Origin of the sequence: Bacteroides sp. 3_1_23 (assembly GCF_000162555.1) — a bacterium.
Classification (GTDB): Bacteria; Bacteroidota; Bacteroidia; order Bacteroidales; family Bacteroidaceae; genus Bacteroides; species Bacteroides ovatus.
Window position 1 is genome coordinate 461575 of the sequence record NZ_GG774955.1, and the last position, 94958, is coordinate 556532.

The 94958-nt window shown below is 40.6% G+C and carries 44 protein-coding genes and 3 pseudogenes; 34 read left to right on the top strand and 13 right to left on the bottom strand.

Annotated elements, in window-relative coordinates; genetic code table 11:
* Positions 1-624 precede the first annotated feature (624 nt).
* The 8 genes from HMPREF9010_RS04975 to HMPREF9010_RS04940 all read left to right on the top strand — a co-directional run bounded on the left by HMPREF9010_RS04975 (position 625) and on the right by HMPREF9010_RS04940 (position 19167).
* Positions 625-1638, top strand: a complete 1014-nt coding sequence (locus HMPREF9010_RS04975; protein ID WP_157452186.1) for a fimbrillin family protein — start codon at positions 625-627, stop codon at positions 1636-1638.
* Between the two features lie 45 nt (positions 1639-1683).
* The gene (locus HMPREF9010_RS04970) at positions 1684-3309 is read left to right on the top strand and encodes a fimbrillin family protein (RefSeq protein WP_004301565.1); all 1626 of its coding nucleotides are present in this window, start codon (positions 1684-1686) and stop codon (positions 3307-3309) included.
* Between the two features lie 59 nt (positions 3310-3368).
* On the top strand, positions 3369-6548 hold the full coding sequence (locus tag HMPREF9010_RS04965; RefSeq protein WP_004301566.1) for a SusC/RagA family TonB-linked outer membrane protein: 3180 nt from the start codon (positions 3369-3371) through the stop codon (positions 6546-6548).
* 21 nt (positions 6549-6569) lie between these two features.
* Positions 6570-8582 (top strand): RagB/SusD family nutrient uptake outer membrane protein, encoded by a 2013-nt coding sequence (locus HMPREF9010_RS04960; RefSeq protein ID WP_008650756.1) that lies wholly within the window; start codon positions 6570-6572, stop codon positions 8580-8582.
* A 46-nt stretch (positions 8583-8628) separates the two neighbouring features.
* On the top strand, positions 8629-11679 hold the full coding sequence (locus HMPREF9010_RS04955) for a SusC/RagA family TonB-linked outer membrane protein (RefSeq protein WP_008650758.1): 3051 nt from the start codon (positions 8629-8631) through the stop codon (positions 11677-11679).
* Between the two features lie 21 nt (positions 11680-11700).
* On the top strand, positions 11701-13422 hold the full coding sequence (locus tag HMPREF9010_RS04950; RefSeq protein ID WP_004301569.1) for a RagB/SusD family nutrient uptake outer membrane protein: 1722 nt from the start codon (positions 11701-11703) through the stop codon (positions 13420-13422).
* 80 nt (positions 13423-13502) lie between these two features.
* Complete coding sequence (locus HMPREF9010_RS04945) at positions 13503-15587, top strand: hypothetical protein (protein ID WP_008650760.1); 2085 nt, start codon at positions 13503-13505, stop codon at positions 15585-15587.
* Positions 15588-15768: 181 nt separating this feature from the next.
* The gene (locus HMPREF9010_RS04940; protein ID WP_004308493.1) at positions 15769-19167 is read left to right on the top strand and encodes a DUF6250 domain-containing protein; all 3399 of its coding nucleotides are present in this window, start codon (positions 15769-15771) and stop codon (positions 19165-19167) included.
* Here the strand turns inward: HMPREF9010_RS04940 and HMPREF9010_RS04935 are convergent.
* The 3 genes from HMPREF9010_RS04935 to HMPREF9010_RS04925 form a co-directional block, all read right to left on the bottom strand.
* A complete protein-coding gene (locus HMPREF9010_RS04935) occupies positions 19148-20908 on the bottom strand; it encodes an ATP-binding protein (RefSeq protein ID WP_004301572.1) in 1761 nt (586 codons plus the stop codon). The genes HMPREF9010_RS04940 and HMPREF9010_RS04935 overlap by 20 nt on opposite strands.
* A gap of 712 nt (positions 20909-21620) precedes the next feature.
* The gene (locus HMPREF9010_RS04930) at positions 21621-23255 is read right to left on the bottom strand and encodes a rhamnogalacturonan acetylesterase (RefSeq protein WP_008650768.1); all 1635 of its coding nucleotides are present in this window, start codon (positions 23253-23255) and stop codon (positions 21621-21623) included.
* A 129-nt stretch (positions 23256-23384) separates the two neighbouring features.
* Positions 23385-24524 carry a glycoside hydrolase family 88 protein gene (locus HMPREF9010_RS04925; RefSeq protein ID WP_004312573.1) on the bottom strand — a complete coding sequence of 380 codons (1140 nt, stop codon included), beginning with the start codon at positions 24522-24524 and terminating at the stop codon, positions 23385-23387.
* Positions 24525-24768: 244 nt separating this feature from the next.
* Between HMPREF9010_RS04925 and HMPREF9010_RS04920 the strand changes: the two genes are divergently transcribed.
* The 4 genes from HMPREF9010_RS04920 (at position 24769) to HMPREF9010_RS04905 (ending at position 32875) form a co-directional block, all read left to right on the top strand.
* Entirely contained in the window at positions 24769-26610 is a 1842-nt protein-coding gene (locus HMPREF9010_RS04920; RefSeq protein WP_008650772.1) for a rhamnogalacturonan lyase, read from the top strand.
* A 3-nt stretch (positions 26611-26613) separates the two neighbouring features.
* The gene (locus HMPREF9010_RS04915; RefSeq protein WP_008650774.1) at positions 26614-28023 is read left to right on the top strand and encodes a glycoside hydrolase family 105 protein; all 1410 of its coding nucleotides are present in this window, start codon (positions 26614-26616) and stop codon (positions 28021-28023) included.
* A gap of 19 nt (positions 28024-28042) precedes the next feature.
* Positions 28043-28357, top strand: coding sequence for an L-rhamnose mutarotase (rhaM, locus tag HMPREF9010_RS04910; protein ID WP_004308498.1), 315 nt, complete (start codon positions 28043-28045; stop codon positions 28355-28357).
* 225 nt (positions 28358-28582) lie between these two features.
* Positions 28583-32875 carry a two-component regulator propeller domain-containing protein gene (locus HMPREF9010_RS04905; protein ID WP_008650775.1) on the top strand — a complete coding sequence of 1431 codons (4293 nt, stop codon included), beginning with the start codon at positions 28583-28585 and terminating at the stop codon, positions 32873-32875.
* Between the two features lie 70 nt (positions 32876-32945).
* On the opposite strand, the gene HMPREF9010_RS0124705 is transcribed toward HMPREF9010_RS04905, so the two are convergent.
* The 5 genes and pseudogenes from HMPREF9010_RS0124705 to HMPREF9010_RS04890 form a co-directional block, all read right to left on the bottom strand.
* Entirely contained in the window at positions 32946-33152 is a 207-nt protein-coding gene (locus tag HMPREF9010_RS0124705; RefSeq protein WP_004308500.1) for a DUF3791 domain-containing protein, read from the bottom strand.
* Positions 33149-33672 (bottom strand): annotated as a pseudogene (locus tag HMPREF9010_RS0124710) (DUF3990 domain-containing protein). The gene HMPREF9010_RS0124705 and the pseudogene HMPREF9010_RS0124710 overlap by 4 nt, the downstream one beginning before the upstream one ends.
* Positions 33669-33917, bottom strand: coding sequence for a DUF3791 domain-containing protein (locus HMPREF9010_RS04900; RefSeq protein ID WP_004308502.1), 249 nt, complete (start codon positions 33915-33917; stop codon positions 33669-33671). The pseudogene HMPREF9010_RS0124710 and the gene HMPREF9010_RS04900 overlap by 4 nt, the downstream one beginning before the upstream one ends.
* A 71-nt stretch (positions 33918-33988) precedes the next feature.
* Positions 33989-36953: pseudogene (locus tag HMPREF9010_RS04895) on the bottom strand (glycoside hydrolase family 2 protein).
* A gap of 14 nt (positions 36954-36967) precedes the next feature.
* Positions 36968-38869 carry a rhamnogalacturonan lyase gene (locus HMPREF9010_RS04890; RefSeq protein ID WP_032852884.1) on the bottom strand — a complete coding sequence of 634 codons (1902 nt, stop codon included), beginning with the start codon at positions 38867-38869 and terminating at the stop codon, positions 36968-36970.
* 220 nt (positions 38870-39089) lie between these two features.
* On the opposite strand from HMPREF9010_RS04890, the gene HMPREF9010_RS04885 reads away from it, so the two are divergent.
* A complete protein-coding gene (locus HMPREF9010_RS04885) occupies positions 39090-40553 on the top strand; it encodes a glycoside hydrolase family 28 protein (protein WP_004308505.1) in 1464 nt (487 codons plus the stop codon).
* A gap of 68 nt (positions 40554-40621) precedes the next feature.
* Here the strand turns inward: HMPREF9010_RS04885 and HMPREF9010_RS04880 are convergent, their stop codons facing one another.
* From HMPREF9010_RS04880 to HMPREF9010_RS04865, 4 genes are all read right to left on the bottom strand, one after another.
* Positions 40622-44266, bottom strand: a complete 3645-nt coding sequence (locus tag HMPREF9010_RS04880; RefSeq protein ID WP_008650781.1) for a DUF4450 domain-containing protein — start codon at positions 44264-44266, stop codon at positions 40622-40624.
* Positions 44267-44305: 39 nt separating this feature from the next.
* Positions 44306-45382 carry a glycoside hydrolase family protein gene (locus tag HMPREF9010_RS04875; RefSeq protein WP_004312563.1) on the bottom strand — a complete coding sequence of 359 codons (1077 nt, stop codon included), beginning with the start codon at positions 45380-45382 and terminating at the stop codon, positions 44306-44308.
* 663 nt (positions 45383-46045) lie between these two features.
* Entirely contained in the window at positions 46046-46825 is a 780-nt protein-coding gene (locus HMPREF9010_RS04870; RefSeq protein WP_008642253.1) for a hypothetical protein, read from the bottom strand.
* A 124-nt stretch (positions 46826-46949) separates the two neighbouring features.
* Positions 46950-51308 (bottom strand): hybrid sensor histidine kinase/response regulator transcription factor, encoded by a 4359-nt coding sequence (locus HMPREF9010_RS04865; RefSeq protein ID WP_004308509.1) that lies wholly within the window; start codon positions 51306-51308, stop codon positions 46950-46952.
* A 302-nt stretch (positions 51309-51610) separates the two neighbouring features.
* Between HMPREF9010_RS04865 and HMPREF9010_RS04860 the strand changes: the two genes are divergently transcribed.
* The 5 genes from HMPREF9010_RS04860 to HMPREF9010_RS04840 are packed head-to-tail and all read left to right on the top strand — an operon-like array spanning position 51611 to position 62300.
* Positions 51611-54751 (top strand): SusC/RagA family TonB-linked outer membrane protein, encoded by a 3141-nt coding sequence (locus tag HMPREF9010_RS04860; protein ID WP_008650784.1) that lies wholly within the window; start codon positions 51611-51613, stop codon positions 54749-54751.
* A gap of 11 nt (positions 54752-54762) precedes the next feature.
* On the top strand, positions 54763-56382 hold the full coding sequence (locus HMPREF9010_RS04855) for a RagB/SusD family nutrient uptake outer membrane protein (RefSeq protein WP_004308511.1): 1620 nt from the start codon (positions 54763-54765) through the stop codon (positions 56380-56382).
* Positions 56383-56420: 38 nt separating this feature from the next.
* Positions 56421-59663 carry a DUF4450 domain-containing protein gene (locus HMPREF9010_RS04850; RefSeq protein WP_008018608.1) on the top strand — a complete coding sequence of 1081 codons (3243 nt, stop codon included), beginning with the start codon at positions 56421-56423 and terminating at the stop codon, positions 59661-59663.
* Positions 59664-59705: 42 nt separating this feature from the next.
* Entirely contained in the window at positions 59706-60698 is a 993-nt protein-coding gene (locus tag HMPREF9010_RS04845) for a fimbrillin family protein (protein ID WP_008650787.1), read from the top strand.
* A 21-nt stretch (positions 60699-60719) separates the two neighbouring features.
* Positions 60720-62300: a fimbrillin family protein gene (locus HMPREF9010_RS04840; protein WP_008650788.1), complete on the top strand. Its 1581-nt coding sequence runs from the start codon at positions 60720-60722 to the stop codon at positions 62298-62300.
* Between the two features lie 96 nt (positions 62301-62396).
* Here HMPREF9010_RS04840 and HMPREF9010_RS04835 read toward each other — a convergent pair whose 3' ends face one another.
* The gene (locus HMPREF9010_RS04835) at positions 62397-64367 is read right to left on the bottom strand and encodes a rhamnogalacturonan lyase (protein ID WP_008645566.1); all 1971 of its coding nucleotides are present in this window, start codon (positions 64365-64367) and stop codon (positions 62397-62399) included.
* Between the two features lie 260 nt (positions 64368-64627).
* Between HMPREF9010_RS04835 and HMPREF9010_RS04830 the strand changes: the two are divergent.
* The 16 genes and pseudogenes from HMPREF9010_RS04830 to HMPREF9010_RS04755 all read left to right on the top strand — a co-directional run.
* Positions 64628-64921, top strand: a pseudogene (locus tag HMPREF9010_RS04830) (right-handed parallel beta-helix repeat-containing protein); the annotation flags it as partial.
* 437 nt (positions 64922-65358) lie between these two features.
* The gene (locus tag HMPREF9010_RS04825; protein ID WP_004324943.1) at positions 65359-66669 is read left to right on the top strand and encodes a glycoside hydrolase family 28 protein; all 1311 of its coding nucleotides are present in this window, start codon (positions 65359-65361) and stop codon (positions 66667-66669) included.
* Positions 66670-66869: 200 nt separating this feature from the next.
* Positions 66870-69401 carry a glycoside hydrolase family 88 protein gene (locus HMPREF9010_RS04820; protein WP_004320940.1) on the top strand — a complete coding sequence of 844 codons (2532 nt, stop codon included), beginning with the start codon at positions 66870-66872 and terminating at the stop codon, positions 69399-69401.
* A gap of 153 nt (positions 69402-69554) precedes the next feature.
* Entirely contained in the window at positions 69555-70592 is a 1038-nt protein-coding gene (locus HMPREF9010_RS04815) for a hypothetical protein (protein ID WP_232284371.1), read from the top strand.
* A 176-nt stretch (positions 70593-70768) separates the two neighbouring features.
* A complete protein-coding gene (locus HMPREF9010_RS04810) occupies positions 70769-72334 on the top strand; it encodes a polysaccharide lyase family 1 protein (RefSeq protein ID WP_004320938.1) in 1566 nt (521 codons plus the stop codon).
* A gap of 14 nt (positions 72335-72348) precedes the next feature.
* Entirely contained in the window at positions 72349-74571 is a 2223-nt protein-coding gene (locus HMPREF9010_RS04805) for a fasciclin domain-containing protein (protein ID WP_004320937.1), read from the top strand.
* 16 nt (positions 74572-74587) lie between these two features.
* Positions 74588-77857 (top strand): SusC/RagA family TonB-linked outer membrane protein, encoded by a 3270-nt coding sequence (locus HMPREF9010_RS04800; protein WP_004320936.1) that lies wholly within the window; start codon positions 74588-74590, stop codon positions 77855-77857.
* Positions 77858-77870: 13 nt separating this feature from the next.
* A complete protein-coding gene (locus tag HMPREF9010_RS04795) occupies positions 77871-79418 on the top strand; it encodes a RagB/SusD family nutrient uptake outer membrane protein (RefSeq protein ID WP_004320935.1) in 1548 nt (515 codons plus the stop codon).
* 13 nt (positions 79419-79431) lie between these two features.
* Entirely contained in the window at positions 79432-81171 is a 1740-nt protein-coding gene (locus HMPREF9010_RS04790; protein WP_008650800.1) for a DUF5108 domain-containing protein, read from the top strand.
* Positions 81164-82822: a hypothetical protein gene (locus tag HMPREF9010_RS04785; protein ID WP_008650802.1), complete on the top strand. Its 1659-nt coding sequence runs from the start codon at positions 81164-81166 to the stop codon at positions 82820-82822. The genes HMPREF9010_RS04790 and HMPREF9010_RS04785 overlap by 8 nt, the downstream gene beginning before the upstream one ends.
* A gap of 18 nt (positions 82823-82840) precedes the next feature.
* A complete protein-coding gene (locus HMPREF9010_RS04780) occupies positions 82841-85975 on the top strand; it encodes a SusC/RagA family TonB-linked outer membrane protein (RefSeq protein WP_008650803.1) in 3135 nt (1044 codons plus the stop codon).
* Positions 85976-85977: 2 nt separating this feature from the next.
* A complete protein-coding gene (locus tag HMPREF9010_RS04775; RefSeq protein ID WP_004320931.1) occupies positions 85978-87609 on the top strand; it encodes a RagB/SusD family nutrient uptake outer membrane protein in 1632 nt (543 codons plus the stop codon).
* Positions 87610-87730: 121 nt separating this feature from the next.
* Positions 87731-89842: a hypothetical protein gene (locus HMPREF9010_RS04770; RefSeq protein ID WP_004320930.1), complete on the top strand. Its 2112-nt coding sequence runs from the start codon at positions 87731-87733 to the stop codon at positions 89840-89842.
* Positions 89843-89858: 16 nt separating this feature from the next.
* Positions 89859-93122 carry a DUF4450 domain-containing protein gene (locus HMPREF9010_RS04765; RefSeq protein WP_008650809.1) on the top strand — a complete coding sequence of 1088 codons (3264 nt, stop codon included), beginning with the start codon at positions 89859-89861 and terminating at the stop codon, positions 93120-93122.
* A 35-nt stretch (positions 93123-93157) separates the two neighbouring features.
* Positions 93158-94567, top strand: a complete 1410-nt coding sequence (locus tag HMPREF9010_RS04760; protein ID WP_004320928.1) for a glycoside hydrolase family 28 protein — start codon at positions 93158-93160, stop codon at positions 94565-94567.
* A gap of 27 nt (positions 94568-94594) precedes the next feature.
* Positions 94595-94930 carry a hypothetical protein gene (locus HMPREF9010_RS04755; protein WP_008650812.1) on the top strand — a complete coding sequence of 112 codons (336 nt, stop codon included), beginning with the start codon at positions 94595-94597 and terminating at the stop codon, positions 94928-94930.
* Positions 94931-94958: the final 28 nt, after the last annotated feature.

Below are 94958 nucleotides of genomic sequence, written 5' to 3' on the forward strand. Positions count from 1 at the left end.
GCACAACACGGATATGATTTAGGCATTCAAATTGAAAAAATAGAATACTGTATCGGACACAGTATGAAAAATAACCGTCCTATCTTTAATTATATTAAGATTATGCAAGAACATGCCGATAAGGTGTTCCGTGCCGTACTTGACCAATTGCTATAGTATAGATAGTTTTTCACTGCTATTTTTAGTTCCTTCTTTTGCTAATCGATTTCATTCCGATCGCTATCCTTTTTTCGTTCCACTATAGTTATCCGCAAAGTACACTATAGTTACCCTTGCGGATAACTATAGTCAAACGCAAAGATAACTATAGTGGAACGAAGAAAGATTCGCATACCGGATAACTCATAATAGGTAAAAAAGATATTAATGGTACTAATTGTTCAAATCTTATCCTCAATTGATTGCTAGCTGTATGTAGTCGTTTGATGCGCAGGTAGTTATGTTTAAAAAGAGAATCTAACTTTTGTTTAACTTAACAGATATAACTAATGAATATGGAAAACAACAAAAAAAAGGCTTCATTTATTTCAATTGCTGGTTGGAAAAGAATGCAGCCATTGTCTTTTTTACTTTACGACGATTTTACTAATCAACAAAAATATGTTTAACTTTAAAAAACATGGTATGAAAAAAAACTATGTCACAACTGCTGTTGCCTTACTACTTTTAGCAGGATGTAGCAACGATATTAAAGAAACTGATATTCAGTTTACCGGTGATACGGGAGCGAAAGTTTCTTTTAGTGCAGTAATAAACAATCATGAGGCTAGCAATCTTGTTACAAGAGCTACGGAAACAAACTGGGAGGCAGAAGACTCGGTAGGAATCACTTGTGGTACGGAACAAGTGAATATTCATTACAAATACAAGGGCAATGGTCTTTTTGCAGCAAAAGGAGGAAATGCAGAAGAAATTTGGGTATTAGGTTCCGGAGAGTATGATGTAGTGGCATACGCTCCATTTTCTGGTACATCAGGTGAAGAACAACCTGCATTAGAAGTGACTACAGCTAGTGAAAATCAAGCTACAGCAGAAGAACGTGCGAAGATAGATTTTCTTTTTGCCAAAGGGAAGGCTACATCACAAACCCCGAACGTGACATTAGCATTCAATCATGTGATGAGTCGTATTAGATTGGAGTTTCAAGCTGGCGAAGGTGTGGACTTGGCAGATATAACTTGTTATCTTATTGGGCTTAAGAATAATGGTACATTTAATCCTAAAACAGGGGAGACAACAGTCAGTGAAGACCCTGTTACGGATAAAGATGATATTTATTGGGATAAAATAGGAGAGCAGGATAATTATACAGTACAAGCTATTTTACTGCCACAGAAGGTGCAAGGCAAAGTAACTATCCAAGCTAGAATGAACGGTTATCTTTATGAAGCCGAGTTTGCTAACTTGACAGAATTGAAATCAGGATTTTCTTATAATTACATCATCAAGACAAATAAATACGAGGACAATAATTATGTGTTGACAATTACAGAACAAACGCAAATAATAGGATGGGAGGATGAAAACCACGATCCTATAACATCCGACCCGAGTATAGCTGAAACTGGAACAGAGATAACTAATCCTAGTTGGAATATTACAGAAGAAACCGTAACTCCACAGCCTGTTGTGAAGTGATCTGTTTACCAATCTAATATAGATAAAAATGCTAAAAATATAAACATGAGATTTATGAAAATATATAATTATATATCAATGCTTTTTCTGGCTGGCGCAGCCATAGTTGCGTCTTGCTCGCAAAATGAAGAACTCACCGGAGAAACACCGGATTCTTTGCAGGGATTTCAGATTAGTGTGTCTGATGAAGGATTTATGGACGAAAGTGGTAAGACACGTGCTACAGAGAATGGATATACTACCCGATTTTCTAACGGAGATGCTATCGGTATATTTGCGGTAAGAGGAGAAACGGTGGTAGAGGATATCAAGAATCGGAAATTCACACTGACAGATGGCTATTGGGAATTGACTGATGGAGGGGATCCTATTGAATACAAAGGTTCACAATTTCAGCGGATGACTTTTTATGCATACTATCCGTATAATGCGAATGTGACTTTTGATCCGACGAAGGTGGATCCTTTTGAAACATACGTCAACAATTGGAAAATAGGCAGTGAACAAAATGAAGGAAATTATACACAATATGATTTGATGACGAGTACGGGTAGTGTTCAGGGGGATCGTTTGAAAGGACAGATCGCTTTTACTATGCAACATCGGATGGCTCTTGCGGTAGTGAAGATGCCTAATTTGACCTATAGCTTTACAAATGGCGGTATAGATGATTATTTGTTACCATTAACAGCCGGTTCGTTTACAGTGAACAATACTCAAGCAACTCCTTATTATCAGGAAAGTACGGATACATACCGTTTCTTGGTTAATCCGAAGAAGGAATTCTCAATTAAGGGTACTTATTCTGGAGTAAGTGAGATGGAATATGAAGCTAAAGGTACGCTGGAAGGAGGAACGGCGAAAATGTATACCATCGAAGATAAAAGTAAAATCAACCATACTTTGCAGGTAGGAGACTATTTTTGTGCAGATGGAAAAATAGTTTCAGTAGATGCGGAAACGGTGCCGGAGAATGTGATTGGTATTGTATGTTATGTAGGAAATTCACAACCCAGTGTAACACATACTGAACTCTATTCAGCAGAAGTTGATGCTTTGCGTCGCGATTTCCCTGCATGTACGCACGGTATAGTGCTATCTATTAAGAATTCTGTGGTAAAAGATAGTGAACAAAATGATGTTGCTTTGAAAATGTTCCATTCAAGTAAGTCCGGTTATTATTCAGACTGGTTTACTTCAGATGAGAATTGGGCAAACAAGTTTGTAGGTTGTAACACAGAGAAGGATGTTAACAAGAATGATGCTTCATTGGTTTTCCCAGCACTAATGGGATACAATAATACACAGTTACTTACTATGTGTTACGAAGGTATGGGTAGTCCTTCTACTTGCGACCATGCTTATGCGTATATCAAGGCTTATCGTGAAGCGGAAGCTATTCCGGCAAATGTGACTCCTTGGTATTTGCCCTCTATAATGTGTTGGGATACAGTCGCTAAGAATTTGAGTGTTATTAACCGTTGTCTCAAGAATGTAAATGGTGATGAGATGACCTCTGTCGAGTCAGGAACTAACAGTGGACACTATTGGAGTAGCACACAGCGTTCTCCAGCCAACCAATGGACACACGGTATGGCTGGTGGAAGATATCACATAATTTGTGAACGTGATTCGCGTGCCGGTTATTTCCGTATGATGCTTGCATTCTAAAATAATGACGGTATATAAAGTCCGTTAAAATTATACTTATATCATGAACATATACATATATGAATAAGAAAAACTTTATAAAGGGGACAACCTTACCTGTCGCTCTGTTTTTCACTATAGCAACTTTTGCACCTGCATGGGGATTGCAAACAGCCTCGGCAGCCATCGAAGTTGTACAGCAGCAAAGTACTATAAAAGGAACAGTAGTAGATAGCCAAGGCGAACCGATAATTGGAGCAAGTGTACTTGCGGAAGGAACATCTAATGGTACAATTACCGATATTGACGGTGTATTTAGAATAAATGTACGTCCCGGTGCGAAATTGAAAGTATCTTTTATAGGTTATACCGATAAAAAAGTAGTAGCGAAAAATGACATGAAAGTCATTCTGGTAGAGGATGTGACAGCACTTGAAGAGGTGGAAATCGTAGCTTATGGTACGCAGAAGAAAGTGACCATGACAGGAGCTATCGCTAGTGTGAAGGGAGAAGAATTGACCCGTGTATCTGTAGGTTCGGTTTCCAATGTATTAGGAGGGCAGATGACAGGTTTGACTACCGTACAATATTCCGGTGAGCCGGGAGCGGATGCCGCTGAAATTTTTATTCGTGGTAAAGCTACTTGGGAAAATTCTTCACCGTTAATTCAGGTAGACGGTGTGGATCGTGAAAGTATGAGTGATATCGACCCGAATGAAATTGAATCCATTTCTATCTTGAAAGATGCTTCGGCAACAGCCGTATTTGGTATTCGTGGAGCAAATGGGGTCATTTTGATTACAACTAAACGAGGAAAGGAAGGAAAGGCGAAAATTTCGTTTACTACTTCTGCTTCTGTATTGATGCCTACAAAAATGGTAGAACAGGCAAGTTCCTATGACTATGCCCGTTTTCATAATCAAATGATGTCCGGTGATGGCAAATCTGCCTTATTTAGTGATGGCGTGATTCAAAAATTTGCAGATGGTTCCGATCCTATTCGTTTCCCAAATATACAATGGGCTGACTATATTATGAAAAGCTCTACGCTTCAGAGCCAGCATAATCTGAACATCTCGGGAGGAACAGATAAAGTACGTTATTTCATCTCTGCAGGTGCTTATACGCAAGGAGGACTTTTTAGTGAGTTTGATCTTCCTTATAATTTAAGCTATCAGTACCGTCGGTTTAACTATCGTACAAACTTGGATATGGATGTCACTAAAACGACTACTTTGTCATTCAATATTAGTGGTAATGTGAATAATTCAGATCAACCGCGTACGAGTCAGGGATCTTCCGGATTGATTAAAAATATGTATTATGCTACTCCTTTCTCCAGTCCGGGAATCATAGATGGAAAATTGGTAAATTCGAGCGATGAGACTTATTCAGACGGACTGAAATTACCATTTACAGGAGGTACAGGTATGGGATATTATGGAAATGGGTTCAGCCAGACCAGCAACAATTCGCTGAATGTGGATGTGATTCTGGATCAAAAAATGGACTTCTTGACTAAAGGACTTTCTTTTAAAGTGAAGGGATCTTATAACAGCTCGTTTACAGTTAATAAAGTCGGTTCTGGTGGGTCTATTGCTACATACACTCCTGTATTGATGGATGACGGTAGTATTGCTTATCGTAAGTTTGGAGAGAATACAGATGTGAAGTATTCGTATACTACAGGCAAAGCACGTAATTGGTATATGGAAGCCAGCTTTAATTATAATCGTACTTTTGGTGATCATACGGTGACAGCCTTAGTTTTGTATAATCAACAGAAAGAGTATTATCCGAAATTATATTCGGACATTCCTCATGGATATGTCGGATTAGTCGGACGTGTCACTTATGATTGGAAGAGCCGCTATATGGCAGAGTTTAATGTGGGTTATAACGGTTCGGAAAACTTTGCGTCCGATTTGCGCTTTTCTTATTTCCCGGCTGGTTCTATAGGTTGGGTGATGAGTGAAGAGAAGTTTTTCCGTCCTTTGAAGTCGGTGGTTAGCTTCTTGAAATTACGTGCCAGTGTCGGTTTGGTAGGTAACGATAATATTGGAGGATCGCGGTTTATGTATATGGCTGATCCATATAATGTCGGTTTAGGTGACTTGGCAAATCGTGTAACGGCAAGTGGAGGAGCAACTAACGCCTGGGGATATGGATTCGGAACAGATAATGGTACTGTTAGTCTGGGTGCGCGTGAGGTAGCTAAGAATAACCCTGCTGTGACATGGGAAAAAGCTCTGAAACGGAACTATGGTGTTGATATTAACTTCCTTGATGACCGTCTGAAAACAACCTTTGAATATTATAAAGAACGTCGTAATGACATCCTTTTGCGTGACGGTACAGCTCCGGGAATGTTAGGGTTCATTACTCCCTATTCAAATTTAGGAAGTGTAGACAGTTGGGGCTGGGAACTTTCTTTAAAATGGAACGATAAGATTGGCGATAATTTCCGTTATTGGGCGGGTATTAACCTTTCTTATAATCAGAATGAGATTCTTGAAAAGAAGGAAGCACCGCAGAATAATTTATATCAATATCAGAAGGGACACCGTATCGGTTCGCGTAGTCAATATGTTTTCTGGCGCTTCTATGATGAGGATACACCTGCGCTATATGAGCAGACATTTAATCGTCCGTTCCCCACTCACGAGAGTATTCTTCAAAATGGAGATGCAGTATATGTTGACTTGAATGGTGACCGTAAGATTGATGCAAATGATGCAAGTTATGACTATGGCTTTACAGACGATCCTGAATATATGCTAGGTATTAATTTAGGATTCAGTTGGAAGAATCTGGAAATAAGTACTCAATGGACAGGGGCCTGGAATGTAAGTCGTATGATTTCGGATGTATTTCGTCAACCGTTTTATTCATCTTCCAATAGCGAGCAGGGAGGATTGTTGGCATACCATCTGGATCATACATGGACACCGGAAAATCCGTCACAATCTTCGGAGTATCCGAGAGCTACCATTGATAATGCAAAGAATAATTATGCTACTTCCACTTTATATGAGAAAGATGCCAAATACTTGCGTTTGAAAACTCTTCAGGTGGCATACAATTTTCACTTCCCATTAATGAAGAAACTTGGACTGAATACATGTCAGTTGGCTTTTGCAGGATATAATTTGTGGACGATTACACCTTATTTGTGGGGTGATCCGGAGGCAAGAGCTACTAATGCACCTTCTTATCCATTGTCCAAGACTTATACGTTGAGCTTGAAATTAGGATTCTAAAATAGATAAAGGAAAGATACAATGAAATTACAAAATAAATGGTTCATCGGTGCGATGTTGGGAGCGGCGGTTTGTTTGGTTTCCACTTCATGTGTGGACGAAATTAAATTCGGAAACTCTTTTTTGGATAAGGCACCGGGCGGAAATGCTACTATTGACACAGTGTTCAATAGTGCGGAATATACGCGCCAATTTTTGAATACCTGTTACAGTAGACAGTATTACGGATTACCTTATAATACGGACAGTAACGGTAATATTCCTGATTCTTCCAGTCCTTATTTAGGAAAGAAGGATGCGCTAACAGACTGCTGGTCACTTTATTTTAGTGACGCAACTGTATATCAGCAGTATTATTTGGGTTCTCTCAATGCCAACTATGGCACGCGTGGTAATATTTTCCCATATACACGGGAAATGGTATGGGAAGTAGTGCGCTGGTGCTGGTTGTTAATGGAAAATATAGATAGAGTGCCGGGCATGGATAGCACTGAAAAAACTCAGTTGGTGGCAGAAGCTAAATGCCTGATTGCGGCACGCTATTTTGATATGTTCCGTCATTATGGAGGTCTTCCATTGTTATATGCTTCATTCACCGGTACGGAGTCAGGTTATGAAATCCCCCGTGCTACGGTAGAGGAGACTGTTAACTACATGATAAAGATGTTGGATGATGCTATCAATTCCGGTGGATTGGTGTGGGCTTATGCTGATGCCGATCTTGCCAGCAAGGCCGGACACTGGACAAAGGCCGGTGCGATGGCATTGAAATGCAAAATCTGGCAATTTGCCGCTTCTCCGTTGTTTAACGATGTCAACGGATATGCAGGAGGAAACTCAGAGGCTGAACAGCAGCATCTGGTATGGTACGGCGGCTACCATGCGGAACTTTGGGATAACTGTTTGAAGGCTTGTGAAGCATTCTTTAAAGAGCTGGAGAGTCAAGGCGGATATAGCCTGAATAAGGCTTCGGAAGAAACACCGGAACAGTATCGGCAGGCATATCGTATGGGATATATTCGTCAGAACAGCAAGGAGGTCTTGCATTCTGTCCGCACGAATATGTCGGACGCTTTCAACTCAAGTTCTTATATGTGGCATTCCTGGGCTGTTCCGTCACTTTGTCGTACCGAATATCCGCCTACACAGGAATATGTGGAGATGTTCCCATGGGCCGACGGTACTTCGTTTGACTGGAAAAAGACGGAAACAGAAGGTAAGTTGGATGCAATGTTCCTGACCGGAACATTCAAAAATGGAGAACAACTATTGTCGGAAATCGTATTAACCCGTGATCCTCGTCTGTATGAGCATTGCATGGTAAACGGATTGCCGAAGATGTTAGACTGGAGTGCAGGAACAATGTCCGGTTTACCTTATGAATTGTGGGTCGGAGGATACGATGAAGGACAAAATGCTGCACTTGAATCAGGTAACTATGCGACTGGTTATAAAAATATGAAATATTATTTGGGAACAGAGTACCAACGTCAGTATACGCATTGGGTATATCTTCGTTTATCTGACATTTATTTAACTTATGCAGAGGCCTTGCTTCAAGCCAAGAATGATCACCGGGGTGCTATTGACCAAATGAATATAGTACGTGCCCGCGTAGGATTGAAGAAAGATTTGGCGGAGTGTGTTACAGATAAGAATTTACTTTCTGACAAAGCAGCCTTATTGGAAGAATTGCTGTGCGAGCGTGTTCGGGAATTGGGGCTTGAAGATAGCCGTTACTTTGATCTTGTCCGTTACAAGCGTGCCGATCGTTTCGAGAAGCGCCTGCACGGGTTGCTCGCCTATCGTTTGGATGATACCGGTAATCGTATAACGGGAAATGCTAAATGGAATGAAGGAGATAAGAACAAGGGGGCATTGCAGCCTACTCGTTTTGAATATGAAAGGTTTGAGTTATCCAAGCCGGTCCGTCGGTGGTGGACATACGGATTTGATCCCAAATGGTATCTTTCTCCATTCCCGCAAACGGAAATTAACAAAGGATATGGATTGATTCAGAATCCGGGTTGGTAATGTGAGACAGCGAAATAGATTAAAACAATATTGAATATTGATTTATATGAGAAAAAATAAGATTCTGATACTGGCTTTACTGGTTTGTTTGAGCATTCCGGTCAGAGCACAGAATACAGACAACAACATTATAGGTATTGTTGTTGATAAATCGGGAAACCCAGTCTATGGAGCGTCCGTTAATGTGGAAGGTGGCGCAGTGGAGACCCGGGTTGAAACTGATAAAGATGGTAAATTCGAGATTGCGGTCGAGAAAGGACAACGTTTGAGTGTCGTTTCTGTCGACAAAGGCTCTACCACAGTTGTGGCAAAGACTGATGGTCCGATGACTATTGTGATGGGATATGCAGCTCAGACTATTGATGTGGGAGCTAACCGGACATTCAGTCGTCATGAATCAACAGCAGCTGTTTCTACCACCTATAACGAAGAGTTTAATAAGCGGTCTTCCCGGAATATATCCAATTCTTTATATGGATATGGATTGGGCCTTACTACTTTGCAGAATGCGGCCAGTACCGGGTTAATGGCAGATCCTACCTTTTATGTACGTGGTTTGCAGAGCTTGTCAAGTAGTACACCGCTTGTGCTGGTTGACGGTTTGGAACGAGACATGAGCTTGGTGAGCCCAGAAGAAGTAGAATCCGTTTCCATCCTGAAAGATGCCGCGGCTGTGGCATTGTACGGATACAAAGGGGTGAACGGTGCGATCTTGATTACTACAAAGCGTGGTAAGTACAAAACAAAAGAGATAACTTTTACGTATGATCATATCATTAACACTCAGTCTCGACGTCCGGAATTTGTAGATGCAGCTACGTATGCTTCTGCAGTGAATGAAGCGCGTGGATATGAAGGTTTGGGAGCTCGGTATACTCCGGAAGAAGTCAATGCTTTCCGTAATGGAGTAGGTAGTGGAGGGGCTTCCCGTATGTACCCTTATCTCTATCCTAATGTGAACTGGATTGATGAAACCTTTAAAGACAGAGGAGTTTCTAATAAATATACGATCGAATTCCGTGGGGGAGGAGCAAAGTTCCGCTACTATACTATGGCGAATTTATTAACAGACAAAGGGTTTATCAAAACCCCGAATGCAAATGACGGATATTCTACACAGAATATGTATTCACGTGCTAATTTGCGTACAAATCTGGATATTGATTTAACCGCCACTACCAAATTGAAGTTGAATCTTCTCGGTACCTTGTCCGAATCTCGGATTCCGGGGGCTTCGGTTAACCTATGGGATATGATTTATTCGATTCCTTCTGCAGCTTTTCCGGTTCGTACGGAAGATGACAGTTGGGGAGGAAGTACTACTTGGGCGGGAACATCGAATCCTGTCGCACAATCGCAGGGAGCTGCTTATTCTAAAGGACACTCTCGCAGTTTGTTTGCCGACCTTACCTTGTCACAAGATTTATCTGGTTTGCTGAAAGGATTGGGAGCAAACTTTCGTTTAGCTTATGACAACTATTCCAATATTCTGGAAGACCATAGCAAGACTTATACGTATGCCGGTTATGCAACAAGCTGGACAACTAACGGTCCGTTTTATACTGCCATTTCAGGTGGCGAATCCAGTGAAATGGGTTCGGGTGCAGGTATTGACAACTGGGCGCGCCAATTTAACTTTGCAGGTAGTGTCGATTACAATCGCTCGTTTCGGAAGTGGGATGTGTATTCTCAATTCAAATGGGATTATGAGTATCGTGATTCATACGGATTGAACACTACTATTTATCGGCAAAATGTATCCTGGTATAATCATGTAGGTTTCTCTAATCGCTATTATTTGGATCTGGCATTGGTTGGCTCGGCCTCCAGTTTATTGGCACCGGGGCATAAATGGGCTTTCTCGCCTACCATTTCTGCTGCTTGGGTGCTTTCGGAAGAAAAATGGTTGAAAGATGTGTCTTGGGTGAACTTCCTGAAATTGCGCGCTTCGTTTGGAGTGATCAATGTTGATTATCTGCCTAAAGACGGAAGTACTACCGTATATGACTATTGGGATCAGATTTATACGACTACCGGTACGCAATATAAGTTTAACAGTAGTTACGACTCTGAATTCGGAAGTACTATTATCGGGCGCCTGGCAACTGCTAATTCGACACATGAGAAAGCGTATAAATACAATGTTGGTGTTGATGCCGTGTTGTTCAATGGACTGGACGTGACGGCAGAAGGCTATTACCAACGGAGAAAAGATATTTGGGTCTCTTCCGAAGGAAAATATACCGATGTGTTGGGCGTAGATGCTCCGTTCGAGAATGCCGGAATCGTTGATAGCTATGGCGTGGAACTAGGACTTAACTATACGAAACGGTTAGGAGATGTAGTGTTCAACCTTGGCGGTAATTTTGCTTGGAATAAGAATGAAATTAAGGAACAACTGGAAGAACCGCGTTTGTATAAGAATCTTGTGCAAACAGGAAATCGGTTGGGACAAGTATATGGAATGGTAGCTGAAGGTTTCTTCAAAGATAAAGAAGATATAGCAAACAGCCTTCCGCAAAACTTTAGTACGGTAGTGCCGGGAGACATAAAATATAAAGATGTGAATGGAGACGGAATCATTGATGCCAATGATAAAACAGCTATCGGTTATAGTACGACGGCTCCGGAAATTTATTATTCTTTCCATTTGGGAGCCGAATGGAAAGGGATTGGAGTAGATGTAATGTTTCAGGGAACAGGTAACTATTCTGCTGTCTTGAATACGAAGAGTATGTTTTGGCCGTTGATAAATAATACGACACTTTCTACTCATTATTATGAGAATCGTTGGACACCGGAAAATCAAAATGCCAAATATCCTCGTTTGAGTTCACAGAGTAATGCCAATAACTATCAGGCTAATACAGTTTGGTTGGCGGACCGGTCATTCTTGAAGTTACGTAACGCGGAGGTGTATTACAGATTTCCGGAAGAATGGATGAAGAAGACTAAGATATTGGGGAGTGCCAAGTTATATGTCAGAGGAACAGACTTGTTCTGTTCAGATCATATTGATGTGACAGATCCGGAATGTTATGGTGTAGCGACTCCGCTGAATAAGAGTGTAGTAGTCGGTGTTACGATTGGTTTTTAATCATAAAAACAAAGCGAAAGAATGAAACTGAAAAACATTATCTACGGAATGATGTGTGTAGCCGCACTCGGTTCCTGCTCAGATAAGATGGAATATCATGAGTACAATAATTATGATGAGGATTTTGTGAAGCTCAACTTCGGTAATGTAGGAGGGCTGATAACAAATATCTATTTGTCCATGGATGTGGACTTTGGAAACTATAGCGGGGCAATTCTTGGTTCTGCTACCGATGAGTCCGAATATGCTTATTCGGGAAATCAGATTGAAGACTTTTACAATGGTTCTTGGAGTCCGTCGAATGCTAAAAGTAGCATGTGGACGTCCTGTTATGAAGGGATAGCCAATTGTAATTTATATCTGGAGAAGTTTACCGGACTGACATTTCCCGAGTTGGCTTTGAACAGTGATTATGCACAACAGATGTTCCGCTATACCAATTACCAGTATGAGGTACGTTTCCTTCGTGCATATTTCTACTTTAACTTGGTACGGCAATATGGAGATGTGCCGTTTAGCGACCATATATTAACAGCCGAAGAATCGAATACGTTATCGCGCAGACCGGCACAGGAGATTTTTGATTATATCATAGCCGAATGTGATGATATTAAAGATAAGATTATCGTCGATTACAGTAAACTGGGAGATATGGCATTGCCTAGTAGTCCGGCGGAAACAGGACGTGCCAACCGTAAAACGGTATTGGCCTTGAAAGCTCGTGCAGCATTGTATGCGGCAAGTCCTTTATTTAATCCGACTGATAATAGAGAACTGTGGTATCGTGCAGCTAAAGCCAATAAGGAAATTTTAGATGACAGTAATGGGTTTGCTGAAAAGGCAAAACTCTTAGTGGAGGATTATTCATCACTTTGGAGCAAGGACAATTACAATGACGCTACTAATGAATTGATTTTTCTCCGTCGTGCCACTACTACCACTAATTCTTTTGAGGGATATAACTTCCCGGTAGGGTTGGAAAATTGTAAAGGTGGAAACTGTCCCACACAGACACTGGTGGATGCGTATGAGATGAAGGATACAGGGTTGCGTCCGGACGAGTTGGATAACTATGATCCTGCTAATCCTTATTATACCAACCGCGACCCTCGTTTCTATCTGACTATTGCCAAGAATGGGGACGAAAAGTGGCCTAACTGGAATACTGTTCCTCTGCAAACCTATCAGGGCGGACTAAATGCGGAGCCTTTGAGTGGCGGAACTCCGACTGGCTATTATCTGAAGAAGTATTGTCAGACGGCAGTAGACTTACGTGCCGGTACAGCTTCAAAGACCTATCATTCATGGATTACATTCCGTTTTGGAGAGTTCTATTTGAATTATGCGGAAGCTGTATATAAGTATCTGGGTAGTCCGTATGCAACGGATAATGAATTTACAACTTCGGCTGTGGATGCTATCAAAGTAGTTCGTACGCGTGCCGAGATGCCCGGATTCCCTCAAGGGATGACCAATGATGCTTTCTGGAAGAAATATCAGAATGAACGTATGGTAGAATTGGCCTTTGAAGGACATCGTTTTTGGGATGTACGTCGTTGGAAGGAGGGTGACAAACATTTCAAGAACATTGTTGAAATGAAGATTACGAAGAATGGGGATGATACTTATACGTATGAACGTAAGGTAAAAGAAAGAAGTTGGGATGATAAGATGTATTTCTTCCCGATTCCGCAGAGTGAAAAATCTAAGAATCCTAATTTGGAGCAGAATCCGGGGTGGTAACCCACAACCGGAATGCTGATGAATAGTGATAGGATATTCTTGCATAGAACGGATGTTTATAGAATAAAAAAACGAAAGAAATGAAGAAACATTATATAATACTGGGGCTGTTTTGTCTGCTGGCCATAGTTGCCTGCTCGGATAATGACCCCGTCGTTGAAGTGAGCAATGGCAATCAGACGGAAGAGGAGTTGCCGCCTCTGCCTACTGAAGTTATAACGGGTAGCCGTGCAATGTGGGTTAGTTACGACCCGGCACCAAATGTTGACGCCAATAACTCTTCCGGCATATCATCCGCATTGATTAGCTGGAGATTACTGAAGACCGATCCGTCTAATGTTGCTTTTGATATTTATAAGTCGGTAGACGGCGAGACGGAAGTGAAATTGAATGAGAAACCTATTTCGAATACTACTTCTTGGGTGGATGCGGATATTGATGTATCAAAAACGAATGTATACCGGGTCACTCTTGCCAATCAGGCTGAAACGCTTTGCGATTATACCTTTACCTCTGAAATGGCAGAAAAGTTTTATCATGAGATTAGATTAAACATGAATGTACCCGATGCGTCGATTACATATTCTCCTGATGATATTCAGCTAGGTGACTTGGACGGTGACGGTGAATTGGAGATTGTGGTGAAGAGAGAACCGTATGATGGTGCCAACCAGGGGGGATGGAATAATGGTTCGACCTTGTTGGAAGCTTATAAGATGGATGGTACTTTTTTGTGGCAAATTGATTTGGGAATCAATATTCGTTCCGGTTCACATTATACTTCATATATTTTATACGATTTTGATGGAGATGGTTTATGTGAAATAGCTTTCCGCTCTTCAGAAGGTACAAAGTTTGGGGATGGTAAGGTCATTACCGATGCTTATGGTAATGTGAACGATTATCGAATTCGTCAGACTGACGCTGTGGGCTGGTATTCGGGAGCAAGTATTAATACAATTTGCGGTTTGATAATGGAAGGTCCCGAATATATCTCTATTTGCCGTGGATATGATGGACGTGAAATTACCCGGGTGGATAATATTCCTCGTGGTGGAAGTGGTTCAAAAGCGTCGCGTGCTAAATATTGGAGTGAATATTGGGGAGATGATTACGGAAACCGCATGGACCGTTTCTTTATCGGGGTGGCTTATCTGGATGGTATACCTGACGAAGCGACCGGAGTGAGAACAAGCAACCCCAGTCTGATCATCAGTAGAGGTATTTATCATAATTGGCAAGTATGGGCACTCGATTTGAAAGGGAATAAACTGGAAACCCGTTGGAAGTTTGATACAGCCGAACATTCTTCAAAATGGTTGTCCATGTGTTCGCATAGTTTTCGTGTAGCGGACTTGGACGATGATGGAAAAGATGAAATCTTGTATGGTTCTGCGGCTATAGATGATGATGGAAGCGAATTGTGGTGTACCGGAAACGGTCATGGTGACTGTTTATGTGTTGGCAAATTTATAAAAGACCGTTCAGGATTGCAAATTGTTGCTTCATTTGAAGAACCGGGCAATTATAATGGACAAGGACACGGTTATGGATGTCAAGTGATTGATGCAAGAGATGGTGGCTTGATTACCGGCCATGGAGCGGGTTCGACTACTGATGTCGGTCGTTGTATTGTGGCAGATATCGATCCGGATAGCCCGAATTTTGAGTACTGGTCTTCTTTGCAGGAAGGGGTATTCAGTTGTAGTGGCAGTGGATTGGTATCCAGTACATATCCTACAGGTATTGGTGGTGGAGTTTTGTATAATGTAGCCATTTATTGGAGCGGGCAGCCGACAAGAGAAATGCTGGACCGTGCTTGTGTCGTGAGCTATAAAGAGAACCCTGATGTAAACAAGACGAATAAGACTCGTTTGGTATATTTTGGAACTTACGGTAGCAATGACGGTAACCATAGCACCAAATACAATCCTTGTTACTATGGTGATTTTCTCGGTGACTATCGTGAAGAAGTAATAATGGGTTCAAGTGACATGAAATCTATTTATATATTCTCCACGAATCATCCTACCGAATTCCGTCTTCCTCACTTGATGACCGATCATAATTATGATATGTCTCAAGCGATGCAGAATATGGGATATAACCAGGGAACTAACTTAGGTTACTATGTAGGTGCTGAAACTTTGAAAAAAGCAGAATAAAAAGGTTTTTGAATAAGAAATCTCTTATTTGATATGAGTTTGTTGAAAAAGAACAATCCGGCTAACTGTCGGGTTGTTCTTTTTTTCATAGTTGAACGAATCGCCATATATATGGATAATATTCTATTTCTTAATTGATCGGCTCTCCCTACCTTTGTAAGGTGAGATAGCAAATATACATATGAAAAAACTCTTTATCCTTTTGTTCCTCTTCATCACTTTAGGAACAAACGCACAAAACAATAAAGTTTCCGGCCTCAACGCCCGCCAGTTTCATAAATATTGGAAGGTAGAGTCGGAATCTCCGGATTATAAAGTGACATTTCAGGGTGATACCGCTGAAATACTGTCTCCTAAAGGCCTTACCTTATGGAGGAAAGAAAAGATGAGCGGACGGGTAACCATTGAATATGATGCATGTGTAGTTGTAGAAAAAGAAGGAGACCGTTTGAGTGACCTGAATTGCTTTTGGATGGCTTCGGACCCCAAACATCCTGATAATATATGGAAACGTGAGAAGTGGCGTAGCGGAATCTTTCTGAATTGTTATTCTTTGCAACTCTATTACATGGGATATGGTGGAAATTATAACTCTACTACACGCTTCCGTCGTTATGACGGCAATGAAGCAGGAATCACAGATCCCAAAGTACGTCCTGCCATATTGAAAGAATATACAGATACCGAACATTTGCTAAAAGCGAATCACTGGTATCACATTAAGATAACAAATGAAAATAATAGGGTTAGTTATTACATAGACGGCAAGCGACTGGTGGACTTCCGCGATGCCGAACCTCTGACAGAAGGATGGTTCGGCTTTCGTACCACCTTATCCCGTACCCGCATTACAAACTTCCGCTATGAATGTTTGCCACCCCAAACGTCTACTGTTCCTTTACATTGGATCGGCAATACTCCTGAACAAGACAAAGCTGTAAGCTTCGGAGTTCCTTTTGATGAAGGCTACCTATTTCCAGAAACTTCATTGCGGTTAAAAACAGATAGAAATCAAGAGATTCCGGTAGATACTTGGCCATTGGCTTACTGGCCGGATGGTTCCGTGAAATGGAGCGGAGTTGCCGGAGTCATTCCTGCCGGAACAGAAAGACTGACATTAGAAAAAGCCCCCCGGAAAGCAAAAACTATCAATAAACAGCCTAATGCTTCTATTGCAATCACTGAAACGCCTGAAGATATTCAAATTGAAACAGGGCTAATTTCCGTATTTATTCCCCGACGCGGAGATTTCCTGATTGATAGCCTATTATATAAGGGAACTAAAGTAGGAGAGAAAGCGCGTCTGATTTGTAATACGCAAAACGAGCCGATTCAAGAAAATACATCTCAAATATCTTTTACTCATTACATAGGAGAAATAAAATCAGTAACCATAGAACGTCTGGGCTCTGTACGGGCACTTGTAAAGTTGGAAGGGATACATCGGAACAGGAATAAGAAGATTGATACGAATCACTCTGAAGGGGAAGGGAACTATGCGAATAACTCTGATATGAACAAACGGAATAACCGTGAGTGGCTTCCTTTTGTGGTACGTCTCTACTTTTATGGTGGTAGTGAACAGATCAAAATGGTACATAGCTTCATCTATGACGGAGATCAGAAGAAAGATTTCATTCGTAGTTTGGGTATCCGTTTCGATGTTCCTATGCGTGAAGCTCTGTATAATCGTCATATTGCTTTTTCGTGTGCAGATGGAGGAGTGTGGAGCGAGCCGGTACAACCATTGGTAGGGCGTCGCATACTCACTTTAAATAAGACAGATAATAAGAAAAACAGTAATGAAAAGAAAGATGCACAACAGATGCCGACTGATGACCCCTCCCTGCAACAGCAGCAAATGGAAGGCAAACGTATTCCGCCTTATGAATCTTTCGATGAAAAGAACCGCTCTCTGCTCGATAACTGGGCTTCATGGAATGACTACCGTCTGTCTCAACTCACTGCCGATGCTTTCTCCATTCGTAAACGTGCCAATAACGATAATCCCTGGATAGGAACCTTTTCCGGCACACGTAGCGATGGATATATTTTTGTCGGAGATATTACCGGAGGATTAGGACTTTGTATGCATGACTTTTGGCAGTCTTATCCCTCTTCTATTGAAATTTCAGACGCACGAACCCCGGTAGCTACCCTTACCGCCTGGTTGTGGAGTCCGGAGTCCGAGCCTATGGATTTACGGCATTATGATCGTATAGCTCATGACCTGAATGCCAGCTATGAAGATGTCCAAGAAGGTATGAGCACGCCATACGGCATTGCCCGTACAACTACGTTGACACTGATCCCACAAAGTGGCTATGCCGGAAAAAAGGCTTTTGCTGATTATGCCAAACAATTTTCTAGCCCTAGTCTGTTAATGCCAACCCCGAATTATCTTCATGCCCGCCAGGCTTTCGGGATATGGAGTCTCCCCGACCGTACTACTCCATTCCGTACTCGTGTAGAAGACCGCTTGGATGCTTACATTGACTTCTATCAGAAAGCAATCGAACAAAACAAGTGGTACGGTTTCTGGAATTATGGTGATGTGATGCACGCTTATGACCCTGTTCGTCATACCTGGCGTTACGATGTCGGAGGATTTGCCTGGGACAATACGGAACTGGCTTCTAATATGTGGCTATGGTATAATTTCCTGCGTACCGGGCGTATTGATATTTGGCGTATGGCAGAAGCTATGACGCGTCATACAGGCGAAGTGGATGTCTATCATATCGGTCCCAATGCCGGATTAGGCAGTCGGCATAATGTAAGTCATTGGGGATGCGGAGCTAAAGAAGCGCGAATCAGCCAGGCCGCCTGGAACCGTTTCTACTATTACCTTACTACAGACGAACGTTGCGGTGATTTAATGACTGAAGTGAAGGATGCCGACCACAAACTCTATGACTTGGACCCTATGCGCCTGGCCCAACCTCGCAGTGAATATCCTTGTACCGCTCCCGCCCGTTTGCGTATCGGTCCCGACTGGCTGGCTTATGCCGGTAATTGGATGACAGAATGGGAGCGCACAGGTAACACTGCTTATCGTGATAAAATAATAGCAGGAATGAAAAGCATTGCCGTCCTGCCTAACCGCCTCTTTACCGGCCCCAAAGCTCTAGGATTTGATCCGTCAACAGGAATCATCACAACCGAATGTGACCCCAAATTGGAAACAACCAACCATTTAATGACGATCATGGGCGGATTTGAGATAGCCAATGAAATGATGCGTATGATTGATATACCCGAATGGAAAGACGCCTGGCTTGATCATGCTGCACGTTACAAGAAGAAAGCATGGGAACTTAGCCATAGCCGTTTTCGTGTCTCCCATCTGATGGCTTACGCAGCTTATCACTTGCGCAATACCCAAATGGCTGAAGAAGCCTGGAAAGATTTGTTTACCCGGTTGGAACATACACCTGCACCGCCTTTCCGCATCACTACCATACTTCCGCCGGAAGTACCGTCTCCATTAGATGAATGTACGAGCATTAGCACGAATGATGCTGCTCTTTGGAGCTTGGATGCTATTTATATGCAGGAAGTTATTCCGAAGGATGAATAGCAGAAGCATTTATTTCTTCACATTTCACCATATCCCAACCTTGGAACTGAATTAATAATAGGTGAAGTGTCGTTCCAGTAGCCAGTTTCTGCACAACTTTATCCTTACTGTATCGCAACAGTTGCTGTCTTCCTTCTTCTGCTTGGGCTTCAAGTTCAGCATTGGTAGCTGTACGTGTAGCGTATTTCAACTCCAGGATATAGCTGTGTTCTATATCGGAATAACGCATTTTGTCCGGCAATAGGAAGAAGTCACAATAGCCATAGTTCATTTCCAGTTCCGGCTGTACGAGATAATAAGAAGCAATGGCAAGATAGGCTTTTAGGAAACCTTGCAGGTTTCTTTCCCCTTCTATCGCATCTCGTATGGAAGAGTTCTCCCGATAGGCACGGGCGATGGTTTCGAAGAATGGTTGCCAATGACCATCGAAGGCGAAATCATCTATCAAGTCTTTCAGATGTGAAAGATTCAGGGTATGGGCCTGTTGATAGTAGTCGCGCAAGAATCCAAGGTACTGCTCGCGCACACAATTGTTAGGTATGCACATTTTCAGACGGTCGCCACGGGTGCCGCACATGGTAAGTAAACCATAATAATAGAGCAGGCTTCGGAAGTTCTCTATATCTGCTATCTTTTCTGACGGGAACGAAGTATGTAAGTCTACCAGTATTTCACCTTTTGCCGCAATTTCTTCGATAGTACTCATGCGGCTTCCCTCATGGGTGTTGTCGTGGTCAATGCGTGCCAGCATTTTCAGTTTACTGTAATCCGTACGGATATTCTTGTCTACCATATTTTCGGGTGGACGGTGAAAATCAATTTGGTTACGTAAATAGTATAAAGTCATATCGCAATTAAACACACGGTCGTTGTCCAAAGATGTTCTGGCGAAGCAATAATTGTCATACCACGGTTTCATTTCTGTAATCATCGCTTCTACATCACCGACCAGCTTTCCATTTTGTTGGTAATAACGGAGCATTTCACGTACTTCAGTTTCATCAAATCCTATCATGGCATTAAAACGGGAATCAGTCGATATATTCCAGTCAATATTATACCCGCTAGATAAATCATCCAGTGTGATAGGGCTGACTCCCATTAGGAAAATTCGGTCAAACATACCTTTGAACTGCTTGAAGTATTCACGGTAGAAGCCGCTGGCATGAGTCAGGTCATGGAACATTTTCTGTCCGTGTTCGCTCAATATGACGTTGGTAAAGTTGTCATATTCGTCAATTATCAGATAGAGAGGATATCCTTTTTCTTTAGCCTTTACTTCTATATATGATAATTTTGCTTTAGCGCTTTCAATGCTTTCTACTGTTGACTTGAAATCTTCATCATAATAAGATGCGTATGCATGGGCAAACTGGTTGATGATGATACTGCAATATTCATTAAAGCTACTCATCAAATCTGCTCCCGGCAGTGAGCAGCCTGCTTTTGAGAAGTCGAAGAAAAGGACTTGGAAACTGTTATGTTGTTTGGTTGGACGGCTTCCTATCCATAAGTCACCGAAATACTTGTCGAAGTTATCCTTCTGTATTATGTCGTAATAAGTACGCATCATGCTTAGGAATAAGCTTTTTCCGAAACGTCTCGGACGAATAAGGAAAAGGTAACTGGGCATTTCCTCGATAAGGGGCAGATACATGGTTTTATCGACGAAATAGAAGTTTTCGTTCCGCATCCGGTTGAAGTCGGATATTCCGTATGGTATTCCTTTCACTTGGCTCATATTGGCAGGCTTTTAATTTGTACAGGCAAAGTTAATCTATTCCGTGGAATAAATCAATGATTTGCGACTGTATTATGTTGGATACGAACATTCATTTTTCCCTTGAATGGGGATGAACATATCCTGTCCAGATGTTCTGTTTTTAAGATTATATTAGAAAATAACCGTTGCGAAATTGATGAATCAGAGAAAAAACTGCATAAATAAGTGCAATAATATGCAGAAATATAGGCGAAAAGTGAATAATATCAGACAGAATATGCGTCTTTTCTAACGGAAAAAGAGTTCGTTAGGTTTAAACCAACAGGGTGATCCTCACCGATGAACGCTATCTTCCTCACCGATGAACTTGTCCTTCATCGGTGAGGAAGATATAAATGTGCTTTTTTAAGCTAGTTTTTCTCTGATTTACCTGGACTTTTGAATAAGAAAATAATAACATAATGGAAGATTAATCCCTGAATCGATATCGACTTGCAAGTGTTGTAGGATAAAATAGGTGTGAAATGCTAGATAAACTCTATAAATGATAAGAATGAGGATTTGCGTGTTGACAAATGTCGGAGCTTTTTTATTCTTCTTCATCTGCTATGCTGTTTTCTCCATTCTGCACTGCTTAAATATTCCTTTTTTAAGATAGAATATTTAAACAGTCCGGATAGTCTATATTTCCCTTTAGTCCTTTGCTATCTTTACAGGATTCTCTTTCGTATTATTTCAAATACTCTTTTAGCGGGCAATCACTCTTTTTCAACCCTTCAGCAATACTTTTGGCGTTCATGTGCGCTCCTTTCAAAGAAGTATGTGTATGGTCGTGATTGTAGTAAGCTGCAGCTTTCTTCACACCTTTCTTTTCAAGTTTATCGGCACTAATCTTATTCAAGTCAATGAAATAAGCTCCCGTAGCTTCCGCAGCTTCACGTGTCCACTTGCCAAAAGACTCGGTATTACGTTCTATTTTTCCATCTTTCCATTTGTTGCGTGGCGTATGACTAAGAACGATGGGAATGGCACCTTTCTCCTGAACATCCATGATGAACTTTCGAAGATACCAGCCGAAAGTATAAACAACTTGATATTTGCCTGTCTTTTCCATTAGAAAGACTTTGCTCTCATCTCCCGAACCGCGCAATTCGGCACGGGCTTTCCCTTTGTTTATATCTCCTGCATCATTATGTCCGAACTGAATCAGAACGAAGTCCCCCGGTTGCAAGGCATTGTATACCTTATCCCAACGACCTTCATCGAGGAAAGTACGTGCACTACGTCCTGCCATCGCACGATTTTCTACAGAAATTTTATTTAGATTGAACTCGTCAGCAATTACGCTTCCCCAACCCCACATACCGTTTTTGTCTTTATCTTCATTTCTGACCGTACTATCTCCGATAGTAAACAATACCGGACGTCCCTCTTTCCGACTGGAACCTGTCACTGTATCTTTCTCAACAGGTTTCAGATAATTGGCTAATTCCAGTCCTTCATACGCACGTATTCCGTCAGCAGCAGATTCTGCATTTACTTTAGCACCGAAAGCACTTGTATGTATACGGTCGATGTAGAACATATATTTCACCTTATTCTTGCCGAACTTCTCAAATTTGCGGGCACTGATATCATTCAAGTCAATAAAAGGAACATGCTGTTCTTCTGCCACCTGCTTTGCCCACAATCCAAAAGTCTTGTTGACACGTGTGATGATGGTGCTGTCTTTGTCTTCCCAAGCATTGCGGGGAGTAAGCGAAAAAAGGATCGGATGAGCACCTTTGGCTTTTACATCTTGAATGAAACGACGCATATATTCCCCGTAGGTATATACGGTTTCTTTTACTCCGGTTTCTTTAATCGTTACGTTCAGTGTATCTTTGCCAATTCCGGGAATGGAAGCACGGGCACGTCCGCTGTCGTATGGGCCGTTGTCATTGTGCCCCAGTTCGATGATAACCCAGTCTCCCGGGCGTACTCCTTTGATTACATCCGGCCATAAACGGTTATAGAAAGTACGGCTACTGGTTCCACCCAACGCATGATTCTCTACAGTAATCCGGTTAGAGTCGAAATAATCACCTGCATAATAGCCCCATCCCCATTGTCCGTTGTTGCCGTTTCCTAAAGTTCCGGTACGCATGGTAGAGTTACCTACCAGAAACAGAACAGGGTTGTCACCTTTCCGGCTCGAACCGGCTTCCGGTCGCGAGGTACGTGCTTTATTCAGGCTGTCCAGCGTGTTGTCAATTACTTGATTGACGTCTGCCATGGGAGCGGAAACTTTATTTTGCGCTTGCAGTTGCAAACTAAATGTAATGGCCATCAGCCAACATATATACGGGAATAATTTGTTTTTCATGAATCTGTTTTCTTTGAAATCCCTCACTGACCGGTGTCTAAACAGTCAGTGAGGGAACTAGCTACTAACTAACCTCTAACTAAACCTAATGAATGATTATCTTTAAACCTAATGAAAAAACTGTCTATGTTATTTTAATTTATAAACTTCTGTTCCGGCAAGCAGGAAACAACCGACTCCGTAGTCTTCAAAGTCGGGCACACTCTTATAAGTAACCGGCTGTCCGTCTTTAGGCTCTTTGCCTGTTCCCTGCACATATCCCAGGAATCCGTTCGGATGTACGGCATCTTTCACCATAGCGTTCCATGCTTTTAAAAGGACGGGAAGATATTCTTTGCGGTCGAGCAGTCCGTTGCGCACTCCCCAAGCCATGCCGTATACAAACAGTGCTGTTCCGGAAGTCTCTTTACCTCCGAAGTTCGTCGGATCATGAAGACTCACATTCCAGAAACCATCTTCACGCTGACATTTTTTAAGTGCCTTGCTCATAGCGAGAAAATCATTTATATAGTCCTGGCGATGTGTTTCATTGGCAGGGATTTCATCCAATACCCGTACAAGAGCTGCATATACCCAGCCATTTCCACGACTCCAGTAGCAATCTTCTCCATTCGGTTCTTTGTAAGGAGGATCAAAGTCCTGATCGCGCCACCATAAGCAATCTTTAGGATTATACATTCCGGCTTCTCCGTGCACGTTACGAGTGTAAGAATACATATCCCACATCTTATCGTAGTATTTCTGTTCACCGGTCATTTTTCCAAACTTTGCGTAGATTGGCATTGCCATCTGGATAGCGTCAATCCACCACCAATCGTTCACCTGCGGAGTGTTGACTACCATATCGATACTTGCTTTTATATTCCGGATCATATTCGGATCGGACGGACACATATTATAAAGGTCGATATAAACTTGTCCGCAGCAATGGTCGTCTGCGTTACGGGTGGTATTGCCGTTTCTCATTCCCCATTTGTGGAAATCAGCCCAATCGTAGGCATACTTATAATAATCCTCACGAGGGTAAATGCCATACAGAGCCATTAATCCTTCATAATATACGCCTCTCGTCCATATATTGCTTGGACGAACTCTGCCATAGAAAGAAGGCAATGTGTAATCGGCATACTTTTTCATAAAGTAGTCGTTTACTTTTACGATAGTCTCTAAAGTCTCTTTTTGTGCAGGTAACTCTTGTGCCATGACCGGCTTTCCTGTCATAAGACAAAGAAGGGTTACTGTAAAGAATGAGAGTAGTGATTTCTTCATGGTGAAATAATTCTGTTTTATTAATTGGGTGTTCATTCTAATTTTCATTGGCAAAGATAAGGGACGCACTTTTCTTTTTCAATGGATTTCCGTTCAGATATATTCATTTTTGTTCACCAGGTAGTTATAATGCGGTTTAAAAGTGGGCTATATGATGATTTCTACATAGATCTGTACAATATTCTATTTTATAAGTAGGCTGTGCCGCTTACTTTTGTGTTGTAAATTGATTAACGATAAAACTATGAAATGCATAAGTGCTTTTTTAAGTCTGTGTCTGATAGCTGCTTTTGTAGTGGCGCAGCCGAACTATGACTTTTCGAAACTGAAACGCGAACATTTGGGACGCGGTGTAATTGCCATCAGAGAGAATCCATCTACTGTTGCCGTGTCTTGGCGTTATCTGTCCTCCGACCCGATGGACGAATCTTTTGATGTTTATAGAAACGGTGAAAAGGTAAACAAATATCCGATAAGAAATGTGACTTTCTTTCAGGATATATATAAAGGTACGGAATCCGTACTTTATACCGTCAAAGCTATCCAATCAAAAACGGAAAGCAATTATCAATTGCCGTCCGATGCTCCGGCAGGTTATCTGAACATTCCGCTGAATCGTCCTGAAAACGGTACGACTCCGGCAGGGCAAAGTTATTTCTATGCTCCTAATGATGCCAGTATCGGCGATGTGGACGGTGACGGGGAATATGAGATTATCTTGAAATGGGATCCGTCGAACGCACACGATAATTCGCATGACGGTTACACCGGAGAGGTATATTTCGATTGTTATAAATTAAACGGGCAACATTTATGGCGCATTAATCTGGGACGTAATATACGTGCCGGTGCACACTACACCCAGTTTATGGTGTTTGACTTCGATGGTGACGGTAAAGCGGAAGTAGTAATGAAAACCGCCGACGGAACAGTGGACGGAAAAGGAAAAGTGATTGGAGATGCGCAAGCTGACTATCGGAATGAACAGGGACGTATTTTGACCGGACCGGAATATCTGACTGTTTTCAACGGACTGACAGGAGAAGCGATGCAAACAATTGATTACGTACCGGGAAGAGGAAACCTGATGGATTGGGGAGACAATCGTGGTAATCGTAGTGACCGCTTTTTGGCTTGCGTAGCCTATCTCGACGGCATCCATCCTAGTGTTGTGATGTGTCGTGGATATTATACCCGTACAGTATTGGCAGCATACGACTGGAATGGAAAGGAACTGAAAGAACGCTGGATTTTCGACAGTAACCATCCCGGTTGTGAAGACTATGCCGGACAAGGTAATCATAACCTTCGGGTAGGTGACGTAGACGGTGACGGATGCGATGAGATTATCTACGGCTCGTGTGCCATCGACCATAACGGCAAAGGATTGTACACAACGAAGATGGGACATGGAGACGCGATTCATCTGACTCATTTCGATCCTTCCCGCAAAGGGTTGCAAGTATGGGACTGTCACGAAAACAAGCGTGACGGAAGTACGTACAGAGATGCGGCAACCGGAGAAATTCTTTTCCAGATAAAAGATAGTACAGATGTCGGGCGTTGCATGGCGGCTGATATTGACCCGACCCAACCGGGCGTTGAAATGTGGTCTCTTGCTTCCGGAGGAATAAGAAATATAAAAGGAGAAGTGGTGAAAGCCCGTGTCAGAGGATTGTCATGTAATATGGCTGTCTGGTGGGACGGTGATTTACTGCGCGAACTATTGGATAGAAATATAGTCAGCAAATATAATTGGAAGAAAGGAGTCTGTGAGCGTATAGCCATTTTCGAAGGAGCTCTTTCCAACAACGGAACGAAGGCAACACCTTGCCTGCAAGGGGATATTGTAGGCGACTGGCGGGAAGAAGTACTGTTGCGCACAGCCGATAATACCGCTTTGCGGCTTTATGTCTCTACCATTCCCACTGATTACCGCTTCCACACCTTTTTGGAGGATCCTGTTTATCGCATCAGTATCGCTACCCAGAACGTAGCCTACAACCAGCCGACACAACCGGGATTCTACTTTGGACCGGATTTGCAGGGAACCCTATTCAGAGGATGTAAAATACCTAAAAAATAAAATATGAATATTCGTATCATAGCCATTGCTTCGTTGCTGATAGCTTTGCCTGTCAGCGCACAGAAAAAGAAAACTGTAGTGAATGACTCAAACACGCCTTTGCATTTATTGCAACCTGCTTATCAGGGCACTTATGGTGATTTGACACCGGAACAGGTAAAGAAAGAGGTAGACCGTGTATTTGCTTATATAGATAAGGAGACTCCCGCCCGTGTGGTAGACAAGAATACGGGTAAAGTGATTACCAATTATACAACGATGGGAGAGGAGGCACAACTGGAGCGTGGAGCTTTTCGTTTGGCAAGTTATGAATGGGGAGTGACCTATTCTGCCTTGATAGCGGCATCCGAAGCTACGGGTGACACACGCTATATGGATTATGTACAGAATCGTTTTCGTTTTCTGGCCGAAGTAGCACCGCATTTCAAGCGTGTTTATAAAGAAAAGGGCACAACGGACCCGCAGTTGCTTCAAATCCTCACTCCGCACGCACTGGATGATGCGGGAGCCGTATGCGCGGCGATGGTGAAAGTCCGTTTGAAAGATCCCTCGCTTCCTGTGGATGAACTGATACGTAATTATTTTGATTTCATCATTAATAAAGAGTATCGTCTGGCAGATGGAACTTTTGCACGCAACCGTCCGCAGCATAACACTCTTTGGCTGGATGATATGTTTATGGGTATTCCGGCAGTAGCACAGATGAGTTATTATAACAAGGGGCAAAAAAATAAATATCTGGCAGAAGCAGTGAGACAATTCCTGCAATTTGCCGATCGCATGTTTATTCCCGAAAAAGGACTGTATCGTCACGGATGGGTGGAAAGCAGTAGCGATCATCCTGCTTTTTGTTGGGCGCGCGCCAACGGTTGGGCTATGTTGACGGCTTGCGAACTGCTCGACGTTCTACCGGAAGACTATCCTCAACGTGCGAAAGTGATGGATTATTTCCGGGCTCATGTACGTGGAGTGACAGCCTTGCAAAGTGGAGAAGGACTTTGGCACCAACTGCTCGACCGGAATGATTCTTACCTGGAAACTTCCGCTACTGCGATATATGTATACTGCCTGGCACACGCCATCAATAAAGGATGGATTGACGCCATTGCTTACGGACCGGTTACTCATCTGGGATGGCATGCCGTAGCCGGCAAGATAAATGCGGAGGGGCAAGTGGAAGGAACCTGTGTCGGTACGGGAATGGCTTTCGACCCTGCTTTTTACTATTACCGTCCGGTCAATGTATATGCGGCACATGGTTACGGACCGGTTCTTTGGGCAGGTGCGGAAATGATTCGCTTGTTGAAAAATCAATATCCACAGATGAATGACAGTGCCGTTCAATACTACCAGGTGAAACAAAAGACGACAGCACCTATTTTTGCTATCGACACAGAAGAAAAGAAAGATTAACTTTAAATAGATTGAAACCATGAAACGAGAAGCATTTAAAATGTATTTGAAACCCGGATGTGAAGCCGAATATGAAAAAAGACATGCTGCCATCTGGCCCGAACTGAAAGCACTGCTTTCACAGAATGGAGTGTCGGACTATTCGATTTATTGGGATAAAGAAACAAATATCCTGTTTGCTTTCCAAAAAACGGAAGGGGGAGCAGGTTCGCAGGATTTAGGTAATACGGAAATCGTACAGAAATGGTGGGATTATATGGCGGATATCATGGAAGTGAATCCGGACAATTCACCCGTATCCATTCCTTTGCCGGAAGTATTCCACATGGATTGAGTTTTCAGTAATTCTATCAGTCTGTAATTATTTAGACGCGGATTACACGAATGACACAGATTTAAGAATAAAAAATCCGCGTCATTCGTGTAATCCGCGTCTAAATAATGGTAGTAATTGCTCTTTAGCATATCCGCTTCCTACTATTTAATGGAGTGTTTCTTTTATTATCTCAACTATCTTGATTATTTTTGTCCAACATTTATTATTAATCTTGGAATCTTTATGACGCAAAGACACCTTTTAGTTTTCACTTTCCTTGTTAGCTTTGTACTGAATGCTTATAGTGCAATAGAGCTTCGTTCTACACAAATGAGAACTAGTGATGGTCTTCCCAACAACTCTATCCGATACATCTATCAGGATAGCAAAGGCTTTTTGTGGCTGGCTACCTTGAACGGATTAAGTCGTTATGATGGCAACTCTTTCCTGACCTTTCGTCCGGAAGCTGGAGATAAAGTGTCTTTGGCCGACAACCGGATTTACGATCTCACAGAAGATAAAGATGGCTTTTTATGGATTTCCACTACACCTGAACTATATAGCTGCTATGATTTGCAACGTGCCCGTTTTGTTGATTACACGGGTTGCGGTGAGTTAAGGCAGAATTACTCTACTGTATTTGTTACAGCCAACGGAGACGTATGGTTATCACATCAAGGCAATGGTTGCCGACGTATGGTGCATCAGAAAAACGGTGAAATGACATCTACCGTATTCAGGACAGAACGTGGAAACCTGCCGGATAACCGGGTGAAATTCGTGAATGAAGATGCCAGCGGACGTATCTGGATCGGCACTCAATGCGGATTGGTTTCTGTCTCCAACGGACAATATCGGATAGAAGACCGGTTGATTCATTTCACTTCTTCTCTGGCTTATAAGGATGACATGTATTTCCTTACGGCAGATGGAGATATTTATTATTACCATTCGGCTACGCAGAAGATGCAGAAGCTGGCTGCCCTTTCAACCGTTGCAGGGCAGACGTCGCCTACCGGAAATTTCTTGTTGAAAGATAAATGGATGATTCTGACTACGACCGGAGTATATACATATAATTTTGCGACCGGAGAAGTAGCCGCTGACCCCCGTCTGAATATTAAAAAGGGCGAACTGATTCGCGACAACCACGGAGACTATTGGATATATAATCATACAGGACACCTCACCTATGTGGTTGCCGCAACCGGTGAAAGTAAAGATTTCCAGTTGATCCCTCAAGATAAGATCAGTTACATCGACTTCGAACGTTATCATATCGTACATGATTCCCGCGGAATCATCTGGATTTCTACCTATGGGAATGGGCTTTTTGCTTATAACACAGCCGAAGATAAACTGGAACATTTCGTTGCCAACATCAACGATCAAAGTCATATCAGTTCGGATTTCCTGCAATATGTCATGGAAGATCGTGCCGGTGGCATCTGGGTAGCTTCGGAATATTCGGGTTTATCCCGCATTTCAGTGTTGAATGAAGGAACTTCCCGCATCTATCCCGAGTCCCGTGAACTGTTCGACCGTTCGAATACCATCCGTATGTTGACCAAGATGTCTAATGGCGATATTTGGGTAGGTACGCGTAAAGGCGGACTTTATACCTTTGACGCAAATCTTCAGTCGAAAATGACGAATCAATATTTTCATTCCAATATTTATGCAATCGCTGAAGATCGCCAGGGACGGATGTGGACTGGAACCCGTGGTAATGGATTGAAGGTGGGAGATACCTGGTATTATAATACCCCGTCCGACCCAACTTCATTGTCGGATAATAACGTTTTTGCTATTTATCGCGATCGTAAAGACCGTATGTGGGTGGGTACATTCGGCGGAGGGCTCGAATTGGCTGAACCTACTTCTGACGGGAAATATAAATTCCGGCATTTCTTCCAGCAAACGTTCGGAATGAGGATGGTGCGTGTGATAGAAGAAGATGAAAACGGAATGGTCTGGGTAGGAACCAGTGAGGGGATTTGTATCTTTCATCCGGACTCACTGATTGCGGATGGTGATAATTATCATCTCTTCAGTTATACAAACGGAAAATTCTGCAGTAATGAAATCAAATGTATCTATCGTGATACGAAGGGACGTATGTGGATTGGTACTTCCGGTTCGGGACTGAACCTCTGTACGCCGCAGGACGACTATCATTCATTGAAATATGAGCATTACGGAACTTCCGAAGGGTTGGTCAACGATGTGATCCAGTCTGTTCTGGGAGATAGAAAAGGAAACCTTTGGGTAGCGACTGAATATGGAATTTCCAAGTTCACCCCGTCCACCCGTTCTTTTGAGAACTATTTCTTTTCTTCCTATACTTTAGGAAATGTGTATAGTGAGAATAGTGCCTGTATGCGTGAAGACGGGAAATTGCTTTTTGGTACAAACTATGGATTAATTGTGATCGACCCTGAAAAGATACAAGATAGTGAAACGTTTTCTCCGGTTGTTTTCACTGATTTGTACGTCAATGGGACCCAGATGAATCCGCAGATGGAGGATTCTCCTTTAAAACAGTCTCTTGCTTATTCGGATGAAATTACGCTGAAATATTTTCAAAACTCATTCCTGATAGATTTCTCCACTTTCGACTATTCGGATAGCGGACATACGAAATATATGTATTGGTTGGAAAACTACGACCAGGGATGGAGTGCTCCTTCTCCACTGAATTTCGCCTCCTTTAAGTACCTGAATCCGGGAACCTACATACTTCATGTCAAGTCCAGCAATGGATCGGGTATATGGAACGACAGTGAGACTACACTGAAGATCGTAGTCGTCCCACCGTTTTGGAAGACTAACTGGGCAATGTTGTGCTATGTTCTGTTATTGATGGTAGCCTTGTATTTTGCCTTCCGCATCGTCCGCAACTTTAATGGTTTGCGTAACCGTATTAACGTAGAGAAGCAACTGACTGAATATAAGCTGGTCTTCTTCACCAATATTTCTCATGAATTCCGTACGCCGCTTACTTTAATCCAGGGAGCTTTGGAGAAAATTCAGCGTGTCACGGATATTCCGCGCGAATTGATATATCCTCTGAAAACAATGGATAAGAGTACGCAACGTATGTTGAGACTCATCAACCAGTTATTGGAATTCAGAAAGATGCAGAATAATAAACTGGCGCTTTCTTTAGAGGAAACAGATGTCATCTCTTTCCTTTATGAAATATTTTTGAGTTTCGGCGACGTGGCGGAACAGAAGAATATGAACTTCCGTTTCTTGCCTTCGGTGCCATCTTATAAGATGTTTATTGATAAAGGTAATTTGGATAAGGTGACTTATAACCTGCTTTCAAATGCATTTAAATATACTCCTTCCAACGGAACCATTATTCTTTCGGTGAATGTGGACGAAGGGAAGCAAACATTGCAGATTCAGGTTTCGGATACGGGAGTGGGGATTCCTAAAGAGAAACAGAATGAATTGTTCAAGCGGTTTATGCAGAGTAATTTCTCCGGTGACAGTATTGGAGTCGGTCTACATTTGAGTCATGAACTGGTGCAGGTACATAAAGGCACGATTGAATATAAAGACAATGAAGGTGGCGGTTCTGTATTTACCGTATGTATTCCGACAGATAAGACGGTGTATTCGGAGAAAGACTTCCTTGTTCCGGGCAACGTATTGCTGAAAGAGGCGGATGGTCACGCACATCATTTGTTACAGCTTTCGGAAGAGCTTCCTGACCCGGAAAAGATGGCTGCTCCTTTGAATAAACGGAAAGTGCTGATTATTGAAGATGATAATGACATCCGTGAGTTTCTACGGGAAGAAATCGGTGCATACTTTGAAGTGGAAGTGGCTGCCGACGGCACGTCCGGATTTGAAAAGGCCCGTACGTATGATGCCGACCTGATTATCTGTGATGTTCTGATGCCGGGTATGACCGGATTTGAAGTAACCAAGAAACTAAAAACAGATTTTGATACGAGTCATATTCCCATTATCCTTCTGACCGCGTTGAACTCACCGGAAAAGCATCTGGAAGGAATTGAGGCAGGTGCGGATGCATACATCGCCAAACCATTCAGCGTTAAACTGCTGTTGGCACGTGTATTCCGTTTGATCGAACAGCGTGATAAATTGCGTGAGAAGTTCTCCAACGAACCGGGTATTGTGCGACCGGCTATGTGTACTACCGACCGGGATAAAGAATTTGCAGACCGCTTGGCTGCCATCTTGGAACAGAATCTTGCCCGCCCGGAATTTTCTATTGACGAGTTTGCGCAGCTTATGAAGTTGGGACGAACCGTTTTTTATCGGAAATTACGCGGCGTAACAGGATATTCGCCTAATGAATATTTGCGTGTGGTGCGAATGAAGAAAGCGGCGGAGTTGTTGCTGTCAGAAGATAATCTGACGGTTGCGGAAGTCTCTTACAAGGTAGGCATCAGTGATCCTTTCTATTTCAGTAAATGCTTTAAAGCACAGTTTGGGGTGGCACCATCGGTTTATCAGCGTGGTGTGAATAATGAAGGAATAAATGAAAAAAATGAGTGATAAGGATTCAAAAAGGAACGGTATGAAAAGAAGAGATTTTGTTTGCTTGGTATCATAATATATTCTAAAATTACTGCTTGTCTTGTAATTCACGCAATACGTCATTTATAATATAAGTATCACTCATTAGATGCAGTCCGTAACGGGAGTCATGTAACATGGCACATACATTCGTTTCATAAAACAGATTTAATGCTCTTTCCGGGCTTATCTCCAATCGGGCTGATAATAATAGGACGATGCGACTGATTTTTCTCCAAAGTACTTGTTCTCTCATTTGTTACCTCCTTTTCTGTCCATAGTATCCAGTGGAAAACTATTATCAAAATGTAGATATGTATCAATGAGTTGCTGATTGAGCAAACATATCTGATGATTAGGTTGTGCATATACCAATTGCCCGAGGGCTTGCTCTATGGTGATAATGTCGTTAAGGTAATCTTCTATGGTGTCAATAACCCGATCGTTTGCTACGCCTCCTTCTATAATATCATAATCTTTCCAATGCTGTTTTCCATTCCTACTAGCGACAATAAAATTCAACCAATGTGATCGTAAGCATCAAAACGAAGTAGCTTGAATCCAGCTTTTATAGCTGCATCCATATCAAATTCGTATACATTAATCCATGCAGTAGTACTTGCCCGTAATAGTTGTACGCGGGCAGCCCACTGTTCTGCTTGTGAGCGTAGTGAGGTTAGATAAAAACCACTACCGAAATCTAAATCGGCACGTCCCACTTTGGCTAAGGGATGCTCTATAGAAAGGGTGGAGCCATGATAAAGTGTTATTTTCATCCCTTCTCGCCCTCCTGTGCCTCCCAGTTCTTCAAAGCCTCGACCACATCCTCGCCTACATGTTTTAGACTTTGTGTGTGCATCACTTCGTAATTGTCCAGTAGAAGACGTTTGATTAGATTCATTTTCTCTAAACGTCGGCGCATTTCCATAGGAGAAATTCCCATTTCGCGTGCTCCAGCTTCTATTGCCATGACTGCAAAGTGAATCTTTTCACTTTCTAGGATATCCGGTTGTTTACACATAAGCGTTAAAATTCAGTTTATGAACAAAGATACTTGATGGCAGGCAAATAAACAACATTGCCGGAACTTTTTTATTTGATTGTTTCGAGAAACTCAACTTCGATGATTCTCAACTGGTGTTTGCTACTGCTTTTTTCCAATTCCATTGTATTGGCCGCTTTAGCCTCTACTTCGATAATCTGTCCGAAAGCATCTTTGTCGCTAGTGTTTCCTTTCAAGCGGATGGTTATCGTATTAGCACGTACGGGCTTTTCTACATCGAGATGAATATATCCCAGGCTTTTATCCGTGTTTCCGCTCCAAATCAAGGTGTTGCCGGCATATACTTCCAGCGGGTAACTTCGTGAACGCCATCCTTGCAGTTTGATGCATATATCGTCTATTTCGGCATCTCTTTCCAATGTATAGGTAATCCATGCAGTGCTTAGTTTACCGTCATTCTTCCATTCGGTCAGTTCGATATCATCGTAGCTTTTTTCAGCATCATTATTGTTGGAACCGGCTTTTGCCGAAACGATTCGTACACCCTTTTTGCTGTCTTTGTAAGAAGGGGTAGAAGGTGTTTCTCCTCTATCCAGTCTACCTTTCAAGGTAGACTGTGGAAGATAGGTACTCAAACCTCCAGTCACTTTTACAGGTACCGTCTCCAATGCGAGAGTGGCAGTCGGAAGTCCTTTTGCCTGTGCCGTCAGAGTTACTTTCCCGGCGGTACTCGTACTGCGGATCAGTGCGCGGTTGATACCACATTCTACCGGAAGGTTTGTATCAAGAATATGATTGTTTTCACCTTGGGCAATACTTCCACGCCATTCCGCATGACCGTTGAGTGTGAACTGAACGGTACGGTTGTCCAATGGACAGCGTTTTCCGTCTTTATCTACCACTTCCACCTGTATCAATGCCATATCCGCACCGTCTGCATGAAAACCTTCGGGGTTTTGGATAGCGGTAAGTTTCAGGCTGGCAGGTTCACCGGCTGTATTTACAGCATAGCGGCTGATTTCTTTTCCTGCTTTATTGTAGCTGACAGCTTCCAGCTTGCCCGGTTTGAAGGTTACGTTGTCGAAAGTAAAGAGAAAATTGTATTGGCGTTTGCCTTTACCTAGAGAGTTACCATTCAGGAAAAGTTCCACCTCTTCTCCGGTAGATACTACCTGCACAGGTTTTACCGTATTATCCGGATAGTTCCAGTGTCCGATGATGTAGGTCTGGTCTTTTTCCGTATCTACCCATCCGTCCCACATTACCTGATGTGCGTAGAAAGCATCTTTTTCGATACGCATCGCGTCCGTCACTCCACTTCTTCGGTAGTTTTCCGCACCCCGGTAGTGGGTATTGGTGTCGGAGAAGATAATTTTAGTACCGCCGGAGCTGACTCTGTTACCCGTTCCGGGACGCTCACGCCAATAATCATACCAGCGGGCTATCATGGTGATGGCAAGTTCATCTTGGTTGCGGTTATAGTCAGTGGCCGGTTGTCCTTTATAAAGTGGTCCGTCACCTTCTTTGTGGAAAGGATAGCTATATTCATCCCAGTACTTTCTTAAACCTTCGTCGCGGCAATATTCGGTCGCCCACATCGGATGATGTTCGCTTCTGTTGATGTACAGCATTTCGCCACCGTATTCCGCTTCGCGGATATCCAACATTTCACGTGATCCGATGGCACGTCCGCCGAACGGGTCGTATTTGTTGCGGACTGCTTTCATTTCTATCATGTGTTCGCGGCTGATGGCTTTGTTGCCACATTCGTAGAACAGGATACTCGGATTATTACGGTTGTAGATAATCGCGTCTCGCATCAACTCTACCCGTTGTTCCCATTGACGTCCTTCACGGTCTTTTTCTGCATCTCCGGCAGGCATTGCCTGTATCAGACCTACACGGTCGCAGGATTCTACATCCTGTTTCCACGGAGTAACGTGCATCCAGCGAACCAGATTCGCGTTTCCTTTCACCATCAGGTCATTAGAAAAATCGCTCAACCAGGCAGGTACGGACAGACCTACTGCCGGCCATTCGTTGCTGGTGCGCTGTGCATACCCTTTCATTTGGATAACACGGTCGTTCAACCATATCTTTCCTTCGGCAAAACGTGTCTTGCGGAAGCCGGTGCGGGTACTTACTTCATCGAATACCTGATTGTTGTCATCTTTCAGAGCGGTTTTTACCGTATACAAGTAACCATATCCCCCAACTCCAGAAGTGAAGATTATGGAGGGTGGCGGATGCTTTTACCGTTTTAGTCTCTCCGGCTTTCAAAGTCACTTTATCACCTTGGAAAGTTTTCATTAGTTTGCCGTCTGCATCAAGTACACTCACTTGATAGCTGAATTGCCGGGGAGCTTTACTGTCATTTCTGACTTCCGATTCGGCATGAATTGTTGCTTTGCGTCCTTGGATGTCGAAGTCTTGGGCATAGACGTATACGCCTGTCGTTTTCAGGTTGCTATATAGGGGAAGAGTCTGATATACATTATCAGTAACGTACAAGAAGACGTTTTTAGGAATACCGCCATAGTTGGCATTGAAATTGCGGTCGTTCCACTGGAACTTGGAGTTAGTTCCTTCTTCTCTGTACATCCAGTCGTTGTCGGTGCGAACGGCAATCACGTTCTCACCCTCTTTGATATGTGGAGTCAGGTCGAACCCTACCGCCATAACACCGTTTTCGTGTCTGCCTAGATAATGTCCGTTAAGATAGAAGTCTCCGCGTTGGCGTACTCCTTCAAATTCGACGAATACTTTCTGATTACTTTTCAGTTCCGGAATCTGGAAACTCTTGCGATACCATACCACTGTATCTGTCAATTGTTCAATGGAAAGTTTGAATGCTTCATCTTCATTGAAGGCATGGGGCAAAGTTACTTGTTTCCATTTACTGTCGTCGAATTTTGTATCTTTGGCTTTAGGAAAGTCTCCTATCCGCAGCTTCCATTCGCTGTTGAAATTGTATTTTTTGCGTTCGGATGCCTGTATATTAATGGCGGACAGTATAGCCAGGAGAAATGTGAAAAGAAATAATTTGTGTTTCATGATAGTCTCTTAACTTACTTGAATTGATATCCTCTGAAAGTACCTTTCATTTTTATAAGGTCCGGTCCGAAATAGAATCCCGGTTGTGTTGGCTGGTTATAGCCTACATTTTGGGTAGCGATACTGATTCTGTATATCGGTTCTTCAAGGAAGGTGTGGAATCTGTATTCGGTCGGAATAGTCGAAACGTAGAGCCGGAGAGCAGCGTTGTTCTCGGAGCGTACGAGTACTTCTTCCCGCCAATCGCCTATAATGTCACCTTGGAAACAAGGATTCGATTTCGTTCCATTGTTGAAAAGAGTTCCTGTGAATTTGATAAGCGGAACAAACTTTTTGTTTTCCCAGTCGTATTTAATAATCATGTTTCTATCCAATAGTTCGCGTAATAGGTCTCCATCCCACCAGACAGCCATATTGGTCGGCATATTTCTCATTTTAGGGGCTATGATTTCTCCTTTTACGTTTCGAATTCCTTGTGAATCTCCTGACCACATTTCCACACCCGGATGAGTCGGGTCAATGTCGGCGGCCATACAACGTCCTACATCGGTATTGCTTTTTATCTGTAATAACACTTCTCCGGTGGCGGCATCTCTGTACGTACTTCCGTCACGTTTGTTTTCGTGGCAGTCCCATACTTGCAGACCTTTACGGGAAGGGTCAAAATGTGTCAGGTGGATGGCGTCTCCATGTCCCATTCGGGTAGAATAAAGTCCTTTGCCGTTGTGGTCGATAGCACAGGAACCGTAAATGATTTCGTCGCATCCGTCACCATCCACATCGCCTACACGCAGATTGTGGTTTCCTTGTCCGGCGTACTGCTCGCATCCGGGATGGTTGCTGTCGAATACCCATCGGTTCTTCAGTTCTTTTCCGTTCCAGTCGAAGGCCGCCAGAACGGTGCGTGTGTAGTAGCCTCGGCACATGACAACACTTGGGTGTACTCCGTCAAGATAGGCTACACAAGCCAGGAAGCGGTCGCTTCGGTTACCTTTTGCGTCTCCCCAGTCGGCAACGTTGCCGCGGGCAGGGATATAGTCGATGGTATGTAAGGCTTCACCGGTGTCTCCTGAAAAAACAGTCAGGTATTCTTTGCCTTTCAGAATACGTCCTTGCTTCATCATTTGATTCCTGCTTGGGTCAAAAGTACCGGCTTCGCGATAGTCTGCATCAGCATTTCCAATTACTTTTCCTTTTCCGTCCACTGTTCCGTCGGCAGTCCGCATCACTACTTCCGCTTTGCCGTCACCATCCAGATCGTACACCATGAATTGAGTATAATGAGCTCCTGCACGTATGTTTTTACCCAAGTTGATACGCCATAGTTGTTCTCCGTTCATTCGGTAACAATCGATGTATACTTCGCCTGTATAACCTTCGTGTGCATTGTCGTGTGAATTGCTGGGATCCCATTTGAGGATAATTTCGTATTCGCCGTCACCGTCTACGTCACCGATGGAAGCATCATTGGGACTGTACGTGTAGGTATCACCTGCCGGAGTTATTCCGTCTGCCGGTTTTTGCAGGGGAATTTCCAGATAGCCGAGAGGCGCGTTTTCCGGGAATGTGTATGTACCGTCAATGTGATGCGTCTCCTTTCCTTTTAGAACAGGACGCACTTCGTAAACAGCCGTTTTCTGACTGTTATTCTTATCACGGAACAGGGTGCTGACAGTGATGGGAGTGTCTGTCAATTTCTTCCCGTCTCTGTATACGTTGAAACCGGTTTGTATCGGATCGGAAGAAAGATACCTCCACGAAACGATTACTTCTGAAGGGTTTTCGCGAATGGCAACTACGCCGCGGTTTAGTTTCTCCCGTTGTAACTTTGAGTAGTTATAACCAGGTTGTGCTGTCATTGTTACAACAGGCAGTAACATGAATATGCACAATAGATAAATTGCAATTCTTCTCATATTTGTTTTATCGGTTTGGACCTTATTGTATTTATTCACTCGCAAAATTACTCCTTTTTGTGATGTATGAAATGGAGAAATGTACAAAGACTATATACAATTGTGCACCCTTTCAAGTTAATTGTCCGTATGATATAATATTCTATCTTTTGCGTACATCTGTCCATTACCTCTTTGATGATATGCGATAATTTTGCAACGTGAACTAAAAGAAGTAATTATGAAGTATCTTTTATCTATTGTACTATTGGCCTTGATTGGTTTTACAACTCCGAAAAAGACGATTCCTGCTTATGATTGGGGAAGTGTATCTGCAGAGCCGGATTTGTCGTGGGCCGATCAGGTGGGGGCGCAGAGGACTCCGGAAAACACAGAATGGGATGCCGGAAAGTTCGGGTTGCGGAATGACACTTCCGTATTCAGTACTCCTGCTATCCAGGCCGCTATTGATGCTTGTCACCAACAGGGAGGAGGTACGGTAGTTGTTGCCCCGGGGTATTATAAAATAGGTGCTTTGTTTATCAAGAGTGGTGTGAATCTGCATCTTAGTAAAGGTACTACCTTGCTTGCGAGTGATAATATTCAGGACTATCCGGAATTTCCTTCCCGCATTGCCGGTATCGAAATGACATGGCCTTCGGCCGTTATCAATATAATGGATGCGGAAAATGCCGCTCTTACGGGGGAAGGTTTTATCGATTGCCGCGGAAAAGTATTCTGGGATAAATATTGGGCGATGCGGGAGGAATATGAGAAGAAGAATCTGCGTTGGATTGTGGATTATGATTGCAAGCGGGTGAGGGGAGTACTGGTTTCCAACAGCAAGCATATCACGTTGAAAGACTTTACGTTGGTGCGTACGGGATTCTGGGCTTGTCAGATTTTGTATTCGGATCATTGTTCGGTGAGCGGACTTACTATTAATAATAATGTAGGAGGTCACGGACCAAGTACGGATGGCATTGATATTGATTCATCTACCAATATTCTGGTAGAAAACTGTGATGTGGATTGCAACGATGATAATATTTGTATTAAGGCAGGGCGTGACGCCGACGGACTGCGTGTGAATCGTCCCACGGAGAATGTGGTGGTTCGTAACTGTATTGCCCGTAAAGGTGCAGGGTTACTGACTTGCGGAAGTGAGACTTCCGGTTCTATTCGTAATGTACTGGCTCATGATCTGATAGCGTATGGCACAGGATCTGTATTACGGCTTAAATCGTCTATGAATCGTGGTGGGACAGTAGAGAATATTTATGTCACAGGAGTTGAGGCTGATAGTGTATCTAATGTATTGGAGGTGGATTTGAACTGGCATCCAAAATATAGTTATTCGAAATTACCTGTAGAATATGAAAGTAGGGAGATTCCTGCACATTGGAAAATAATGCTGACTCCAGTAGAACCTAAAGAAAAAGGGTATCCACACTTTCGCAATGTTTATTTCTCTCATGTAAGAGCGAAAAGATCTAAATGTTTCATTACAGCTTCGGGGTGGAATGATAGTTTACGTATTGAGAACTTCTATCTATTTAATATTCGAGCACAAGTGAAAACAGCGGGAAAGATAGTGTATGGAAAAAAAGTTCGATTAAGTGAAATTTATTTGGAAGTGGAAGATAAGAGTCAAGTAAGACAAGAATACAATATTGATAGTAAAATAGAAATCAGTTATCAGTAGGAATATTATGGACAGTGTCCAGAAATATATAGAATGAGGGTGTATCATTGATCACCCTCATTCTGTGGCTATTTGACTAGCGTTACTCCCATCAATCCTATCACGACTTCATTGGCTGTCGTCTCCAAAGATAATGATTTTAATTCTTTAACTGGATTGAGTGGCAGATCAAGCATTGTAGCCATACCACCATCAATAGATATCGGGTTGTTCGATATTGTTTTTCCAAGTTCGCCTGCATGATATTTGCTTACATCACCTGTTTTAAGGCGTACTCTCCACGGACGTGGATCTTTAGTGTTGAAAGCATATCCATCTACGAATATATCCTGATCTAAAGGAATTAAATTATCTGGTAATATAAGTTTCAGTACTTCTTTTTGTCCATCTGTATATTCTATTTTGATTTCGCCATTTACTATATGAGATTGCATATAATAAGTGGAAGCTGCAATGAGGAAATAGGCTTTAGAAGCTTTACCGTTTAGTGGTATATTAATGGAAGTCGGGTAGTTATCCCATAATGTGGTGAATGCAATATTATTATATTCTTTTTCTCCTGGAGTACTGAAAGGTATTCCTTGTGGCATAATGAATCTATTGTTATTTCTTGAAGCCTTATTTCTTATTCCACGGTCATCAATAACAGAAATACTTTGAGGATGACACCATTGTCCCATACCTTGGGTCGGAACTTGTAATGTGGTGTATTTCCATCTTGGGAACATATATTTTCCATAAGCGAATATATTACTTACTTTGTCATTAAATATTTTCTTCATGTCTACCGTCTTATAAACTGATTTTTCCGGTACAGAGATATTCCAATTGATGGCTCGAAAAGAGTAAGTGTCTTTTCCGGATTTGACTTTTATTCTATTAGTTCCTGAAGATGCAATGGGAATATCAAATTCATAGTTGTTTTTTCCATGAGCTTCTATATTGATGTTTTCATTCACCTTTTTACCATTGATATACAAATCACCTTTTATCACTTTATCCATATTGTTTTTCAAGGTAAAAATAAGAGAAGAAGATTCAGAATCACAAACGATATCAAGCGGATTGTTGACATTTATATCTATGGGAAGCCAATAATTCATATTTCCATTGGTGATATTGACAAATACAGTGCGATGTCCGTTTTGAGCGGTTATAGTGCCGGTTAGTATGTCATTCTTTAAGTTTGCATGACGCAGAACGTTTTGCGGGTCATATATTTTTCCTGATTTATAAGGAATATTTAGTCTGAACTGGCTGCCATTGGCTACATTGACAGATATCATGTCTCTGTTTATTTTTTCTCCGTCCCATTCTATCGTGATATCGTATTTGTCAGCTATTCCTGCCTCAAACTTAATTTCTGGAGATAAAATAGTGGTTGTAAGTAAAGTATAGGGTGTATCTTTTCCATTTACTTTGATAGATTTAATTTTGTTTCTTATAGCTTTTATTTCCATTGACAAGCTGACATCTTTTTTGAGTAAATTAGGAGTTATAGAATACCTTTCTATATTGCCTTTCCTTTCAAAAGTATATGCCATATTTTGAGTTTCAATTTCTGCAAAATTCCAATCATCGGGGAATCCGGGTCTTATCGTTAGTCTATTATTAATAAGATCTGGCATGATACCGTACATACCCTGTACAAGAGCACGTACCCCTGTCGCTATTCCATCGGCAAAATCACGATATGTCTCTCTGCGGGCTGCGTCATAGAATGACAATTGTGTGACATTTCCCGGACCTGAACCAAGGTACATCGCATCCAGAACAGCTCCTTTGAACATTTTGAAAGCCTCTTCATAACGTCCTGTTTGCCAATAAGCAAGGGCGGTATGTGAGATTTCTCCGAAAGCGACATTGTTGATAGACCACATATAAGGTTGCCAGTTTGTTGTTGAAATCACATAATTGGCAGTATCCTTCAAACCTTTTCCCATGACGGGGATGTGGGGGATTTCCGTATCTATATATCGGGTTGCCTGATATGCCTTGAAGGGATCATGTATATCAGAATCTATTGCATGATAAATAGTCCATATGGCAGCGTTGTCATGTCGTATCCGGTTTCCCATATTATCTTTAAACTCCGCCCACCATCCTTTGTCTTTTATCCATAATTCTTTGTTTATGGCAGATAATATAAGTTCTGCTTCTTTTTTGTATATGCTTGGATCTTTTCCTAATTTTTCGGATATTTCTGCCATTATTTTATTTGCCCGGTAGTTATATGCAGTAGAATGTGTCACTTTACCGCCATTGTATTGTAATGCGTCTGAAGCCCAGATACAAGCATAGGCATCATATAACCCGTCGTTATCGGGGTCGAATAGTTTTTTTTCCCATGTAAAGTGACGTTGGAGGGCAGGATATATTTCTCGTGCGTAATCAAGATCTCCGGTCCATTTGAGATGCCACAACAGTTGGTCTATAAAGACTAGATTCATATCATAATGATGCATGACGTCTCTTCTATTAGGAACTCTTCCTATATAACCATTACTATACATGGGGGTTCCCCATATTTTTGCAGACCGTGCGAGGTTTAGGGCTGTGTCCTGAAGATGGGGTAATGTGACGGGAACATCTATAACTTGCGAATTAAGATAACCGTTAAAGTGAGTTTTTGCCCTATCTTCTAATCCCATCAAGTCTGCGAGATAAGCCCCTCTCCAACCGGTAAGAAGTAATTCGCGGAAACAGGTGGCTCCATGTAGATACGATGGAGATTGCCATACAGCATCTTCCGCTCCAGAGAAGGTGCCTCCTAATGTGTTCAGAAATGGATCAGGTGTTTTTATTTTGATTCTGGAAGCTATTTGGGTTCTGAACTCAACACCTTTGTTGAAAACATTACTGAGATCATTATATTGAAACTCACTATGACTTTTAGGGTTGTGCAGTTCAATATAGAAAGGAATGGTACTAACCGGATATTTTGCTATGATAACCGGTTTGTTTGATTTGCGGGATGTGATAAGTTCGTCCAATTGGTCAATAAGGTTTCCATCCACTTCTTTTATATCAGTTCCGATAGGAAAGGTTCCTGCTATGGACATTACTTTATGTTGAGAAGCTCTGTTGCTGGTGTGGTGCCCGTATTGTATCGTAAATTTGTTTTGATTAATTTGATATATATTTCCGGAACAATTGTTGGCTTTAATAAAAAAACAATCGGCTGGGTCGGAATTCAAGTCTCCCTCACGTCCGAATTTCTGATTGTTGGCTCCCCCATATATCCACAAGATTTTAGTGCCGGCAGGGATGTCTTTGGCTTTGTATCTTACTACTAATCCATCGCCATCGGACATAGCTACAGCATCAATTGTCAGACTGCCGTTTCCTAGATGTCTCCTGTCTCTCACAATGTAGGTGCGTTGCCCGGATTTAAAACGAGATTCAATGAATTCCATATCTTTTATCCAAGTAATATTTGAGGGGGTAGATATAGCCATATATACACTTCCACCGAGGTTAGGCATGTAAAGTCCGAATTCGGGGAAGTCACTGGTTTCAAAACGAAAGCCGGTATTAGTTCCATAAATAGCTCTAGTAAATCTTTTATTTCCATTGGTTATTACAAACTCTTCTCCTTCGGGTTTATATCGAAGAGTTCTTTCTTCTCCGTGCCAATAGGAGGAGTGAGGCAAGTCTTTTGCGTTTGCCGGGAATTGCAACAAGGTAAATAATATCAATATAATTTTTTTCATAACAGTTTTTTATAAGTGTACTTTAAGTTCTATGTTCGTTTATTCGGGCTTGATTTTAAAGACGAAACCTGAAGATGTTTCTGCTTTTCCCCCTTGGGAAGCCGTGAAAAGGTAAGCCGGTTTTCCATTTTTCATTAGTACTTGCGGGCGTTCGAAACGTCCATAACGTTTGAGATGTTTAGGAGCGGGTGGTTGTTTGATATAATGCTCTGCTCCAAACCAACCAATTTGAGGGTTTTGCCAGTTCAGCCCGTCTTTGGATTCGAAATAGAGCCCCACTGTATGGTCGTAGAACCCCATATCTCTCATTAACATTTTGAATATACCGTTTTCATACCAGATATACGCATCTTCTACTTGCCTGTTTTCTCCGAAACCGGAGAAATCGACGATCGGATTTTTTTCATATCGTCGATAAGGTCCTGTGATTTTATCTGCAAAAGCTACCCCATATTTCCGGTTACCTGAAATACCATTGATATGTTGGTTCACATATTCATTTTCATTACAAGATTTATAATAAAGCCAGTATTTTCCGTCCGGATGTTTTAAGAAAGCTGGATTAGTGGTAATATAATCATCCCATTCACCTGTATTTCCAGGCATTAATAATGGTTTTTCGCATCTTTCCCACGGTCCCCAAATAGAGTTTGCTACAGCGTATCCGATACGTTTCGTTCCAAATTTACCATTGGTTGCTCCCATGTAAAATAGCCAGTAACGACCGTCTATTTTATAAATGCTTGGATTGTGACATGTATTACCATCAAAATAGCCCGGGCGGGGGGACAGTACTGTTGATACATATTTGTATGGGCCTTCCGGTTGGTCGGCTACGGCGTGTGCGATTTCACAATGCCCCAGCCATCCTTTCATTTCATACTTTTTTTCCCAACGTGAATAAAATACATGTACTTTATTCTTTTCATCTATAATTGGTGCACAACACCACACATAATAATTATCGTCTTCCAAGATGCGTCCCATAGGTTCCAGACGTTCAGCAAAAGAAGAAATAGCATCTGCTGGATAGTTCTTCGGCTGGTCAAGACTTTGGGCTTGTGCCGACGCAATCTTTAAAATAAAGAATAATGCATAAAAAAGGATGTGTTTCATAATTTCTGTGATATTTATATATGATTAATAATTCTTTTAGACCTGTATGACAAAATTAGGTTGATTCTGCAAATAGCTATGATGAAAAAATTCCATTTTGTATGTAGTTTTATCCACAAATAGCGATATTATGGTTGTAAGGTATTAGATATGGAACTTTGTTACAAATACTTTTTCTTATAGTAGCGCACTCTTGACAAAGCCTTTTTAATTTTGTATATTTGCAAGCGGAAAGATTAATGGATAAAGAATTTAAAAAAGAATGAAAATAGAATAGTACAATATTATAACAATATATCAGAAGCTCCTTACAATAGTTAAGCTGTGAGAGTTACCGTATAAGCTAAAGGCTGCAAATCTTTATAAGGTTCGCAGTCTTTTTTGTTATGAAAAAGTACAGGGAGAACCTTAAAATCGAAATTTATAATTTATAATAAACTTGGATACCGTTTTTAATAAACTCCTCAATAGTTTATTAAAAACAGAAAGCTTGTCTATTAAAGATAAGTCATTTTTTTTCTTTATGTGAAGGAGGAGGATAATACTTATTATGATGTAAAATGACAGAAGTGAATTTAAGTGACATGATTGTAAAAACAATGGAGCATTGTACACAATTCAATGCTCCATATTACATCATAATGCAATAATAAAAATAGATTTTTATTGAGCTATCACACCTGCCCAACTGGAAGAGAAGCGGAAGTTACCGACATTTCCGGTCAAATCATCGCGGTTCCTAAATGAAATAGAACGAATCCCCCCTTTTAATTTGTTATTATCTTCGTCCCCCTTCGCTACCACATCGGGTTGAGGTTCTTCTGCTGTTAAGGCTGGGTCTACAAATAATGAAACCTCGTTCTTTTTATAATCCAGTTTGAGAACCAATAGATGCGTCTTATTAAGCGCATGGCTTTTGAAGGATTCTGCATTAACTCTTAACAGATTAGTCCCGAATCGGATATGTTCATCGTCTATCTTACCGACATATACTCTGGCACGCAGATTACCGCCAGTATGAACAGGGGAAAGAGCAATGAAATCGCCTAAGCGACTGGAAGCGACGGAGGAAAAGTTTGCCAAAAATGAAAGGTATAAAGTTCCCCTGCAATAGTCATTCTTTTCAGAAATGGAATATACGCTAAATCTTGAACCTTTCACATTTTCCGGGAGTTCTCCTATTTTGATAGATACTCCTTTTTCCGTATATCCCTCATAACTGAGCTCTTGTCCGGTAATGGGACTACCGGCATTCTTGTCAGTTTGGGAAGAGAATGCTTCACACCAGGTATCTATTTTTATCGGAGCATCAGCTTTATTATATGTAGCTTTTTCCAATTTATCACCTTGTTTATATCCATTTAGCAGATTGCTTTTTAATACTTGTGCGTTGCTTGATAATACAAAGGCTGCCAGGCTTAAAATTAATACTGATCTTTTCATAATGCTATAATTAAATGTGTTGATAATTTTTTCTGAGACAAAATTAGTCTGAACTTTTTATTCCGACTAGTGAAAAAATTCCATTAAACATGTACATATGTTCACAAACACATAAATATATTTATTAATCTTCGTTTATTTCTGTTTCTCTTATGCCCTCTTGGTATCTTTTCTGATAACTGGAAGGAGAGATGCCAAATTGAGCCTTAAAACATCTGCTGAAATAGAACGGGTCATTGATGCCGACCATATAAGTTACTTCAGATACGGTATATTTCTTGGTTGACAACAATTCAGCAGCTTTCTTCATTCGCATGATACGAAGATATTCTTTGGGAGTATATCCGGTCACTCCACGCACTTTACGGTAAAAGATGGTGCGACCCAGTGACATCATAGAAGCAAAATCATCGGCAGTAAATTCAGGGTTAGTCAGTTGTTCTTCCACTATCTTGGTCAGATTTTCGACAAACTCCTTGTCTTTATCCGATGTACACATCACAGGACGTTTGGCTGACAAGTCATTGGAAAACTTCTCCTTTAGTTTGTCACGCTGTTCTATCAGTTTGAATATGCTTGCCAGTAACAGTTTGGTACTGAAAGGTTTTGTTATGTAAGAGTCTGCACCGCTTTTCACTCCTTCCAGATGGCTTTCCGCTGCATTCAGGGCTGTAAGTAGGATTATAGGAATATGACTGGTACTAAAGTCACTTTTTAGTTTACGGGTTATCTCGAAACCATTATATCCAGGCATCATGACATCGCTGATAATGAGGTCTATATCATTATTATGGGCATACTCCAGACCATTTTTTCCATCCGCTTCGGCAGCAACCTCGAAATATGGGGTCAGTTCTTCTTTCAAGAATTCCCGTACGTCATTGTCATCCTCGATAATAAGTATTTTCCGTTTGTTTAGAGGACCCTCTTGATCAGATGCGTTCAGTTCTGTTTTTAGTTCTTTCTCTATATTTTCTACTTCTTTATCTATTTCTTCTTCTGATTCAGAGTGAGCATTTTCCTCATTAAGAGCAGAAAGCGAAGGATGGTTTTGTGCTTCTTCTTTTAATATGGCATTTTCAGGAATAAGGAAGTCGTTAGATTGATAAATGGAAGAATCAGTAGGTAAAGTTACAATGAAAATAGAACCACCTGACGGATTTTCTTCATAGCAGATGTTCCCTTTGTGAACATGAACCAGTTCATGGGTAAGATGTAAACCTACTCCTATACTGTCGCTAGAAAAACTGCTTTGCATGAAACGTTTAAACAGCTCATTACGTTTTTCTTTGGGTATGCCTACACCTGTATCCGTTACTTTCATGATTAATAGCTGTTTCTGTTTATCAATATAAATGCTGAATTCTATCTTTCCACCGGAAGGAGTATATTTGAAAGCATTTGATAAAAGATTGTAGGCGATTTTGTCGATATTACCTTTATCAATATACATTTTGTATGAATTGACGGATGGTATAAATTTGAAATCCATATTCTTGGATTCGGCTGTATCCTGAAAGCTTAGGTAGATTTCATATAAGAAAGCGATAACGTCAGTTTCTTCAAGTGAAAGGGCGAGTTTGTTGTTCTGCATTTTCCGGAATTCAAGTAATTGGTTGATCAGACGCAGCATACGCTGGGTACTTTTGTCCATTAGTTTGATAGAGTAACGTATCTCCTTGGGGATATTGTGGGTACGGTGGATTCTGTCCAAAGCCCCTTGTATTAGTGTAAGCGGAGTTCTGAATTCATGTGAGATATTGGTGAAAAATACTAACTTGTATTCTGTTAATTGCTTTTCTACTTTAATTTTATTCCGCAAGTTGTTAATATTCCTGATAGTACGATATACAAAATACATGATAATGCCTGCAATGAGTATGTAAACAAAGAAAGCCCATCCGGTTGCCCAAAAAGGGGGAGTTACTTTGATTTCAAGTGTCTCCTCGTTATCACTCCATATACCTGATACGCTGCAGGCTTTGACATGTAGATAGTAGGTACCTGCCGGTAAGTTTTTATAAGCTGCAAAGTTTAATGTAGAAGGAATACTCCAGTCATCGTCATATCCTTCAAGTTTGTAGCTGAACCTTGTATTAGTCGAAATGGGATAGTCAAAAGTGGAGAAGTCTATGACAAAGGAACTTTGGTAATATTTCAGACTGATGGCATCTGTATATGCCAGAGCGGCTGTCAATGGAGAGTCCATATCGGCAGGACGGACTGATATTCCGTTTAACTTTAAGTCTGTAAATGTAACGGACGGAATTTTCTCTTTGTTTTTAATTTGCTTAGTATTGAGTATTATAAGTCCGTGGTTGGTGCCGAAAGCCAAACGACCATCTTTTAATTTGGCACATCCTTCTGTATATACATTCCCCAATATATCATTAGAAAAGAAGTAATTGTTGAATATTTTGTTTTCCGGGTTAAAACAAGAAATCCCATATTCGGTGGATACCCAGATATTTCCTTCATCATCTTCAATGAAAGCTTGTACTACACTGTGGACAAGTCCATCATTGACCGTATAGTGAGTAAAGGATATATCTTTATAATCATTCTTTATATTGGCTACGCAAAATCCGATACCTGATTCGGCAATCCATATCCTGCCTTTCTTATCTTGTATAATTGATTTTATTTCATTGCTTTTCAGGGCATGGTTATCCAGATTGTATTGGTAAAAATCGTTCGGGTCTTTTATAATACGGTCAGGATCGAATACAAAAACACCTTCACTGGTTCCTACCCATATCCATCCGTTACGGTCTTCGCAGATAGTGCGGATTTCCTTTTGGCCATAAGTCTTATTGAAAAAATGCCGGAATATGTATTTGTCTTTTTTAGGAACAGCGAGATCAAGTCCTCCGCCGAACGTTCCTATCCACATACGTTGTTTGCGGTCTTGCAAAATGCAGAATACTGGATCGGCAGCTAAGGAATTTGTATCGGTTGCCTGATGTATATAGTGTTGGTCGTCTCCGACTTGGAGCCCTTTCCCGCGTGTTCCCAACCATATATTACCTTTACTATCCTCACATGCAGAATAGATATTTATATCATAATACTTTTTGCTTTTCTGTTTTGTTAGTTTATTATCGTAGATATATAATCCGCCTGCACGCGTTGTTATCCATACTTCGTCATCTTGCATGTGGGATATGAAGCGGATGGCATTTGCCCTGTCGATATTTAATTCACCTTCGGGATATACTTTTGCAGCCCCTTTATTTATGATTTCAATTTGGGATATACCGGAATATTCGCTACTTGTCCATAAATTGCCCGAGTGATCTTCTATTATATATTGAAGATAGTTTGAGGCGATGGGATTTGTATGATTGGCGGTTGCGGTAAAATGTTCCAGTTCTTTAGTAGTAGGATTATAGGCAAAAAGTCCGTTCCCATAAGTCGTTATCCATATAATGTCTCTGGAGTCATGATAGACATGATAGCGTTCGTAATCAATGAAATATGGAAGCTTTGACGATCTTACATCAATCTTTTTGACACTACCGGATTCTTTTTGAATATAGTTAATGTATCCAGTCTGATTATGAACCCAGTAGTTGTTGCGGTTATCTTTCACTACCAATCCATTACGGATATTGAGCTCTTCCGGAGCAATTCTGGTTGTATTGGTCTTGGGATTGAATAAGATTCCGCCTTGTTTGGTAAATAACAGCCATTCGTTACGTAATACAATATTGCCTGTTAGCAAAAAATCAGTTGATGTGGCAGTATTGGCAACTTTCGTGAGGTGCTGCTGGTTGTATTTCCAAATAAATCCCTCTGATGTTATGAAGTAAATAGTATTATCAATGACTGCGCTTTGAAGGAAGTAGTGAGTCGAATCTATACATTCGAGCGTGTTATCTTTAAGTAAATACAGCCCTTTTCCTGTACCAATCCAAATGGAATTTGAATCAAATACACTAAGAAAACGTATATTGTCGGATTTTAGTTTATGGTTGTCGGTAGAATATGTTTCCGAACTGAATTTGTTGTTTTTATAAGTAATTTTCCGGCAGCCTTGCACCCTTCCCCAAAGCCATATATCCTTATTAGGGAGGATTGTGACTTCATTATAACGGTCTTTCATTTCTCCTTTGCCGGTGAAATCTACAAAACAGTCTTTTTTCAAATCATAACAACTGATTTGTTCCGCGGAAGTTGTAATCCATAGGAATCCGTCGGAGTCTTCCTGTACACTTCTGATACGATGATCCGCTAATGACAGTTCTTCACCGCTCTGGGGACGGAAAGTAACAAATGAATTTCCATCATAACGGCTCAGGCCATTTAAAGTAGAAAACCAAATGAATCCTTTGCTGTCTTGATAGATATGCCTGATAGAATTATTGGCTAATCCGTCAGTGGCAGTCAGATTCCTAGCATGTATTTCTATGGAGGCGTTTGCCGGATATATAATACATGTACATATAAAAAAGAAAATTGTAGCTTTAATGAAGAATCTCATACTTGTATAGTGATAATAATGATTGTGTTTTTTTAGATTTGCGGTAAAGATAGATAAATAGCACGTAATTTTAAAGTTTAAATTCAGACTTTTGCATTGAATTTCTTGAATAACCTGAAAAAAAGAAAGAGGGACTATATAAGAATGTTCAGGTGGACAAATGTGCATGGTATATGGAGAAAAATGCATGAGCAGCTTCATGTATGCCGCTATATTTGCTGTTGAATTGATAACTGGATTTTGTATTACCATGGTTTATAAGATTGTATAAAACTAATATTATTAAATGAAAACTAGAATGTATGAAAAGCACTGTTTGTGAGATTAGCTGTTGGAGAAGAAAATATATATTTTTCTTCTTGATGATGATTTCGGCTCTCCATTCGGTCACAGTATTTGCACAAAAACGTACCATATCCGGTACGGTGGTTGATGAACGAAATGAACCGTTGATCGGGGCAACTATTGTAGCAGAAGGGAAGTCTGGAATGACAATTACCAATGTGGATGGCAAATTTACTCTTGCAGTTCCTGATAAAGCTAAGACAATTGAGGTGTCTTATTTGGGATATGCTTCACAGACTATTTCTATTAAAGGAAAGAGTGTTTTTGCCATCAGGATGAGCGAAAATGACGTGCAAATGGACGAAGTGGTTGTAATCGGTTATGGTACAGCCAAAAGGGGGAATGTGACCGGGGCCATTGCCAAAGTTGATGCAGCGAAACTTGAAGACCGTCCGGCACCCAATCTTGCCTCTTCATTGCAGGGGCAGTTGGCGGGAGTAGAAGTACGGTCAACTAATGGTGCGCCGGGATCAGAATTACAGATTCGTGTGCGCGGAGCTGCTTCCATTAATGCGGATGCCACTCCTTTATATGTAGTAGATGGAATTCCGATAGATGATTTGGGAAGTATCAACCCAAATGATATTCAGTCGATTGAAGTTTTGAAAGACGCTTCATCTTCTGCTATTTACGGTTCTCGTGGTGCTAATGGTGTTGTTTTGATTACAACTAAAATGGCTAATAAGGATGATAAAGTCCGGGTACAGTTTTCTGCTGCATTCAGTATCCAACAATTGGAAAAGAAAATAGATGTACTAAGCCCGGAAGAGTGGATCACTTTCCGGACTGCCTATAACAATAGTAGATACCTTGCTGCTTTAGGAGGAAAAGGAGCTACGGCAGATGATGATTGGGATACCCGTTATGCCTTGAATGGTAATCGGGTAAACTATGAGTATATGAATGACCCGCGATGGACACAGCCCGGTTACGGTGGATTAAGACTAATTGACTGGCAGGATGAATTTTATCGTTTGGCTCCGATGCAGAATTATCAGCTTTCTGTTTCAAATGGTAGAGGGAATACTCAATACCGGCTTTCTCTGGGATATATAGACCAGCAAGGTATTGCTATAGAGAGTGCTTACAAACGTTTGAATCTGCGGGCTAATGTGGAGACAAAATTGTATGATCGCATCACTTTAGGCGTTAATATGGCTCCGTCAATGGACTGGAAAGATGGTGGGCGTGTGGATGGCAAAGATCAGCAGGCAAATCAGGTTTTGACAATGTGTCCAGTTGCAGAGCCAGATGCTGGGATATATTCCGGTGCGGAACCTTATGCCTCTTATTTATGGTCTAGTACAAAAATCAGCCCTATTGCTTATATGGAGCAGGTCACCAATCATATCGAAACGGCCCGGTTGAATTCTTCAGCTTTTATCAGAGTCAATATTATTGACGGATTGAGGGCGGAAGTGAAAGGTGCGTATGATTTTACAAGCCGTCAGACTCGCACTTTTACTCCGAGTTCGGTAATTAAGAACTGGACGGATGGTGAAGGGTATCATAGTTCTGCCAACCGTATAGATATACGGTCATCCAAATATCTGTTGCAGGCTGTATTAAATTATGATAAGAAATTAGGCAAGCATAATATTGCCGCTATGGCAGGTTATTCAATGGAAAGTTCTTCGGGAGCCACTACAAACTTGTCTGCGCAACAGTTCCCGGATAATTCACTTGAAGTTTTCAACCAAAGTGATGAGGCTATAAAAGTTGCGTTAGCTACCTTGTCAACTCCCAATCGCTTATTATCCTATTTCGGGCGTGCCCAGTATGAATATGATAACCGTTACCTGTTGACAGCAAGTATTCGTCGCGACGGTTCTTCACGTTTCGGAAAGAATAATCGTTGGGGGATGTTTCCTGCTGTTTCTGCTGCCTATCGAATCTCTAACGAGAAGTTTTGGCCGGAAAAGTTTGTGGTCAATCAAATGAAAATACGCGGTAGCTGGGGTATGAATGGAAATAATTCTATTTCTACTAACGCTGCTATCGGGCTGATGGGTAGTTCCAACTATTCAATTGGTGGAAGCCTGACCAATGGTTTTGCTCCCAGTTCAATTGATAATAAAGAACTTGGATGGGAAAAGACACACAGTTGGAATGTTGGTTTGGATTTGGGATTTTTTGATAACAGGATAACTCTTGCTGCCGATTATTATGATAAAACGACTAAAGATTTATTATATCAGGTTTCTGTTCCTGGTACAATGGGATTCACACAAGCATGGGGGAATATCGGTAGTATAAAAAATAAAGGGTTTGAGATTGAACTGACTACCCAAAACTTGACAGGAAGGTTCAAGTGGACTACTTCTTTGAATATAGCTTATAATAAGAATAAGGTGTTGAGTTTGGGAGAAGATAATAGTACGGTTTTCATTGGATGGGATAAATCGAATACACAGGTATTGATGGTTGGACAACCTTTGAGGGCATATTATATGTATGATGCTGTAGGAGTGTATCAGTATAAGGAAGATTTGAGGAAATATCCTACAATGTCCAATTCTATCCAGGGTGATGTGAGATACCGTGATGTGAATGATGACGGTAAGATTAATGACCAGGATCGTACGTTGGTTGGTAAACCGGATCCCGATTATACTTTTGGTATGACAAATACCTTTAAATATAAAGATTTCGACCTGTCTGTATTACTGACTGGACAGACAGGGGGAATGATATATAGTCTGCTCGGTCGTGGCATGGATCGTCCGGGTATGGGAGCATCTATCAATGTATTGTCACGTTGGAAAAATATGTGGGTTTCCGAGGAACAGCCGGGTGATGGGAAAACTCCCGGTATTAATAACTCTAATACAGGTTCACTGTACGATACCCGCTGGTTGTATAGTACCGATTTTATTAAAATTAAAAACGTAACGCTGGGCTATCGTATTCCCATCAAAAATAAGAAGATAATTAATTATGCCCGTGTTTATATTTCGGGAGAAAATCTTCTGATGTGGGATAAATATGAAGGTGGTTATTCTCCGGAAGTAAATAATGACGGAAAGAATAGTGACTATGATTACGGTTCATATCCGCAGGCTAGAACTATTACTTTAGGGGTAAATGTAACATTCTAATAAAAGAAACTATGAAACTATATCAATATATACTAAGTGGAGCTATGAGTATGGGATTGTTATTCTCTTCTTGTAGTGACTGGCTAGATGTCACTCCGGTAGATACCCGTACTACTGAAAACTTTTATACGACCCCGTCGCAAATGGAGCAAGCGTTGATAGGAGTATATAACGGACTGCTTCCGTTGTCGACTTATGCTTTACTTATGTCAGAGGTTCGTTCGGATAATACATGGTGCGGAGAACTGAGTACGGCACAGCGTGACTATATGGACATCAGTTCTTTTAACCCTAATATATCGACCATTGCAACAGTTCGGGATGCATGGAATGACTTGTTTGAGATTGTTTCGCGTGCCAATTTGTTTTTGTCCAAGGTAGATGGGGTGAATTATACTATTGAAGGAATAAAGGAACAACAAATAGGAGAAGCGCGTTTTTTGAGAGCATTAGCTTATTTTGATTTGGTTCGTTATTACGGGCGTGTTCCTTTGACGCTTGTTCCTCAGACTATTTCAGAAGCAATGTCGACTCCGCAGTCGGAGGCTGTAGAAATTTATGAGAAGGTTATTATTCCTGATTTGGAATATGCTGTCGGAAGCCTGACGGAGGAACCGAAGGATTATCTAGGAAGGAAATCCGCCAGTGGCCGTGCAACATTGACTGCGGCAAAGGCATTGTTAGGAAGAGTTTATCTGACAATGGCGGGATTTCCTCTGTATGATGAAACTAAAAAGGAACTCGCTAGGGAGCTTCTTGAAGAAGTAATTGATTATGCGGATGCAACCGGTAAATTTTGGGCTAAAAATGCAAGTGAATGGCAAAGAATGTGGATAAATGAGAATGATAATAAATATCACATCTTTGAAATTCAATATATAGTCGCTAAAGATTATGGTAATCCGATGGTATTTCACTCCGTGCCTCGTTTACCTTCGAAATATGTTACTCTTGAAATGTCCGGTAATAGTATTGCTTGTGCGAAGGGGCTTGATAATTTATTGAAAGAGGAACAAGATGAAGAAGGACATTTTCTTGATGTACGGTGTCTGGCTACTATTGATACGACCAAGTTTGTGAATGATGACAATCCTAATAGTGTGACGAAATATGCAGGTGAGGATTTCTTTATCAAATTCCTGGAACATAAAATGAAAAGAGAAGCATTGGGGTATGATGATATTAATGCGCAGATAGTGGATCGTACTTATTTCCCTCTGAATTTCCCGTTGATTCGTTTGGAAGATGTGATGTTGATGTATGCCGAGATTGTAGGTCCAACTTCAAAAGGGGTTGATATGGTCGACAGGATACGGCGGCGTGCAGGAATACCGGTATTGACAAATGCCGAAAAGGAACCGGCTGCATTCCGGGAATGTGTTGACAAGGAGAGACGGAGAGAGTTGGCTTGTGAAGGAATCCGTTGGCATGATTTGGTACGTCATAATAATCTTCAAGCTGTTCGTGATAAATTTCAGGAATATGCAGTGGATGCCAATGGTAATGTCATACGTCCGACTTTGTTATTGTATATCCGGCAAATAAAGGATGGAACTTATCTCTATCCTATTCCCGATTCGCAGATGAAAGTGAAAGAGGGGCTGTATGTACAAAATGAAGCGTATCGTTAAAAATTGAAGTAAATGTAATAAATATAGGATAGGAAAATATGAATAAAAGTTGTTTGATTGGTTTTCTGATGTGCTCTGCGTTCTCACTTGTTGTACAAGCAGCGACAGATGGGGCGCATATAACAAAGACAATTTCCCAAATTGAACGTAAAAAAGGGATAAAACGTACTATACAATATCGTCCGGATGGTAATGATTTTGTTTGTGTGAACGGCAAGAATCGCTATACTCGTGCATTGTACGGAGGTATTACAGACTTTAGGATTGAAACGAGCGACCGGCCTGTGTTTGCTGCTTATAAGCCGAAGGATAGTAAGCATATCTGTTTTCGCTTGCAATGTGGTAATCAAAGTATAGCCCTTGATTCTTTAAAATTTTGTGAGGCCAGATACAGGGCGGGAAGGCGTACTTATCGTCTGACAGATCCTTTGTTGGGCAAAGGTGAATTAAATATCTCCGTACTGGCATTTCCTGACGCAGAAGGAGGGATATGGCGGTTTACAATGAAGGATATGCCGGAGGGGGCTCTTTTACATTGCTATATTTCAGAGATTAGAGCGAAGAATTTAAGCCGCAATGGTGATATGGGTGCTGATCGTGCTGATAGTTTTGATGCTCCCCAACTTCCGAAAGAACAGAAACATTATAAATTGAGTTTGGATGGAACGACTGCTTATATTGTTGTGGAAGATCAGGAGTTACGTTTACCAGCTCTTGTTGAAGGAACTTCCCTATACGATAAGTCTGAAAAGTGGCGTTCGGAGATAGAGTCATCTCTTCAGATTTCTACTCCGGATCCCTATTTTAATCCATTGGGAGGGGCTTTGGCGGCTGCCGCTGATGGAATATGGGATGGCAAAATATGGCTTCACGGCGCTATTGGCTGGCGTTCGCAATTAAATGGCTGGCGTGCTGCTTATATCGGTGATTTTATTGGCTGGCATGATAGGGCTCGTACGCATTTCGATTCGTATGCAGCAAGTCAGGTTACGGATGTCCCTGCGACAATACCTCATCCTACACAGGATACTGCTTTACATTTGGCACGTTCGGTAAAAAAATGGGGTACCCCGCATTACAGTAACGGGTATATTTGCCGTACTCCTTACCGAAAGGATCAAATGCATCATTATGATATGAATCTTTGCTACATTGATGAGTTGCTCTGGCATTTCAACTGGACCGGCGATTTGGACTATGTACGTAAAATGTGGCTTGTATTGACTAGTCATCTGGCATGGGAAAAATTGAATTATGACCCTGATAATGACGGGCTGTATGATGCTTATTGCTGTATTTGGGCCAGTGATGCACTTTATTATAACAGTGGAGCTGTAACTCATTCGTCAGCGTATAACTATCGTGCTAATAAATTGGCCGCTATGCTGGCTGAAAAGATAGGGGAAGATGCTACTCCCTATGAAAAAGAGGCGGATAAGATATTGAAAGCGATGAATGAAAGGCTTTGGATAAAAGATAAAGGGCATTGGGCCGAGTTTCAAGATTTCATGGGGCATAAGCGTTTACATGAAAGCGCTGGTTTGTGGACTATCTATCACGCGATAGATAGTGAAACAGCCGATCCTTTCCAGGCTTATCAGGCAACCCGGTATGTCGATACCTCTATTCCGCATATTCCGGTATTTGCAGATGGGTTGGATCGTGATTATGAAACATTATCCACTACGAACTGGATGCCTTATGTGTGGAGTGTGAATAATGTGGCGTTTGCCGAGGTGATGCATACTGCGCTTGCTTTTTTTCAGGCAGGGCGTGGAGACGATGGTTTTAATTTGTTGAAAGGTTCTATTCTGGATGGGATGTACCTTGGGAAAAGTCCTGGCAATTTCGGACAAATAAGTTTGTATGATGCTGTTCGCCGGGAAACTTACCGTGATTTTGCAGACCAAATAGGTATAACATCCCGCACTTTGATACAGGGCTTGTATGGCGTTTCGCCGGATGCTCTGAATGGAAAATTGGTGATCCGCCCGGGATTTCCTATGGCGTGGGATAAGGCGTCTATGTCAATGGCTGATTTAGCTTATGAATTCTTACGTAAGGGTGATATGGATATTTATAATGTGACACAACGTTTCAAAGAACCATTGGCCTTGACGTTGCAAGTGAATGCAGTGAAGGATAAGATCCGTTTGGTAAAGGTGAATGGAAAAGCTGTGAAATGGAAGACGGAAGAAGCTGCGAATGGGTATCCTCTGATTGTTGTTTCTGTACCGGCTGTCACCAAAGCTGAAATCGAGATTCAATGGGAAGGTAATGTCTTACAACAGATTGCAAATGATGAAATTGTTACTACGCTGGAAGGACAGGTAGACTTGAACGCTCCTCAGGGTATTTCGTTTCTTAAAGTATATGACCCGCAAAATGTTCTGGTAACGAAGAAGGTAAACACAACCAAGCTTTCGTCGAAAGTGAATAAAGATAAGAAAGGACATCATACTTTCTTTGTGTACACTCGTCAAGGGAATATGGAATGGTGGCAACCTGTCAATGTCTATGTCAATGTTCCTCAAGTCGTATACAATGGATTTGAAAATATTGAAACTGGTAAATGTCGTGTGGTAAACATGGATAAGCAGTTTAATTCTTCTGTAGCGGATATTTTTAAAAATGAGTATTTATCTCCACGTTCTCCTTATACAACTTTGCAGTTACCGACTCAGGGAATTGGAGAATGGTGCCATCCATTGCTGACTGCTGAAATTGATGATTCCGGCTTACGTAGCTTGGTGAAGGATAATATGTATAAAACTTCACTTGGTATTCCTTTCCGTGTAATGAAAGAAGGTAACAATATCGCTTACACTTCTTTATGGGATAATTATCCGGATATGGTGAAGGTTCCTCTCTCTGGAAAAGCTTCCCATGCTTATTTGTTGCTTGTAGGGAGCACCAATCATATGCAGTGCCGGATAGCCAACGGAATTGTACGTGTATATTATACAGATGGAACTTCAGAGGTGCTGGAATTGGTAAACCCTGATAATTGGTGTCCGATTGAGCAGGACTTTTATCTGGATGATTTTGCTTTTGATGCTCCCAGACCTCGCCCGTATCGGTTTCATTTAAAAACAGGAATCGTGAGTCGTGATTTGGGAAAGGCTTTGAAACTTCGCGGATCTGCCGACCGCAGATTTGAAGGTGGCGCCGGTGTCATGCTGGATATTCCGTTGGACAAGAATAAGACTCTGAAAGAACTGACATTGGAAACCGTTGCTAATGATGTAGTGATTGGATTGATGAGCGTAACATTACAATAACAGTCTTTATTCCGAAAATATAACTTGTTAAATTATAGTATTATGAAAAGAAAAATGCCATTTATTGCTGCATTGTCTATCTTATGTTGGGGATGTAGCAGCTATGATTACTCCGGCGATGATATCGTCGGGGTGAAAGCGGCAATCTCGGGAACAATCACGGAGGTTGTGGAGAAGTCCCGGACTGTTGGTACTACGTGGACTGATGGTGATCGTATAGGGGTAACTTGTGAAGATGATGTAAATATTTCCTATAAATATACAGGAAATTTATCTTCGTTTGCAGCATTTGACGAGAATCAGTCTATTTATTTCCTGGGAAAACAGGAACATGTATTGTCCGCCTATTATCCATTTACGGAGACTTCCGTTATGGTTGCCGATTGTATAACAGTGGAAACGACTTCGGATAAACAAACACAGGAAAAGCAAATGTCCATTGATTTTCTTTATGCGACTACGGAAGCCGGACGGAACAATCCGGATGTCAACTTTGCTTTTTCGCATCAGATGAGCAGGATTGATTTTTCTTTTGAAGGAAAAGACGGTTTGACGTTGGATGACATAACTTATACGTTGATTGGCTTGAAACTTAAAGGAACTTTCAATACAATAGACGGCACGACCGCTGTTGTCGAAGATGCACCGGCTTTGGCGTTATCTCAGAAGGTTATGGCCGGTGAAAATATGCGGACTTCATTGATTGTATTTCCTCAAAAAGTTTCAGAGGTTACTTTTGAGATAGAAATGGGCGGGAAATCTTTTATCAAGAAGATTGGTGAGATGGACCTGGTTCCCGGACACATACATCCGTACACTGTAATAATCAGTGAGAGGGATGAAACGATTTATGTAACTGTCGAATCTGGAGAAGTTCAGGGATGGGTTGAAGGAGATCGTCAGGAAATTAATACAAGTGACGGTAATACTATTACAGGAGTTGAACCAGGAGATGTACAATGGGATGGGGGAAATACTCAAACTATTGTGAGTCAGGGGGGCAGGTCAATAAGTATGGAGTTATATGATAATTAAACATTTAAAAGAAGAAATATTATGAGATATTGTAAATTCATTTTTGTATTGCTCGGTTCTTTTCTGATGGTGGCATGTTCGCAGGATGAGGATGCCAAGCTGGCCGTCAATAGTAATATATTAAAGATTGAGGTGGTTGATTCCAGTATTCAACAAAATGGCAATGTAAGTCGTGCTGTCACTGATGTGACTTACAAGACAACTTTTTCGGACGGGGATGCGATTGGTATTTTTGCGGTAAATAGTGATAAGGAAGTTTTCATTAAAAATGTCCTTGCGACGTATAATGATGGAATATGGGGAATTGACGGAGGACGTCTTTCGTGTACGGAAGATTTGGAAACCGTGACTTTTTATGCGTATTATCCTTATAAGGAAAATATAACTATAGATATGACGAAGGAGGATCCGTTTGAAACGATTGTGGGGAACTGGACTGTTGACACAGATCTGAGTGGTGACAGATATACAAATAATGATTTAATGACAGGGGAGGCTTCAGCAGACGGAAGTACAATAACTTTTGTAATGAATCATCGGATGGCCTTGATGGTAGCCGAACTGCCTTCTGTTACTTATAATTTCACTAATGAGGTTTCTCCTGAACTGCCATCTTACAGTGTATCTTTGAGAGAGGTGAAATTTTCTATTGGTGAGCAGGTGATCATTCCTTATTATGATAAGGAAACAACGACTTACCGTGTTTTGGTAAATCCGACAAAAAAAGTAGAGCAAATAGGAGGAAGTTTTATCAGTTCAGTAGACAACGGGCTTAAAAAATACTCGATAGATGCGACAAAGTTGAAAGCCGGAGAGTATATTTATTGTGAGATAGACGGAGGACTGCAAACTGTGGATCATGAGTTGAAAGTGGGTGATCTGATATATTCTAATGGCGCGTTGGCTTCTGTTGACGATAATGCTCCTGTTAGCGATGATTGTGTAGGAGTCGTTTATTTTGTTGGTAATCCGATGCCTTCTGTGTTATATCCTTTTACAGAAGATAATGAATTTACTTATTCTGAACGTCAGGATGCATTATTGCGTGATCATCCGGGCTGTACCCATGGATTGGTTTTGGGGCTGAAAGAGAATACCAATATTGTTTTTGGGGAGAAAGATGAAATAAGAGTTTGGTATCGTACAGAGTTTGCCGAAAGAAATTCCTATATTGATTTAAGTCCGATGGGATGGGATGGATCGGCGTCTACCGGAACATTGAATGGTACGTCGAGGGATCAGCGATTAGGGTATAATCACACGGAAGTAATTAAAAAATATGCGGAAGCAAAGAATAAGTCACTTTTAGTGAATTCCTTGAATAACTATAATTTGGTTGCTCCGAGTATTTCTTCCGGTTGGTTTATTCCTTCTGTCGGTGATTTGAGGGCAATGGTAACTAATTGGGAAACGATGAATACGCAGTTGGGAAAAATAACAGGTAGTGACGGACTGAAAAATGACATGTATTATTGGTCGTCTACAGAGCGTAATAATACAAGTATATTTGGAGTACAGTTGACAAGCAGTGGAAGTACCAAAGTTGATGGATTGAAATACGACAGACCTGGAGTAAGCTCCCGATATGTATTTGCTTTCTGATATTTATTGAGGTAAGGAAATGATAGAGTTTTGAATAGGGTTAGTTTTATAAAAAGCGTGTATGTTCTTTGCGGAAAGCATACACGCCTTTCTTTTTTATTTGTTCAAGTCAGAACCGATATAGTAACCCGGATGAGTGGGCTGGTTGTAACCTATGTTCTGATGTGTAGCGCTTAAACGATATAAATGGTCGTCCATTAGAGGATGGAAACGATAGTCGGTTTCAAAATCAGTAGTAAAGATTCTTAGCTCTGTATCATTTTCATCAACGAAGATAACTTCTTCCCGCCAGTCTCCCCAAATATCGCCATAAAAACAGGCATTGTTTTTGGTTCCGCTGGCTGTTTTTACACCCCAATCGCTGCCATTGAACAAACGTCCGTCGGTATAGCTGTGAATAACGAGGTAATCAAGCATTTGCCTGTTTAATGATCCACTCCACCAGATTGTCATATTGTATGATGTATCACCACCTTTGGCTATAGGTGCCCTTTTACCTGTCAGTTCATTTCCTTTGCAGGAATACATGACACCGTCCGGTTCTGACGACCAATATTCACATCCGGGACTGTCCGGATCAACATCTGCGACCATACAACGTCCTACGTCCTTGCCGTTTCCGGGAATATAATGTAATATCCTGCCCGTTCTGGCATCCCGGAATTCTGTTCCAATATTTCCATACTCCTTGGGTTCTTCATGGCAGACTACTACTTGATACCCTTCCTGTGTAGGATCAAATTTGCCCAAATGCATGGCATCACCATGTCCTAATTTTGTGCTATATAGCCCTTTACCGTTATGGTCTATGACACATGCCCCATATAAGACTTCGTCTTTTCCGTCATCATCTATATCTCCGACTGCTAAATTATGATTACCTTGCCCTATATAATCCGAATAGTTGTCAGCTGTATCAAAATGCCATCGCTCTGTTATTTTGTTATCAGTAAAATCTAAAGCTACAATCTGGTAGTTCTTATAATATCCTCTGCACATGAGTAGGCTTGGAATTCCTTTTTGAGATCTGAAGTGTCCGACTCCCATCAGAAAACGATCCATCCTGTTTGCCCAATTATCTCCCCAATATGTCACCCATTTATTTTTTTCACCACGGTAGATATAGTCGGTTCGGGCTACTTCCTTTCCGGTTCTGCCTTCAATGATAGATAAGAATTCCGGCCCTGTGATAATTCTGCCATAAGTGGCACTTTGGGGAGCCCTGTCTACATAGTCGGTTATTCCATCTTGGTTGACATCGCCTATTTTCGTTCCGTCCCCGAAAACGGTACCTTCGGAGGTGCGGACTGCGATCTCCGCCTTGCCATCTCCATTCAGGTCATATACAATGAAGGGAGTATAATGAATACCTTGCCGGATATTAGAGCCTAAATCGATACGCCATAAAAATGTCCCGGTTGTTAGCTTGTATGCTTCTAACAGGCAACTTCCGGGAGTAATTCCAATTCCCGTGCTACCATTGTCAAGAGGTGACACTTCACGTTTCAGAACCAATTCATAATCTCCGTCGCCGTCTAAATCGCCAATAGCTGCATCCGAAGCTTTATATACTAAATCGGGATATGGCAGATTATTATTGTTTAATGGGACCGTCCGGTAAAAGTTCTGTGCCATTTCCGGAGTAAAGTTACATGAACATAAAATATTATTGGTATTTGCTTGTCGAACTTCGTATTTGAGAATCTTATTAATGTTTGCTGTTAAATCTTTGTAATTAGAACTATTGATAATCGGAGTTTTGTTTAGCTTTTGGAATTTATAGTTACCTTCTTTGCGGTAGATATCAAAACCAATATCGTCCGGATCGGTGGAAAGCCATCTCCAGCTGAGTAGTACGCCTTTTCTTTCTATTCTTTCTGTTTCTTTATTAGGAAAGATAGTGTTATAACTTGCCACCATAGCACGATTTCTTAGAAACTCAACAACTTGCATATTATTGTTATCACCATTATCAGACACGGGAGGTGGTGTTGGATTTTGGACTGAATTATCACTACAAGCTGTGACAAAACTAAAAAATGTAAGCGCATAAAATAAGTTTTTCATAATTATATTGTTATAAAGATTGAATATTTTCTTTCTACAAAGGAAGTGGATTGGGAGAGTATTCACCTGCAAATTTGTATATAAAGGATGTATTTTTATCCTTATATCAAACTATTGTTATTATGAACTATGATTGTTAATGCTGGAATTTGTCTGATAATTGAAGTAGAAAAGACAAAATTCTATTCTTTACGTACGATATTACAGCTCCTATGGTATAAAAAACAGTAGCTTTGCTGCTACATAATACTTAATATACAATGAAACGTATTAGCCTTCTTCTTTTTTTTATAGGATGTTTCCTCTTTTCTCTTTCGGCTACGAATTATTTTGTGGCTACTAATGGAAGCGATTCAAACAGTGGGACGATTGATAAGCCTTTTGCCACGTTGGGTAAAGCACAATCAAAAGTGATGGCAGGAGATACTGTATATATCCGGCAAGGTACATATCGAGTGACGGAAGCAGAGATAATGGAACATTATACTGCGGGAAGTACTACTTGGAGCCGGGTGTTTAAAATGTCAAAGAGTGGAACTGGACCGGACAACAGGAGGGGTATTAAAAACGGTTATACGCGGGGAACAAACAAAGAATACGGATTTGGATCTGCTGGAAATAAAAGAATCAGGAAATAGTACTTATGAAATCTTTCTTCGTGGTGGCGGACGTAAAGGAGAGATTGTGTTTACAAAATAATAGTCTACCGGATTGTTCATCCCGGAATAAATGATATAAGAAAAACTTAACTCTATTCGTAGCGTGTCTTCTTTTATAAAGAGGATGCGCTTTTTTGATACTGTAGAGAGCGTTTTATTTTAATTCGATATATGTACAAAAATAAGTCTGAATATGGAATATTGTATATAGATAAATAGTATTTGAATCCTTTGTATAGAACTCCATAAGAAAATCAATATCTCCATATCCTTTGCTTTGGGGCAAATGGAAACATGCGGTACTTTTGCAAAAAAGTAACGAGATATAGAAAATGATAAAGTCAGCATTTTTAATAGTAGCGACATGTTGCAGTCTGCAACTGTTTAGTCAGGAAAAATTTCCCGATGGTAAAATTATACCGGATTGGTTTTACAAAAATGAAAAAACTGATATAAATGGATTAGGAAAGAGTTTCTTGATTACCGACTATGGAGTAGTGAATGATAGTACACTGTTACAGACAGAGAAAATTCAGGCTGTTATAGATTTGGCGTCTAATAATGGAGGCGGAGTCATTGTTATACCTGAAGGTACTTATCTTAGTGGTGCGCTGTTCTTTAAGCCGGGAACACACTTGCATTTGGAAGAGAAAGCTATATTAAAAGGTAGTGACGATATTAGCAACTTTCCTGTAATAGAAACACGGATGGAGGGACAGAACCTAAAGTACTTTTCAGCTTTGATTAATGTTGATAAGGTAGATGGTTTCACCCTTTCCGGAAAAGGAAAAGTTGATGGAAACGGTGAACGATATTGGAAGTCATTTTGGTTGCGGCGGCGTGTTATTCCTAAATGTACTAATATGGATGAATTGCGTCCTCGTCTACTTCATATATCTCATAGCAATAATGTACAAGTTTCAGATGTGCGACTTGTTAATTCTCCGTTTTGGACAACTCACATTTATAAGTGTGATAGCGTAAAACTTTTGGATTTGCATATCTTTTCACCTTCTTCTCCTGTAAAGGCTCCAAGTACGGATGCAATCGATATTGATGCGTGTAAAAATGTACTTGTCAAGGGATGCTATATGTCGGTTAATGATGACGCAATTGCATTAAAAGGCGGCAAAGGACCATGGGCTGATCAAAATCCCGATAATGGTGGCAATTGTGATATTATTATTGAAGACTGTACTTTTGGATTCTGTCACGGAGTGCTGACTTGCGGTAGCGAATCGATATATAATCATAATATAATTCTTCGACGCTGCAATCTGGACCAGGCTAAACGCCTGTTGTGGTTGAAAATGCGTCCGGATACTCCCCAACAATATAAGTACATCCTCGTTGAAGACATAAAAGGAAATGTCCGCAATTGTATCTTTATTGCTCCTTGGACACAGTTTTATGATTTGAAAGATCGCAAGGATATGCCAGTCTCGTATTCCAGCTATATTACAATGCGTAATATTCATCTGGATTGTGATTCCTTTTTTGCTGTAGAGAAATCAAAACAATATAAATTATCCAATTTCTGTTTTGACAATTTGACTATTACGGCTAAAAAAGATGTGAAGATAGATGAAGATATTATTGATGCATTGGTTATGAGAAAGGTTGAGATAAATAAAGTGAATTAAAAAAGAAGGGTAGAAAGACTGGAAAATCGTACATAGCCTGTAAAATCGTACAAAATAGGCGTGTGATGGGCTGTACACATATGAATTTACATAAGAAAGTCGAATTCTCCATATTCCTTTTCTTTAACTCTACCATGTAATGCGGTATCTTTGACATGTGCTTATTCAGTAAAATATTGAATCTAAAACTATAAAATACAATGAAATTCTGTAGAATTATTTTTTGTCTGTGGTTATTGGTCTGTTTCTTTCCAATAGGTATTCATGCAGATATACAACTTCCCTCTATATTATCAGATAATATGGTACTTCAGCAAAATGCGAAAGTACGTTTTTGGGGAAAAGCACGTCCCGGAGAAAAGATTTTGGTAAAGACTTCATGGGATCATAAGAAATACAAGGTGACTGCTTTAGCAAACGGTCATTGGGAACTGATGATACAAACACCGGCTGCTACTTCCGGACAATCTGTAATGTTGAAAGGTGATAATAAGATCCGGATCAATAATATATTAATAGGTGAAGTTTGGCTTTGTACGGGACAGTCAAATATGGAATTTCCCGTAGCCCGTAATCCGCAAGTGAAATGGAAAACAGGAATGTTGAATGAAGCGGAAGAAATGAAAGATGCTGATTTCCCGGAAATCCGCCTGTTTCATGTAGAGCATCAACTGGCACCTGATGATGAAAAAGAAGATTGCGTTGGAAAGTGGGTGGTTTGTAATCCGGAGAATCTGAAAGACTTTTCTGCTGTAGGATTTGTCTTTGGACGTAAATTGTATAAAGAATTGAGTACACCGGTTGGATTGATTCAGTCTACTTGGGGAGGAACACATGCTGAATCTTGGACAAGTATGAAAGTGATGGAAAACAATCCGCTGTATGCTGATGTCTTAAAACAATATTCAAAAGAAAAGGTGAGTAGGGAAAAAGATAAGTGTAAGGTTCCGGCTACTTTGTGGAATGGCATGATTGCTCCTATGGTAGGGTACACTGTAAAAGGAAATATCTGGTATCAGGGAGAATCCAACTCTGTTCGTTATGAGAAATATCAGGAAGTATTTACTAACCTGATTAATAGTTGGCGGAAAGAATGGAATCAGCCGGATATGCCTTTCTATTTCGTACAGATTGCACCACATTACAAGCAACCGGCAGGTATTCGTGAAGCACAATTAAAAACATGGTTAAGTGGACTTGAAAATATTGGTATGGCAGTAGTGACGGATGCAGCCGATTCTACCGACATACATCCACGAAATAAAGTTGCACCGGGCGAACGGCTGGCAGCTTGGGCATTAGCAAAGCAATATGGTAAAAAGATTGTTTATTCAGGACCTCTCTACAAATCAATGAAAGTGAATGGGAGAGAAATTACATTAGATTTTGCATTTGCGGAAGGTGGCCTGCAGACACCCGGCAATGAACCGGTAAAAGGATTTTTTATTGCCGGCAATGATGCGCGGTTTTATCCGGCTGATGCTGTGATTAATGGAAGTTCGATAACACTTTCTTCAACTTATGTCTCTGCACCTGTAGCTGTACGCTACGGTTATGGGACTTTCTTTAGAGTGAATCTGTTTAATAAAGCTGGACTTCCGGCAGTTCCTTTCCGTACGGATACTTTTGCTCCCGACACTTATTATCGTCTGTTTGCCGATTCGGAAATTCGTCGTTTCCCGGAAGCGTGGCAACTGGATCATGGAAAACGCCTGTATTTTGGTTATGCGCAAGGAGTAGGTTGTTGTGCGATGTTACAAGTTTGGAAGAAAACAGGAGACCGTAGGTACTTTGATTATGTAGAGGCATGGGCTGATTCTTTGGTAGACGATAAAGGAGAGATTCATTTATATAAGAAAGAAACCTATAATTTGGATTATATCAATTCCGGAAAAGTTCTGTTTGATTTGTACAATGAAACCAAAAAGGAGAAATATAAATTGGCTATCGAGAATTTGATAGATCAGCTAAAAAAGCAACCTCGTACAACAGATGGAGGTTTCTGGCATAAGAAAATATACCCTAATCAGATGTGGTTGGATGGATTGTATATGGCTTCTCCTTTTATGGCTAGATATGGAGCTGAATTTAATCGTCCGGAATGGATTGATGAGGCTGTTAAACAGTTCACTCTCTGCCATCAGCATACATACGATACCAAGACGGGACTTTATTATCATGCATGGAATGAGGACCGGAGTCAGCGCTGGGCTGATCCGGAAACAGGCCATTCTCCTAATTTCTGGGGACGTAGTATTGGTTGGTGGTTTATGGCTTTGGTAGATGCTTTGGAATATATTCCCCAAGATCATTCAGGCTATGCTGATATGATTAAATGGACGAAGGAATTAGCGGAGACTCTTTCAAAATACCAAGATAAAAATGGCTTATGGTATCAGGTGATTGATCAACCTTCACGTACCGGTAATTTCCCGGAAGCTTCTGTTACGACACAATGTATGTATGCTTATATGAAAGCAGTGAATAAAGGATATATTGATAGTCAGTATCGTGCCATTGCAGAAAAGGCCTTTAAAGGTCTGTGTGATAAACTACTAATCTCAAATTCGGACGGAACATTGACATTGACAAAATGTTGCCAAGTGGGTGGATTAGGTGGTAAGCCTTACCGTGACGGCAGTTTCGAGTATTATATAGGAGAGAAAATGAGAGATAATGATGCTAAAGCAACAGGACCTTTCATTATGGGATGTATTGAGTTGAACAAATAATATAGAAGATAGAAATAATAAGAGATTTTCGACTATTGTTTCAATTAATGAACTAATAAAATGTAATACCATAGAAAAAAGAACAAATTATCAAATCGATTGTTATTTTTAATTATTCCTTTGTTTGCTATCTCATGTGATGGTAATGGTTTTATGGAATATGAAGAGACTGCATTGATGCAAAGAGATGCGCAGCAAGGACTGTTAAGTGATGGGGCAAGTGATAATATATGTATGGTTAATCTGAACTTATTCACAAAACCTTATTTTGATTATCAGTATAATACAGGTAAACATGTGGATGAATGCTTTGTATATATTGATAATCAGGAGGATTTAACAGGGCGTCTTTCTTTACGTGGCGATGAAAATGTGAAATCTAATATTCCAATATCTTTTGGGAAACATCAAATTAAGTTGGATATACAAATTGATGGTGGAAAATCATACACGTACCCATTTGAGAGATGCAATGCGTTGGTCACTTTAAAGACAAAGGGTTCAAGTATTGTACTTTTCAATGATGTCGTTTCTCAAGAGAAAGGAGGATCTATAACAAATGCTTCTTTTGAAGTTAAATTTGATGTAGATTTTCCTTATGCTGAAAGCAATGACTACGTACTAGATATTACATTAGGATTTTATGATGAAACATATGATGACGGCTCTTCTGGTCCTTATGTAAACGGAAACGTTAGTGTGTATACTTATTATCAATGGACAGACATTACATCGGCACAAACTGTTTATTGTGACTTTATTCTTGGAGTTAGATACAATTCTACTCAAAAAGAGTATTGGTATAGTAAAGATTTTGAGCAAAATCTTTTTGTTGATAAGAATGGAATGCTTGTTAATAATGTAAATTGGCTTGATAAAACAGTTAGATTACCAGATGGTGATGATATTGGTTATAAATTATTTCTGTTAACGGAAATTTGGGCCAAACTATACTCTAGTATTGGCGTTATGTCTGGCGAAACGGAAGTTTCATGGCATTCAGTTTATTATAGAAACAAAGAAAATGACGGAGAATATTCAGAATGGTATCCGGCTGACGAATTAGATACTTCCCTAGCATGGGTAGATGCTACCATTGATTTTTATTCAAATCTGGAGATTGTATGTTTTAAAACTAAAGAAATTCAAGATGCTTATGCATCTCAATGGGGCATTGTACCTTATAACTAAAAAGTCTTGATTTTTTATAAAAAGGTATGGGGCCGTATTATAGCTGAAAGATGATAAATTTCATCTAATAATTTTTGGGGGAGGAAATATTAATTCAAAATTGTGAAACAACGTAATTTTAGTGTAATCATTAAATAAAAATATTGATGGTAGTTTATTATTTAATTTAATTATATATGAAAAATATTACATTATTAAAAGCAAAAGTAGGAATATTGGCAGTTTCCTGTCTTTCCATTACTACTTTGTTTGCATGTGTTGATAAGGATGCTAGAAGTGATTTGAGTCCCAATTTGCCAACAGATCAAGCGCAAAATGGGGATTTTGGTGATCAAGGGGGAGGTTCGGATCAGGGGCTTAATTTCCCGGTTTTTGATGATGGAGTACTTGCTTTTCCTGGTGCGGAAGGATATGGGAAAAATGTAACAGGTGCTCGTGCAGGTGAGGGACGGGAAATTTATCATGTGACTAATTTGAATGATGCGGGTCCTGGATCTTTTCGTGATGCAGTAAGCAAACCTTGGCGCATTATTGTCTTTGATGTATCTGGTGTTATAAAATTGAGTAGCAATCCTATTGTTTTGAAAAGTAATCAGACAATTTTAGGACATACTGCTCCAGGTGATGGGATTGTTCTTTATAATGGACGTGTTTCTGCTTCAGGTGCACAGAACTTGATTGTTCGTTACTTGCGTATACGTATGGGAGCTGCATATCCTTCGGAACTGGATGCTTGCGGAGTAGCTAATGGAGCAGATATGATATTCGACCATTGCTCTATGACTTGGGGAAGAGATGAATGTTTTTCTATCAATCCTGATGGTAAGGGAACTGCCCCAAAGAATATAACAATACAAAATTCTATAATCGGGCAGGGTTTGCAGAATCACTCGTGTGGTGGCTTAATGCAAACTGATATATCGAATGGGTGTACAATCTTCCGCAATTTATATATTGACAATAAAACTCGAAATCCGAAAGTTAAAGGATTAAACCAGTTTGTTAACAACGTTGTGTATAATTGGGGAAGTGGAGCTGCTTATAATATGGGTGGTGATTCTTCAGGTAAATCGGAAACAACTATTGAAAATAACTATTTTATAGTTGGTCCCTGTAATAATTGGCAAAATGTGGAAATTGCACCTAAAGTATATGAGGCGCAACAGGTACCAATGAATCCTGCAAGACCATTTACTGGTGGTAACAGTGATTTTAGAAGTTATTGTAAAGGTAACTATTATGACTATGACAAGGATGGAGCATTGAATGGAATAGAGATAACAGAAGTGAATTGGTCACAATATTGTAGTGGCTCTCCTACACTTCTTGAAGCTCGTTCTGATCTACATCCAATTATACGCAGTCAGAAAAGTGCACAGGAAGCTTATGAATGGGTAGTTGAAAAAGTGGGTGCTTATCTTCCGGTACGTGATGAAGTAGATAAATACTTGATAGATGAACTTACTTCGTTGGGAGGAAAAGGAACGATTATTCAAGATGAACGTAAAACAGAACAATTTCCGTTGGGAGGTCCTGGTACAATAAATGCTGCACAGAAACCTCTGGATTCAGATAATGATGGGATGCCGGATGCTTTCGAAGATGCATGGGGACTGGACAAATATGATCCGACAGATGCGGTAAAAGAGGCTAAAAATGGCTATTTGAATATAGAAAATTATGCCCTTTCGTTGGAATATCCTGATGAATATGAGTATGAACTTAATAAGAATAAACAATAATCAATTTGTGTAATATGAAAAACATGACATTTACAACAGTACTACTTTGTATACTGTTCATGCCTTTCTTTATCTCCTCATGTACAGATAAGATAGATGAACATTATGAAGAACCTGAATGGTTGAAAGGTAGTGCTTGGGAAGTCCTGGAAGATAGAGGGAACTACTCGCTATTTTTGCAGGCAGTAGAGTTGGCAGGTTTTAAGCCTATTATGGAGGGAAAAAGTATCCTGACTGTGATGGCTCCGGATGATACGGCTTTTTCGGCCTATTTGGAGAAGCACGGCTATTCCGACATCAGTGAAATAAATTTGGATGAATTGAAAAAAGTGATTGGTTTTCATCTGCTTTATTATTCTTACAATAAAAATAAGTTGGTGAATTTTCGTCCGGAAGGTGATTTAATAACTGATGAGGAAATGAATAAAAATGCGGGTCTGTATTATAAGTTTCGTACACGTAGTAGTAATGTTCCTACTATGGAAGTAGAGGCTTCTACGGGTAAACGACGCATGGTTTATCATCTGGACCGTTTTATTCCGGTTTTCTCTTACCGTTTTTGGGATACAAAAAAATTGGATGCAGCATCTAATTATACCTATTTTTATCCTAATTCCACATGGAAAGGGACAGGGGGATTCAATGTTTCCAATGCTGCTGTTAGTGAATATGAAATTTTGGCAGATAATGGTTATGTATATATTGTTGATCAGGTAATTGAACCTTTGGAAACCATTTATACCCAGTTGGAATCAAATGAAAATTATTCAATTTTTTTCAACTTATATAATGAAAATACCACTTATACGTATGACGCTACCTTATCTAAAGATTTTGGAGCAGCCTTGGGGGCCGATTCACTTTTTATTCATACACATGGTACTTCTTTGCCTGCTATAGCAGTAGAATGGTATTCAACGAAATATTCGGATGTAGCCAATAATGCTTCAAAAGCATATAGTGTATTTGCACCGTCAGATGTGGCTATGAATAATTTCTTTGATAATTATTGGGAAAAGGGTGGATATGAATCTTTGGATGATGTAGATGATTTAGCAATGAAATATATGTTGAATCAATTTATTTATAAAGATGGAATTGCATTCCCTGATGAAATTACGAGTGGAAAAGTTAAGAATATGTATGACATGGTCTTTAACTTCGATCCTTCTAAGGTGACTGATAAATCAATGTGTGTCAATGGTGTCTTTTATGGATTAAATACAATGGATACACCTATTTTGTTTGCTTCTGTAGTCGGACCGGCTTTCCGTAACAAAGATTGTAATTATTATCTTTACATGTTGGATGGGACTGGACTGATAACTGCCTATTCTTCACAAGATACGAAGTATGTCTTGTTAGTGCCTACTAATGAACAAATAGAGTCAGAAGATATTTACTTGAGAACTTATGCGGATGGAAGTAAGTTACAACAAGAAACCGAGGATGGATTGGTAGATGTTTCTTCTTCTGTAATGAGAACTATTGTAAACATACATACGGCTACAGGTGTAGATGGACTGAAAACAAATGGGACACAGGTTCTAGCTACACAAACCGGTTTTAATTATTGGTATGTGAAGGACGGGAAGATAACAAGTAGTGCAGCTTATAATCAAATTTTGGAACCGGATAATAATGTGGAACCTTTCTCTGAATTTACAGAAGTAAAGAACGGCAATGACAACTGGAATAATGGAAGAACTTATATGTATAGTGGAACAGCCTTGTTTCAAGCGCAAGAAGGTGATGGGTTACAACATAAATTAAGCGTTTGTAATGATAATCGTTATGTTTACTATCAGTTTGCACAGCTGTTGCAGAAAGCTGATATGGTAATGTCTAGCAACTATATATTCGGACTAGCAGGAGCTTCTCATGTTATAGGTTTTATTCCGACAAATGAAGCCATTAGTACAGCAATAGCTGCAGGGCAAATTCCGGGCATGGATGCGACCGGAGCGGTAACTAGTAGTTCGAAACTTCGTCAATACCTGCTTTCATATTTTATACGTGATAGGGAAAATGCACTTATTTCTTATCCTTATCCGGGGTCGGCTATGAAGAGTTCTACATATGTTACTGCTAGTGGAAAGTCTTTGACGTATACAGATTCCGGAAGTTCATTAAGCATAATGGTAGATGGAAAAGTGGCAAACGTGATATCTGATTATAATTTCTTCCCGTTTGCGTTTGACGACGGATGTTTTCAGTTGATTGATACAGTCCTTTGATATAACCGAATTTAATATGAATATGAAATTAGTAAAATACATGCTGATAGCGATACTTGTTCTGGGGACAGGGGAAGTAGCCGCACAGGTACAAGTCGTGTCCGGTAAGGTGACCGAAATGCTGGGAAATCAGATCGAACCGATAGTAGGTGCGAATGTGAATATTGTGAACGCTCAAAACCGTTCTGTAGGAGGTGCGGTGACCAATTTGGATGGTGACTACCGTTTACAAATTCCTGCACAAGAAAACAATCTGACATTGGTATATTCATACATTGGTATGAAAACGAAACGAATCAAATATACTGGTCAGAAGGTATTGAATGTAAAACTGGAATCCAATGTGGAAACATTGGATGAGGTTGCTATCACTGCTAAACGTATCGAACGTAATAATATGGGTATCGGACATAAAGAGAATGTATCTGCGACCCAGAAAGTGATGATGGAAGATTTGATTGCTACTGCTCCGATAGCTACGGTAGAAGAAGCTTTACAGGGGCAGTTGAGTGGTGTAGATATTGCATTGAGTGCTGATCCGGGAGCGCGGAGTTCTATCCGTATTCGTGGTACCAGTACACTGAATGGCTCTGTCGAACCATTAATTGTGATTGACGGGGTTCCCTATACACAAGAGTTAGATGACGACTTTGATTTTTCTACTGCCAATGAAGAAGATTTAGGTGCTTTATTGAATATTGCTCCTACTGATATAGAATCGGTAGAAGTTTTGAAAGATGCGGCTGCTACGGCTATTTGGGGAACGAAAGGTGCTAACGGTGTGTTGTCAATTACGACTAAAAAAGGTAAGACTGGCAAGACTACATTTAATTTTTCTTCTAAGTTCACAGCAAAATTTGAACCGAATAGTATTCCAATGTTAAATGGATCGGAGTACATTGCTATGGTACAGGAGGCTTTGTGGAATAGTGCTAATTATACAGGTTTGAATGCAGATACTTATTTAAAGTATTTGTATGATACACCTGAAATTAACTACTCGCCCAATTGGAACTATTTCAATGAATATAATGTAGATACAAACTGGTTGGACGAGGTACGTCAGAATGCATTTACTACAGACAATACATTTTCTATGAGCGGTGGTGGTGAAAAGGCCACTTATCGTCTGTCACTGGGATATTTAAGTGAAGGAGGTACAACCATCGGTACAGGGCTGAAACGTTTCAACTCATCTTTGCGTGTAGACTATAATTTCTCGGATAAGTTGAGGTTTGGAGCAGATTTCTACTTTACACAGTCAGATAAGGATGATAACTGGGCACCAAAAGATAGCAACGTACGTTCGGAAGCGTTTAAAAAGATGCCAAATAAATCTCCTTATTATATGGATGATAATGGAAACCGTTCTTCACAGTATTTTTCTTATCAGACAAAGGATTGGGAAGGTGAATTTAAGGCAAGTAACAATAGTGCCTCTCATTTTAATCCGGTAGCTATGGCAAACGAGAGTTATAAAAATACTATGTCACGTGATAGCCGTGCTAATTTCCGTATTGATTATAAAATACTTCCGTATCTGACGTATTCGGCTTATGCTTCTCTTAAGATGTCGACTACTACAACAGACAAATTCCTTCCTCAAGTTGCTACGGGAGTGGCTTGGACAAGTGAATATGCCAACCAAAGTACTGCTGCTTCTTCAGAGAGTCTAACGTTGCAAACGGAAAACAAATTGATATTCAATAAAAACTGGAAGGATAAACATAATTTGATTGCAACTGCTGTATTCCGTACTACGCAGGCTACCAGTTCTAGTGCTACAAGTACTTCTTATGGTAATGCTTCATCTGGTCTTGCAGATCCGATTACAGGTAGTTCTGTTTATAGTCTGGGTTCAGGGGAGTCGGAAGCACGTAGTATTTCCGGAACCGGTTTGATTAACTATACTTTGTTGGATCGTTATGTATTTCATACTTCTGCAACGATGGATGCTAATTCTGCAATGGGTAAGTCAGAACGTTTGGGTATTTTTCCTACTGTGGGAATTTCTTGGAATATGCAAAATGAACCGTTCATGAAAAATACAGAAGACTGGCTGGATGAAATCAAACTTCGTTTCAGCATCGGACAAAGTGGTAATGCTCCCAAAGGGACGGCCGCTTATTATGGAGCTTATAGTTCACGAGGAGAATATATGGATATGTCTGCTATTTATCCTAGCAGAATGCAGTTGAACAATTTGAAATGGGAAACTTCAACAGAATATAATTTGGGTGGTGATTTTAGCTTTTTCCATGGCAAGTTAAGGCTGACTTTTGAGTGGTATAATAAATATATTAAAGATTTGCTGCAGAAAGAACCGAAAATGCCGACTACTACAGGATTCTCTAAGAATAAATGGTACAACTCTGGAAGAATGGAGAATAAAGGATGGGAGGCCCGTATCGATGGTGTATTGTATGAAAAGAAAGATTGGCGTGTTAGTGCCTATGTTAACTTGAGCCGTAACACGAACGAAATTACCGAACTGCCTGAAACAATGAATCCGGAGCCTTATACCTTTAAAAATGGTGAGTATGCTATTCGCATTGAAGAGGGACGCCCGTTTGGTTCTTTCTATGGTTATCGTTACAAAGGAGTCTACCAAAATCAGGAGGCTACTTATGCACGGGATAAAGAGGGAAATGTTATGAATGATGTGAACGGTAAACCAATTGTTATGAAGAATGGTGCTAAGCAGGTATGTCCGGGTGATGCTATTTATGAAGATATTAATCATGATGGTGTGATAAATGAATACGATATTGTTTATCTGGGCAACTGTAATCCGATTCTTACTGGTGGTTTTGGCTTTACCGTTAAATATAAGCGTCTAAGTTTGAATGCATTATTCTATGGTCGTTTTGGACAGAAAATTATTAATGCGACTCGTATGGATAATGAATCTATGTATAATGCCAATAACCAAAGTAAAGCGGTTTTGCGGCGTTGGAGAAATGAAGGAGATAATACGGATATTCCACGTGCTTTATATAATGAGGGATATAACTATTTAGGGTCAGATCGTTTTGTAGAAGATGCTTCTTATGTTCGTTTAAAGACTTTGTCGTTGAGCTATTCCTTGCCTAAAAAGGTGTGCAATTATTTAGGTATCAATACGCTTAATTTCTTTGTTACTGGTTATGACTTGTTAACTTGGACTGGTTACACAGGACAGGATCCAGAAGCGTCTCTTCCTACTTCGGCTTCTAAACTGTCGAAAGATAGTGCAAATACACCTTGCTCTCGCCGTTTTTCTTGTGGTTTAAATTTGAATTTCTAATACATTTACAGACATGAAGAAACTGATTTATATAGGGATAATGGCAGGTAGCCTGCTGCTGAACAGTAGTTGCAGCGATTGGTTGGACTTGCTTCCCAAAAATGAACAAGTGACTGACGCTTACTGGAAATCGAAAGAAGATGTAGAAGCGGTCATTGCTTCCGGTTATTATTATATGCGTTCCTCCTGCCAGTCATTGCTAAAATGGGGAGAACTGCGAGGAGCATCTATTTGTACCTTGACAGGTGATAAGGATGGAATGAAGTTGCAGAATTTCCAGTTGGATGGAACAGAAGCTATTTGTAAATGGGAGAACATGTATCAAGTGATCAACATGGCCAATGTGGTCATCGCTCATGCTCCGGGAGTACGTGAAATAGATGACACCTATACAGAAGGTGCAATGAATGCACATCTTTCCGAAGCTTATTTCATGCGAGCATTAATGTATTTTTACTTGGTACGCAATTTTAAAGAAGTGCCTTTGGTAACAACTCCTTATGAGGATGACTCTACTCCGTTTTCTATTGCCAAATCTTCAGAAGAAGAAATCTTGAAGCAAATTAAGGCGGATGTGCAAACAGCTCTTGACTCTGGAGGTGCGAAGGAATTTTATGATAATGATAATTGGAATGCTTCCAAAGGACGGGCTACTAAATGGGCTTTGTATGCATTAATGTCGGAAGTTTCCTTGTGGACCGAAGATTATGATACTTGTATTAAGTATGCAGACCTATTAATCAACGCTACTGCATCACGTCGTCCGGCATTTATTACAATTCCGGAGAACTGGTATACAATTTTTAATCCGGGGAATAGTAATGAATCCATTTTTGAAGTGAACTGGGATGGCAACACCTATAGCCAGACGGGAGGGCCAAGTGCTATGTATACGACTGGTACAAATCCCAATTATCGATATTCTACTAAAATGGGTGAGGATTTGGTCAATGATTTTGAAGAGGTTATGGCAGGAAAAGATGCAATCCGTAGCCAATTTGGTGCTTTTATAGCTTATACTGATGGAGAGAACATCGTTCATTGTATATGGAAATATGAGATGGGCGATACCGACCCAACGAATCCGGATGCAATACGTTTGAAAGATGATGCTAACTGGATTATTTACAGAATGGCAGATGTCATGTTGATGAAGGCGGAAGCATTAATTTGGAAAGGAAAGGAAAATTGGCAGGAGGCTGTTGATATTATAAATCAGATCCGTACTCGTGCTAACTTGCCTGAAAAAACTATAGCTTTAGATGAGGAGGATGAAAGCTCAATGATGGAAAACTATTTATTGCCGGAACGTAATATTGAATTGGCGGCTGAAGGTAAGCGTTGGTATGACATGATACGTTATGCCAAAAGTAAGAACTATGCTCATAAATCAGCTTTTATTGCTTTGGTTCAGCAATACAATACAACAGCGAATGCTAGTTGGATACGTTCAGTTCTTCAGAATGAATATGCATGGTATTTACCAATTCACGCGGATGAAATTGAAAATAACAACTTATTGGTACAGAATCCATATTATGGAATAACAGGTAATAATTAATAAACAGCCATTTATGAAGACTTTAGGAAATATATATTTATTATTATTGGTTGCATTATTCAGTGCATGCAACGATCCCTATGAAGACTCTACTTATCAGGTTTATGATATGAATCCGGTATCGTCTTATCTGGAAACTCGTTCTGATGAATTTTCCGAGTGGATCACCGTATTGAAGTATGCAGATTTGTTTAATGCCGTGAATCAGGCTTCGTCTTATTTTACGGTATTGGTTCCTACAAATGAAGCTGTGCGCAGTTTCTATACTAAAAAGAATGTATCTTCTATTCAGGAATTGGGAAAAGACTATGCCCGTAGTCTTGCTGAATATCATATCGTGAATGATTCTATCAATCTGAATACTTTTGTTCAAGGAGGTAAACTGGAAGCTAAAACTCTTTCGGATGATTATCTTTCCGTCTCTTTTGATGAAAGTTCGGAGGCTGGAGGATTTAATTCAATTTATGTGAATAAAGAAGCGCATGTAAAGGAACTGGCTATCCAAGTGTCTAATGGATATGTGTATGTATTGAATGATGTGATGTCTCCTTTGGTGGAAAGCCTATATGAACGTATCAGTGAAAGTAGTAATAAATACTCCATTTTTGTTGATGCTTTGGAACAAACAAGTTGGAAAGACAGTTTGAGTACTATTTACGATGAAATAAGGCAGGAAGATAATACGGTTATTCAGCAAAAACGGAATTATACGTTGCTGGCTGTATCAGATGATACCTATCGTTCTGAAGGAGTTACTTCTGTTGCTGATCTGGCTGCTAAAGTAGGTGCAATAGGAACAGACTATAAAGATAAAGCAAACGAATTATTTCGCTATGTGGCATATCATGTGATTGGTGGAAGTTACTCTGTTTTTGATTTCAACAATTTTAGTGGAGGTGCAACTACACGATTGTGGACTACCAAAGCAGATGCAGTATTGGAAGCATCTATGCAGAGTGGCAATAAGTTGTATTTTAATTATAAAGGAGAAATTGATGGTCAATCGGTGAAAGCGATGTTTGTTGAAGACGGTTCCGATGTACAGGCTAAAAATGGTATTTTACATGAAATAGATAGCTGGTTGCCTTTGTGGGAATCCGAGATTCCGGTGCGCGTAGAATGGGACTTTGCTGATTATGAGGAGGTAGCTTCTTGGGTGAATGGTGGTTATGGTGATTCGGACCAAAAGTATCAGACGGCAGATGAAAAAGAGCGCCAGTCGGATGTCTCTTCGCTCTCTTGTTACACCGTAGATGCCAGGAGCACTCTTACATCTCTAGATGGTCAAAACGGCGGATATTATCGCGTGGGCTATGCAACTCCGAAGACAAAAGGCTCGGACTGGATCAATTGTAAAAATACAGATCATATCTATTTGAATTTGGGATATAATGGTTCCGTTACCATGAAAACACCAATTCTGATAGCTGGCAAATATAAAGTGACGTTGAAAGTTACTTATGCAAAATCAATGGATTTTATGCGTACAATGACTAGTGGAAGTAATGGAGGTAAAATTAAGTTTACATTTGATGATGACACCGATACAGATGTCGAAGTTCCTATTTATGCGAGTATTACAGCCAATGAATTAGGACGTTATGATGTAGTTATTTATGATGAGATTGAATTCTCAAAGACGAAGGTTCATTCTATGAAGATGTTGGTTGCCGATCCGGCTGCTTCTTCTCATAACAAGTTCCGTATCCAATTAGATTATATGACTTTTGAACCGATAATTGAAGATGAATAGACACATACTTATGAAAACTATAAAATATATATTGTCATCTATATTGCTGATAAGTGGTATATATGCATGTAATGATGACTGGGATTCTCATTATTCCCAGGAAGAACAGGTAGTGAATAATGTAAATATTACAGTAGTCAACAAGTCGGCTGTTGATTATTTACAGTCGCAACCGGAATTGAGTTCCATGTACCAATTGTTCAGTGAAACAGGAGTGCTGGATGAAATGGTTGAGAAGAATTTGTTGTTCACTATTTTAGTGGTTAGTGACGAGAATGCATTATCTCGTGCAGTTGCTACAGATGATAGAACTTTTTTGGCTAAATCACACATTTCGGATATTTCTCTTTCTCCGTCTAATCTGTCGGATGGACAACGTGTGTTGATGTGGAATGGAAAATATATTAATGTGTCGAAGGTAGAAAATGAAGATAATGATACTTCTATCTCGTTCAACGGTATAGCTGTGAAAAAGATAACGAAGGTGAACAATGGCTATGTTTATGAAATGGAGGATTATGTGGAAACTCCTAAATCATTATATGAGTTGATTGAAGGGTTAGGAGATGATTATTCTATTTTTAGGGAGATGATTATGGAGCGTAATCAGTTGACATTTGATAAAGAGGCCAGTAAAATTATAGGTGTCGATGAAACCGGAAGTAACGTCTATGATTCTATTTTCACGGTTACTAATCCTTATTTTGAGGCTGAAGGTTTTAATATGATGTCAGAGTCATTATCAGCGACTGTATTGATTCCTTCTAATGAAGTTGTCAATCGTGCGTTGGCTACAGCCCGTAACAAAATACAGGAATGGGGAATGCAACGGGAGGACTCTATTCTGAAAAACTGGACTTTTCAATCAATGTTCTTTAATAAAAAACTTACTAAATCGGATTTTGAAGATAATATAGACTTGAATTCTATTTTTAGTAAACAGTGGCGAACTACAGTACAAGAGGTGGATTTGGAGAATCCTGTATCTCTTAGTAATGGTGTTGCATATTATGTGAAAGAACTGAAGATTCCTACTAATGTATTGATTTATCGTGTCAAAGATTTTATGAGATGGTATGAGTATCTGTCAGAAGAAGAAAAAACGCTTTATTTTGATAGCGAAAATCTAACTTTTGATAAAATGGATACGAAAGTGACAGCATGGTCAGGTTGGCCTGGTGTTTTCCCAACTATAATCAATCGCGTCGTACGTTTTAAATTAACAGATTCTGCTACTAAAGAGTACACATTGGATTTTACAGGTTTTAGTTATGATGAAGTAACTAAAGTCGCTGCTCCGTATAAGATACCTCCTGGTGAATATGATTTGTGTTTGGGATTTGAGCAAAAAATGGGACATGACGTGGAAGTTTCTTTTAATGGAGAGTATGTAGGAACAGTTACAGCCTCTCAACTGACGAAGACTGATTGGCACTATGATCGTGGCGGACAGGGATATCCTGAAGGGTATGACACTTCTAAAGCGACAGATAAAAATAAAACAAAGTACGATCGTGATGGAGCAAAAGTTGGTGTAGTCACTATTGGAGGCACTCAACCGGTAAATGTGGTTATTAAATTCCATGGAATAAACGCAAGCAAATGTTGCTTCCACCACTGGTGTCTGAGACCAACAAAGAACTGTTATTAATTTTGATAAGGAATCAATATGAAGACAATAAAAATCATATTTACAACTTTGCTGTTATTACTGTCGGTTGCCAGTGTATATGCGCAAGGACGTAAAATTAGCGGTAAAATACTTTCACCGCTGAATAAACCGATTGAAGGGGCTATCATTTCGGCTGTAGGAAGTAAAGATGCGAAAACCGGAGTTGACGGAACTTTCAAAATGGAGTTGAAAGAGAATACGACTCAAATTTCAGTGTGGGCAGCTGGTTATTATCCGGAAACTCGCTTGGTAGATGATAATTCACAAGTGGTTATTCTGATGATGCCGGAGAGCACATATAAATATAATGAATCGGCTGTATTACCTATGAGAATCGAAAGTTCCCGTCCGGAACTGACTTCTGCGGTGAATATCAATAAAAAAGATTTCACGCAGGGAAGTATGAAGATAGATCGGGCTTTGGCAGGACAGGTAGCAGGCTTGAAGACCACCCGTGCAGGTGGTATGCCAGGTGAAGGAAGTTATATGAACTTGCGTGGTATTCGTTCTTTTGTAGGTTCAAATGCTCCGCTTGTGGTAATTAACGGTGTACCCTATTTACCTGATTCTCGTGAATCACAATTGATAAATGGATTTTCGAGAGATATATTTCAGGCATATAATATTCAAGATATTCAAAATATCACTGTACTAAAAGGAGCGGAGGCTTCTATGTATGGTTCGATGGGGTCGAATGGTGTTATTCTAATTGAAACAGATGGTGCAACTTCCGATAATTTGGATACGCGGGTCAGCTTTTATGGGCAGTATGGGGTGAATTGGAATAATAAACGTATGCCATTACTTACAGGTAATGATTACAAATCTTACCTTTCGGATATTGGTATGACTTATTTCGGTAATATGGAAGGATTTTTCTCGGAATTTCCTTTTTTGAGTGATCCCAATAGTAAATACAATTACTTGTATAACAATACCACAGATTGGCAAGATGAAATTTATAAAAATGGTTTTGTAACAGACAACCTGTTTCGTGTAGAAGGTGGTGATGCTATTGCCAAATATGACCTTTCATTAGGATATGCGATGGAAAATGGACTGATGGATTACACTAAAAGCCAGCGTTACCATACACAATTGAATACAAATGTTTTGATTAGTAAATGGGTGGAGATGACAGCAACGGTCGGTTTAGCTTATCTGACAGGCAATTATCAGCAACAGGGAATGGATAATGTTAGCAATCCGATCTTAGCAGCTTATTCACGTGCTCCGTTGTTAAGTCCTTATAAGAAAGATAATGATGGTAATATTTTGGATACTTACTCTACTTATTACTATGGCAATTCAACGAATATGGATTTTGCAGTCAGTAATCCTTTAGCTATCGTCAATACACTTGATGGTCGTAACCGACAGTATGATGTAAATTTCAGACTTGGATTGGTTTACAAGCCTTTCAATGGATTATCGTTCAATGGTACATTTGGAATGTTTTATAATTATAATAAAGAACACCTATTTATTCCCGGACTATCAGATAAGAGTATTTTGCCGATTGTCGATCAGTATGGTAATGCAGAAAATACCGTGAAGGAAGGTGTAGGTGAAACTTTGAACATTTTCGCAAATGGTAATGTACGTTATCAGAGACTTTTTCAAGGTATCCACCATTTGAATATTCTTGCTGGTGCTCAAATGTTGATTACTCAAAATAAGTATGAAGGTGGTGCAGGCCGTAACACTCCGAATGATTTTTATCAAACATTGGGAGATACAAAAACAATCGGACGCTACTTTTACGGTTATCAGGAAAAATGGAACTGGGCGAATTTTTATGCTCATGCTGATTATACCTATCGTGATATGGTAGCAGCTTCTTTGAATGTGGCGGCTGATGGTGCGTCCTCTGCCGGTACTTATGGAAACCACTTTTATATATATCCTTCCGGTGGTGTGACTTTGCTCGGAAAAGGTTGGTTGCCATTGACTAACTCTACATTAGTAAATCGCTTAAACTTGAGTGCGGAATATGGTTTGTCCGGTAACAGCCGTTTCTCTTCCAATCTTGGAAAATATTATTATACAAGTTTACCTTATATGACTACTTCCGGTATTGTTCGTGCCAATATATCAAACACCACTTTGAAACCGGAGAAGAACATACAATTCAATCTAGGATTGGATATGAGTCTGTTGCGTAACCGTTTGGAAGTGACATTGGATTATTATAATAATCTGTCCAAAGATGTCATTTTTGCAGTACCTCATACATCGGCACTTGGTTCTCTAAACTATTATGCAAATTGTGGAGAAATAAAAAATAGAGGTGTAGAACTGGCAGTGCAAGCTTCTTTGGTTCGTACACGTGATTTCGAATGGATTATAGGTGGTAATATTGCCCGCAATGAATCGGAGGTGGAGTCATTAGGAAACACATCACAATTGATTAATAGCTATAGTGATGGTGCGCAGTTGGTTTCCCGTGTAGGAGAGTCTCCTTATCAGTTCTATGGTTATCAGACGCTTGGGGTATTCTCTACACAGGCTGAAGCAGATGCTGCTAATCTGGTCAATCAAAAAGGACAGGCTTATCAGGCAGGAGACATCCATTTTGTAGATCAGAACGGTGATGGGCGTATCGATAGTAAAGATCGTGTCTCTTTAGGCAGTGCCGCACCGAAGTATTTCGGTGGCTTTTTTACACGAATCAGTTATAAATCTTTTGCATTGTCTGCAGAATTCTCTTATTCAAAAGGGAATCAGGCTTATAATGGTGTGAGACGTAGTTTGGAATCACTTTCTACTTTTGGCAATCAAAGTGCGGCAGTTGTAAACCGCTGGTCGTTGGAAGGACAACAAACTAATATTCCTCGTGCTCAATGGAACGACCCGATGGGTAACAATGACTTTTCGGACCGTTGGATAGAAGATGCTTCTTTCTTGCGTATGAAGAATGTTACATTTAGTTATAGTTTTGATAAGAAATTCTTGAATTTCTTCCGTTCCGGTACATTGTATGTAACAGGTGAGAATCTGTTGACAGCTACAAAATATTTAGGGTTGGATCCTGAATTCTCTTATTCTTATAGTGATGCTATGCAAGGATTTGACTATGCGAAAATGATGCAGCCTAAATCAATTAAATTTGGTGTTAATTTGAACTTTTAAGGATGATGAAAAAGAATATATTGAAATATGTGTTACTAAGTATGACATTCTTCTTAGGCGCATGCAACGATTTCTTCAATGTCGAGACGAAGAATGTATTAGATCATGACGGATACATCACCGAAGAAAGTGAGATGTATTCGGGGTATATAGGTATTATGACCAAAGTACAAGCCATTGGAGACAAAGTGATCTATTTGACAGATACACGTGGTGAATTGCTGGAACCAACTAAGAACGCTCCTAGTGAGTTGTATAGTATCTATAATTATGATACAGACCTGACAGGAAATTCGTATGCCGATCCGGCTGCTTATTACGATGTAATTATAGCATGCAATGACTACTTGTCAAAGTTGTATGATTATAAAACAGAAAATCCGGCAGCTATTAATCTGGATCATTATAAAGCTTTGGTTAGTTGTACACTTCGTGTGAAAGCGTGGATATATCTTACATTAGGTAAGATTTATGGAGAGGCTGTCTGGTTTAATGAACCGATTCGTGAGATGAAAGATTTGAATGACTTTCCTGTGAAAAATTTGGATGAGATAGTGGAAGGCTGCCTTGATTTATTAACTAAAGGGTTTGATGGAATAGATGGCACGAATACAATGTCATGGAAAGAATGGCTCGATCCTGATACGGAAACAGCAGAAAGTACATATCGTTATTGGGACTATATGACACCAGAATTCTTTGCATTATATGGAGAGTTATGTTTGTGGCATGGTGACTACCAGAAAACAGTGAATGTTATTTTGAATACAATGAATGCAAAGTTTGCCAGTACGGTGAATGATGCAACACAGTATATGCATAATGTGAAGTTGACAGGTACATATAGTAAGATTTGGGATAATACTAATCCTCAACCACAAGAGACTGTTTCTGCTATTATCTATAATTATCAAGGAAACCAAACTAATAGTTTGTTGAAACATTTTGGGACAGAATCACCCAATGAGTATCTGTTGGCTCCGTCACAGGTAGGAATGGATCGTTATACTGATCCGGATTTTAATCCGCTTGGAGGTGCTACTTCGGATAAGCGTTCTACTTATTATTTTGCGAAAGATAAAAGTGGTAATTATGTTATCCAAAAGTATCGTCCGTCAAATAGCACAGCGCGTACCTATGCTTATCAAGATGATGTGCATATTTATATTTATCGTGGCAGTGAGCTGTATTTCATGTTGGCGGAGGCTCTCAATAATTTGGGACGTGTAACGGAAGCATCGGCATTGATTAATCAGGGAGTGAATGGAAGTTTTCCGAATGGTGGAGTGACATGGGATGGTTTTACAGATGACTGGACCGGAGCTAGTACGTTAGGTACTCGTCGTTATCCGGACCTGGGTATTCGTGGGGCGTTTAACTTAGGTAATCGTGAGTTTACACGTGGAGATGCTAGAGCTAATGATGAAGCGATTCTTGATGAAATGATGCTTGAGTTTCCGGCAGAAGGAAAGATTTATCCTACTATGATTCGTATGGCACGTCGCTACAATGATCCAAGTATTATAGCTGATCGTGTTTGTCCGAAATATGCTGATCCGGAAGCTATTCGTGCTAAGATTAATGCAGAAGTTGGTGGAAAAGCAGGTTATTTCGTTCATTGGAATTTAAAATAAAGATCCTCAAATCATCCTTTGGTTTGGATTATTAGGGTGGAGTGACGCGGGTTTTTGAATGAGAATCCGCGTCATTTGTTTCAAAAATAAATACTTTTGTAAATAACAATAATAAAGAAAAATGAAAACATTCGCAGTATCTATTGCAGCACTTTTTATTTGGACAGCTTGCGGAGATGGAAATCAGCCGATAATTGACCGCGAGGCATTAGTAGAAAGGAATAGTCCTGTTGTGACGGCATTCGATTCATTAGCTTCACTTTCTGTAGGAAATGGAGAATTTGCTTATACGGTAGACATAACCGGATTACAGACGTTTCCGGACAATTATAAAAAAGGAGTTCCATTGGGAACGCAGAGCCAGTGGGGCTGGCATAGCTTCGCCAATCCGGACCGGCTTACTCCGGAAGAAACCCTGAAAGAATACGATTTTGGCAGGGGAAAGAAAGAACTTTACGCTACTCAATTCAAAGAAGAAGGCAGACAACAGGATGCCGCTAATTGGTTTCGTGTCAATCCGCATCGTCTTCATTTAGGAATTGTCGGCTTTGACGTGGAAGAAGGTACGGATATTGGACAGGTAACTGACGTTCATCAGAAACTTTGCTTGTGGGATGGAAAAATCGAAAGTCGGTTTAAATTAAACGGTGAAGATTATCAAGTGGAGACAGTCTGTCATCCTTCTAATGATATGATTGCTGCAAATATTACCTCTAAGGCGCATACCGGGATTTGTTTTCGCTTTCCGTATCCTACGGGCGCTCATTGTGATGATGCATGTAATTGGGAAGCCGTTGATAAACATACAACGACTATTGTTACTCAAAATGAATCTTCCGCAGTTTTGAAACATACTTTAGATAGCACAGAGTATTTCGTAATTTTGTATTGGGAAGGGAAGGCTACTTTCAATGAGAAAGCAAAACATTATTTTGTCCTGACTCCGATGGACGATCATTTAGCTTTTACATGTGCTTTTACTAGTACAGCTCCTTCAACGCAGCCTGTTACTGTAGCACAAACTCAAGAAGAAGCAAAAAACTATTGGAACTCGTTTTGGAAGGAAGGCGCAGCTGTTGACTTTTCGGCATGTACAGACCCACGGGCCAAAGAACTGGAACGGCGTGTGATACTTAGCCAATATTTGCTTGCTATTCAGAGTGCAGGTACTACTCCTCCGCAAGAGACGGGGCTTACCTATAATTCGTGGTTTGGCAAATTTCATCTTGAAATGATCTGGTGGCACGAAGCTCAATTTGCTCTTTGGAATCGTAGCAACTTACTTGACCGTACATTAGGTTGGTATGAAAAGGCTGAACCGATAGCGCGTCAAATAGCCCAAAGACAAGGGTTTGATGGTGTTCGCTGGATGAAAATGACCGATCCTTCAGGAACAGAAGCCCCTTCCAAAGTAGGAAGTTTTCTGATTTGGCAACAACCTCATTTAATTTATTTGGCAGAATTACTTTATCGTGCTGATCCGACTAAAGAAGTATTGGAGAAATATAATCGTTTGGTACAGGAGACTGCAGAATTTATGTACTCTTTTGCTACATACGATGAACTGGAAGGACGTTACGTATTGAAAGGTGCCATTCCTGCACAAGAAACGTTGCGTGCTGCAGAAACAGTTAATCCTCCTTTCGAACTTTCTTACTGGCATTTTGCCATGCAGACCGCCCAACAATGGCGTGAGCGTATGGGACAGCAACGTAGTCTGGAATGGGATGAAATGATCGACAAACTTTCTCCTTTGGCATCTAATAAAGAAGGGCTTTATCTGGCTGCCGAAACAGCTACAGATACCTATAAAGACATTCGTTATACTTCCGACCACATGGCTGTATTAGGTGCAGTTGGTATACTTCCGATGAATAAACTTATCCGGGAAGATTATATGAAAAATACATTGCACTGGATCTGGGATAACTGGAATTGGGGTAAAACCTGGGGATGGGATTATCCGATGACGGCTATGAATGCTGCCCGTTTGGGTGAACCGGAAAAGGCCGTCGGAGCTTTACTGATGGATAAACGCACAAACACATACTTGCCGAATGGTCATAATTATCAGGACGGTCGTTTACGTATTTATTTACCGGGTAATGGCGGCTTGCTGACTGCTATTGCGATGATGTGTGCCGGTTGGGACGGATGTACGGAGACTAATCCGGGATTTCCGAAAGATGGAACTTGGAATGTCCGTTGGGAAGGATTGAAGCCATTACCATAATCAAACACAAAAAAATATGAGTTATTTTCATCTGAATCTTATTTTAAAAGGAAAGCTGACTGTTTGTTGCCTCTTGATGTTGTCGGTGATACCATTAAATGCTCAAAGAGAGGCAAAGCAGATCGGTGACTTTAAAGAATCCATCTCCTTGAATGAACATCTGCGAGGTACAAAAAGGACGTTGCAATATTGTCCCGATGGTGATGAGTTTGTTTGTGTCAATGGTAAGAATCGGTATACCCGTGCTTTGTACGGTAGTCACAGTCCTTTTCGTGTAGAAACAAGTGACCGACCGGTTTTTGCTTTTTATAATAACGGACGCGGAGGAAATATAAGTTTCAAAGTCATTCTTCGTGACGGAACAGAATTGGCGCTTGATCGCACCGGGTATTGTGAATCCCGTTATTCGGCTGGAAAACGTACCTATTATTTGACAGACCCGTCTTGGGGAAAAGGAGAACTGCGTATTTCAGTATTGGCATTAGCCGATATGGATGGAGCTATTTGGCGTTTTTCTCCTTCGAATATGCCTAAAGGAGCTATACTTCGTTGGCAACATGGGGGAGCTACCGGAAAACGTTTGAGTCGTAATGGAGATATGGGGGTAGATCCGGCTGATTGCTTCGAACTTCCTGCCGAAGCGACTGACCTTGTCACAGGTGAACTTGCTTTGCAGAAAGAAGTATACTTGGTACGTGGGGAGGTTCCCGAAGGCTATAATGTCCGTAAACTCTATCAACAAGCGGAGGCAGCCTCTTTGGCGTTGGCTTCTCATTTGAAGATAGAAACGCCGGACCCTTATTTGAACACGTTGGGTGGTGCATTGGTCGCAGCTGCCGATGGAATTTGGGACGGACAGGTTTGGTTGCACGGTGCTATTGGCTGGCGTATGCCGTTAAGTGGGTGGAGAGCCGGATATACTGGTGATGCCTTAGGTTGGCATGACCGGGCACGGACTCATTTTGATGCTTATGCAGCCAGTCAGGTGACTGATGTCCCGAATACAATACCTCATCCGGCACAGGATTCTACAATGAATCTGGCGCGTTCGGAAAAACGTTGGGGAACTCCTCAATATAGTAATGGGTATATTTGCCGGAATCCTGAACGTAACAACCAGATGCACCACTATGACATGAATCTTTGTTACATGGATGAATTGTTATGGCACTTCAACTGGACGGGAGATACTGCGTATGTCCGCAAAATGTGGCCTATGATTACCCGCCATCTAGCTTGGGAAAAATTAAATTATGATCCGGACAATGATGGTTTATATGATGCATACGCTTGTATTTGGGCAAGTGATGCGCTTTACTACAACAGTGGCGCAGTCACCCATTCGTCGGCTTATAACTACCGTGCCAATAAAATGGCAGCTTTTCTTGCTTCTTTGATAGGCGAAGACCCTTCACCTTATCAGAACGAAGCCGAGCAAATATTGAAAGCGATGAATAAGCGTCTTTGGATGCAGGGCAAAGGTTGTTGGGCGGAATATCAGGATTTTATGGGACATCGCCGGCTTCACGAAAGTCCGGGATTATGGACTATATACCATGCACTCGATAGCGACGTTGCCGATCCTTTTCAAGCTTATCAGGCTACACGGTATGTTGATACGGAAATACCACATATCCCCGTGTATGCCGATGGACTGGAAGAGGGGTATGCAACGATTGCCACTACCAATTGGTTACCTTATTCCTGGAGTATCAATAATGTGGCTTTCGCAGAGGTGATGCATACAGCTTTGGCCTATTTCCAGGCAGGACGTCCGGAGGAAGCATATCGATTGATGAAAAGTTCATTTCTGGATGGTATGTACTTAGGTAACAGTCCCGGCAATTTGGGGCAAGTCAGCTTTTATGATGCTGCCCGTGGAGAGTGTTATCGTGACTTTGGAGATCCGATAGGGGTAGCTTCCCGATTACTGGTACAGGGGTTGTATGGCATTTTACCCGATGTATTGAACGGGAAGATGGTGATTCGTCCGGGATTTCCTGCAGGATGGTCAAAAGCTTCTATTTCTTTGCCTGACATAACCTATCACTTTGTCAGGGAGAATGATACAGATATTTACCGGATAGAGCAACGTTTTAAGGCACCTTTGGCTTTGACATTACAAGTGAATGTCGGAAGAGAAAGGATTCATTCAGTGAAAGTAAATGGGAAAGAAGTTGACTGGAGCTTTGCGGAAGCTGCTTCCGGTTATCCGGTGGTTGTTATTCCTGCTTCTTCTGCCAAAAAAGCAATTGTCGAAATTGTGTGGGAAGGAAACAGACTGAATCCGGTTCTGCCTGAAATACAGGCGGAGGCTTTAGCGGAGATCCGTATTCCATCCATTTTAGGGGCGGTATTCGGTGAAATATATGATCCGCAGGGAGTGCTGATACAACCGAATGTTAGTGATACATCTATAAGAAGTAAGGTCAATGATCATTTGGGGCATCATACATTCTTTGTTCGCACGAAACAAGGACAGATGGAATGGTGGCAGCCTGTAAACGTACAGATTACAAGATCGGAAAAATCACCGGTCATTCTTCCTTTCTCACAGGTGAATACGTCAGAGTGCCGGGTGATGAATATGGATTCTTTGTTCAATGCGAATGTGACAGATATTTTCCGGAATGAGTATCTGACACCCCGTTCGCCTTATACCACTTTGCAACTTCCTGTTCAGGGCATTGGCGAGTGGTGTCATCCGAAATTAACTGCTGATATTGATGATGCAGGTTTGCGTGCCTTGGTACGTGATGAGATGCTGACTACCAAACTGGGTGTGCCGTTCCGAACATTGGCTCAAGGAAGCAATATTGCTTTTACTTCGTTGTGGGATAATTATCCCGACAGTTTAAGTATTCCGCTTTCCGGTCGGGCTTCTCATGCCTATTTAATGATGGTAGGCAGTACCAACCACATGCAGTGTCGCATTGCTAATGGTATTGTTCGTGTATACTATACAGATGGAACTTCTGATGTATTGGAATTAGTGAATCCGGATAACTGGTGTCCTATTGAGCAGGATTTCTATGTGGATGGTCAGGCATTCACCGTTGTTTCTCCCCGTCCTTATCGCATTCATTTTAAGACGGGTTTGGTTAGCAATGATTTGGGAAAGGACTTAGGCATAAAGGGTGTTTATGGACGTTCCATCGAGGGAGGAGCAGGTGTACTTTTGGACATGCCTCTGAATCCTTCCAAAGAGTTAAGTCATCTGACGTTGGAAACACTTTCAAACGATGTTGTTATCGGTTTGATGGGAGTTACATTGCAATAAAATAAAAATAACATATTAATAAAAGGATAAGAATTATGATGAGAAGAACTATTAATTTACTACTGATGTTGCTTTTTGTGGCAGAGGTAACATCTGCGAATACTGTTGATTTTGATAAAGCATTTAAAGAAAGCGCCCGTATCGAAAAACAGATTAAACGGACCTCTTTTCCGAAACGAACATTTCTTATAACTGATTTTGGAGCAAAAACGGATGATGAGGCTAATCCTTGCCATGAAGCCATTAATCAGGCTATTTTACAGTGCAGTCTGTCAGGAGGTGGCACAGTAATTGTTCCTAAAGGTACTTTTTATACCGGACCTATTACTCTAAAGAGCAATGTGAATTTCCATCTCGAAGAGGGAGCTGTTTTGAAATTCTCTACAGATCAAAGCCTTTATTTTCCTGCAGTTTTAACCCGTTGGGAAGGAATTGATTGCTATAACGCTCACCCCTTGATTTATGCTTATGGTGAAAGCAATATTGCCATAACAGGAAAAGGTATTATTGACGGACAAGGTAGCATGGAAACTTGGTGGCCGATGTGTGGAGCCGTAAAGTATGGTTGGAAAGAAGGTATGGTGGCTCAACGCAATGGAGGTCGTGAACGTCTGTTGATGTATGGTGAAACATCTACTCCTGTTTACAAGCGTCTGATGAAGCCGGAAGATGGCATGCGTCCACAGCTATTGAACTTACATTCCTGCCACACCATCTTGATTGAAGGTGTTACTTTGTTAAATTCTCCTTTTTGGGTGATTCATCCTCTTTTCTGCGAGAGCTTGATTGTTAGCGGAGTGACTGTTTTCAATCGTGGACCTAACGGAGACGGATGTGATCCTGAATCTTGTAAGAATGTGTTGATAGAGAATTGTACATTTGACACGGGTGATGATTGTATTGCCATTAAATCAGGACGTAATGAAGACGGACGTAAATGGAATATTCCCAGTGAGAACATTATCGTACGTGGTTGCATGATGAGGAATGGACATGGAGGAGTAGTGATCGGCAGTGAGATTTCCGGTGGTTACCGTAATTTGTTTGTAGAAGACTGCCGGATGGATAGCCCGAATCTGGATCGTGTCATTCGTATTAAGACGAGCACTTGTCGCGGAGGACTTATAGAAAATGTATTTGTTCGTAATGTAACGGTAGGACAATGTCGTGAAGCAGTGCTGCGCATCAACTTGCAATATGAGAATCGGGAAAAATGTAAGAGAGGTTTTGACCCGATTGTTCGTAATGTGCATTTGAAAAATGTGACTTGTGAGAAGAGTAAATTAGGTGTGCTTATTATCGGATTGGAGGATGATAAACATGTATATAACATCAGTGTAGAGGATTCTCATTTTAATAATGTAGCCAAAGGAGCAAATGATATTAAAGGGGCGAAAGATGTAACTTTCAAGAACCTTTATATCAATGGTGAATTGGTGAAATAGGATATAGTTGTAATAGATAAAATAACTATGGATGAAGAAGAGTGGAAGACTGCCTATGATGTACAAATCTATGTTACATCTTTATCCGCAATAAGCGATTGCAATTGGAATAAATTAGAACTCTGGGTAAATTTTCATCAAGATGGTTTTATCTATAAGTTGAGACATTATTACCCTGTACTTTCAGAAGATGATATACATGTCATTCTTTTGTTACGTATTGATTTTAGTAATGCGCAGATTTCAGAGTTATTCCATATTCTAGGAAGTTCTTTTCGAATACGCCGTAGTAGATTGAAAAAGAAAATGAATGTTTCTTGTAAATCTATTACCGATTTTATTAAATCGTTGCGTTTGGAATGATCTTTTTTGTAAAAACCATATACAAATG

Bases quoted from the DNA above. Each gene is read 5' to 3' on its own strand.
- HMPREF9010_RS04930 (WP_008650768.1), bottom strand. From the start codon at position 23,255: ATGAAAAACAAATTATTCCCGTATATATGTTGGCTGATGGCCATTACA.
- HMPREF9010_RS04945 (WP_008650760.1), top strand. From the start codon at position 13,503: ATGAAGAAACATTATATAATACTGGGGCTGTTTTGTCTGCTGGCCATA.
- HMPREF9010_RS04760 (WP_004320928.1), top strand. From the start codon at position 93,158: ATGATGAGAAGAACTATTAATTTACTACTGATGTTGCTTTTTGTGGCA.
- HMPREF9010_RS04865 (WP_004308509.1), bottom strand. From the start codon at position 51,308: ATGAGATTCTTCATTAAAGCTACAATTTTCTTTTTTATATGTACATGT.
- HMPREF9010_RS04870 (WP_008642253.1), bottom strand. From the start codon at position 46,825: ATGAAAAGATCAGTATTAATTTTAAGCCTGGCAGCCTTTGTATTATCA.
- HMPREF9010_RS04835 (WP_008645566.1), bottom strand. From the start codon at position 64,367: ATGAAAAACTTATTTTATGCGCTTACATTTTTTAGTTTTGTCACAGCT.
- HMPREF9010_RS04840 (WP_008650788.1), top strand. From the start codon at position 60,720: ATGAGATATTGTAAATTCATTTTTGTATTGCTCGGTTCTTTTCTGATG.
- HMPREF9010_RS04800 (WP_004320936.1), top strand. From the start codon at position 74,588: ATGAATATGAAATTAGTAAAATACATGCTGATAGCGATACTTGTTCTG.
- HMPREF9010_RS04810 (WP_004320938.1), top strand. From the start codon at position 70,769: ATGAAAAATATTACATTATTAAAAGCAAAAGTAGGAATATTGGCAGTT.
- HMPREF9010_RS04905 (WP_008650775.1), top strand. From the start codon at position 28,583: ATGACGCAAAGACACCTTTTAGTTTTCACTTTCCTTGTTAGCTTTGTA.
- HMPREF9010_RS04785 (WP_008650802.1), top strand. From the start codon at position 81,164: ATGAATAGACACATACTTATGAAAACTATAAAATATATATTGTCATCT.
- HMPREF9010_RS04915 (WP_008650774.1), top strand. From the start codon at position 26,614: ATGAATATTCGTATCATAGCCATTGCTTCGTTGCTGATAGCTTTGCCT.
- HMPREF9010_RS04965 (WP_004301566.1), top strand. From the start codon at position 3,369: ATGAATAAGAAAAACTTTATAAAGGGGACAACCTTACCTGTCGCTCTG.
- HMPREF9010_RS04900 (WP_004308502.1), bottom strand. From the start codon at position 33,917: ATGTGTAAACAACCGGATATCCTAGAAAGTGAAAAGATTCACTTTGCA.
- HMPREF9010_RS04920 (WP_008650772.1), top strand. From the start codon at position 24,769: ATGAAATGCATAAGTGCTTTTTTAAGTCTGTGTCTGATAGCTGCTTTT.
- HMPREF9010_RS04805 (WP_004320937.1), top strand. From the start codon at position 72,349: ATGAAAAACATGACATTTACAACAGTACTACTTTGTATACTGTTCATG.
- rhaM (WP_004308498.1), top strand. From the start codon at position 28,043: ATGAAACGAGAAGCATTTAAAATGTATTTGAAACCCGGATGTGAAGCC.
- HMPREF9010_RS04795 (WP_004320935.1), top strand. From the start codon at position 77,871: ATGAAGAAACTGATTTATATAGGGATAATGGCAGGTAGCCTGCTGCTG.
- HMPREF9010_RS04850 (WP_008018608.1), top strand. From the start codon at position 56,421: ATGAATAAAAGTTGTTTGATTGGTTTTCTGATGTGCTCTGCGTTCTCA.
- HMPREF9010_RS04820 (WP_004320940.1), top strand. From the start codon at position 66,870: ATGAAATTCTGTAGAATTATTTTTTGTCTGTGGTTATTGGTCTGTTTC.
- HMPREF9010_RS0124705 (WP_004308500.1), bottom strand. From the start codon at position 33,152: ATGAGAGAACAAGTACTTTGGAGAAAAATCAGTCGCATCGTCCTATTA.
- HMPREF9010_RS04875 (WP_004312563.1), bottom strand. From the start codon at position 45,382: ATGAAACACATCCTTTTTTATGCATTATTCTTTATTTTAAAGATTGCG.
- HMPREF9010_RS04950 (WP_004301569.1), top strand. From the start codon at position 11,701: ATGAAACTGAAAAACATTATCTACGGAATGATGTGTGTAGCCGCACTC.
- HMPREF9010_RS04935 (WP_004301572.1), bottom strand. From the start codon at position 20,908: ATGAGCCAAGTGAAAGGAATACCATACGGAATATCCGACTTCAACCGG.
- HMPREF9010_RS04770 (WP_004320930.1), top strand. From the start codon at position 87,731: ATGAAAACATTCGCAGTATCTATTGCAGCACTTTTTATTTGGACAGCT.
- HMPREF9010_RS04845 (WP_008650787.1), top strand. From the start codon at position 59,706: ATGAAAAGAAAAATGCCATTTATTGCTGCATTGTCTATCTTATGTTGG.
- HMPREF9010_RS04940 (WP_004308493.1), top strand. From the start codon at position 15,769: ATGAAAAAACTCTTTATCCTTTTGTTCCTCTTCATCACTTTAGGAACA.
- HMPREF9010_RS04925 (WP_004312573.1), bottom strand. From the start codon at position 24,524: ATGAAGAAATCACTACTCTCATTCTTTACAGTAACCCTTCTTTGTCTT.
- HMPREF9010_RS04855 (WP_004308511.1), top strand. From the start codon at position 54,763: ATGAAACTATATCAATATATACTAAGTGGAGCTATGAGTATGGGATTG.
- HMPREF9010_RS04970 (WP_004301565.1), top strand. From the start codon at position 1,684: ATGAGATTTATGAAAATATATAATTATATATCAATGCTTTTTCTGGCT.
- HMPREF9010_RS04780 (WP_008650803.1), top strand. From the start codon at position 82,841: ATGAAGACAATAAAAATCATATTTACAACTTTGCTGTTATTACTGTCG.
- HMPREF9010_RS04755 (WP_008650812.1), top strand. From the start codon at position 94,595: ATGGATGAAGAAGAGTGGAAGACTGCCTATGATGTACAAATCTATGTT.
- HMPREF9010_RS04775 (WP_004320931.1), top strand. From the start codon at position 85,978: ATGATGAAAAAGAATATATTGAAATATGTGTTACTAAGTATGACATTC.
- HMPREF9010_RS04960 (WP_008650756.1), top strand. From the start codon at position 6,570: ATGAAATTACAAAATAAATGGTTCATCGGTGCGATGTTGGGAGCGGCG.
- HMPREF9010_RS04975 (WP_157452186.1), top strand. From the start codon at position 625: ATGAAAAAAAACTATGTCACAACTGCTGTTGCCTTACTACTTTTAGCA.
- HMPREF9010_RS04860 (WP_008650784.1), top strand. From the start codon at position 51,611: ATGAAAAGCACTGTTTGTGAGATTAGCTGTTGGAGAAGAAAATATATA.
- HMPREF9010_RS04890 (WP_032852884.1), bottom strand. From the start codon at position 38,869: ATGAGAAGAATTGCAATTTATCTATTGTGCATATTCATGTTACTGCCT.
- HMPREF9010_RS04885 (WP_004308505.1), top strand. From the start codon at position 39,090: ATGAAGTATCTTTTATCTATTGTACTATTGGCCTTGATTGGTTTTACA.
- HMPREF9010_RS04955 (WP_008650758.1), top strand. From the start codon at position 8,629: ATGAGAAAAAATAAGATTCTGATACTGGCTTTACTGGTTTGTTTGAGC.
- HMPREF9010_RS04790 (WP_008650800.1), top strand. From the start codon at position 79,432: ATGAAGACTTTAGGAAATATATATTTATTATTATTGGTTGCATTATTC.
- HMPREF9010_RS04765 (WP_008650809.1), top strand. From the start codon at position 89,859: ATGAGTTATTTTCATCTGAATCTTATTTTAAAAGGAAAGCTGACTGTT.
- HMPREF9010_RS04880 (WP_008650781.1), bottom strand. From the start codon at position 44,266: ATGAAAAAAATTATATTGATATTATTTACCTTGTTGCAATTCCCGGCA.
- HMPREF9010_RS04815 (WP_232284371.1), top strand. From the start codon at position 69,555: ATGGAATATGAAGAGACTGCATTGATGCAAAGAGATGCGCAGCAAGGA.
- HMPREF9010_RS04825 (WP_004324943.1), top strand. From the start codon at position 65,359: ATGATAAAGTCAGCATTTTTAATAGTAGCGACATGTTGCAGTCTGCAA.